Origin of the sequence: Sorangium sp. So ce1335, from assembly GCF_051521615.1 — a bacterium.
Lineage (GTDB): Bacteria > Myxococcota_A > Polyangia > Polyangiales > Polyangiaceae > Sorangium.
In genome coordinates this window covers 345,127-460,469 of sequence record NZ_CP150363.1, presented here as the reverse complement: position 1 = coordinate 460,469, position 115,343 = coordinate 345,127, and the positions used below count along the sequence as shown (strand labels likewise).

62 protein-coding genes and 1 pseudogene (1 of these 63 running past the window's edge) are annotated in these 115,343 nt (G+C 71.9%); 24 read left to right on the top strand and 39 right to left on the bottom strand.

Annotation, left to right across the window (positions count from 1 at the left end):
- From WMF24_RS01590 to WMF24_RS01555, 8 genes are all read left to right on the top strand, one after another.
- On the top strand, positions 1-363 hold the final stretch of the coding sequence (locus tag WMF24_RS01590; protein ID WP_437734565.1) for a DUF362 domain-containing protein. The gene continues 1,827 nt to the left of window position 1, outside the view; 363 of the gene's 2,190 nt are visible here — the last part of the coding sequence; its start codon lies beyond the left edge, outside the window; the stop codon is at positions 361-363.
- Between the two features lie 110 nt (positions 364-473).
- A complete protein-coding gene (locus tag WMF24_RS01585) occupies positions 474-1,148 on the top strand; it encodes a regulatory protein RecX (protein WP_437734564.1) in 675 nt (224 codons plus the stop codon).
- A 171-nt stretch (positions 1,149-1,319) separates the two neighbouring features.
- A complete protein-coding gene (locus tag WMF24_RS01580) occupies positions 1,320-4,655 on the top strand; it encodes an ATP-binding response regulator (protein ID WP_437734563.1) in 3,336 nt (1,111 codons plus the stop codon).
- 431 nt (positions 4,656-5,086) lie between these two features.
- Positions 5,087-6,022, top strand: a complete 936-nt coding sequence (locus WMF24_RS01575; protein WP_437734562.1) for a C-type lectin domain-containing protein — start codon at positions 5,087-5,089, stop codon at positions 6,020-6,022.
- A gap of 57 nt (positions 6,023-6,079) precedes the next feature.
- Positions 6,080-6,496, top strand: coding sequence for a GAF domain-containing protein (locus tag WMF24_RS01570; RefSeq protein ID WP_437734561.1), 417 nt, complete (start codon positions 6,080-6,082; stop codon positions 6,494-6,496).
- Positions 6,497-6,564: 68 nt separating this feature from the next.
- On the top strand, positions 6,565-7,848 hold the full coding sequence (locus WMF24_RS01565; RefSeq protein WP_437734560.1) for a radical SAM protein: 1,284 nt from the start codon (positions 6,565-6,567) through the stop codon (positions 7,846-7,848).
- 294 nt (positions 7,849-8,142) lie between these two features.
- Positions 8,143-8,769, top strand: coding sequence for an L-2-amino-thiazoline-4-carboxylic acid hydrolase (locus WMF24_RS01560; RefSeq protein ID WP_437734559.1), 627 nt, complete (start codon positions 8,143-8,145; stop codon positions 8,767-8,769).
- A 266-nt stretch (positions 8,770-9,035) separates the two neighbouring features.
- Complete coding sequence (locus WMF24_RS01555) at positions 9,036-11,873, top strand: hypothetical protein (protein WP_437734558.1); 2,838 nt, start codon at positions 9,036-9,038, stop codon at positions 11,871-11,873.
- A 24-nt stretch (positions 11,874-11,897) separates the two neighbouring features.
- On the opposite strand, the gene WMF24_RS01550 is transcribed toward WMF24_RS01555, so the two are convergent.
- From WMF24_RS01550 to WMF24_RS01530, 5 genes are all read right to left on the bottom strand, one after another.
- Positions 11,898-12,848: a S1 family peptidase gene (locus WMF24_RS01550; RefSeq protein ID WP_437734557.1), complete on the bottom strand. Its 951-nt coding sequence runs from the start codon at positions 12,846-12,848 to the stop codon at positions 11,898-11,900.
- 254 nt (positions 12,849-13,102) lie between these two features.
- Entirely contained in the window at positions 13,103-13,579 is a 477-nt protein-coding gene (gene ribD / locus WMF24_RS01545; RefSeq protein WP_437734556.1) for a bifunctional diaminohydroxyphosphoribosylaminopyrimidine deaminase/5-amino-6-(5-phosphoribosylamino)uracil reductase RibD, read from the bottom strand.
- 336 nt (positions 13,580-13,915) lie between these two features.
- Positions 13,916-14,176, bottom strand: coding sequence for a UPF0175 family protein (locus WMF24_RS01540; protein WP_437734555.1), 261 nt, complete (start codon positions 14,174-14,176; stop codon positions 13,916-13,918).
- A 162-nt stretch (positions 14,177-14,338) separates the two neighbouring features.
- The gene (locus tag WMF24_RS01535; protein WP_437734554.1) at positions 14,339-14,770 is read right to left on the bottom strand and encodes a helix-turn-helix domain-containing protein; all 432 of its coding nucleotides are present in this window, start codon (positions 14,768-14,770) and stop codon (positions 14,339-14,341) included.
- Positions 14,771-14,780: 10 nt separating this feature from the next.
- On the bottom strand, positions 14,781-14,978 hold the full coding sequence (locus tag WMF24_RS01530) for a type II toxin-antitoxin system HigB family toxin (protein WP_437734553.1): 198 nt from the start codon (positions 14,976-14,978) through the stop codon (positions 14,781-14,783).
- A 328-nt stretch (positions 14,979-15,306) separates the two neighbouring features.
- On the opposite strand from WMF24_RS01530, the gene WMF24_RS01525 reads away from it, so the two are divergent.
- On the top strand, positions 15,307-18,825 hold the full coding sequence (locus WMF24_RS01525; protein ID WP_437734552.1) for a PD-(D/E)XK nuclease family protein: 3,519 nt from the start codon (positions 15,307-15,309) through the stop codon (positions 18,823-18,825).
- 35 nt (positions 18,826-18,860) lie between these two features.
- Here WMF24_RS01525 and WMF24_RS01520 read toward each other — a convergent pair whose 3' ends face one another.
- Positions 18,861-19,295, bottom strand: coding sequence for a GFA family protein (locus tag WMF24_RS01520; RefSeq protein ID WP_437734551.1), 435 nt, complete (start codon positions 19,293-19,295; stop codon positions 18,861-18,863).
- Between the two features lie 68 nt (positions 19,296-19,363).
- Between WMF24_RS01520 and WMF24_RS01515 the strand changes: the two genes are divergently transcribed.
- A complete protein-coding gene (locus WMF24_RS01515; protein WP_437734550.1) occupies positions 19,364-20,539 on the top strand; it encodes an ABC transporter permease in 1,176 nt (391 codons plus the stop codon).
- Positions 20,540-20,611: 72 nt separating this feature from the next.
- Here the strand turns inward: WMF24_RS01515 and WMF24_RS01510 are convergent, their stop codons facing one another.
- On the bottom strand, positions 20,612-24,235 hold the full coding sequence (locus WMF24_RS01510; RefSeq protein WP_437734549.1) for a GAF domain-containing protein: 3,624 nt from the start codon (positions 24,233-24,235) through the stop codon (positions 20,612-20,614).
- Between the two features lie 583 nt (positions 24,236-24,818).
- On the opposite strand from WMF24_RS01510, the gene WMF24_RS01505 reads away from it, so the two are divergent.
- On the top strand, positions 24,819-26,126 hold the full coding sequence (locus WMF24_RS01505; RefSeq protein WP_437734548.1) for a DUF4142 domain-containing protein: 1,308 nt from the start codon (positions 24,819-24,821) through the stop codon (positions 26,124-26,126).
- A gap of 292 nt (positions 26,127-26,418) precedes the next feature.
- Positions 26,419-27,135 carry an SDR family NAD(P)-dependent oxidoreductase gene (locus WMF24_RS01500; protein ID WP_437734547.1) on the top strand — a complete coding sequence of 239 codons (717 nt, stop codon included), beginning with the start codon at positions 26,419-26,421 and terminating at the stop codon, positions 27,133-27,135.
- A 108-nt stretch (positions 27,136-27,243) separates the two neighbouring features.
- Here WMF24_RS01500 and WMF24_RS01495 read toward each other — a convergent pair whose 3' ends face one another.
- Entirely contained in the window at positions 27,244-27,663 is a 420-nt protein-coding gene (locus tag WMF24_RS01495) for a hypothetical protein (RefSeq protein ID WP_437734546.1), read from the bottom strand.
- Between the two features lie 156 nt (positions 27,664-27,819).
- On the opposite strand from WMF24_RS01495, the gene WMF24_RS01490 reads away from it, so the two are divergent.
- Both WMF24_RS01490 and WMF24_RS01485 read left to right on the top strand, forming a co-directional pair.
- Positions 27,820-28,335, top strand: a complete 516-nt coding sequence (locus WMF24_RS01490) for a hypothetical protein (RefSeq protein WP_437734545.1) — start codon at positions 27,820-27,822, stop codon at positions 28,333-28,335.
- Positions 28,336-29,245: 910 nt separating this feature from the next.
- Positions 29,246-30,880, top strand: a complete 1,635-nt coding sequence (locus WMF24_RS01485) for a sigma 54-interacting transcriptional regulator (RefSeq protein ID WP_437734544.1) — start codon at positions 29,246-29,248, stop codon at positions 30,878-30,880.
- A gap of 55 nt (positions 30,881-30,935) precedes the next feature.
- Here the strand turns inward: WMF24_RS01485 and WMF24_RS01480 are convergent, their stop codons facing one another.
- The 6 genes from WMF24_RS01480 to WMF24_RS01455 all read right to left on the bottom strand — a co-directional run bounded on the left by WMF24_RS01480 (position 30,936) and on the right by WMF24_RS01455 (position 36,152).
- Complete coding sequence (locus WMF24_RS01480; RefSeq protein ID WP_437734543.1) at positions 30,936-31,511, bottom strand: hypothetical protein; 576 nt, start codon at positions 31,509-31,511, stop codon at positions 30,936-30,938.
- 80 nt (positions 31,512-31,591) lie between these two features.
- Positions 31,592-31,951 carry an arsenate reductase family protein gene (locus WMF24_RS01475; RefSeq protein ID WP_437734542.1) on the bottom strand — a complete coding sequence of 120 codons (360 nt, stop codon included), beginning with the start codon at positions 31,949-31,951 and terminating at the stop codon, positions 31,592-31,594.
- Positions 31,952-32,161: 210 nt separating this feature from the next.
- Positions 32,162-32,752 (bottom strand): hypothetical protein, encoded by a 591-nt coding sequence (locus tag WMF24_RS01470; RefSeq protein ID WP_437734541.1) that lies wholly within the window; start codon positions 32,750-32,752, stop codon positions 32,162-32,164.
- A gap of 60 nt (positions 32,753-32,812) precedes the next feature.
- Complete coding sequence (locus WMF24_RS01465; protein WP_437734540.1) at positions 32,813-33,892, bottom strand: hypothetical protein; 1,080 nt, start codon at positions 33,890-33,892, stop codon at positions 32,813-32,815.
- A complete protein-coding gene (locus WMF24_RS01460) occupies positions 33,889-35,508 on the bottom strand; it encodes a FecR domain-containing protein (RefSeq protein WP_437734539.1) in 1,620 nt (539 codons plus the stop codon). Before WMF24_RS01460 ends, WMF24_RS01465 begins: the two co-directional genes overlap by 4 nt.
- Positions 35,484-36,152 carry an RNA polymerase sigma factor gene (locus tag WMF24_RS01455; RefSeq protein ID WP_437734538.1) on the bottom strand — a complete coding sequence of 223 codons (669 nt, stop codon included), beginning with the start codon at positions 36,150-36,152 and terminating at the stop codon, positions 35,484-35,486. The genes WMF24_RS01460 and WMF24_RS01455 overlap by 25 nt, the downstream gene beginning before the upstream one ends.
- Before the next feature lie 186 nt (positions 36,153-36,338).
- Here WMF24_RS01455 and WMF24_RS01450 point away from each other — a divergent pair, with 186 nt between their 5' ends.
- Positions 36,339-42,047, top strand: coding sequence for an nSTAND1 domain-containing NTPase (locus tag WMF24_RS01450; RefSeq protein WP_437734537.1), 5,709 nt, complete (start codon positions 36,339-36,341; stop codon positions 42,045-42,047).
- Between the two features lie 64 nt (positions 42,048-42,111).
- On the opposite strand, the gene WMF24_RS01445 is transcribed toward WMF24_RS01450, so the two are convergent.
- Both WMF24_RS01445 and WMF24_RS01440 read right to left on the bottom strand, forming a co-directional pair.
- Positions 42,112-43,032, bottom strand: coding sequence for an NAD(P)/FAD-dependent oxidoreductase (locus WMF24_RS01445; protein WP_437734536.1), 921 nt, complete (start codon positions 43,030-43,032; stop codon positions 42,112-42,114).
- Positions 43,033-43,274: 242 nt separating this feature from the next.
- Entirely contained in the window at positions 43,275-44,015 is a 741-nt protein-coding gene (locus WMF24_RS01440) for a 2TM domain-containing protein (protein WP_437734535.1), read from the bottom strand.
- A gap of 770 nt (positions 44,016-44,785) precedes the next feature.
- Here WMF24_RS01440 and WMF24_RS01435 point away from each other — a divergent pair.
- The 4 genes from WMF24_RS01435 to WMF24_RS01420 all read left to right on the top strand — a co-directional run bounded on the left by WMF24_RS01435 (position 44,786) and on the right by WMF24_RS01420 (position 64,593).
- Positions 44,786-50,719, top strand: a complete 5,934-nt coding sequence (locus tag WMF24_RS01435; protein ID WP_437734534.1) for an nSTAND1 domain-containing NTPase — start codon at positions 44,786-44,788, stop codon at positions 50,717-50,719.
- 339 nt (positions 50,720-51,058) lie between these two features.
- Positions 51,059-56,794, top strand: coding sequence for an nSTAND1 domain-containing NTPase (locus tag WMF24_RS01430; protein ID WP_437734533.1), 5,736 nt, complete (start codon positions 51,059-51,061; stop codon positions 56,792-56,794).
- A gap of 250 nt (positions 56,795-57,044) precedes the next feature.
- A complete protein-coding gene (locus WMF24_RS01425) occupies positions 57,045-62,837 on the top strand; it encodes an nSTAND1 domain-containing NTPase (protein WP_437734532.1) in 5,793 nt (1,930 codons plus the stop codon).
- Between the two features lie 325 nt (positions 62,838-63,162).
- Entirely contained in the window at positions 63,163-64,593 is a 1,431-nt protein-coding gene (locus WMF24_RS01420) for an FAD-dependent oxidoreductase (protein WP_437734531.1), read from the top strand.
- A gap of 163 nt (positions 64,594-64,756) precedes the next feature.
- Here the strand turns inward: WMF24_RS01420 and WMF24_RS01415 are convergent, their stop codons facing one another.
- The 3 genes from WMF24_RS01415 to WMF24_RS01405 form a co-directional block, all read right to left on the bottom strand.
- Positions 64,757-65,893 carry a trans-sulfuration enzyme family protein gene (locus tag WMF24_RS01415; RefSeq protein ID WP_437734530.1) on the bottom strand — a complete coding sequence of 379 codons (1,137 nt, stop codon included), beginning with the start codon at positions 65,891-65,893 and terminating at the stop codon, positions 64,757-64,759.
- A gap of 188 nt (positions 65,894-66,081) precedes the next feature.
- Positions 66,082-67,281, bottom strand: a complete 1,200-nt coding sequence (locus tag WMF24_RS01410) for a hypothetical protein (RefSeq protein ID WP_437734529.1) — start codon at positions 67,279-67,281, stop codon at positions 66,082-66,084.
- 220 nt (positions 67,282-67,501) lie between these two features.
- Positions 67,502-68,737: a hypothetical protein gene (locus WMF24_RS01405; RefSeq protein WP_437734528.1), complete on the bottom strand. Its 1,236-nt coding sequence runs from the start codon at positions 68,735-68,737 to the stop codon at positions 67,502-67,504.
- Positions 68,738-69,116: 379 nt separating this feature from the next.
- Between WMF24_RS01405 and WMF24_RS01400 the strand changes: the two genes are divergently transcribed.
- Positions 69,117-70,259 carry a DUF3500 domain-containing protein gene (locus tag WMF24_RS01400; protein ID WP_437734527.1) on the top strand — a complete coding sequence of 381 codons (1,143 nt, stop codon included), beginning with the start codon at positions 69,117-69,119 and terminating at the stop codon, positions 70,257-70,259.
- A 246-nt stretch (positions 70,260-70,505) separates the two neighbouring features.
- Here the strand turns inward: WMF24_RS01400 and WMF24_RS01395 are convergent, their stop codons facing one another.
- From WMF24_RS01395 to WMF24_RS01375, 5 genes are all read right to left on the bottom strand, one after another.
- Positions 70,506-70,841 (bottom strand): DUF4351 domain-containing protein, encoded by a 336-nt coding sequence (locus WMF24_RS01395; protein WP_437734526.1) that lies wholly within the window; start codon positions 70,839-70,841, stop codon positions 70,506-70,508.
- A 3-nt stretch (positions 70,842-70,844) separates the two neighbouring features.
- A complete protein-coding gene (locus tag WMF24_RS01390) occupies positions 70,845-71,039 on the bottom strand; it encodes a hypothetical protein (protein ID WP_437734525.1) in 195 nt (64 codons plus the stop codon).
- A gap of 78 nt (positions 71,040-71,117) precedes the next feature.
- Entirely contained in the window at positions 71,118-72,221 is a 1,104-nt protein-coding gene (locus WMF24_RS01385) for a metallophosphoesterase family protein (RefSeq protein ID WP_437734524.1), read from the bottom strand.
- On the bottom strand, positions 72,218-73,396 hold the full coding sequence (locus WMF24_RS01380) for a hypothetical protein (protein ID WP_437734523.1): 1,179 nt from the start codon (positions 73,394-73,396) through the stop codon (positions 72,218-72,220). The genes WMF24_RS01385 and WMF24_RS01380 overlap by 4 nt, the downstream gene beginning before the upstream one ends.
- 208 nt (positions 73,397-73,604) lie before the next feature.
- On the bottom strand, positions 73,605-74,729 hold the full coding sequence (locus tag WMF24_RS01375) for a Gfo/Idh/MocA family protein (protein WP_437734522.1): 1,125 nt from the start codon (positions 74,727-74,729) through the stop codon (positions 73,605-73,607).
- A 540-nt stretch (positions 74,730-75,269) separates the two neighbouring features.
- On the opposite strand from WMF24_RS01375, the gene WMF24_RS01370 reads away from it, so the two are divergent.
- A complete protein-coding gene (locus tag WMF24_RS01370) occupies positions 75,270-77,738 on the top strand; it encodes a PAS domain-containing protein (RefSeq protein WP_437734521.1) in 2,469 nt (822 codons plus the stop codon).
- 45 nt (positions 77,739-77,783) lie between these two features.
- On the opposite strand, the gene WMF24_RS01365 is transcribed toward WMF24_RS01370, so the two are convergent.
- The 3 genes from WMF24_RS01365 to WMF24_RS01355 form a co-directional block, all read right to left on the bottom strand.
- A complete protein-coding gene (locus WMF24_RS01365) occupies positions 77,784-78,692 on the bottom strand; it encodes an MBL fold metallo-hydrolase (protein ID WP_437734520.1) in 909 nt (302 codons plus the stop codon).
- Between the two features lie 278 nt (positions 78,693-78,970).
- Positions 78,971-80,242, bottom strand: a complete 1,272-nt coding sequence (locus WMF24_RS01360) for a cytochrome P450 family protein (protein WP_437734519.1) — start codon at positions 80,240-80,242, stop codon at positions 78,971-78,973.
- Positions 80,239-80,862 carry a TetR/AcrR family transcriptional regulator gene (locus WMF24_RS01355; RefSeq protein WP_437734518.1) on the bottom strand — a complete coding sequence of 208 codons (624 nt, stop codon included), beginning with the start codon at positions 80,860-80,862 and terminating at the stop codon, positions 80,239-80,241. The genes WMF24_RS01360 and WMF24_RS01355 overlap by 4 nt, the downstream gene beginning before the upstream one ends.
- Positions 80,863-81,017: 155 nt before the next feature.
- Between WMF24_RS01355 and WMF24_RS01350 the strand changes: the two genes are divergently transcribed.
- On the top strand, positions 81,018-84,248 hold the full coding sequence (locus tag WMF24_RS01350) for a P-loop ATPase, Sll1717 family (RefSeq protein WP_437734517.1): 3,231 nt from the start codon (positions 81,018-81,020) through the stop codon (positions 84,246-84,248).
- A 115-nt stretch (positions 84,249-84,363) separates the two neighbouring features.
- Positions 84,364-85,119, top strand: a complete 756-nt coding sequence (locus WMF24_RS01345) for a glutathione S-transferase (protein WP_437734516.1) — start codon at positions 84,364-84,366, stop codon at positions 85,117-85,119.
- 113 nt (positions 85,120-85,232) lie between these two features.
- On the opposite strand, the gene WMF24_RS01340 is transcribed toward WMF24_RS01345, so the two are convergent.
- From WMF24_RS01340 to WMF24_RS01320, 5 genes are all read right to left on the bottom strand, one after another.
- The gene (locus tag WMF24_RS01340) at positions 85,233-85,913 is read right to left on the bottom strand and encodes a DJ-1/PfpI family protein (RefSeq protein WP_437734515.1); all 681 of its coding nucleotides are present in this window, start codon (positions 85,911-85,913) and stop codon (positions 85,233-85,235) included.
- A 391-nt stretch (positions 85,914-86,304) separates the two neighbouring features.
- Complete coding sequence (locus WMF24_RS01335) at positions 86,305-87,390, bottom strand: hypothetical protein (protein WP_437734514.1); 1,086 nt, start codon at positions 87,388-87,390, stop codon at positions 86,305-86,307.
- Positions 87,391-87,408: 18 nt separating this feature from the next.
- Positions 87,409-88,713, bottom strand: a complete 1,305-nt coding sequence (locus tag WMF24_RS01330) for a hypothetical protein (protein WP_437734513.1) — start codon at positions 88,711-88,713, stop codon at positions 87,409-87,411.
- A gap of 2 nt (positions 88,714-88,715) precedes the next feature.
- On the bottom strand, positions 88,716-90,872 hold the full coding sequence (locus WMF24_RS01325; RefSeq protein WP_437734512.1) for a hypothetical protein: 2,157 nt from the start codon (positions 90,870-90,872) through the stop codon (positions 88,716-88,718).
- Between the two features lie 14 nt (positions 90,873-90,886).
- Positions 90,887-92,449, bottom strand: coding sequence for a DUF1501 domain-containing protein (locus tag WMF24_RS01320; protein ID WP_437734511.1), 1,563 nt, complete (start codon positions 92,447-92,449; stop codon positions 90,887-90,889).
- Between the two features lie 463 nt (positions 92,450-92,912).
- Between WMF24_RS01320 and WMF24_RS01315 the strand changes: the two genes are divergently transcribed.
- Positions 92,913-93,038: a hypothetical protein gene (locus tag WMF24_RS01315; protein WP_437734510.1), complete on the top strand. Its 126-nt coding sequence runs from the start codon at positions 92,913-92,915 to the stop codon at positions 93,036-93,038.
- Between the two features lie 195 nt (positions 93,039-93,233).
- Here WMF24_RS01315 and WMF24_RS01310 read toward each other — a convergent pair whose 3' ends face one another.
- The 7 genes and pseudogenes from WMF24_RS01310 to WMF24_RS01280 all read right to left on the bottom strand — a co-directional run bounded on the left by WMF24_RS01310 (position 93,234) and on the right by WMF24_RS01280 (position 114,546).
- A complete protein-coding gene (locus WMF24_RS01310; RefSeq protein WP_437734509.1) occupies positions 93,234-93,845 on the bottom strand; it encodes a hypothetical protein in 612 nt (203 codons plus the stop codon).
- A gap of 50 nt (positions 93,846-93,895) precedes the next feature.
- Positions 93,896-94,282 carry a hypothetical protein gene (locus WMF24_RS01305; RefSeq protein WP_437734508.1) on the bottom strand — a complete coding sequence of 129 codons (387 nt, stop codon included), beginning with the start codon at positions 94,280-94,282 and terminating at the stop codon, positions 93,896-93,898.
- Positions 94,283-94,348: 66 nt separating this feature from the next.
- Positions 94,349-94,747: pseudogene (locus WMF24_RS01300) on the bottom strand (ATP-binding protein); the annotation flags it as partial.
- A 50-nt stretch (positions 94,748-94,797) separates the two neighbouring features.
- On the bottom strand, positions 94,798-95,007 hold the full coding sequence (locus WMF24_RS01295; protein ID WP_437734507.1) for a hypothetical protein: 210 nt from the start codon (positions 95,005-95,007) through the stop codon (positions 94,798-94,800).
- Between the two features lie 97 nt (positions 95,008-95,104).
- On the bottom strand, positions 95,105-102,514 hold the full coding sequence (locus WMF24_RS01290; protein WP_437734506.1) for a SpvB/TcaC N-terminal domain-containing protein: 7,410 nt from the start codon (positions 102,512-102,514) through the stop codon (positions 95,105-95,107).
- A 17-nt stretch (positions 102,515-102,531) separates the two neighbouring features.
- Entirely contained in the window at positions 102,532-103,635 is a 1,104-nt protein-coding gene (locus WMF24_RS01285; protein WP_437734505.1) for a glycosyltransferase, read from the bottom strand.
- 213 nt (positions 103,636-103,848) lie between these two features.
- Positions 103,849-114,546, bottom strand: coding sequence for a neuraminidase-like domain-containing protein (locus WMF24_RS01280; RefSeq protein WP_437734504.1), 10,698 nt, complete (start codon positions 114,544-114,546; stop codon positions 103,849-103,851).
- Positions 114,547-115,343 lie beyond the last annotated feature (797 nt).

Genomic DNA, 115,343 nt, shown 5'->3' with positions numbered 1-115,343 from the left:
GAGCTCTTCCTGACGCCGGCGCCGGCGTCGCCGGAGCGGTACTTCGAGGTGGAGATCGGGCCTTTCGGGCATTTCTTCGACATCGCTGTCGATCGCGGCGCGCGCCAGGAAGACACGGGGTGGTCGAGCGGCGCCACGATCGCGACGAGCCGCCGCGCCGCGGCGCGAACGGCCGTGATCGAGGCGCTGCTCACGGCGCCGGGCATCGTTCAGGCGCTCGCCCCGAAGGAGCGGCTGCCCATGAACCTGTACCGCATGGAGGGGAAATCCCCGCGCCACTACCTCGCGTGGAGCCCGCCCAGGACGAAGAAGCCGAACTTCCACGTGCCCGAGGCGTTCGGAGCGCTCGTGATCGAGCCCTGAGCCGGGCAGGCGGCACACCTCGTGTCGCGAGCACCGCGCGGCGGGCTCTTCCGCCCCCTCCCGCCGCGCGGCGCTTGCGGCGCGCGCGGTCCGCGCCATCGTCCCTGCGCATGCCGATCATCACGGGGGTCGTCCCCTCGCCCGACAAGCCCGGTCACGTCGTCATCCTCGTCGACGGGGTCGCCTTCGCCACGGTCCCCGAGGAGCGCGCCGCGGGCCTCGCGCCCGGGCAGAGCAGCCCGGGGACGGCGGCGGAGCCGCTCCGGCCTGCCGGCGAGGGCGCCCAGAAGACGTACGAGCGGGCGCTGCGGCTCCTCTCGTTCCGGGCGCGGTCGGCCAGGGAGCTGGAGAAGCGGCTGATCGAGAAGGGCGAGCCCCGCGAGCACGTGGCGGCCGCGATCGCGCGACTCTGCGCGAACGGGCTCCTCGACGACGCGCGCTACGCCGAGGCGAAGGCGCGCGCCGGCATCGTGGGCAGGCCGCGATCGCGCCGCAGGATCGAGCAGGACCTCGCCCGGAAGGGCGTCGCCCGCGACGTGGCCGACGCGGCGATCCGGCAGGTGATGGCCGACGAGGGGACGGATGAGCTCGCCGTGGCGGAGCGGGCGGCGCGCAAGAAGCTGCGCACCCTGGGGCGCCTCGAGCCCGCGGAGCGGCGGCAGAAGCTCTATGCCTTCCTCGCGCGGCAGGGCTACGCGCCCGACGTCGTGCGCCGGGCGATGCGCGCGGTGAGCGACGCCGTGGACGCGACCGACGCCCCGCCGCCCGACGACGACGAGGCATAACGCCACGCTGCGTTCGCGCCCCGCCGGGCCGCCGCTCCCCCCCGACACGCCCCCTCGGTCGGCACTTCTCTGGCCACCTCCGCCACGCTACAAGGGGCCATGTCGTTCAGGTCGGAGAGTACCCCGTCGGATCGCGCGGACGCTCGGGCCGTCCTCGCCGGAGGGGGTGAGATGGGCGAGCGCATGCGCGCCCTCGACTGGTCGAAGACGCCGCTCGGCCCGGTCTCGTCATGGCCCCAGAGCCTCAAGACGTGCCTGCGCATCATCCTGACCTCGCGCCAGCCGATGTTCGTCTGGTGGGGCGACTCGCTCATCAACCTCTACAACGACGCCTACAAGTCGATCGTCGGCGGCAAGCACCCCGAGGCGCTCGGACAGCCCGCCTCCGTCGTCTGGCGCGAGATATGGGACCAGGTCGGGCCGCGCGCCGCCTCGGCGATGCGCCGCGACGAGGGCACCTACGACGAGGCGCTCCTCCTCATCATGGAGCGGCACGGCTACGAGGAGGAGACGTATTACACGTTCTCCTACAGCCCGGTGCCCAACGATCAGGGCGGGACCGGCGGGATCATCTGCGCCAACACCGACGACACGCGGCGCATCATCGGGGAGCGCCAGCTCGCGCTCCTCCGCGATCTCGCGGCGCGCACGGCGAACGCGCGCACCTGGGAAGAAGTCTGCGCCCACGGCGTGGCCGCGCTCGAGACCGACCCGAAGGATCTCCCGTTCGCGCTCCTCTACATCCTCGACGCGGACCGGCGGCGCATGCACCTCGCCGGGACCACGGGCATCGCGCGCGGGCACGCCGCGGCCCCGGAGACGATCGAGCTCACGGACGAGTCTCCCTGGCCTGTCGCCGAGGTCGCGCGCGGGCACGAGACCTGCCGCGTGATCGAGCTGCCGCGCGATCGACAGCGCGATCTCCCGACCGGCGCGTGGCCGAGGCCGCCGTCGCGGGCCGCCGCGCTCTCGATCGCCCCCTCGGGCGAGACGGGGCGCGCGGGGGTCCTCATCGTCGGGCTGAACCCCTTTCGCCTCCTCGACGACGATTACCGCGGCTTCCTCCACCTCGTCGCCGGTCAGATCGCGGCGAGCATCGCCAACGCGCAGGCCTACGAGGAGGAGAAGCGCCGCGCGGAGGCGCTCGCCGAGCTCGATCGCGCGAAGACCCACTTCTTCAGCAACGTGAGCCACGAGTTCCGCACGCCGCTCACGCTGATGCTCGGGCCGCTCGAGGACGCGCTCGCGTCGCCGAAGCGAGGCCTGTCCGGCGCCGACCTCGAGACCGCCTACCGCAACGCGACCCGCCTCCTCAAGCTGGTCAACGCCCTGCTCGATTTCTCGCGCATCGAGGCGGGCCGGATCCAGGCGTCGTACGAGCCGACCGATCTCTCCGCGCTCACCGCGGACCTCGCGAGCGCCTTCCGCTCCGCCATGCAGCGCGCCGGGCTCGCGTTCGAGGTCGACTGCCCGCCGCTGCCCGAGCCCACCTACGTCGATCACGACATGTGGGAGAAGATCGTGCTCAACCTCCTCTCGAACGCGCTCAAGTTCACGTTCGAGGGGACGATCGCGATCGCGCTCCGCGCTCGCGGCGACCGCGTCGAGCTCACCGTGCGGGACACCGGGACGGGCATCCCGGATCACGAGCTCTCGCACCTGTTCAAGCGGTTCCACCGCGTCCAGGGCGCGCGGTCCCGCACCCACGAAGGGTCCGGGATCGGGCTCGCGCTCGTCCACGAGCTCGTCCGCCTCCACGGCGGGACCATCCACGTCGCGAGCAAGGTCGCCGAGGGGACGACGTTCACCATCTCGATCCCGAGCGGCACGGCGCACCTCCCCCAGGACCGCGTGAACGCGAGGCGAACGCTCGCGTCGACCGCGACCGGCGCGGCGCCCTACGTGCAGGAGGCGCTCCGCTGGCTGCCCGGGGCGGCGCCCGGCGAGGACGTCGGCCAGCTCGCGCCGGCGGTGACGTCGCCGGCGAACGCGGCCGTCGAGGCGAGCCCGGCGGCGCGCATCCTCCTCGCGGACGACAACGCCGACATGCGCGAGTACGTCGGGCGCGTGCTGCGCGAGCGCTGGACGGTCGACGCGGTCCCGGACGGCGCCGCCGCGCTCGAGGCCGCGCGCGAGAGCCCGCCGGATCTCGTGCTCACCGACGTGATGATGCCGAACCTCGACGGCTTCGGCCTGCTCCGCGCGCTGCGCGGCGACGAGCGCACGAGGGCCATCCCGGTCATCATGCTCTCCGCGCGCGCGGGCGACGAGTCGCGCATCGAGGGGCTCGAGGCGGGCGCGGACGATTACCTCGCGAAGCCGTTCTCCGCGCGCGAGCTCGTCGCCCGCGTCGCCACGCACCTCCAGCTCGCGCGCCTGCGCGCGGCGGCCGAGCGCGAGCGCGAGAAGCTCTACGACCTGTTCATGCAGGCGCCGGTCCCCATCGCCGTGTTCGCCGGCCCCGAGCACCGCTACGAGGTCGCGAACCCCCCGTACTGCGAGATGGTCGGCCGGCCGGTGCTCGTCGGGAAGACCGTGCGCGAGGCGTTCCCGGAGCTCGGCGAGCACGAGGTGATCGCGACGCTCGACCGCGCGCTGACGAGCGGCCGGCCGCTGCACGTGACCGAGCTGAACATCCCCATCGAGCGCGGCGGCGTGGTGAGCGACGCCTTCTTCAACTACGTCGCGCAGCCCATCCGCGACGCGTCCGGCGCCGTCACGGGCGTCATGGTGATCGCCTTCGAGGTCACCGCGCAGGTGCTCGCGCGGCGCCGCATCGAGCAGCTCAGCCAGCACCGCGAGGAGCTCATCGCCGCGCTCGCGAAGACGAACCAGGAGCTCGACCAGTTCGCCTACGTGGCCTCGCACGACCTCAAGGCGCCGCTCCGGGGCATCGCGAACCTGTCGGAGTGGATCGAGGAGTCGCTCACGGGGAAGATGGACGACGAGACGCAGGAGCAGATCCACCTCCTGCGCGGGCGCGTGCGCCGCCTCGAGGCGCTCATCGACGGGATCCTCCACTACTCGCGGGCCGGGCGCGTGCGCGGCGACGTCGTCAGCGTCGACACCGGGCAGCTGCTCGCCGAGATCGTCGAGCTGCTCTCGCCGCCCCCCGAGGCGCGGGTCGAGATCGCGCCCGGGATGCCGACGGTCGTCACCGAGCGCGTCCCGCTGCAGCAGGTGTTCCAGAACCTCATCGGCAACGCCCTCAAGCACGCGCGCCGCGGCGACCCGCGCGTCGAGGTGACCTGCACGGACGCCGGCGATGCTCACGAGTTCGCCGTCAAGGACAACGGGCCTGGCATCGCGCCCGAGTACCACGAACGCATCTGGGGGCTCTTCCAGACCCTCGAGGCGCGCGACAAGGTGGAGGGCACCGGGATCGGGCTTTCCGTCGTGAAGAAGATCGTGCAGAGCCGCGGCGGGACCGTGTGGGTCGAGTCGCACCCGGGCGCAGGGGCGACGTTCTTCGTGCGCTGGCCGAAGCGTGTGAAGGAGGAGGCGTGAGTGCGCGGGAGCTCCCGTGAGGACGCACACGCCCGGACACCTTCTCCCTGAAAGTTGGCGAGTTCAATTTTCTCCTTGGCGTGAAGCCACGCTGTCCGCATACTCGCGATCTATCTGGTAGGGTGGCAGTCCGCTCGCTCATCGCATGACGAGCGTGCTCCGCCCTACACAGCGGCATCTCGGCAGCAGCGCTCATCACGCGGGCGGCGGACGCGCCGGAGCCAGGGGGACACCGGGCCCGTGAGGGCCCGACAGGCAACCTGCCCCGGCTCGGGGCGCGGCGCGCTCATGGGGTGCGTCCCGCGCCGGCGCTGCGGCGAGCGCCGGCGCGCGCGGCGCGCCGCGCCTCGGCGCGACGGCGCGGCTCGCCGTCGGGATTCATCACATCAGGAGGGAACATGCTCGAACGGCTCGCTCGGATCTCTCGACTTGTGGCGCTACCCCTCACCGCGGTCTCGCTGGCCGCCGTCGGCCTCGCGGGCTGTAGCACCGCCGCCCCCGACGACGCGGCGATCGAGGAGGCGGGCGCCTCGAACGTGCTGATCGACGCCCGGAGCGTCGCGCGCCTCGCGCCCGGCGAGCGGCTCTCGGTCGACCTCGGCGCGCGGGAGGTGGTGGCGCACGTCGCGTTCGATGGGCTCGACTTCAGCCGGGTCGATATCGCCTTCGGCGAGGGCAAGGCGCCGCTCTCCGACGTGATGGCGCCCCTGTTCTCTCACCCGTACAGCCCCCTCGAGGCCCAGGACGGGCGCTTCGTGATCACCGCGGATCCCGCGAACATCCCCGAGCTCACCGCCGACGACATCGCGGCCCTCGAGGTCGAGCGGATGATCGCGCGCGAGCACGGCAGCCGCACGCCGGGGGCGCAGCCGCAATCCATCGACGACTGCGTCGAGCAGACGATCTACTTCTACGTGGACATCGAGATCAACGGCACGGTCCAATCGGTCCTGTGCGCGCACACGATCGTCGTCTGCGGCTCGACGACGTGCGACATGCAGACCCACAACGGGCACGATTACCTGTTCTGCGACGGACAGGAGTCGTGGACCGACGCCAGGGCGACCTGCGCGAGCCAGGGCATGAGCCTCGTGACGCTCAACGACGCGGAGGAGGAGGCGTGGGTCAACCGCCTCGCCTCGGCGCACTCGACCCAGAAGTGGTGGATCGGCCTGAACGACAGGGCCTCCGAGGGCGCGTTCACCTGGGACAGCGGCGACGCCGTGTCGTACACGAACTGGTACCCCTTCGAGCCGAACAACGTCGGCAACGAGGACTGCGCCCAGCTCAACCGGTTTTACCCCGAGCCCGGCTGGAACGACGAGCCCTGCTCTCTGCACCTGCGCTTCATCTGCGAGTCCGACTGACGGCCCCGCGCGGGCCCCGCGGTTGACGCGCGCGCCGCGCCGGTCGAGGGTGCGGGCATGGATGCGCGCCGAGAGTCGTTCGAGCCGTGGCTGCGGAGCTTCGTCGCTGACAACGGGGGCATCGCCGGCACCGTGCACCTCGTCGAGGGGGACGCGCTCGCGCTGGCCGCCGCCGTGAACATCCCCGACAAGGTGCAGGAGATCACGCGCCGCGTCCCGCGCGGCAAGGGCATGGCCGGGCTCGCCTGGGAGCGCGGCGAGCCCGTGCAGACATGCAATCTGCAGACGGACACGTCCGGCGACGTCCGGCCGGGGGCCAGGGCGGTCGCGGCGCAGGCCGCCGTGGCCCTGCCGGTGCGCGACGCCGCGACGGGCGTGCGCGCCGTCGTGGGGATCGCGTTCGCCGGCGAGCGCGAGCTCGGTGAAGAAGAGCTCGCCAGGCTCGCCGAGGCCGCGGGCGCGCTGCCGGCCTGACAGCGTCGCTCGGCCGGGCGCCGGGCCCTTGTCTTTCGCGCCGCCGATGCGACGATGCGCGCCGTTCCATGGAGACGAACGACGGCGGCGCGCCGCAAGCACCCCTCGACGATCCGCCGGAGCCGGGCGCCCGGCCGCACGTCCGCCTCGAGGACCTCGTGCGCGGGCCCGCCCACGGGCCTTCGGGCGAGGCCGCTTCCTCTTCCGGTTCCGGGTGCGCTGCCGGCGAGCCCGCGTATTCTGCTCCCTCTGCTTCCGGTTCCGGGTGCGCCGTCGAGGGGGCCGGGGACGGCGAGCCGCTCACGGCGAAGCTCGCCCGCCGCACCGTGCCCGGCGCGCTCTACGAGCGGGGGCCGGAGGAGGGGTATCTCCGGTGCACCGCGTGCGCGCACCGCTGCGTCCTCGCGCCCGGGCGCGCGGGCGCGTGCGGGATCCGCTTCGAGCAGGACGGTGAGCTCCGCGTCCCGTTCGGGTACGTCGCTCGCCATTACGTGCGCTCGGTCGAGACGAACACGATCTTCCATGTGCGCCCCGGCGCGCGGTCGCTCACGTTCGGGATGTTCGGGTGCGATCTCCGCTGTCCTTATTGCCAGAACTGGAAGGTCTCGCAGGCGCTGCGCGAGCCCGGGAGCGACGGCGAGCCGATCGACATCAGCGCGGCGGACCTCGTCGAGGTGGCCGTCGCGGCGGGCTGCGAGGTGCTCGCGAGCGCCTACAACGAGCCGATGATCACGGCGGAGTGGGCGCGGGCCGTCTTCACCGAGGCGCGGCGGCGGGGGCTCGTCACGGCGCTGATCTCGGACGGCAACACGACGCCCGAGGCGCTCGAGTACATGCGCCCTGTCGCCGACGTCTTCCGCGTCGACCTGAAGGGGTGGAGCGCCGACCAGTACCGGACGCTCGGCGGCCGCGTTGAGCCCGTGCTCGCGGCCATCGGCGAGGCCCGGCGCCTCGGCTACTGGGTCGAGGTCGTGACGCTCGTCGTCCCCGGCTTCAACGACAAGCCCGACGGCCTCCGCGCCCTCGGGGCCGAGATCGCCCGGGTCGACCCGGACATCCCCTGGCACCTCAACGCCTTTTACCCGCGCTACAAGATGCGCGACCGCGCGATGACCGACCCGGCGCTCCTCGTGGACGTGGCCGGCGTCGCCTATGCCCGCGGCATGAAGTACGTCTACGTCAGCAACGTGGCCGACCGCGTGCGCGAGCTCTCGCATACGCGCTGTCCGGGTTGCTACGAGGTCGTCGTGCGGCGGTTCAACTACGAGACGCAGGAGGTCCTCCTGTCCGGCGGCGCGTGCCCCTCGTGCGGGACGCGCGTGCCCGGCCTGTGGGGACAGTCCGCCGCGTAGCGCTCCCGTCCGAGCGCCCCGGGTCTGCGGAGGATACGCACCGTCCGGGACGTGTTTCCGCGGGGCGTCTGCCTCATTTCGACGAGATGCATGGAGATGCGTGCCGGCCGAGCCGACCGACGGGCTGGCCGACTTCCATACTGACAAGCTGACCGCCCAGCGCGACTGGCCTGCTGGCCGGCCAGCGCGACTGGCCTGCTGGCCGGCCAGGCCGGCCACGTCGACAGGTGCTTTCCTCGGCGAGGCGTCGACGATGAAAGTTTACCAGGGCACCCCATGTGGTAATTTGGGACCATGTCGTCGCCGTCCGAACGTCTTGCTCAGATCCTCACGGAAGGCCGGTACGTCGCGATTCGCGAGCTCGGCGAAGAGAGCGCGGCGGAGCTCCACACGCACGCCAAGGAGCGGTATCTCGCGCTGGAGGAGACGATACCTCGCTTCCGGAGCAGCATGAATCGCAAGCTCTTCGAGCTCGGCCCGGCCGTGCTCGCGATTTACCAGGCGCTCCACGACGACCTCGGCGTGGATCGGGAGCCGGCCCTGCGCCTCACCGAGGACATGCTGCTCGCGTTTCACCGCAAGCAGCGGAGCCGGAGCCCGCTCCTCGGCGCCGCCATGGATGTCGTGCTCCGGCTGAAGCCCGCGCGGAGCCTGCTCCTGAAGCGCATGCTCGCGCGCGAGCCGGGCGGCTTCCGCCTCGACCGGGCCAGCGACGCCGGCGCCCTCCTCGCCTTCGACGTGCGCGAGTGCCCGCTCGTGACGTTCGCGCGGCGGCACGGCGCGCCGGAGGTCGTCCCGATGATCTGCCGGCTCGACGACCTCCAGGTGCAAGCGCTCCACGGCATCGAGCTCCACCGCACGGGGACGCTCGGCACGGGCGCCGAGCGGTGCGACTTCCGCTACGTGATGGCGAAGAAGTAGCCGATACGGCCTCACAGGAGACCACCGTTCTGCGCACCGGGCGCCAGCTCGGCCGTGCGCGGGACGCCGGGGGCTCGCCGCTCGACGTCCGCCGGCCGACGCCCTGCGAGCCTGACGCGCGGCGCGCCCGTGGTGCGGCGCGCCAGGGCGCTCGGCGCCTCGACATGGGCGCTGATTCGATGCTCGGAGAGCGCGAGAGCGCGTCACCTGGTCGATGATGGACCGACTCCGGCTCGCTCCCTGACATCACTCCTCGAGGAGGCCCCATGAAGTCACCTTTCGCCCTGCGGAGGACTGCCGCACGACCCCTGTTCGCCGCGGCGTCCGCCGCTGTCCTCGCGGCAAGCGCGCCGGCGCTGGCCGACCCTTCTTACACGCTCTTCGAGAGCGGGCAGGTGCGCCCGCTCGCGCTCTCTCCCAGCGGACGCTTGCTGTTCGCGCTCAACACACCGGATGGTCGCCTCGAGATCTTCCGCGTCCACGACGGCGCGCTCGCCCACAGGGGCTCGATCCCGGTCGGGATCGATCCGGTCGCCGTCGCGGCGCGGAGCGAGACCGAGGTGTGGGTCGTGAACCACGTGTCCGACAGCGTGAGCGTCGTCCGCGTCGCGGCCGGCGGGTTCGGCGGCCACGTCGAGCGCACGCTGCTCGTCGGCGACGAGCCGCGGGACATCGTGTTCGCGGGCCCCGGGCGGCGCCGCGCCTTCATCACGGCCGCGCACCGCGGCCAGAACAACCCGAACGACCCGCAGCTCACGACGCCGGGCGTGGGCCGGGCCGACGTCTGGGTGTTCGACGCGAACCACCTGGGCGCGACGCTCGGCGGCACCCCGCTCACGATCCTCACCCTCTTCACGGACACCCCGCGCGCGCTCGCCGCCACGCCCGACGGCACCCGCGTTTACGCCGCCGGCTTCCACTCGGGCAACCAGACGACCGTCGTCACCGAGCTGCTCGTGCCCGACGGCGGCGCGGCGAACGGCGGCTCACCGGGCCCGACGACCAACGCGTACGGTGATCCGGCGCCCGAGGTCAGCCTCATCGTCAAGTTCGACGGCGCGCACTGGGTCGACGAGCTCGGCCGGCGCTGGGACGACCAGGTGAGGTTCTCGCTGCCCGACAGGGACGTGTTCGCCATCGACGCGATGGCGAGCCCCCCGGCGCCCGTCGCCGGGCCCTCTGGCCGCTTCACCGGGGTCGGGACGATCCTCTTCAACATGGTCGTCAACCCGGTGAACGGGAAGGTCTACGTCTCCAACACGGACGCGAGGAACGAGCGGCGGTTCGAGGGCCCCGGCGTCTTCGCCGGGCAGAGCCTGCGGGGGCACCTGCACGAGAGCCGCGTCACCGTGCTCGGCGCGGACGACACGACCCCGCGCGTCGCCCCGCGGCACCTCAACAAGCACATCGACTACGCCGTCTGCTGCGCCCCGACGCCGAACGCGGAGAGCGAGACGAGCCTGGCCCAGCCTGTCGACATGGCGGTGACGAGCGACGGCGCGACGCTCTATGTGGCCGCGCTCGGATCGAGCAAGGTCGGCGTGTTCAGCACGGCCGCGCTCGAGGACGACACGTTCGTCCCCGACGCGGCCGACCACATCGAGGTGAGCGGCGGCGGGCCGTCCGGGCTCGCGCTGGACGAGGCGCGAGGCCAGCTCTTCGTGCTCACCCGCTTCGACAACGCGATCTCGATCGTCGACACGGCGACCGGGGTCGAGGAAGCGCACGTCCCCATGTACAACCCCGAGCCGCCGAGCGTCACGGCCGGGCGGCGCTTCCTCTACGACGCGCGATCGAGCTCGGCGCACGGCGACTCGTCGTGCGCGAGCTGCCATGTCTTCGGCGACCTCGACAGCCTCGGGTGGGATCTCGGCAATCCGGACGCGGCGGTCCTGAACAACCCGGGCCCGTTCGTCGGCCCGCTGCTCAACCTGTTCACGCAGCAGCCGATGGCGCAGGAGTTTCACCCGATGAAGGGCCCGACGACGACCCAGAGCCTGCGGGGCATGGCGAACCACGGCCCCATGCACTGGCGCGGCGACCGCACGGGCGGCAACGACGCGCCGACCGCGCAGCCGGACAGCGGCTCGTACGACGAGCGCGCCGGGTTCATGAAGTTCCAGGACGGCTTCACCGACCTGCTCGGCCGCAGCAGCCACATCCCCGCCGCCGACATGGAGGCGTTCGCGGACTTCATCCTCCAGGTCACCTACCCGCCCAACCCGATCCGCCGCCTCGACAACGCGCTCACGCCCGATCAGCAGGCCGGGCGCGACACGTTCTTCAACAGCAACCTGGACGGGACGGCCGTCTGCAATGGGTGCCACGTCCTCGATCCGGACGGCAATCCCGGCGCCGAGAAGCCAGGATTCTTCGGCACGGACGGCAACATGACGTTCGACTTCCAGCCGCAGCTCATCAAGACGCCGCACCTGCGCAACATGTACCAGAAGGTCGGGATGTTCGGGATGGCAGCGCCGATGTTCGGCATCCTGCCGGGCGACAACGATCACAAGGGAGATCAGGTGCGCGGGTTCGGCTTCCTGCACGACGGGAGCTTCGACACGCTGTTCCGGTTCTTCCGCGGGATGGGCTTCTCGCCGTTCACCGGCTTCACGAACCAGTTCGGCACGTTCCCCGACAACCCGAACGGCCTCCCGGACTCACCGGCCGGCGACCTCGTCCGCCGCCAGCTCGAGGCGTTCGTCCTCGCCTTCGACTCGAACGTCGCGCCGATCGTCGGCCAGCAGGTGACGCTGCGCTCCGGGAACCAGGCCGTCGCCGGGCCGCGCATCGATCTGCTGATCGCCCGGGCCGAGGCGGGCGAGTGCGATCTCGTCGCCAAGAGCCACCTTCTCCTGCAGGAGATCGGCTTTCTCTACACCGGAGGAGGGCGCTTCGCCGTCGACCGGACGGCCCTGCCGCCCCTCCCGGACACGGCGCTCCGAAAGCTCGCTGTCGCGGCGGGGCGCGCGGTGACGTACACGTGCGCGCCGCCGGGATCGGGCTACCGCATCGGCGTCGATCGCGACGAGGACGGCTTCCTCGACGGCGACGAGCGGGCCGCCGGCAGCGACCCGGCGGACCCCTCCGACACGCCCTGAGCGCCGCCGCGCGAGCGCCCCTCTTCACCCCTCCGGCGCGTCGTCGAGCGCGCAGTCCGGGTCGGCGGGCAGCACGCAGGCCAGCGAGCACACGCCGTCTGCGCCGCAGTGGTGCTCGGCGCAATCGGGGTCGATGACCTCGGGGCCGACATCGCACGACGCCTCGCAGAGGCCGTCCGCGCGGCACGGGTTGTCCGCCTCGAACTCGTCGAGGGTCGGCTGGATGAACCGGGCGATCTGGTGGTGATCCGTGCGCGCCTGCACCCCGTCGAGGGTGCACGGGTCGTCGCCGAACGAGGTCACGCCGGCGTGGCGCTCCACGCCCCAGCGCACGAGGAACGCCGGACCTCCGGAGTCGCCGGCGCACGTGTTCATGGCCGGGACCTGGTAATAGAACTGGTTCTCGGTGATGGTCCCCGGCGTGCCGCCCACACGGGCGGGCCCGACCGCCAGGATGGGGAACGTGGCGACACGGCGCGTGCCGAACCCCGTCCCTGCCACGCCGTCGGTGACCCCGTAGCCGACGAAGGTGTATTCCGGCCCGACGTACCAGCCGTTGTTCTCCATCGACTCGCGCAGGAGCGGCGCGGGCTGCACGGGCGCGTCGCTCTCCAGCTTGAGGAGGGTGATGTCGTTCTCGAGGGTGGCCGAGTCGAACGCGGGGTGCCTCCTCGACGCTTCGACCCGCACGCTCGCCGAGCGCCATCCGAGGTTGGTGCCGAAGTAGACCCGCGTGGCGCCGGTGGTGCAGTGCCCCGCCGTGATCACGGTGCGCCGCGAGATGACCGTCCCGGTGCAGTACGCCCGCATCCGGTTGCCCACGCCCACGACATAGGCGTGCGCTGTGTCCACGGCGCCTCCGACGATGCGTTGTTGGGACGTGAGCACGGGTTGCTCGCCCTCGTCCCCGGCCAGCATATCCGCGCAGCCGGGCGCGCCGAGGCAGAGGAGTGCGATCGGGAGAGCATTCTTCATACTGCTACCTTTCCGTCTAGAAATGATGTCTAGAGCGGCCATTGCGTGAGGGTGCGCACACCATTGCGCCACTCCGGTCCTCCGCTGGGCGGAGGGCATAACAAGCGTGGTGCCAGCGCCGCGGCCCGCGAGACCGCGAGTCGGCGCCGGCGCAGCGCGGGGGTCCTGGAATGGCGCGCGAGCGAGGGAATCTCGCCGGATCGATGGAGCCCGCCGGGACGGCGGGGACGTTCACGAGGTGAGCGGGTGCGGCGTCAGGAGGCCGGGGTCGCTCGATCGGTCAGGGCGCTGCGCTCCGCCATGGCGGCGATGTAGACGCGATTGAGCTCGCGGCACGCGAGCTCGCGGACGCCGATCGCCACCTCGATCCCGGCGCTCTCGAGGAGGGCCACGCCCTTGCCGGAGACGAGGGGGTTCGGGTCGATCATCCCGACCACGACCCGCCGGACGCCGGAGCGGAGGAGCGCGTCGGTGCAGGGCGGCGTCCGGCCGTGGTGGCAGCACGGCTCGAGGTTGACGTAGAGCGTGGCGCCCTCGGCGCGGCCGGCGAGCTTGCGGAGCGCGTCGACCTCGGCGTGGGCCAGCCCGGCGCGCTCGTGGAACCCCTCGGCGAGGAGCTCGTCGCCGCGCACGATGACCGAGCCGACCATCGGGTTCGGCGCGGTGTGCCCGGCGGCTCGCGCCGCGAGCTCGAGGCAGCGCTCCATCCAGCGAAGGTCGACGTCGATCATGCCGGCCTCGGGCCACGGCGGTCCAGGGAGGGGCGGCTGACCTGTTCCGCCGCAGCGTCGCACAGCATGAGGCGCCAGTATAGCGGAGGACCGCCGGTCGGCAGCGACCGAGCAGCGCCGCCCCCGGCTGGCCGGCGCGGCGCCTCGCCCCGCCCCGCTCGCCCGGCGCCGCGGCGGGTTTCCTCCACCCCCGTACGGATGCGCGCTCCGCCGGCCTGCAGCCGCGAACAGCGGTGTGCGCGGCTGCAGCCGCCTCCCGGCCCTCCGCCATTTCCGCCTCCGCGACCTCGCGCCTCCCCGTCGTCACCTCTCCTGGCGCCCGCCACTGCCCGCGGCTCAACGGAACGCAGCGAGGTCGGCGAGATCCTCATCGAAGTCCTCGACCGTGAGCCGTGACGGGACACCGCGCTGCCCGAGGAGGTCGTCGAAGGCAACCCGATCCATCCCCGACAGCCGACGAGCGGCGGCCTTGGGCAAGAGCTCGCGAGCGTACAGCTGCACGGCGAGCTCCCGCTTGAGCACGGCCTCCCGCTCGGCTGGCGGAACGCGCGCCTCGTCGAGGATGTCGTCCGGGATTTCGAGGTTGAACGATCCCATGCTGTCTCACGCCCTCCCGGTGCCCCCCGAGGATCTCCCCGGCGTTCGACCGTGGATCGACGCTCCGTCGGCCCGACGATCTGCCGGTCTGCCGCGGCGCGAAGCGCCGTCGGCAGCATGGGCTTGCTCCGCGGCTCATTCCAGGCAGATCGAAGGCGCCGTTCACGCGGCGCGTTTCGCGCCTTTGCCATGAGTGCTCCGTCCCGACGTTCGCCGCGGCGGCGGCTTTCCACGCGAATGAGGCGGATGCGCGATCAGCACTTCGGCTGGGATCTGCATCGATGCGTGGAGCTTTCGGATCATCGGGAGCGTGAGCGCCCGTTTGCGGCCCAAGACCTCCGAGACCCGTGCCCTGGAACCGATCAGCGGTTCGAGCTGCTTGCGAGTCCACCCGAGTTGCTCGCAGCGCGCCTCGATCGCTGCGATCGGGTCTGGGGGCGCAATGGGGAACTGCTTGCGCTCGTACGCGTCGACCAGCGTCGCGAGCGCATCGAGCTCTTGCGCCTCGGGCGAGCCTGGCTCGGCGTCCCAGAGCTCCTCGATTCTGCGAAGCGCCCGACCGTGACTCTCCTTATCCACAACAGGCTCGATCATCGCGGTGCCCTCATACGCTCGTCGCATCAACTCTGTCGTATTCGGCATGGGTGCCGATGAATCGGATGTAGACCAGATACAATGGACCGTACTTGACTTGAGCGATCAAGCGGTAGTTGTTGCCCTTGATGTCGAACACGACCCGGTTGTTCGGGAGGAAGGCGACGCTTCTGAAGGCGGCTTTGACATGCTCCCGCGGTGGGAGCAACCCCTTCGAGCGCAGCCTCCAGCGGCGGCTGAATCAGGCTCTCCGCTGTCGCCCGCCGAACGTCGCAATCCTCCGTGCCGCACGGCCTATCTGCGCATTCCAGCATGTAGGCCGCGAGCCACCGCGGCCTACGATCCGGCGGCCTCGACCGGCCCAACCCCGGCGGCCTCGACCGGCCCCGCCCGAGCGCCGTCCCGCCCGGCCCCGCGGCGGGTTTCCTCCCCCTCCGTTCTGCTTCACACTCCACCGCACCTGCGCCGAACTGCACCCTCGTGCAGCGGCCTCCCCCGCCCCTTCCGGCCTCCGCCGCTTCCACCCCCGCGACCCCGTGCCTCACGCCCTCATCACCTCCCCGAGCGCCGCCGCCCGCCTCGATCGGGCCGTGGGCTGGCTGCGCCGCCGGCGCCCCGCCGAGGGCGTGCTCCTCGTCGGCGCCTCGGTCGAGGCCGTGAGCGAGCTCGCCCGCGCGTCGCTCCGCGGCCACCGCGCCACCTTCGGCTGGCACCGGCTCACGCTGGGCCGCCTCGCCGCCGCGCTCGCGATGCCGGCGCTCGCCGCGCGCGGCCTCGTCCCGGCCAGCGCGCTCGCGATCGAGGCCCTGTGCGCGCGCGCCATCGACGGGCTCGCGCAGGACGGGCAGCTCGGGCGCTTCGCCCGCGTCGCGGACAGGCCCGGGCTGCCGCGCGCCGTGGCGCGCACGCTCGACGAGGCGCGGCTCGCCGGCGTCGCGCCCGACGCGCTCGCGCCGGCCGACCTCGACCGCATCGCCCGCGCCTTCGACGCCGCCCTGGACGAGGCGGGCCTCGCCGATCGCGCGCTCGTCTTCCGCCTCGCGGCCGAGCGCGCCCGCGCCGACGACGGCGGCGACCCGCGCGCGAGGCACCCGCTGCTCGGCCTGCCGATGCTCCTGCTCGACCTGCCCGTGCGCTTCGCGCTCGAGCGCGAGCTCGTCGAGGCCGTCGCCGCGCGCTCGCCCGACGCGCTCGCCACCGTGCCCGCCGGCGACGCCGCGTCGCTGCGCCACCTCGAGGCGGCGCTCCGGTCGCCGCCGCGCCGGGTCTCGCTGACCGCCGTCTCGGCCGCGCACGACGGCGCCGGCGCCGGCGACGCTGGCGACGCCGTCGAGGGCGACGGCGACGACGGCCGCTGCCCGCCGCCGGCGCCGAGCACCTCGCTGGCGCGCCTGCAAGAGCACCTGTTCGACCCGCTGACCGACGACGCCCCCGGGCTCGGCGACGAGGTCGAGATCCTCTCCGCGCCCGGCGAGAGCCGCGAGTGCGTGGAGATCGCGCGCCTCGCGCTGCGCGAGGCCCGCGCCGGCGTGCCGTTCGAGCGGATGGCGATCCTCCTGCGCGCGCCCGAGCAGTACCGCGCGCACCTCGTCGAGGCGCTGCGACGGGCCGGGATCCCCGCGCACTTCGCGCAGGGCACGGTCCAGCCCGACCCCGCGGGGCGCGCGCTCCTCGCGCTGCTCGCGTGCGCGGCCGAGCACCTGTCGGCGTCGCGCTTCGCCGAGTACCTCTCGCTCGGGCAGGTGCCCGATCCGACCCCCGCCGGCGAGCCGCCGCCGGCCGCGTCGGAGGCCGACCGGTGGGTGCCGCCGGACGACGACCTCTTCCCCGAGCTCCTGCGCGGCGGGCTCGACGACGAGCCGCCGGCGCCCTCCTCGGCGGACGACGGCGCGCCCTCCTCGGTGGACGACGGCGCGCCGGGCACGCCGGCCGACCCGGCTCAGCACGGCGCGCACGGCGGCGACGGCGCCCTCTCCGGCCCGCCGGACGCGCGGTCGGCGGCCGCGCCGCCGCCGGGCGCAGACCCCGACGCGCCGGTGCACGACGGCACCCTCCGCGCCCCGCGGCGCTGGGAGCGGATCCTCGTCGACGCCGCGGTGATCGGCGGCCTCGATCGGTGGAAGGCGCGGCTCTCCGGCTTCGAGCGGGAGCTCCGGATCGACCTCTCGCGCGCCTCCGAGGAGCGCGACACATCGCGCATCTCGCGCACGCTCGCCGACCTCACGGCGCTGCGCGACTTCGCGCTGCCGCTGCTCGCGGCGCTGCCGAGCCCCGGCGAGCGCGCGACCTGGGGCGCGTGGCGCGACAGGCTCTCGGCGCTCGCGACGCGCGCGCTCCGTCGGCCCGAGCGGGTGCTCGCCGTGCTCGCGGAGCTCGCGCCGATGGCCGACGTCGGCCCGGTGGACCTCGGCGAGGTGCGCCTCTGCCTCGCGCACCGCCTCACCGATCTCGTGCTGCCCCCGGCCGCCCGCCGCGACGGCCGCCTGTTCGTCGCGCCCATCGAGGCCGCCCGCGGGCGCTCGTTCGACGTCGTCTTCGTGCCCGGGCTCGCCGAGCGCATCTTCCCGCAGAAGGTCGCCGAGGACCCGATCCTCCGCGACGCGCTCCGCCGCGCGATCGCCGGCGGCGCCTCGGGCCTCGACACGAGCGACGACCGCGTGGCGCGCGAGCGGCTCGCGCTCCGGCTCGCCGTCGGCGCGGCCCGGCGCAAGCTCGTCGTGTCGTACCCGCGCGTCGACATGGACCAGTCGCGGCCGCGGGTGCCGTCGTTCTACGGGCTCGAGCTGCTGCGCGCCGCCGAGGGCCGGCTGCCCGGCTTCGGCGAGCTCGAGCGCCGCGCCGAGCAGGGCGGCGCCGCGCGCATCGGCTGGCCCGCGCCCGCGCGGCCCGAGGACGCCATCGACGCGGCGGAGCACGACCTCGCGCTCCTGGAGACGCTCTTCAGCCTGCCGGAGGAGCACACCATCGGCACCGCGCGCTACCTGCTCGGCGCGAACCCGCACCTGGCGCGCGCGCTCCGCTTCCGCGCGCGGCGCTGGATCCCGGCCTGGACGAGCGCCGACGGGCTGTTCAAGCCGGTCGCGGAGGCGCGCGAGGCGCTCGCGAAGCACGCGTTCGGGCGCCGCTCGTTCTCGCCCACGGCGCTCCAGCACTTCGCGGCGTGCCCCTACCGGTTCTTCCTCTACGCCGTGCACAAGCTCGCGCCGCGCCCCTCGCCCGAGGCGATCGAGGAGCTCGACCCGCTCCAGCGCGGCCGGCTCGTTCACGACGTGCTCTACGAGGTGCTCGTCGCCCTGCGCGACGCGGGCAAGCTGCCGGTGAGCCCGCCGTCGCTCGACGAGGCGCGGGCCGAGCTCGATCGGGCGCTCGACCGCGTGGCCGCGCGCTACGCGGACGAGCTCGCGCCCGCGATCCAGCGCGTGTGGGACGACGGCATCGCCTCGGTGCGGGCCGATCTCCGCGAGTGGCTGCGGCGCGCCGCGGAGGACCGCGACTGGGAGCCGATCCACTTCGAGCTGTCGTTCGGGCTGCCGCGCCGCCTCACCGCCCGCGACCCGGGCAGCTCGGACGTGCCGGTGGAGCTCGACTGCGGCGTGCGGCTCCGCGGGTCGATCGATCTCGTCGAGCGGAGCGTGTGGGGCGCGATGCGGGCGACGGACTACAAGACGGGCAAGGCCCGGGCGCCGCGCGACGCTGTCGTCGGCGGCGGCGGGACGCTCCAGCCGGTGCTCTACGCGCTCGCGCTGGAGAAGCTCATGCCGCCCGGGACGCAGGTCGAGTCGGGGCGGCTCTATTACTGCACCTCCGCCGGCGGGTTCACGGAGGTGCCGATCTACCTGGACGCGCGGGCGCGCGAGGCGGCCGCGCAGGTGGCGGGGATCATCGGCGACGCGATCGACAGGGCGGCGCTCCTGCCGATGCCCGCCGAGGGCGCGTGCGCGCAGTGCGATTACAGGCCGGTGTGCGGGCCGTACGAGGAGCTGAGGACCGGCAAGATCAAGCGGCGCGACATCGACCAGCGCCGTCGGCTGGAGCAGCTCCGCCGGCTGGCCTGAGCGCGCGCCGCGCCCGGGCGCGGCGAGGGTGCCAGTCACCCGGGCTTTGCGGGCGCGCTCGATCCGCCGGTCACCCACGGCGGGTCTTCCACGTGCTGCTCCGTGCCCGCGAGGGCGGGCAGCCAGCGCTCGCGGCGCTTGATCCAGAGCTCGTAGGTCGGCGCGAGATCCATCGGCGCCTCGTCCAGACACCCCAGCTTGATCTCGGCCTCACCCTCCTCTTCGCGCAGCGAGAACAGCCGAGATCCGCACGTCGGGCAGAAGCTGCGTCCATCCCAGCACCTCGTCTCGCCCGTGAGCTCGAAGCTCGCCCACGGCCATATGGCGAACGCCAGGAAGACGCTGCCCGTCACCTTCCTGCAGTCCGCGCAGTGGCACAGCCCTACACGGATGGGCTCACCGCGAACACGAAAGCGCACCGCGCCGCAGGAGCAGCCGCCGCTCCGGACGCGCTCGGATCCAGCTTGCATATCGCCTCCACGAGAGGTTCCGGAGGGCATCGTAGCCGGCGCCGCGCCGGCGTTCTATACATCGCATCATGTACAGCAAGCGCGCTCTGCCCTGCTCCCTGCTCGCGCTCGCGGCGGCGGGCACCGGCTGCAATCTCATCTTCGGCATCGAGCCCGGCACGGAGGCGAACACCTCCTCGTCCTCGACGACGGCGAGCACGGAGTCCGGGGGCGGCGGGGCGGCGCCGGCGACGTCGGGCTCCGGCGGCCACGGCGGTGAGGGCGGCGCGGCCGGGGGCACGCCCTCGTGTGCGCCGTCGAGCTGCACCGCGGGCGAGTGCCCGGTGACGCGGATGCCCGGAGAGCTCGGGAGGAACCCGAAGGGCATGGTCGTCACCCGGGACGCCGTGCTCCTGGCGAACAGCGAGGCCATCATGTCCATCCCGAAGGACGGCGGGGCGGCGCGCACGCTCCCCGGCACCCTCGGGTTCGGGGAGACGTCCTGGGTCACCTACTCGGGCGGACAGCTCTCGTGGCTCAACTGGAGCAACGGCGACGTGCTCGGGATCTCCATCGAGCCGCCGAGCACGAGCCCGATCCAGATCGCGGAGGTCCCGCCGCTGGAAGAGGGCTCGGTCTACCCCGCCTACGGCCGGATCGCCTCGTTCGGTGACAGCGTCTACTGGGTGACCCAGGTGCCCCAGGCCGTCTGGCGGGCGAAGGCCGACGGCAGCCAGAGCCTCGCCGAGCAGGTCGCCTCCGGCGGCAACCCGATCGGCATCGCCGCCGACGCGACGCACGTCTACTGGTCGGACTACCAGGCGCACCAGATCCTGCGCACGACGACAGACCCGCTCGGCGCCACCGCCGAGGTGTTCGCGGAGACGAACGGCAGCCCGACCGAGATCGTCCTCGCCAACGGGGTCCTGTACTGGGTGACGGACGACAGCGGCGCGGTCCAGTCCAAGGCGACGGACGCCTCGCTCGACGCCCCGCCGTTCACCTACACGGTCGACAATCAGGCCGTCTCCAAGTCGCTCGCGGTCGACGACGAGTCTGTCTACTGGACCGTTTACATGAACAGCGACGGGAAGGGCGAGGTCCGGAGGGCGCGCATCGGCGAGGGCAATCCGATCACCCTCGCGACGGGGGAGCCGTACTTCTTCGAGATCGCCGTCGACTGCGGGTCGATCTACTGGAACGTCAACGACCTCGAAGCCGACGAGGAAGCGATGGTGTTCACGATGCCGAAGCCGTCGAACTGAGGCCATCGCCGCATCTCATCCGCTCTCTCACGCTCCGGACCGGCATCGCAGGCGCGATATCGACGTTGCGCCCTACGCCGCCCCCTGCGCCTCTTCCCGCTTCGGCCACGTGAACCGGAACGTCGCCCCGCTCTTGCCGTCCGACTCCACCCACGCCCGCCCGCCGCGGCTCTCCACGATCTTCCGCACGATCGCGAGCCCGATCCCGGTGCTCTCCACCTTGTCCCGCGCCTGCAGCGTCTGGAACATCCCCCACACCTTCTCCTGGAAGGCGGGCGCGATGCCAGGGCCGTTGTCCGACACGGAGAACTCGACCGTGGCGCCCTGATCGCGGGCGCCGACGGACACCCGCGCGTCCTCGCGGCCCGCGTGCTTCAGCGCGTTCGTGATCAGGTTCATCAGCACCTGCTGCAAAGGCACCTTGTACGTCCGCAGGGTGGCGGGCGGCACGTCGAGCGTGACCTGCGCGGGCGGCTTCGGCGCGATGAGCTCGACGACCTCCCTCGCGAGCTTGTCGATGTCCACGCTCTCCGGCTTCTCGCGGAACCTCGTCGCGCGCGAGTAGGCCAGGATCCCCTCGATCAGCGCCTCCATGCGCTGCACGCGCCCGCGCAGCAGCTCCATCTGATGGCGCGTGTCGCCGGTCAGCTTGTCCGACAGGTCCTCCTCGATCCACTGGGCCAGGCTCGCGATGCCGCGCAGCGGCGCCTTCAGATCGTGGCTCGTCACGTACGCGAACTGATCGAGCTCGGCGTTCGTGCGCTCCAGCGCCCGGATGAGCGCCTGCGCCTCCCGGAACAGCCGGGCGTTGTCCATCGCCACCGCCGCCTGCGCGGCGAGGCCGACCGCGACGCGCTCGGACCGCTCGGTGAACACCCCCGGCCTCGAGTGGCCGAAGAACATGCCGCCGATGACCTTGCCGCTCCGGGAGACGACCGGCACGGCCAGGTAGCTCGTGACCGGGAGGTGCCCCGCCGGCGTCCCCTGGTAAGGCGCGTTCTTGCCATAACGCGGATCCTTCGTCACGTCGTCGAGCCGGATCACGCCCCCGCCGGCGAACGTCGGCGCGAACACCGCCGTGTTCCGCGGCATCGGGAAGCGCGAGAAGGCCTCTCTCGGCGCCCCCGAGAGCGCATACAGCATGTAGCTGCCGCCCTGCGCGTCGCTCACGTTGTAGAAGAACGCGCCGAACTCCGCGCCGGAGAGCTTCGTCCCGGCGTCGGTGACCGACTGCACGAGCGCGTCGAGCTCGAGCTCGGCCGACAGCACCTGCCCGACCTCGTGCAGCGTCCCGAGCACCTCGGCGTGCTCCCGCGTGAGCCGCTCGGCCTCGCGCTGCTGGCTGATGTCGATGTTGCAGCCCACGTACTCGCGGACGCTGCCGTCCGTCGCGCGCACCGGCGCCGCGCGGGCCGCCGTGTACGCGTACGTGCCGTTCCTCCGGCGGAGCCGGTACTCGGTCTCGTAGATGGCGCCGCGCGCCAGGGCGTCCGCCCAGGCCCGCATCGTCGGCCCCCGATCGTCGGGGTGGATCGCCTCCACGAAGCCGCCATTCAGGTACTCGGCCTCGGTCTGGCCGGTGAACTCGAGCCAGCTCGGCGAGATCTCGACGACCTCGCCCACCGCCGTGGCCGTCCACACGATGGCCGTCGTCGCCTGCACCAGCGTGCGCAGGCGCGCCTCGCTCGTCGCGAGCTCGATCGCGAGCTGCTCGACGTGGCGGCGCGCCCGCACCTGGTCGGTCACCTCGAAGGCGAACGCCATCACGCCCTCGGCGCTGCCGTCGGGGGCGCGCATCGCCTGGTACACGAAGTTGAAGAAGCGCTCTTCCTCCGGGCCGGCGGTGCCGCGCCGCAGGCGCAGGGGCACGGACGTGCCGACGTAGGGCTGCCCGCTCCGGTGGACGGCGTCCAGCAGCTCGAAGATGCCCTGCCCCTCCAGCTCGGGCAGCGCCTCGCGGATGGGCCTGCCCAGCACGTCGCGGCCGCCGAGGATGTCCGCGTACGTCGGGTTCACCAGCTCGAAGACGTGCCGGGGGCCGCGCAGGATGCAGATGCCGGCGGGCGCCTGGCGGAACAGGCTCGCGAGCTGCTGGCGGGACGCGTCGACCTGCTGGAACAGCCGCGCGTTGTCGATCATCAGGGCCACGCGGTTCGCGAGCTCCGCGGCGAGCGCGACGTCCGCCTCGTTGAAGCGGCGGCCCGACTCCGCGTGGACGAGCGTGAGCGCGCCGATGTTCCGCTCGCGCCCCCGGAGCGGGACGACGACGTAGGACCGCAGCCCGAGCGACCGGATCAGGCGCAGGTGCCCCGCGTCCAGCGCGCCGGCCTCGAGGACGGCGTCCGGGATCTCCGCGGCCCACTCGGGGCGGCCGGTGCGGATGACCGCGGGGACGCCCGTCGGCGCGTCGAGCCGGGGCGGCGACATCGCCCGCAGGCGCTCGGCCAGCTCGAGCTTCGCCGGATCGGCGTGGTGAACGGCCACGCGCTCGATCGTCTCGCCGTTCACCATGTCCACGGCGCACCAGTCCGCCAGCGTGGGCACCGCGAGGTGCGTCAGGTGCGCGAGCCGCGCCTCGTAATCGAGGGAGTTGGAGAGCACGGCGCCCGCCTCGCTCAGGAGGCGCAGCGTCGCCTGCTGCCGCGCGAGCTCGGCCGCGAGCGTCTCGGCGCGCGCCCGGGCCCTGCGCTCCTGATCGAGCAGGCGCGCCCTGTCCAGCGCCGACGCGCACTGCGCCGCCACGCTCAGCAGGAACTCGCGGTCCTCCGCGCTCCACGACCGCTCGCGCGCGAACGAGAACGAGATCCCGCCGAGCAGCCCCCCGTGGGCGATGATCGGCAAGACGGCGAGCGCCTGGATGTCGTCGCGCGCCGGCCTGAGCGCCGCGAGCTCTGGATACGCGGCGTGCAGCTCCTGCTTCGTCCCCACCCAGCACGGGCGGCGCTCCCGGAGCGCCTCGGACAGCGGCAGCCGGGCGTCGAGGCGCACGGTCGTATAGGGGCTCGTGCGCTGCGCCTCCAGCCCGGCGTGGCCGATGAGCGTCGCCACCCCGGCCGCCTCGTCCGCCGTGTACATCATCGTCGACGAGGCCGCGATCACGCGGTGGATGTCGCCCACGACGGCGGCGGCCATCTGCTCGATCGTCACCGCGCCGCTCAGCGCCGAGCTGACCGCGAGCAGCGCCTGTGTGAGCCGCGCGCTGCGATCGAGCTCCTCGACGCGCCGCTCGAGCTGCGCCGCGAGCTCCCCGCGCTCCGCCTCGATCTGCTTGAGGTGCGAGATGTCGGCGAACACGGAGATGCCGCCCTCGAGCGCGCCGTCCGGCCCGAGGATGGGCGCGGCGCTCCCGAGGACGACGCCGCGCGTCCCGTCGAAGCGCTGGATCGGGGTCTCCTCGCTCTCGATGACCTGCCTCGCGGCCATCGCGCGCGCCATGGCCCAGTCCGCGGCCTCGTAGGGGCGGCCGTCCGCGTGGAAGGCGCGGTAGCGCGTCCAGTCGCGCATCGACTCGGTCGAGGCGCTGCCGGCCCAGATGCGCTCCGCCGCGCGGTTGTGCAGGATGAGCTTCCCGGACGCGTCGCAGAGGATGACGCCGTGCGGGCTGTGCTCGAGCACCGCGTCGAGCCACCCGCGATCGCGGGAGGCCACGATACGGAGCCGCTCGATCTCGCGCTTCAGGGCCTCGATATCCATCATGTCAGCGCGGGCCGGGGCCCGGGGCCGCGAGGAGGGCGGCCCGGCGCGGGAGCTCCCGTGGCGTGATCGCGGCCAGAAGCTCGGCGCAGGGCCGAAGCGTCGCTCGTCCAGACATCGCGCGGAGCTTACGCGCATCGGCGGCTCCGCGAAAGCCGGCGCCCGCGCGCGGCGCCCGAGGCGCTCACGCCGCGCCGGCGGCCCGGGCGCCCGCGGCGGCGGGCTGCCGCGCCCACACCCGCCGCGCGGCGAGCAGAGCTCCCCGGCGTCAGACCGGCTGTCCGGGCTCACGCGGGCGAGGGCGACGTCGGATGGCGCCGCTCCCCGGCCAGGCGAGGGCGCGAGCAGGTCAATCGAGAGGAGGAGTCCCCGCGCCGGCCGCGGCGCGGCGGCCAGGGTCAACGCTGCGCCAGACATCGAATCTCGCGCCGGCCGCGCTCCGGGCGCCGGGCGCTCGGGGAAATGACGATGCAGGCTTCGGGCTCTCCCTCGCTCACCAACCCCGGGACGGGAACCCAGATGTTGGGGGCCGATAACCGGCAGGTGAGCGCGACAGCGCGCCGATATCGAGCAAGGAGCAAGCAAGATGTTGCGCAATCGTTCAGGTCGCCTCGCGGCGATCATGTTCGCAGGGAGCTTTGTACTCGCGGGAGCTAGCGGGTGCATCGCCGGTGGTGACGAAGAGGCCGAGACGGACGGCGAGTCGACGGCCGGCGGCGAGAGCAGCAGCCGTGAAAGCACGGACGCTGACGGCAGGAGCGGCGGCCAGACAGGCGGCGATCGCGCGAGGCGCACGGGCGGAAGCTCGGGCGGCCGGCAGGGCGGCGGCGAACAGGCCGGCAGGCAGGGCGGCGGACAGGCCGGCTTCCAGGGGAGCCGGCAGGGCGGTGGACAGGAGCAGGCGTGCGGCGAGCAGGCCGGCTTCCAGGGCGGCCAGCGCGGCGGCGAGCAGACCGGCGGTCACAGCGCGATGCGGCAGATGTCGCATGGGGAGATCGCGACGCTGATCTCGCTCATCAACCGGCAGGAGCTCCAGCTGTCGGAGATCGCGTTGCAGAAGGCCGAGTCGCCGGAGGTGCAGCGCTTCGCTCAGCGGATGATCGACGAGCACTCCCGGGCTGAGCAGCACGGGGTCCGGCTGACGAGGGGCGCCACGGTCAGCATCCAGGCCTGCCCGCAGTGCGAGCAGCTCCAGGTCAATACGATCGAGGTCAAAGAATCGCTGCAAGAGCACGAAGGCGCAGAGTTCGACGTCTCGTTCATCTGGGCCCAGGTCTCCCTTCACCGCCGCGCCCTCGAGCTCCTCGACGAGTCGCACGTCGAGCGCACGAAGGACGCGGATTTCCGGTCCCACCTCATCCAGCTGCGCTCGGAGCTCGAGCAGCACCTGAGCGCCGCCGAGGAGCTCTTCTGCACGCTGCTGCAATCGCAACAGCAGCAATCCGGCCAGCAGCAAGGCGCCCAGCAGCAAGGCCAGCAGAAGGGCGCTCAGCAGCAAGGCCCGCAGTCCGCCCAGCAGCAAGGCCCGCAGTCCGCCCAGCAGCAAGGCCCGCAGTCCGCCCAGCAGCAGCAAGGCCCGCAGCGCTACGCGCAGCAGCAAGGCCAGCAATCCGCCCAGCAGCAGCGCGGTCAGCAGCGAGGCACCCAGCTCCAGGGCCAGCAGTCCGCCCAGCAGCAGCGCGGTCAGCAGCGAGGCTCCCAGCTCCAGGGCCAGCAGTCCTCCCAGCAGCAGCGCGGTCAACAGCGAGGCTCCCAGCTCCAGGGCCAGCAGTCCTCCCAGCAGCAGCGCGGCCAGCAGCATGGCGCTCAGATGCAGGGCCAGCAGTCCGCCCAGCAGCAGCAAGGCCCGCAGCGCTACGCGCAGCAGCAAGGGGAATCGGAAAAATCCCAGTAGGCAGCGCGGCGCCCTCACCTCGCGCCCCGCGCCGCGGCCCTCGTCCTGCGCGGGCATGCGCCTCGACGTCGCGCGCGCGTGGCCCTTCTACCTGCGTCAACGGAAGGCCCCGGGAGGATCTCCGCCGGGGCACGAGCGCTCGCCCTGAGCGGCGGCGCGCGCCGGCGGCGTCCATCCCCCGCTGCCCTCCTGCCCGGCCCCGGCGACCCAGCGGCTCTCCGCCGCGGCGCGCGAACGGGGGTAACCTGCCGGCGCGCGCCGGGCGCGCGGCCTGGCAGGAGGAGATCGACGCATGAGCTCGAACAGGGTAGCGGTCGTTGTCGGTGTCGGCCCCGGCCTCGGGGCCGCGGTGTCCAGGCGCTTCGCGCGCGAGGGGTTCGCCGTCGGCCTCGTGGCCCGCACGGCCGCCACCTGCGAGGCCGTGCAGCGGGAGATCGAGCAGGCCGGGGGGCGCGCCCTGAGCGCCCCCGCGGACGCCACCGACCCGGTCTCGGTCGCGGCGGCCTTCGCGCGGGTGAAACAGACGCTCGGCCCGGCGGAGGTGATGATCTACAACGCCAGCGACTTTCGCGTGGCCGGCGCCCTGGAGCTGACGCCGCAGGAGCTCGAGGCTTCCTGGAGGATCACCTGCCTCGGCGGCTTCGTGTGCGCGCAGGCCGCGCTGCCCGACATGCTCGAGCGCGGCCGGGGCACGCTCCTCTTCACCGGCGCGACGGCGTCGCTCCGCGGCGGCCCGCGCTTCTCGGCCCTGGCCGTCGGCAAATTCGGCCTCCGCGCCGTCGCCCAGTCGCTCGCGCGCGAGCTCGGCCCGCGCGGCATCCACGTCGCCCACGTGATCGTCGACGGGCTGATCGACACCCCGCGCGTGCGCGCCATGGTGCCCGGCAGGGGCGCCGCCACGCTGCTCGCGCCGGAGGCGCTGGCGGAGACGTATTACCAGCTCCACGCCCAGCCGCCGAGCGCGTGGACGCACGAGATCGACGTGCGCCCGTCGACGGAGAGGTTCTGATCCGGCGGGCGGCGGCGCGATCGAAGATCTTCCCGGCCGGGTGCCACCCAGGGCGCGCGCGGCTCGCCGGCGGCCTCCGCGCCGGAGCTCGCGCGCGCCGCGCGTGCGTCAGGGGTCGATCCAGCTCCAGGCGAAGTCGACGGGGACGATCGTGTCCGTGCCGCCGTGCACGTCGACGGACTCGTTGAGCACGATGTCGCTCTTCTGGAAGCCATCGAAATCCGCGAGCCAGGTCTCGACGTCGTAATAGCCCGCAGGCAGATCGTCGATGGTGAGGCCGAGGTCATCGCAATCCGCGAATGTCTCGGCGACGACGAAGCCCGCCTCGTCCGCGACGCTGACCCAGAGCTCGTCCACGTCGTAGTCGAAGCACTGGAACCGATCCGCGCGGCCGTCGATCGTCAGCGCCACGGTGAGCGAGCCGTATCCGGAATGGATATGGTCGTCTTCGACGATGATGCACCCCGTGAGCGAGGCAGACGCGAGGACGCAGGCAGCGAGACCGGAGAGCACGTTCGAGAGTTTCATGGGTCGTCTTCCTTGATTGGAGTCTGGCGCCATCGCGACGATGGCCGATTGTCCGGCGTGTTCAGCAAGCGCCATACCAGCAGCGGCGCGCTGCCCGGCGCCGCGGCGGCGCCCCGGCGCCGCCGGGTGGCACCGCGGTTGCTCTCCTGAGGCCCCATGAACAGCAATTCGCCTGACCTCCAGAGCTCATCCCCCAGAACCACCGCGTATTCCCCGCAGCGCAGCGGGCTCGCCGCGCTGGCCGCGCTGGCCGCGCTCGCGTTCCTCGGCGCGACCGGGTGCGCCGCCGAGGTCCGCACCCGGACCGTCGCCCACGCCCCTGCGACCGTCACGTACCAGGAGTTCGCGGTGGTCGAGGAGCCAGTCGTTCACATCGTGACCCCGCCGGCCTACATCGAGACCTACCCCCGCGTCTACTACCGGGGGACCTACGTCTACTACGTGGACGGCCGCTGGTACGCTCCGTCGCGCCACGGCTGGGTCTACTACCGCGAGGAGCCCCGGGCCCTGGTCCGCTACCGCGTCGAGTTCGACCGGAATCGCGTCCATCACCACCACCATCATCACCACGGCCACGCCTACCGCGCGACGACGAGCAGGCCGGCGGCCGAGCCGCGGGTGGAGCACCGCCGCCGCCACGTCGAGCACGCGCGGCCCAGGCGTTCCCCCTGACCGACCGATCACGGCGGGCGTGACGTCCCCGCGACGCGCGCCCCGCCGGCCCGCGCGCGCCCGGTCGTCCTCCGGACGCACGCCGTGAAGGCGGGGCGCGCTGCGGGCATTCACCGATCGAATCACACGCGGAACGGCGCGACGTCGCGCCGGCCGCACATGTAAGGCCGGCCACCAACCCGGCGCGGCGCTGTCGTGAACTTGCTCCTTGGAGCGCCTCACACGATCATGGGAGTCCCATGAAAACAGCGAGAGTGCGCTGATTCGAGCCGCTGGATACGGCCATTGGCCTCCGAGATCGATCTTGGAACTCCAGGGGGACTCCGATACACTCTGCCATGTTGGCTCCGGGCGCCCAGCGGACAGGTGAGGCGACACGCTCAGCGCAACTCCAGCGCACCTCCTGAGGTTCAGATGTCGGCGACCAGACGCGACTCGCTCTTCCCGGAAATGCTCGACGGTCCCAGCAGCACGCCTTCTGTGGAATCAGGGCACATGGTGCGAGAGGCGCCGGAGAGCGAGCAGCGTGTAGCACAGCGGTGCGTGGATTGCGGTTCACCCGCGCCGAAGACGGAGACGAACTACACGCTGATCAGCTCGCGTTATGGGTGGAGGCTGACGCGGACCGCCGACTCGAGCGGGCGCAGGATCATGGAGTGGCGCTGTCCGAGCTGCTACACGCGCTACCGGGCGAAGCGGTCTTTCTGAGCCGCGGCAGACATCGGTCCATCCCTCACCCCGCGCCGAGACCTCCTCTCCGGGGGCCCACCGTGGGTCTTGAGCGGGATGAGGCCTCTCCGCAAGCGCGCAGTGCGTCCACGGCAGTCCAGGATGAGCCCATCCCCATCGATGGCGCATTCCGGGGGCTCGTGACGACGGGAGCGCCGACAGGGGCGGCCGGGTAGACAGCATGCGCGCGGCGGATCTCGAGCTCTCGGAGCTCCTCACGGTCGATCCGCAGGCCGGCGAGCTGCGGTTCTCCGGGGCGCGGGCGATCCTGCTCGACGCGGTGGCGATGGGCCTCCTGCGCCGGCAGCTCATCGACAGCGTCGGCGCGGCGGCGGCGCGGGCGATCCTCACCCGGTTCGGCTTCGCGCACGGCTACCGCACGGCCGAGGCGGCGCGCGACGAGCTCGCGCTGGAGAGCGACGAGGAGTGGCGCGACGCGGGCGGGCGCATCCACGCGCTGCAAGGGATGATGCGCCTCGCGCCGGGCGCGGACGGCCCGCTGTCGCCCGGGGGCGCGACGGTGGAGGCGTCGTACGAGGCGGAGCAGCACCTCCTGCACCTCGGCCGCGCGGACGCGCCGGTGTGCTGGACGCTCGCGGGGTTCGCGAGCGGCTACCTGAGCTGCGTCGAGGGCCGGGACATCTACGTGATCGAGCGCCGCTGCCTCGGCCGCGGCGACGCGGGCTGCGTGTTCGCCGGCCGCACGGCCGAGGCGTGGGGCGCCGACCTCGACCCGCACCTGCCGTACTTCGAGGCGCACCGCCTCGACGCCTCGCTGCGCCGCGCGGCCGAGGCGCTGGGGCGCGCCGAGCGCCGGCTGAAGTCGCGCGCGGAGGCGCTGTCGCGGGCGGCCGGGGCGGCGGCGGCGGACGCGGGAGGGCTCGTCGCGGCGAGCCCGGCCATGCAGCGCGTCGTGGAGCTCGCCCGGCGGGTGGCGCAGGTGGACGCGACGGTGCTCGTCACGGGCGAGAGCGGGACGGGCAAGGAGCGCGTGGCGCGGCTCGTCCACGACGCTTCGCCCCGCGCCCGGGGCCCGCTGCTCGCGATCAACTGCGCGGCGATCCCGGAGCCGCTGCTCGAGAGCGAGCTCTTCGGGCACGCGCGCGGCGCCTTCACGGGCGCGACGCGGGACCGCGCGGGGATCTTCGAGGCGGCGGCCGGGGGGACGCTGCTCCTCGACGAGGTGGGCGAGCTGCCGGCCGGGGTGCAGGTGAAGCTGCTCCGGGCGCTCCAGGCGCGCGAGGTGCGGCGGGTCGGCGAGAACCGGAGCCGGCCTGTCGATGTGCGCGTGGTGGCGGCGACGAACCGCGAGTTCGCCGCGGAGGTGTCGGCCGGGTGCTTCAGAAAGGATCTTTACTATCGGCTCAAGGTGGTCGAGCTGCGGCTCCCGCCGCTGCGCGAGCGCCGGGAGGACGTGCTGCCGCTCGCGCGGGGCCTGCTCGCCCAGGCGGCCGCGCGCATGAGGCGGCCGGCGCCGCGCCTCAGCCCCGGCGCCGCCGACCGCCTCGTGCGCCACACGTGGCCGGGCAACGTGCGGGAGCTCGAGAACGCGATGGAGCGGGCCGTCGCCCTGGCCGAGGGGCGGCGGATCGAGGTCGAGGATCTGCCCGAGGAGGTGCGCTCGGCCCTGCCGGTGCCGTCGGCGCCGGCGGTCGAGGCGCGCGTGCGGACGCTCGGCGACGTCGAGCGGGAGTACATCCTGGCGGTGCTGGCGCGCAAAGAGGGGAACCAGACGCGCGCCGCGGCGGAGCTCGGGATCGGCGTGTCGACGCTGTACCGCAAGCTCAAGGCGTACGGGCGCGGGCCGGCGCGGTGAGCGCGACCGGCCGGCCCGCCGCGGTGAGCGCGGCGGCTGGGCCGGCGCGCCGGGCTCACCACCGCACGACGAAGGTGCACGAGTCCCCGCCCCGCCTCCGGGTGGGCTGGGCCTCGTCCAGGGTGACCTCGGCGGCCGGCTTGAACTTGCGGGCCGTGCCGGTGATGAGCCCGCGCTCGAGCTCGGAGGAGTAGGGCGTGTCGCAGACGACGGCGATGCTCCGGTCGCCGCGCGCGTGACAGCGATAGTGGCCGATTCCTTCCTTCATCACGCCGGTCCGCAGATCGAACATCGGCTCGCCGTCGATGCGGTGGTTGAGGTGATAGGCGACGTCGATCGACGCGAGCGCCGCCTCGATGCTGTCGATCCCCGCCGGCCAGGCGACCACCTCCGGAGCCTTCTTGCCCAGCGCGAAGAGGGTATGCTCGCCGATCGTGTCCTCGATCTCCCGCTGGGCGTCGAGCCAGAGCTGCATGGGGAGCCAGTCGATGGCCATGAGCTGGTGGAGTCCGTGCTTGATCATGATCTTCATGATCATCGGTACATAAGCGCGGCCCGGCGCCTCGAAGAGCGCCAGCAGGTTGGCCGCGCGCACCTCGACGCCCGGCCGGAACGCGACGTACTGTGCCATTCTCGCCCCCTTTCTCCTCGCTCGACCGCCGACCGACGGCGCTGGTCTCCGCCGGACCCGATCGGCGTTCCCGATCGCCTCTACTTGCCCTTCGCGGCGTCGGCGAAGGACCTCCACGTCGCCTCGGCCGCGCCCACGCTGGCGCGCTGGCCGTCGCGCACGATCGGCGTGCGGAGCAGGAGCGGGTCCTCCGCGAGGAGCTCGGCGATGCGGGCCTCGCTCGGGCCGAGGTGCTGCAGGCCGCGCTCCTTCACCCGGGCGCCCTCGGCGTCATAGAGCGCGCGCACGCCGCCGACGGCGCGCGCCACGCTCGCGAGCTCCCCCTTCGAGAGGCCCTTCTCGCGCAGATCGACGAGCTGGACCTTGATGCCCCGGTCGGCGAAGAACCGCTGCGCCGCCCGCGTCGCCTTGCACTTGGCCGTGCCGAAGATCTGGATCATGCGCGTCGTCGCTCCTCGGTGGAGTGGCTCGCGGCGCGCGCCCCGGAGGGCGCGGTCGTGAGGCACAGGCGCGGAGGCGACAGTCTACCACGCCGCACGTCGCGCGGCGGCGCGCCGCGCGCCGCCGCGCGAGAGGCGGGCTCGGCGGATCGAGGACGGAGGGGGCCGGCGCCCGGAGCGGGCGGGCTGGCGGGCGCGGCGCGGTGGAGATCACCCGCCGGTGGCCGGCCCGGTGGCTGCGCCGCAGCGCTCGACCGTGTAGTCGCCGTTCACCTGATCCCTCATGCCGGCGCCGCGCAGCTTCACGAACATCGATGTCTCATCGCTGGTGACGATCTCGAGCGTGCCCCTGTAGCCTGTGCCTGCCCCGCCGCCGAAAGCGCAGCTCGGGTCGGCCAAGGAAAGCGACTCGCTGAAGAAGATCCGCCGATCCGAGAGATCGATGAGCCCCGGCACGACGAGATCGGAGGGTATGGTGAGGATGAGCTGCCACATGGGCGCGTTCTCGCACGTCGCCTTGATCGCCGTCGGGGGACACTCCTGGACATCGCTGTTGAATGCCAGGATGAGGGTATCGGGATCGTCCATACCCCAGTAAGGGGAGTCGGGGGGCGCGTCGCCGGCCCGCATCGCGATGGCGCTCGGCGTCGGCGGCTCGACGTCCTCTTCAGGCTCCGAGGGCGACGGCGGGGTGACCGGGTCGGACGGGGATGTCCAGTCAAAGACGGGCTCGAACACGATCTCGTCGCAGCCGGTGCTCGCAATCGCCATCACGCCGAGAGCCAGGATCATTCGCTTCATTGGATCGACCTCCAGGACAGGTTCTCGGGTGAAGTCCCCTCGGCGCACGAGGACGGCTCATCAGAACCAGCCGAGATCGACGCCCGCTGAGGAGAGCATCATCGGTTGACCCCAGGTCGCGATGTCGCGCTCGGCGCTCTGGATCGAGACCCCCTCGACGATCGCGCTGGCGAGGACGTCGGCGCGGAGGCGGAACCTGGGTGTCACGGCGAAGGCGAGGCCAAGGCGCAGGAAGGGGGCGACGGTCATCGCGGAGGACTCGCCGTCGCCGAAGCCCGAGCGGACGGCCATCCCCGCGCCGTGGAGCGAGACAACCACCAGGCCGAGATCCGCCGAGGGAGCCCACCGGTCCGCGCGGGTGGTGAGGCGCACGCCGGCGCCGGTGAGCTGGACCGAGAGGCCGACGCTGCGCTGGGCTCGGTCGAGCCGCGCGCCGGTCAGCGGAATGGCCGTGAACGCGACGACGCCGACGTGCTCGCTCGGCATCACCGCGACGCCGAGGTCGAGGCTCGCCGCCGCGCCGAGGCCGCCGGGGCTCAGCAGCGCGCCAGGCGCGAGCGAGACGCGGAGCGCCGGCGGCGGCGGCGATGGCGAGGGGGCATCGGCGAGCGCGGCCGGCGCGAGGATGCGCAGCTTCTCGCGGATCTCGGGGGTCGCGGGCAGCTCCCCGGGCGGTGGCGCGGGCAGGGCGGCCTCGAGGAGGCTGGCGCGCAGGAGCTCCACGACGCGGAGCGCGAGCGCGGCGTCGCGGCCGGGCGCGCCGGCGTCGCCCGCGTCGTCGGCCATCTCGCGGAGCACGGTTTTGCCGGTGACCCGATCGGCGATCCAGACCTCGACGCCGCCTCCAGAAGGGACGGCGCGGATCGCGGCGATCGCTCCGGCGTCGCGCGCGGAGGCCTCGAGGAAGGCGCGCGACGCCGGCTCGTCGGCCGCGGGGTCGAGGATCACCGTGCGGAAGCCGAGCGACTCGAGCTCGGCGACGACCCGCAGGCCGAAGCGATCGCCGGGGGCGCTCACGACGGCGATGGTCGAGGGCGCCTCCTGGCGGGCCTCGTCGGCGCGCGCATCCGCGGCGAGCGAGGGCCCCGCGGCGAGCGCGGCGAGGGTGAGGAGGAGGCGCGCCGAGGAGCGGCGTGTCACGGAGCGGGGGGCTCGGCGGGGGCGGCGGGGGGCGCGGGGGGAGAGGGCGCGGCGGAGGCGGTCGGGGTTGGCGTACGGGCGAGCAGGCGCCGCGCGTAGGGGGCGTGGGAGCCGTTCGGGTAGGCGGCGAGGTAGCGCTCTGCGGCGCGGCGGGCGCCGGCCTCGTCGCCGCGCCTGTCCTCGGCCTCGACGAGGCGTCCCGCGGCGTCGGCGACGAACGCGCCCCCCGGCTGCTCGCTCAGGTACCGGGTGAACCAGCGCGCGGCGCCTGCGGGGTCGTTGTTCTGGTCCTGCGCGATCCGCCCGAGGAGGAACGCCGCGGGCGCGGCCTCGGACGACCCGGGGAACCGCCTGCGCAGGGCGGTGAAGGCCTGAACGGCGCGGGCCGTGCTGCCGCCGAGGCGGGCGGCGTCGCCGAGGGCGTGGAGGTCGCCGGCGCTCGCGGTCGCGCAGAGGGCGTCGAAGCCTTCGCGCTCCGCGGCGGCGAGGGCGTCCTTGTACCGCGCGTCGAGGGCGAGGGCCCGCCAGCGAGGCGTCTCCTGGGCGGTCGGCATGTGAGCCGGCGAGGCCTCGGCGTCTGCGGGGCGGGGCGGGTGGGTGGACCCGACCGAGGTTGAACCAACCGGTGAGCCCGACCCCAACGTGGTTGCGGCCGAGGTCGCGGTCGACCCGACCGAGGTTGAGCCTGGCCCGACCGAGGTTGACCCGACCGAGGTTGACCCGACCGGGGTTGAGCCCGGCCCGACCGGGGTTGAACCGACCGGGGTTGAGCCCGGCCCGACCGAGGTTGAACCGACCGGGGTTGAGCCCGGCCCGACCGGGGTTGAGCCCGGTTCCGATCCGACCGAGGTTGCCCCTGACCCCAACGTGGTTGGGTCGACCGGCGCCACCTCCAGCGTGTTCGTCCCAGGCGAAACAACGAGCCGCTCTCCGGCGCGGATCGCCCGCGCCTCCCCCACGACGGGCCCCGACACGGTGATCGCCCCCTCGCGCAGGGCCACCTCGAACCGCTCGGTCACCGGGTCCCACCGGGTCTCGAAGCGCGTCCCGATCACGTTCACCTGGAACGGCCCCACCCGCACCCTCCAGCGCGCCCCGTCGCGGTGGACCACCGAGACATCCAGCGCTCCCCGCTCCAGCGCGATCTCCGCGCCGTCCGCGTCCACCGACGCGACGCGCGCCCGCCCGTCCGGCGAAAGGCGCAGCAGCGATCCGTCGGAGAACCGGATCGGCAGGTCCGCCGCCGCCGGCGCGGCGATCCACGCCCCGACGACCCCCACCTCGGTCGTCCCGAGCTCGAACCGCATCGGCGCCCCCCGACGCGCCACGATCACCAGCGCGACCGTCGACAGCACCAGCGCCGCCACCGCCGCCATCCACGCGGCGCCCCGCCCCCGGCCGACGCCCCAGCCCCCGTCCCTCCTCCCCGGTGCCCGCAGCCGCGCCCCGCTCGCGCTCCCCGTGCCGTCCTCGCCGCCCCACCGCCCCCCCGGCAGCTCCGCCTCCATCAGCCGCGCGCGCCCCCGCTCCAGGTCGAGCCGCGCCGCCGGCGCCCGGTCCTGCATCGCGGCCACGCGCCGCCCGAGGGCGGTCAGCGATCGCTCGGATTGCCCCACCGGGTACCTCCCTCGAGCCACGCCTCGAGCACGGGTTGCTTGCGCGCCTCGGCCCCGAAGCGGGCCGAGGCGCGCGCCAGCCGCCGCTTGATCGTCGCGAGCGACGTGTCGCACGCCGCGGCCACCTCGGTCAGCTCCATGCCGTCGATGAACCGGAGGGCGAAGGCGATGCGCTCGTCCACCGGCAGCGTGTCGAGCACCGCGTACGTCGCCCGCAGCGCGTCCAGCACCTCGCCCGACGCCGCGCTGGACTCGATCTCGGGCAGCTCCTCGCTCGGCAGGAACCAGAGCCAGCGCCGCCGCCGCGCGCGGGTGATCGACGAGCGCGCCACGTGCACCGCGATCATCGTCAGCCACCCCTTGAGCGCGCTCGGGTCCTCGAGGTTCGGCAGCGAGCCGAGCGCGCGCACGAAGACGTCGTGGTGCAGGTCCGCCAGGTCGTGGCGGAAGCCGAGCAGCCGGTAGAGCACCCGGTGGATGTGCTCGGCGTACCGGTCGTACAGGGCGGCGCGCGCCCTGCGGTCGCCCCGCCGGAACCCGTCCACGAGCGCCGCGTCATCCCCCGCGAAGGTGTCCTTCGCGATCGGCGGCAGCGGTCGGACGAGCGTCAGGGGGCGGGACAGGCGAGGCTCCTCTCCCCTCAAGTCCCCGGAGGCCCTCCCCGCGGCTCACGGGGGCGTCACGTTCGCCTCTCCCGGCGCAGCCGCCGGGCTCTCCCGGCCCAGCCGCCGGGAGAGCCCGGCGGCGCCCGGAGATCGCCCGCCCACCTGGCGGTACGCGCCCTCTCGCCCGAGGCTGCCGCGAGGAAGGCAGCCGCAGGAGGGGCGGCGATGAACCACGGGACCCTCGCTCCGAGGACGGTGTTCCAGGGCCGCTACGAGATCCACGCCCTGCTCCGGGAGGGCTGGTTCGCGCTCGTCTACGAAGGGCGGCACCTCGCCACCGGGCAGCCGATCGTCCTCAAGCTCGTGCGCCTCTCCCGCGACGGCGCCCCCGCCGACCTGGCGCGACGCCACCGCGCGCGGTTCCTGCGGGAGATGCATCGCTGCGCGCGGCTCGGCCACCCCGGCATCGTCCGGCCCATCGACGCCGGGCAGGCGGACAACGGGCAGCTCTATGCCGTCTTCGAGCGCGTGCCCGGGCAGAGCCTGGCCGAGCTGCTGGCGGCCCAGGGGGCGCTCGATCCGCACGAGGCGCGGCACCTGATGCGGCAGGTCCTCGACGCGCTCGCCTTCGCGCACCGGCAGGGCGCCGTCCACGGCGACCTCCGGCCGGCCCACGTGATGCTCGCGCCCGCAGCGGAGCGGCTGCGCGCGCTCGTGCTCGGCTTCGGCTTCGGCGCGATCGCCGCGGCCGCGCGGGCTGTCCAGGACGAGGCGCCGCCCGTCTCCGGCCGCGAGATCGCCGGCTCGCAGGCCTACGCCGCGCCCGAGCAGCGCCGCGGATTCCCGCCGACAGCGCGCTCGGACCTGTACGCCTGGGGCCTCGTCTTCCTGGAGTGCCTCACCGGCAGGCGCGTCGACCCGGGTTGGCCGCCCGACCCGGGTTGGCCGCCCGACGCGGCGGCTCCCCGGCCGGCCGGCGCCGGGCCGGCGCGGCTGCCCGCCGCGCTCCTCGATCACCCGCTCGGCGCGATCCTGCGGCGGGCGACGATCGAGGACGTCGCGGCGCGCGCCGTCACGGCCGACGACCTGCTGAGCGCGCTCGACGCCTGCGACGTGCGCGAGCTCCGCCGCGAGGACCTGGTGAAGCTGGACGAGCCGCCGGCCCGAGCCGCGCCGCCCCCGCCCGCTGCCCCGCCGCGCCCCTCCGCTGCCGCGCCGCCCTCGCCCGCTGCCCCGCCGCCCCCCTCCGCTGCGCCGCCGCCCTCGCCCGCTGCCCCGCCGCCCTCGCCCGCGGCCGCGCCGGGCCACCCGGCGGATGGCGCCGCGCCTCCCACGCCCACCTGGAGCACGGCGGCCGCCGCGCAGGCCGTCCGCCCCGCGGACCGCGACACGCCGCGGGTGGCCGGAGATTTCATCAAGCATTACGAGCTATTACGCAAGCTCGACCAGGGCGGCATGGGGGTCGTGTACCTGGCCCGCGACACGAGGCTCGGGCGCCTCGTCGCGATCAAGTTCCTCCTCAGCCACACAGGGCACGGCGTCGAGCGCTTCCTGGACGAGGCGCGGGCCACGGCGCGCTGCAGGCACGAGAACATCGTCGTCATCCACGAGGTCGACGAGCTCCTCGGGTGCCCCTACCTCGTCCTCGAGTACATCCCGGGCCGCTCGCTCCGCGAGTGGATGACCCAGCGCGACCGCCCCGCGACGCCCGGATCGCACGTCACGGCGCCGGGCCCGGTGTCGCCCCGCCACGCGATCGAGCTCATGATCCCGGTGGCCCGCGCGCTCCTCTGCGCGCACGAGGCCGGGATCGTGCACCGCGATCTCAAGCCCGAGAACATCCGCCTGAGCGACGCCGGGTGCATCAAGGTGCTCGATTTCGGCCTCGCCAAGCGCATCGACGCCGGCGCGGCCCCGGCGGCCGCGGGCGCGCCGGCGGCGCTCGCCGCGGGCGGCCAGCACCGCAGGAGCGCCATCGTCGGCACGCCCCATTACATGGCGCCCGAGCAGCTCCTGGGCGGCGACATCGACGGCCGCATCGACCTCTGGGCCTTCGGCATCGTCCTGTACGAGCTGCTCACGGGGGCGCACCCGCTCGCCCCGTTCTCGCGCGCGCGGCTCGCGGACGTCATGGACCTCGACGCCCCGATGCCCAGCGTGAGCGCGCGGCGCCCGGACGCGGGCGCGCTCGGCGACCTCGTCGATCGCTGCCTCAAGAAGCGCAGGGCCGAGCGCATCGGCTCGGCCAGGGAGCTCCTCGCGGAGCTCGAGGCGCTCCTGCCCGATCGCAAGGCGCTCGACCTGCGCGAGGGCGAGAGCCCGTTCGCCGGCCTGTTCGCGTTCCAGGAGGCAGACGCCGCCCGCTTCTTCGGCCGCGACCGCGACGCCGCCGCCACGGCGGCGCGGCTGCGCAACCAGCAGCTCCTCGTGATCGCCGGGCCCTCCGGGGCGGGCAAGTCGTCGTTCGCCCGCGCGGGGGTCATCCCGGCCCTCAAGCGCGCCGACGACCGCTGGGAGGCCTTCGTCCTTCGGCCGGGGCGCCGCCCGCTCGGCGCGCTCGCCGACGTGCTCGCGCAGGTCGCCGAGGCGGAGCCCGCGCGAAGCGCGGGCGCGGCGGTGAGCCCGATCGAGCCGCCGCCTCAGGACGCGCTCGTCGCCACGCTGCGCGCGCAGCCCGGGTACCTCGGCGCCCGGCTGCGCGCGCGATGCCGCCGCGGCGGGCCCGGCCGACGCGCCGTGCTCCTCGTCGACCAGCTCGAGGAGCTCTACACGCTCGGCGCCGCCCCCGACGAGCGGGCGGCGTTCGTCGCCTGCCTCGAGGGCGTGGCCGACGACGCCTCGTCGCCCCTGCGCCTCCTGCTCGCCATCCGCTCGGACTTCCTCGATCGCGTGGCCGAGCACCGCGACTTCATGCTCGGCGCGACCCGCGGGCTGTGGTTCCTGCCGCCGATGGGGCGCGGCGACCTGCGCGAGGCGCTGACGCGGCCGCTCGAGGTGGCCGGGTACCGCTTCGAGACGGCCGAGATGGTCGAGCACATGCTCGACACGCTGGAGAGCACGCCGAGCCCGCTGCCGCTCCTGCAGTTCACGGCCAGCAAGCTCTGGGACGCCCGCGATCGCGAGCGCCTCCTGCTCACGCGGTCGAGCTACGAGCGGATCGGCGGCGTCGCCGGCGCCCTGTCCGCGCACGCGGACGCGGTGCTCTCGGCGCTCCCGCCGCGCGAGCAGCGGCTCGTCCGGGCGGTGCTGCTCCGCCTCGTCACGCCCGAGCGCACCCGCGCCGTGGTGGGGATGGACGAGCTCCGCGAGCTCGCGCCGGGCGGCGAGGCCGGCGGCGCAGAGGCGATCGCGCAGGTGGTCCAGCACCTGGCCGGCGCGCGGCTCCTGCTCATCGAGGCCGGCGGCGAGCGCGGCTGTCCGACCGTGGAGCTCGTCCACGACGCCCTGATCGAGCGGTGGCCGAAGCTCGGGCAGTGGCTCGCCGAGAGCGAGCGCGACGCGCAGCTCGCGGCCCGGCTGCGCGTCGCGGCCCAGCACTGGGCGTCGAGCGGCGAGCCCGAGGGGCTGATCTGGCGCGGTCGCGCCGCGGAGGAGGTCAGGGCGTGGTACGAGCGCCGCCGCGCCGAGCGGGGCGCCGCCGCCCACGTCGAGCTGGGCCAGCGCGAGGAGCGCTACCTGCGGGCCGTCGTGGCGCTCGCCGAGCGCGCCGAGCGCGCGCGGCGCCTCGGCCAGCGGCTGGCCGTCGGCGTGATCGCGATGTTCGGCGCGCTCGCGCTCGTCGTGTCGCGCCTGGCCGTCGACGCGAGCCGGGAGGCCCGGCGCGCCGACGCGGAGGCGGCGCGCGCGCAGGCCGAAGCGCACGAGGCGCGCAACGCGACCCGCATGGCCACGGCGCGCGAGCTCGCGGCCGATCCGACGACGGTCCTGGCGATCGCGCGCGAGGTCGAGCCGCCCGACGTGCCGCGGGGCTGGGCCGTCCTCGCGCGCTGGGCGCTGCAGCGCCGGATCGCCCGCGCGGTGCTCCCCCACCCGGACTGGGTCATCCACGCGAGCTACGGCCCCGACGGCGAGCGCATCGTCACCGCCGATGGGGACGGGGTCGCGCGCGTGTGGAACGCCGACGGCACCGGCGAGCCCGTGGCCCTCCGAGGTCACCAGGATTCGGTCGCCTCGGCGGTGTTCAGCCCCGACGGCAGGCGCGTCGTCACCGCGTCCTATGACGGGACCGCGCGCGTGTGGAACGCCGACGGCACCGGCGAGCCCGTGGTCCTCCGTGGCCATGACGATCGGGTCACCTCCGCGGCGTTCAGCCCCGACGGCAGGCGCATCGTCACCTCTTCATGGGACGGGACCGCGCGCGTGTGGAACGCCGACGGGACAGGCGGGCTCCTGGTCCTGCGCGGTCATGGCGATCGGGTCTCCTCCGCGGCGTTCAGCCCCGACGGCGGGCGCATCGTCACCGCGTCCTGGGACAGGACCGCGCGCGTGTGGAACGCCGACGGCACCGGCGAGCCCGTGGTCCTCCGCGGCCATCAGGACCGGGTGTACTGGGCGGCGTTCAGCCCCGACGGCAAGCGCGTCGTCACCGCGTCCTGGGACAGGACCGCGCGGGTGCGGAACGCCGACGGCACCGGCAAGCCCATGGTCCTCCGTGGTCACGAGGACCTCGTTTACATGGCGGCGTTCAGCCCCGACGGCAAGCACATCGTCACCGCGTCCTGGGACAGGACCGCACGCGTGTGGAATGCGGACGGCGCAGGCGAGCCATCTCTCCTCTGCGTTCACGAAGATGGAGTCTCCTCCGCGGCGTTCAGCCCTGACGGCGAGCACATCGTCACCGCGTCCTACGACAGGACCGCGCGCGTCTGGAGCGCCCACGGCACGAACGAGATGCTCTTGCTCCGCGGTCACGAAGACGTGATCCGGGCGGCGGCGTTCAGCCCTGATGGCCGACGTGTCCTCACCGCGTCCTACGACAGGACCGCGCGCGTCTGGAACGCGGACGGCACCGGCCAGCCCATCGTCCTTCGCGGTCATCGGGATCGCGTCGCAGCGGCGACGTTCAGCCCCGACGGCGAGCGCATCGTCACCGCGTCCTACGACAGGACCGCGCGCGTCTGGAACGCGGACGGCACCGGCCAGCCCATCGTCCTTCGCGGCCACGAGCAGAACGTCACGTCGGCCGTATTCAGCCCCGACGGCAAGCGCATCGTCACAGCGTCTCTTGACCGGACGGCGCGCGTCTGGAGCGCCGATGGAACGGGCGAGCCCCTCGTCCTTCGCGGTCACCGGCAGGGCGTCAACTGGGCGGCCTTCAGCCCCGACGGCCAGCGCATCCTCACCGCGTCCTACGACAGGTCCGCGCGCGTCTGGAGCGCCGATGGAACGGGCGAGCCCCTCGTCCTTCGCGGCCACGAGCAGGGCCTCCAGTCGGCGGCCTTCAGCCCGGATGGCACGCGCATCGTCACCGCGTCCCTGGACAAGACCGCGCGCGTCTGGAGCGCCGATGGAACGGGCGAGGCCATCGTCCTCCGCGGCCACGAGCACTGGGTGTTCTCGGCGACCTTCAGCCCGGATGGCAAGCGCATCGCCACCGCCTCACAGGACATGACGACGCGGGTGTGGAGCGCCGACGGCACGGGTGAGCCGCTGATCCTCCGCAGCTCCGACTCCCCGGTCAACGACGCGGCGTTCAGCCCGGATGGCAAGCGCATCGTCACCGCGTCGGACGACAGGATCGCGCGGGTGTGGTCCGACATCGAGCCGCTCCGCGGCGTCGGCGATCCGCGGCTGTGGACCGCGACGACCTACTGCATGCCCGTCGAGCGGAGGATCGACCTCCTCCGCGTGCCCGAAGCCCAGGCCCGGGCCGACCGGGAAGCGTGCCTGCGCCACGTCCTCGAGGCCCGCGCGGCGCCGCGGGAGCAGCGGTGAGCTGGAGGGCCCGTCGCGAGCGCGCCGCTGTTGCGCCGGCCGCCTCGCCGAGCGCCGATGTCCTTCACGCCCGCCCTCCGGACCAGCCGCCGGTGACCAGCTCGGCCGTGAGCTCGTGGTTGAGCATCCCCGCGGCCTGCGCCCCGGAGGCCGCCGCGACGATGGCCGTTTGCATTCGCGTGAGCAGATCCCCGGCCGCGTAAACCCCGGGGACCGACGTCTCGCGGCGCACGGGGTCGATCTGCACGTAGCCGTCGCCGTCGAGGCCCACGCCCAGCTCCCGGACCAGGTCCACCTGCCGCTGCGGGGGATGGGCGAACAGCACCTCGCAGGGGATCGTCGCGCCGTCCGAGAGCGCGACGCTCTCCAGGCGATCCTCGCGCGCGACGAGGCGCGCGACGGGCCGTGTCTCCAGCTGGATCCCCGCGGCGCTGAGGTGGGCGCGCACGTCCGCGGGGACGTCGAACGCTCCCCCCGTGAAGACCACGACATCTCGCGTCCATCCACGCAGCATGATCGGAAAGTGGAGCGACTCTGCCCCTCGGGCCAGGTAACCCCATCTCCGGTCCCTGAGCTCCCATCCGTGGCAGTAGGGGCATTGGACGATCGAGCGGCCCCACAGCTCGCGGAACCCTTCGACGGCGAGCGGCTCGTCGATCATCCCCGTGCAGAGGAGGACGCGGCGGGCCTCGACGGCCCCCGTCGGCAGGGTGATCTGGAACGCGCCTCGTGCCCCCGCGATGGCCTCGACCCGGACGTCGCGCGCCTCCACGCTCGGGTACGCCGCGAGCTGCTGGCGGCCGATCGCACGGAACTCGCCCGGCGGCGTCCCGTCGCGCGTGACGAAGTTGTTGAGGTGTTCCGCGGCCGCGTTCCTGCGCGTCCCCGCGTCGCAGAGCAGGACGCGCTTGCGCGCGCGGCCGAGGGCGAGTGCCGCGGAGAGCCCGGCAGGGCCGCCTCCCACGATGACGACGTCGTATGCCATGCTGGGTCTCCTCGCAGAGGGTGCTTGTCGTGTCGCGCCGCGCACCGGCGCGCAGCCCGGGGCGACGAGGGTGGTGACGAGCGCCGCGCTCGCCTGAAGCCACGCGCGTCGCGTGAGGAGCGGGTCGTCGGCCTCGTTCGCCACACCCCCGTCGTAGCCCCGCGCGCGGGGCCCTTGAAGGGCGGGGCTTCCGGTCCGATCGGCGAGTTTTTCGACCGCGAGCGACGCCGACGACGCCGCCGTCAGCGCCGGCCGCGGTCTCGACGCCCCGCGCGCGCTGCTTCGTCCTCGCCGAGCGCCTCGGACTCGGCGTCGTCCGCGTCGAGCGGCGCGATCCGCGGCCTGCGCGCCGCGTCGTCAGCCGGCGCCGGCGGCGGCGGCGGCGGAACGCTGCCGCGGATCTCCTGGGCGATCCGGGAGAGCACCGTCGCCACGCCCTCCTCGACGGCGTGCCCGAGCTCCTCCGCGCTCCGCTCGAGGCGCTGCTTGCGCTCGAGGCGCTCGACCCTTCGCTGCTCCTCCAGCCGCCGGAGCTCCTCCCGCCGCGCCTGCTCGGCGCTGCGCTCGACCTCCTTCCGGACCTCCTGCGGGGACACGTCGCTGGAGAGGGCGGCGCGCGCGTGGAAGGCGAGGCTCAGCCCCCACCCGAGCAGCGGCCAGAAGAACCACCACGGCCCGGGCGTGAGCGCGTTGATCGCGAAGAGGAACGCGTTCACGACGACGAACGAGAACAGGTGCGACCGGAAGCCGTTGCGCCGGCGCGCGACGATCGCCGCGCGCGCCGCCTCCTCGCCCCGGACCAGCTCGATGTCGCGCGACGCGGCCTCGATCGCGGCCCGCGAGATGCCGATCTCCTCCGCCGCCGCGACGAGCTCGTCGTGGCCGACCTCGCGCGTCTGCGCGTCCCGGAGGGCGCGCTCCAGGATGGCCCGCACCTCGGCCTCGGTGTACTGCCGCCCGCCCCGCTTGCCCGGCCTCGCCATCGCCCTCCTGCCCCTCGCGCGCGGCGGAGCATACCGGATCCCAGGGGCTCGCCTCCCCTCCGAGGCCGCCCGGCTCGGCTCCCGATCGACCCGGCCCCCTCGCGAGGCCGCTCCGCTCGGTTCCAGATCGACCTGCCCCCCTCGCGAGGCCGCCCCGCCAGGTCCCGACCTCTCCGCCTCCCCCTCCGGGGCCGCCCGGCTCGGTTCCCGATCGACCCGGCCCCCTCGCGAGGCCGCTCCGCCACGTCCCGACCTCTCCGCGGCCCCTCGCGAGGCCGCCCTGCGAGGTCGCGACCTCTCCGCGGCCCCCTCCGAGGCCGCCCCGCTCGGTTCCCGATCGACCCGACCCCCTCGCGAGGCCGCGCTGCCAGGTCGCGACCTCTCCGCCTCCCCCTCCGAGGCCGCCCCGCTCGATCTCGACCCAGCCCGCACGCCTCGAAAGGCCGCTCTGCCAGGTCGCGACCTCCCTGCGCCCTCCACGCGCGTTCCGCTCCCGCATCCCGGGACGCCGCACGGCGGGCGTGCCGCCATGCTCGTCCGTCATCGCGGCGCTGTGCCGGCGGGCCGGCGCCGGACGAGGGGCAGAGACGACTCTATAGGAGAGCGCGATGGGCAGCGAGGTTGGCTGTCCGGGCATCGGACGGCCGCCTCGTCGAGTTCCCCCGGCGCACGCGCGGGGCGGGCTCCGCGTGACGGCCGCCGCGTCGGACGCGGTGCCGGCTCGATCGCCCGAAGCTGCCGCGCGAGGCGGCGCGACCGGAGGGGCTGTGATGAACCACGAGATCCTCGCTCCAGGGATGGTGTTCCAGAGCCGCTATGAGGTCGTCTCCATGCTCCACGGGGGTGACCTGGTGTCCGCCTACAGAGGGCGGCAGCTCGCCACGGGGCACCCGATCATCCTCAAGGTCGTGCGCCTGGACCGGGGCGGAGCTCCCGCGGCCATGGCGCGAGCCCACGCCGCGCGATTCCTGCGGCAGATGCGCTCCTGCGCGCGGCTCCAGCATCCCCGCATCGTCCGGCCCATCGAGGCCGGGCAGACGGACGAGGGACAGCTCTATGCCGTCTTCCAGCTCGTGTCCGGACAGAGCCTCTCCGAGCTGCTCGCGGAGCAGGGCGCGCTCGAGCCGCAGGAGGCGCGGCACCTGATGTTGCAGGTCCTCGACGCGCTGGCCTGCGCGCACCGGCGCGGCATGGTCCACGGAGCCCTCCAGCCGAGCCGCGTGATGGCCGTTCCGGCGGGGGCGCTGCGCGACGCGATGGTGCTCGATCTCGGCTTCGCGGCCATCGCCGCGGGCGCGCGGGCAGGTCGGGGCGAGACGCTCGCTGCATCGAGCGAGCTCGCTGCCTGGCAGGCTTACGCGTCCCCCGAGCAGCTCCGGGGGTACCCGCCCACGGCCCGCTCGGACCTGTACGCCTGGGGGCTCGTGTTCCTCGAGTGCCTCACGGGCAGACGTGCGGACATGAGCAGCTCGCCGGAGCGAGAGGCCCTCCTGTCCGACAGCGGCGGGCGAGCGCGGATGCCTCCCGCGCTCCTCGATCACCCGCTCGGCGCCATCTTGCGAAGCGCCACGATCGAGGAGGTCGCGGCGCGCGCCGCCACGGCCGACGCCCTGCTGTGTGAGCTCGACGCCTGCGAGGTGAGCGGGCTGCGCCGGGACGCTCTGATCGCGCCTTGCGCTCCGAGGCGCGCCGGGGAGGGGCGAGAGGGGTCAGCGGAGGAGCGACGGATATCCGAGGAGTCGGAGGGCCGGGACGCGGCGGCGCCGCAGCGTTCAAGGGGCCCGAGATCGCCCACGGCTTCCGTCGAGGAGCCCGAGCGCCTGCTCACGCTCACCACGGCATCGGCGGGTGAAGCCCCCGTCAGCCCCGTGCCCGGCGACCGAGCGCATGGGGCTGAGCCTTCCCCGGCAGGCGCCGCGAAAGCATCGCAGGAGCCCACCTCGGGACGCATGCCCATGGGCCTCGGCGACACGATCAAACACTACGAGATCATCCGCAAGCTGGGCCAGGGCGGCATGGGGGTCGTGTTCCTGGCGCGCGACATGCGGCTCGGTCGCCTGATCGCGGTAAAGCTCCTGCTCAGGTACAGCGGGCACGGGATCGAGCGCTTCCTGGCCGAGGCGCGGGTCACGGCGCGCTGCAGGCACGAGAACATCGTCGTCATCCACGAGGTGGACGAGATCCGTGGATACCCCTACATCGTGCTCGAGTACATCAAGGGCCCCACGCTGCGCCAGTGGATGGCGCAGCGCGACCAGGCCAGCGCGCCCGGGTCGCGAGCCATCGATACGCCCCCTCGCTCGCGGGCGCCCGGCGCTGTGATCGAGCTCATGGTCCCTGTCGTCCGCGCGCTGGTCTGCGCGCACGAGCACGGCATCGTGCACCGCGATCTCAAGCCCGAGAACATCCTCCTCGATGAATCCGGTTGCATCAAGGTGGTCGACTTCGGCATCGCCAAGGACCTCGAGGTCAACGTGGTCTCGACGTTGACCGGCGCCCGCGCGGCGCTCGCCGGCGGCGCGCGCCGGCGTAGAAAGAGCGCGGCTGTCGGTACGCCTCGCTACATGGCGCCGGAGCAGTTGCTGGGCATGGATGTCGATCACCGCGCCGACCTCTGGGCCGTGGGCATCGTGCTCCACGAGCTGCTCACGGGGCAGCACCCGCTGCAGCCGTTCTCGCTCGCGCGGCTCTCGAGCATCGCAGACCTCGATGAGCCGATGCCCGGCCTCCGTGAAAGGCACCCGGAGCTGGGCGCGCTCGGCGCCCTCGTCGACCGCTGCCTCAGGAAGCGCAAGGCCGAGCGCATCGGGTCGGCCAGGGAGCTCCTCGGCGAGCTCGACGAGCTGCGGCCCGCGCGAAAAGCGCTCGACCTCGGCGAGGAAGAGAGCCCGTTCGCCGGCCTGACCGCCTTCCAGGAGGCGGACGCGGCGCGGTTCTTCGGCCGCGATCGCGAGATCGCCGCCGTGGCGGCGCGGCTGCGCAACCAGCCGCTCGTGGCCATCGCCGCGCCCTCCGGGGCGGGGAAGTCGTCGTTCGTGCGCGCGGGCGTGATCCCGGCCTTGAAGCGCTCCGGGGACCGCTGGGAAGCGTTCGTGCTGCGCCCGGGGCGCCGCCCGCTCGCCGCGCTCGTCGACGTGCTGGCGCAGATCGCCGAGGCGGACGCGATGCGCGGGGCGACCGCCGGGAGCAGGGCGACGGCGGGCTCGGCCGAGCTCCCGGACCCGGACGGGCTGATCGCCAGCCTGCGCACCCAGCCGGGCAGCCTGGGCGCGTCGCTGCGCGCGCGCTGCCGCCGCGAGGGGCAGAGTCGGCGCATCCTGCTCTTCGTCGACCAGCTCGAGGAGCTCTACACGCTCGGCGCCGCGCCCGAGGAGCTGGCGATCTTCGTCGCGTGCTTGCAGGGAGCGGCGGACGACGCCTCGTCGCCCGTGCGCGCCATGCTCGCCATCCGCTCGGATTTCCTCGACCGCGTGGGCGACGATCGCGGCTTCATGGCCGACGTGACCCGCGGGCTCTGGTTCCTGCCGCCGATGGGGCGCGAGGGCCTGCGCGAAGCGCTGGCGAGGCCGAGCGAGGCGGCCGGGTACCGCTTCGAGGCCGCGGAGATGGTCGAGCACATCCTCGACTCGCTCGAGAGCGCGCGGAGCCCGCTGCCGCTCCTGCAATTCACGGCCATGAAGCTGTGGGAGGCGCGGGACCGCGAGCGCCGGCTGCTGACGCGGGAGAGCCATGAGCGGCTCGGCGGCGTCGCGGGTGCCCTGTCCGCCCATGCGGACGCGGTGCTCTCGGCGCTGTCGTCACGCGAGCAGCGGCTGGCCCGGGCGGTGCTGCTCCGCCTGGTCACGCCCGAGCGCACGCGCGCTGTGGTGAGCCTGGATGAGCTCCGCGAGTGCGCGCAGGACGGCGAGGGCGGCGCCGGGGACACGGTGGCGCAGGTGGTGCAGCACCTGGCCGACGCGCGGCTCCTGCTCATCGAGACCGGCGGCGAGCGCGAGGGCGCGACCGTGGAGCTGGTGCATGAATCGCTGATCGAGCGGTGGGCGAAGCTCAAGCAGTGGCTCACCGAGAGCGAGCAAGACGCCGAGTTCCTGGCGCGGTTGCGGGCCGCAGCCCGGCAGTGGGAGGCGAGCGGCAGCGCCGAGGGGTTGCTCTGGCGCGACCGTGCGGCGGAGGACGCCAGGGCGTGGCACGAGCGCCGCCGCGCCGAGCGGAGCGGGATGGGCGATGACGGGATAGGCAGGCGAGAAGAACGCTATCTGTCGGCCGTCGTGGCCTTCCATGAGCGAGCGCAGCGGGTACGCCGGGGGATCACCGCGGGCGTCATCGCCGTGCTCGGCGCCGTTGCGCTCATGGTGTCGTTGCTGGCGATCGACAACGACCGGCAAGCCACGCGCGCCAGGCAGCAAGCCACGCGCGCCGCCGAGCAAGCCGCGCTCGCCGACCAGGAGACGGCCCGCGCGCACGCCCAGGCCCGGGCGGCGCGCAACGCCACCCGCATGGCCACGGCCCGTGCCAGGCAAGCCGATCCGACGATCGCGCTCGCGATCTTGCGCGAGATGGAGCCGGAGGTGCCGCGAGGATGGCACGAGCTCACGAGCAGAGCGCTGCACTTCGAGGCCGCGCGCGCGGTGCTCGACCACCCGGCGGGGGTCACGGAGGCGAGGTACAGTCGTGACGGGAAACGCATTGTCACCGCCTCAACGGACGCGATCGCTCGGGTCTGGAATGCGGATGGCACGAGCGACCCCGTGCTTCTTCGGGGACATCGGGACGCGATAAGCTCGGCGGCGTTCAGCCCCGATGGCAAGCGCATCGTCACCGCGTCGAGGGACACGACCGCGCGGCTGTGGAACGCCGACGGCTCAGGCGAGGCGATCGTCCTCCGCGGCCACGAAGCGGAGGTACGCACGGCGGAGTTCAACCCCGAGGGTACGCGCATCGTCACCGCATCGAGCGACGAGACCGTGCGACTGTGGAATGCCGATGGCTCGGGCGAGCCCATGGTCCTCCGGGGTCACCGAGGTGCGGTGCTCGAAGCGAGCTTCAGCCCCGACGGCAAGCGCATCGTCACCGTGTCGGAGGATGAGACGACGCGGGTCTGGCGCGCCGATGGCTCGGGCGAGTCCATGGTCCTCCGGGGTCATCGAGGTGCGGTACACAAGGCGGCGTTCAGCCCCGACGGCAAGCGCATCGTCACCGCGTCCAAGGACAGGACCGCGCGGGTCTGGAACGCCGACGCCGGCGGCGAGCTCGTGGTCCTCCGGGGCCATCGAGATGCGGTAATCGAGGCGGCGTTCAGCCCCGACGGCAAGCGCATCGTCACCGCATCCTACGACGGGACCGCGCGGATCTGGAGCGCGGATGGCTCGGGTAAGCCTGTCGTCCTTCAGGGTTACGAAGCACCCGCATATTTCGCAGAGTTCAGCCCTGACGGCAAGCGCATTGCTACTCTATCCTACGACAGGGCCGTGCGACTATGGAACGTTCAGGACCCAGGCGAACCCATGGTCCTTCAGCAAGAGGCCATTGTCTCCAGGGCGAATTTCAGCCCTGACAGCAAGCGCATCGTCGCCACGTGCAACGACAGGACCGTTCGGATCTGGAACGCTGACGACTGGAACGGCTCTCGGATTCTTCATGGCCACGAGAGCGTCGTCATACGGACAGCTCTCAGCCCCGATGGCGGTCACGTCGCTACCGCGTCCTACAAGAGCAAGATCGCGTGGATATGGGATACCGACGACACGGTTGAGCCTGTGGCCGTTCGCGGCCACGAGGACAATGTGACGTCGGTGGCGTTCAGCCCCGGCGGCAACCGTATCGTCACCGCGTCAAAAGACGGGACCGCGCGGATCTGGAACGCGGACGGCACGGGCAAGACCATCGTCGTTCGCGGTCACAAGGACGTGATCTATTCGGCGGCGTTCAGCCCCGGCGGCGAGCGCATCGTCACCGCGTCGGAGGACAGGACCGCGCGGATCTGGAACGCGGATGGCACGGGCGAGCCTCTCGTCTTTCGCGGTCACGAGAGCGGGGTCGCCTCGGCGGCGTTCAGCCCCGACGGCGAGCGCATCGTGACCGCCTCGGGGGAGACGGTCCGGGTGTGGAATGCCGATGGCACGGGCGAGCCCCTGGTCCTTCGCGGCCACGAAGATGAGGTGATGTCGGCGGTGTTCAGCCCCGACGGCAAGCGCATTCTCACCGCATCCTTCGACAGGACCGCGCGGGTCTGGAACGCCGATGGCTCGGGCGAGCCCCTGGTCTTTCGTGGGCACCAAGGTGAGGTCCTCATGGCGGCGTTCAGCCCCGACGGGGGGCGTATCGTGACCGCGTCGCAGGACGGGGCCGTGCGGCTATGGGACGCTGACAGGACGAGCGAGCCCCAGGTGGCGCTCGGCTTCGATTTCCCTGCCATCAGCGCGGCGTTCAGTCCAGACGGCGAACGCATCGTCACCGCATACCGCCGATCTGTGCGGCTGTGGACCGACCTCGATCCGCTCCGCGGCGTCGACGACCCGAGGCTCTGGACCGCGACCACCTACTGCATGGCCGTCGAGCGGAGGAAGGAGCTGTTCGGTGTCCCCGACGCCACGGCGCGCGCCGACCGGGAAGCCTGCCTGCGCCGCGTCGAGGCGGCGCGCGCGGCTGCCCCGACGCCCGGGTTAGACGCGGCTGCCCGGCCGAGCGGCGACGCTCGCCGATGAGGACGCGCGCGCGCCGCCGCCGGCCTCGACGCGTCGAGGCGGTCTCGATGCCGCATCGTACCGCACGTCAGGCTGGCCATGCCGCCAGGCTGGTCCGGCGACAGCGCTCCTCGCGCGCGACGAGGCGCGCCGGCGCCGGACGAGGAGCGGAGATCACGTTATAGAAAGCGCGACGGGGCAGCGAGCCTCCCCGAGCGACGGACCAGCCACATCGTCGAGCTCCTTCCAGCAGGCGCAGGACGGGCTCGTCCGACGGACACGGCGCGCGGACGGCGTCGAGCGCGCGACGGCAGCGTTTCGCCCGGAGCTGCCGCGCGAACCGGCAGCGACCAAGGGGCCATGATGAACCAGGAGAACCTCGCTCCAACGACAGTGTTCCAGGGTCGCTACGAGATCCTCTCTTCGCCCCAGGAGACCGCCCTCGCCGCGGTCTACCACGGACGGCAGATAGCGGGCGGACAGCCGGTCGTCCTCGAGGTCGTGCGCATCCTGCCGGAGGGGAGCTCCGAGGACATCGCGCGACGGCGCCGCGCGCGCTTCGTGCGGGAGATGAACCGCCACGCGCGGCTCCGCCATCCAGGCATCGCCCGGCTCGTCGACGCGGGGCAGACGGACGACGGGCGGCTCTATGCGATCTTCGAGCGCGTCCCCGGGCAGAGCCTCGCCGAGCTGCTGTCGGCGCAGGGCGCGCTCGATCCCCGGGAGGCGCGGCGCCTGATGCGGCAGGTCCTCGACGCGCTCGCCTTCGCGCACCGGCAGGGCATGGTCCACGGCGACGTCAGGCCGGCCCACGTGATGGTCGTGCCCTCCGGGGCGGAGCGGAGCGCGCTGCTGTTCGGCTTCGGCTTCGGCAACGTCGCCGCGGGAGCATGCGTCGCCGAGGGCGAAACCCGCCTCTCCGGCACCGGGATCGTCGGCTCGCTGGCCTACGCGGCGCCCGAGCAGCGCCGGGGGTTCCCGCCGACCGCGCGCTCGGACCTGTACGCCTGGGGGCTCGTGTTCCTCGAGTGCCTGACGGGCCGCCGGCCGGGATGCGGGACGTGCCCGGACGGAGCTGCGCTCCCCCCTCCGGAGAGCGGTGAGCCCGCCCGGATCCCGCGCGCGCTCCTCGAGCACCCGCTCGGCGCCATCCTGCGACGCGCGACGATCGAGGACGTCACGGCGCGGGACGTCACGGCCGACGACCTGCTCACAGCGCTCGACGCCTGCGACGTCGACGGCCTCCGCCGGGAGGACCTGATCCTGAAAGACGCGCCAGACGGCGCCGAAGCGGAGCGACGGGCGGAGGCGGCCGGGGCAGCGCCGGCCGCGTCGGGGCGAGACGCGGCCGTCCGCCGTGACGACCCGGGCGCGTCGGGGCGAGACGCGGCCGGCGCTGCCCCGGGCGCGTCGGGGCGAGACGCGGCCGTCCGCCGTGACGACCCGGGCGCGCCCGGGACCTCCATCGACGAGCCCGCGCGCAGCTGCGTGCTCACCGAGGTCCCGACCAGCCCGGTATCCAGCCCGGGGAGGCGCGGCGCAGCGCCTCCCCGGGCCGGCGGCGCGGGGGCGAGCGCGGAGCCCGCCGCCGGCCGCCTGCACCCGAAGGCCGGCGACGTCATCAAGCACTACGAGATCATCCGCAAGGTGGGCCGGGGCGGCATGGGCGTCGTGTACCTGGCCCGCGACACGAGCCTCGGCCGCCGCGTCGCGCTCAAGCTCCTCCTCAGCTACACCGGGCAGAGCATCGAGCGCTTCCTGGAAGAGGCGCGGGCCACGGCGCGCTGCAAGCACGAGAACATCGTCGTCATCCACGAGGTCGACGAGATCGATGGCTGTCCCTACCTCGTGCTCGAGTACATCAAGGGTCGCTCGCTGCGCGAATGGATGATCCAGCGCGAGCAACCCGGCGCGTCCGGGCCGCCGGCCGCCGCCGGTACGCCGTCTGGCCCGGGCGCGGCCGGCGCCGTGATCGAGATCATGATCCCTGTCCTTCGCGCCCTGGCCTGCGCGCACGGACGCGGGATCGTGCACCGCGATCTGAAGCCGGAGAACATCCGCATCGACGACGCCGGGTGCATCAAGGTGCTCGATTTCGGCCTCGCCAAGTGGATCGACGCGCGCGTGGCCCCGCCCTTCACGAGCGCCCGGGCGGCGCTCGCCAGAGGCGCAGGCCGGCGCCGGAGGAGCACGATCGCCGGCACGCCGGGCTACATGGCGCCCGAGCAGCTGCTGGGCGGGGACGTCGATGGCCGCACCGACCTCTGGGCCGTCGGCGTCCTCCTCTACGAGCTGCTCACGGGCGAGCATCCGCTGCGCCCGTTCTCGCTCGCGCGGCTCCCGGAGATCATGAACCTCGAGCTCCCCATGCCCAGCCTGCGCGAGCGGCACCCGGAGCTGGGCGCGCTCGGCGCCCTCGTCGACCGCTGCCTCAAGAAGCGCAAGGCCGAGCGCATCGGCTCGGCCAGGGAGCTGCTCGCCGAGCTCGAGGCGCTCGCGCCTGGCCGGAGGGCGCTCCGGCTGGCCGAGGACGACAGCCCGTTCGCCGGCCTGTCCGCCTTCCAGGAGGCCGACGCCCCGCGCTTCTTCGGCCGCGAGCGCGAGGTCGCCGCCGTGGCGGCGCGGCTGCGCAGCGAGGAGCTCGTCGTCGTGGCCGGGGCCTCGGGGGCGGGCAAGTCGTCGTTCGTGCGCGCCGGCGTGATCCCGGCGCTCAAGCGCTCGGGCAGCCGCTGGGCAGCGTTCATCCTGCGCCCGGGCCGCCGCCCGCTGTCCGCGCTCGTCGACGTGCTGGAGCAGCTCGCCGAGGCGGAGCCCGCCGGCGCGGCGGGCTCGCCCGAGATCCGCGATCACGACGAGCTCGTCGGCGTGCTGCGCGCCCAGCCCGGCTACCTGGGCGCGCGGCTGCGCGCGCGCTGTCGACGCGAGGGGGCGAGTCGCCATGTCCTGCTGTTCGTCGACCAGTTCGAGGAGCTCTACACGCTCGGCGCCTCCCCGGAGGAACGGGCTGTGTTCACCGCCTGCCTGGAGGGCGCGGCCGACGACGCCTCGTCGCCCCTGCGCGTGCTGCTCGCCGTCCGCTCGGATTTCATCGAGCGCATGGCCGATGACCAGGGGTTCACCGGCGACGTGACCCGGGGGCTCTGGTTCTTGCCGCCGATGGGGCGCGCCGGCCTGCGCGAAGCCTTGATGGCGCCGCTCGAGGCGGCCGGGGTTCGCTTCGAGGCCGAAGGGACGGTCGAGCACATGCTCGGCGCGCTCGAGAGCACGCGGAACCCGCTGCCGCTCCTGCAATTCACGGCCATGAAGCTGTGGGAGGCGCGGGACCGCGAGCGCCGGCTGCTCACGCAGGGCAGCTACGAGCAGCTCGGCGGCGTCGCCGGCGCCCTCTCCGCCCACGCGGACGCGGTGCTGCTGGCGCTGCCACAGGGCGAGCAGCGGCTGGCCCGGGCGGTGTTCCTGCGCCTCGTCACGCCCGAGCGCACGCGCGCCGTGGTGAGCCTGGACGAGCTCCGCGACGCCGCGCAGGGCGGCGCCGGCGACGCGGTGACGCAGGTGATCCAGCGCCTCGCGGGCGCGCGGCTCCTGCTCATCGAGGCCGGCGACGAGGAGCCCGGCGGCGCGCGCGATCGCACGAGGGTGGAGCTGGTCCATGAGTCGTTGATCGACAGGTGGCCCAGGCTCGGGCACTGGCTCGCCGAGAGCGAGAAGGACGCGCAGTTCCGGGCCCAGCTGCGCGCCGCGGCCCAGCAATGGGAGGCGAGCGGCGAGGCCGAAGGGCTGCTCTGGCGCGACCGCGCCGCGGAGGACGCCCGCGCCTGGTACAGGCGCCGCCGCGACGAGCAGGGCGACGGGTGGCGCGCCGGGCTCGGCGGCCGCGAGGAGCGCTACCTGCTCGCCGTGGTGGCGCACTGCGAGCGGGCGCGCCGCCTGCGCCGGCGGCTCACCACGGGGGTGATCGCCGCGCTCACCGCGTTCGCGATCACGGTGTCGTACCTGGCGGTCCGCGCCAACCAGCAGGCCATGCGCGCGCGCAACGCGGCGCGCGTGGCCGCGGCGCGCGAGCTCGAGGCCGATCCCACGAGCGTGCTCGCGCTGCTGCGCGAGGTCGAGCCGCCCGACCAGCCGCGGGGGTGGGCCGCCCTCGCGCGCTGGGCGCTGTACAGCAGGATCGCGCGCGCGGTGCTCGTCCACCCGGAGGGCGTGCTGGACGCGGCCTTCAGCCCCGACGGGAGGCGCGTCGTCACCGCGTCGTCCGACAAGGCCGTGCGGGTGTGGAACGCCGACGGCACCGGCGAGCCCCTCGTCCTCCGCGGCCACGACGAGCGGGTGAACTCCGTGGCGTTCAGCCCCGATGGCAAGCGCATCGTCACGACGTCGTGGGACAGGACGGCGCGGGTGTGGAACGCCGACGGCACCGGCGAGCCGCTCGTCCTCCGCGGCCACGACGATCGCGTCTATTCGGCGGCGTTCAGCCCCGATGGCAAGCGCATCGTCACCGCGTCGTCCGACAGGACGGCGCGGGTGTGGAACGCCGACGGCACCGGCGAGCCCCTCGTCCTCCGCGGCCACACCGATCAGGTCTACGCGGCGGCGTTCAGCCCCGACGGGCGGCGCATCGTCACGGGATCGCAGGACAGAACGGCGCGGGTGTGGAACGCCGACGGCGCCGGCGGGCCCCTCGTCCTCCGCGGCCACGACGAGCGGGTGTATTCCGTGGCGTTCAGCCCCGATGGGCGGCGCATCGTCACGGCGTCGTGGGACAGGACGGCGCGGGTGTGGAACGCCGACGGCACCGGCGAGCCCCTCGTCCTCCGCGGCCACGACGACCGCGTCTATTCGGCGGCGTTCAGCCCCGATGGCGAGCGCGTCGTCACCGCGTCGCAGGACGAGACGGCGCGGGTGTGGGACACCGACGGCACCGGCGAGGCCTTCGTCCTCCGCGGCCACGACGACCAGATCTATTCCGTGGCGTTCAGCCCCGATGGCAAGCGCGTCGTCACCGCGTCGCTCGACAGGACGGCGCGCGTGTGGGACGCCGACGGCACCGGCGAGCCCCTGGCCCTCCGCGGCCACACGGATCGCATCTACGGGGTGGCGTTCAGCCCCGACGGCCGGCGCGTCGCCGCCGCGTCGCTCGACCGCACCGCGCGGGTGTGGGACGCCGACGGCAGCGGCGAGCCCCTCGTCCTCCGCGGCCACGACGACGCTGTCATCTCGGCGGCGTTCAGCCCGGATGGCCGGCGCGTCGCCACCGGGTCGGCCGACAGGACGGCGCGGGTGTGGGACGCCGACGGCACCGGCGAGCCCCTCGTCCTCCGCGGCCACACCGACCAGGTCTACGCGGCGGTGTTCAGCCCCGACGGCCGGCGCATCGCCACCGGGTCGTGGGACCGGACCGTGCGGGTGTGGAACGCCGACGGCACGGGCGAGCCGCTGGTGCTTCGCGGTCACGAGGATCGGATCTACGCGGTGGCGTTCAGCCCCGACGGGAGGCGCATCGTCTCCGGGTCATCGGACAACACCGTCCGGGTGTGGAGCGCCGACGGCACCGGCGAGCCCGTCGTCCTCCGCGGTCACGACGGCGTGATCAACGCGGTGGCGTTCAGCCCTGACGGCCAGCGCGTCGCCGCCGCGTCCTGGGACAGGACCGCGCGGGTGTGGCGCGCCGACGGCACGGGCGAGCCGCTGGTGCTTCGCGGTCACGAGCACTGGGTGCTCGGGGTGGCGTTCAGCCCCGACGGCGAGCGCATCGCCACCGGGTCGCAGGACGCCACGGTGCGGGTGTGGAACGTCGACGCCACGGGCGAGCCGCTGGTCCTCCGCGCCTCCGATTCGCCGATCAACGCCGTGGCGTTCAGCCCGGAGGGCCAGCGCATCGTCACCGCGGCGGACGACGCGGTGGTGCGGGTGTGGACCGGTCTCGAGGAGCTCCGCGACGTCGACGATCCGAAGCTGTGGGCCGCGACCACCTACTGCATGCCCGTCGATCGGAGGATGGACCTCCTCCGCTTACCCGGGGCCATGGCCCGCGCGAACCGGGAAGCCTGCCTGCGCCGTGTCGAGCTGGCCCGCCCCGCTGCCCAGGGGGAGCGGTGAGCCTCTGGCAGCAGCGCTCCACGCGGCGCGATGAGGCGCGCCGGTGCCGGACGACGGGTGGAGTTCGCTCTATAGGAAGCAGCGACGGGGCGCGGCGCTGGCCGCCCGCGAGCCCGGCCGGCCACCTCGTCTCGCTCTATCGCAGGCGCGGGGCGGGCTCGACCGACGGGCTCGCCGCGCGGACGCCATCGAGCCGTGATGCGAGCGCTCCGGCAGAAGCTGCCGCGCGACCGGCAGCGACCAAGGGGCCATGATGAACCAGGGGAACCTCGCTCCAACGACATTGTTCCAGGGTCGCTACGAGATCCTCTCTTCGCCCCAGGAGACCGCTCTCGCCGCGGTCTACCGCGGGCGCCAGATAGCGAGCGGGCAGCCGGTCGTCCTCGAGGTCGTGCGCATCGTGCCGGAGGGGACCTCCGAGGAGATCGCGCGACGGCGCCGCGCGCGCTTCGTGCGGGAGATGAACCGCCACGCGCGGCTCCGCTATCCAGGCATCGCCCGGCTCGTCGACGCCGGGCAGACGGACGACGGGCAGCTCTATGCGGTCTTCGAGCGGGCGCCCGGGCAGAGCCTGGCCGAGCTGCTGTCGGCGCAGGGCGCGCTCGATCCCCGGGAGGCGCGGCGCCTGATGAGGCAGGTCCTCGACGCGCTGGCCTTCGCCCACCGGCAGGGCATGATCCACGGGGACGTCCGGCCGGCCCGTGTGATGGTCGTGCCCTCGCGGGCAGAGCGGAACGCGCTGCTGTTCGGCTTCGGCTTCGGCAGCGTCGCCGCGGAAGCGCGCGTCGCAGAGGGCGGAGCCCACCGCTCCGGCACCGGGATCGTCGGCTCGCTGGCCTACGCGGCGCCCGAGCAGCGCCGGGGGTTCCCGCCGACCGCGCGCGCGGACCTGTACGCGTGGGGGCTCATGTTCCTCGAGTGCCTGACCGGCAGCCGGCCAGGCCGCTGGAATTGCCCGGACGGAGACGCGCTCCTCCACCCCGAACGCGACGAGCCCGCCCGGCTCCCGCGCGCGCTCCTCGATCACCCGCTCGGCGCCATCCTGCGACGCGCGACCATCGAGGACGTCGCGGCCCGGGACGTCACGGCCGACGGCCTGCTGTCGGAGCTCGACGCCTGCGGCGTCGACGGCCTCCGCCGGGAGGACCTGATCCTGAAGGACGCGCCATACGGCGCCGAAGCGGAGCGACGAGCGGAGTCCGCCGTCGCTGCCGCGGCCGCGTCGGGGCGAGGCGCGGCGATCCGCCGTGACGACCCGGGGGCGCGCGAGCTCTCCATCGATGAGCCCGCACGCAGCTGCGTGCTCACCGAGGTCCCGACCAGCCCGGTATCCAGCGTGCGAGCGCGCGGCGCCACGCCTCCCCGGGACGGCGACGCGGGGGCGAGGAGGGAGCCCGTCGCCGGCCGCCTGCACCCGAAGGCCGGCGACGTCATCAAGCACTACGAGATCATCCGCAAGCTGGGCCAGGGCGGCATGGGCGTCGTGTACCTGGCCCGCGACACGAAGCTCGGCCGCCGCGTCGCGATCAAGCTCCTCCTCAGCTACACAGGGCAGAGCATCGAGCGCTTCCTGGAAGAGGCGCGGGCCACGGCGCGCTGCAGGCACGAGAACATCGTCGTCATCCACGAGGCCGACGAGATCCGTGGGTGTCCCTACCTCGTGCTCGAGTACATCAAGGGTCGCTCGCTGCGCGAATGGCTGACCCAGCGCGAGCACCCGAGCGCGCCCGGGTCGCGGGCCGCCCGTACGCCGCCCGGCCCGGGGGCGGCCAGCGTCGCGATCGAGATCATGATCCCCGTCGTGCGCGCCCTGGCCTGCGCGCACGGCCTCGGGATCGTGCACCGCGATCTGAAGCCGGAGAACATCCGCATCGACGACGCCGGGTGCATCAAGGTGCTCGATTTCGGCCTCGCCAAGCGGATGGACACGGCCGTGGACCCGCCCTCCACGAGCGCGCGGGCGGCGCTCGACGGAGACGCCGGCCGGACCCCGAAGAGCACGATCTCCGGCACACCGGGCTACATGGCGCCCGAGCAGCTGCTGGGCATGGATATCGATGGTCGCACCGACCTCTGGGCCGTCGGCGTCCTCCTGCACGAGCTGCTCACGGGCGAGCACCCGCTGCGCCCGTTCTCGTTCGCGCGGCTCCCGGAGATCATGAACCTCGAGCTCCCCATGCCCAGCCTGCGCGCGCGGCGTCCGGAGCTGGGCGCGCTCGGCGCCCTCGTCGACCGCTGCCTCAGGAAGCACAAGGCCGAGCGCGTCGGCTCGGCCAGGGAGCTGCTCGCCGAGCTCGAGGCGCTCGCGCCTGGCCGGAGGGCGCTCCGGCTGGGCGAGGACGACAGCCCGTTCGCCGGCCTGTCCGCCTTCCAGGAGGCCGACGCCCCGCGCTTCTTCGGCCGCGAGCGCGAGGTCGCCGCCGCGACGACGCGGCTGCGCAGCGAGGAGCTCCTCGTCGTGGCCGGGCCCTCGGGGGCGGGCAAGTCGTCGTTCGTGCGCGCGGGCTTGATCCCCGCCTTGAAAGCGGACGGGGACCGCTGGGAGGCGTTCGTGCTGCGGCCAGGGCGCCGGCCGCTGTCCGCCCTCGCCGACGTGCTGACGCAGGTCGCCGAGGCGGAGCGCGCGAGCGGGGCGACGGCGGTGACCGCGGGGACGGCGGCGACGGCCAGAGGCGACGCGAGGGCCCGGTCGCCCGAGCTCCCCGATCACGACGCGCTGGTCGCCACCCTGCGCGCCCAGCCCGGTTACCTGGGTGTACAGCTGCGCGCGCGCTGTCGACGCGGGGGGCCAGCGCGCCGGCTCCTGCTCTTCGTCGACCAGTTCGAGGAGCTCTACACGCTCGGCGCCTCCCCGGACGAACGGGCGGTGTTCATCTCCTGCCTGGAGGGCGCGGCCGACGACGCCTCGTCGCCCGTGCGCGTGCTGCTCGCCGTCCGCTCGGATTTCATCGAGCGCATGGCCGATGACCAGGGGTTCATCAGCGACGTGACCCGGGGGCTCTGGTTCTTGCCGCCGATGGGGCGCGCCGGCCTGCGCGAGGCCCTGACGACGCCGCTCGAGGCGGCCGGGGTTCGCTTCGAGGCCGCCGGGATGGTCGAGCACATGCTGGGCGCGCTCGAGAGCACGCGGAACCCGCTGCCGCTCCTGCAATTCACGGCCATGAAGCTGTGGGAGGCGCGGGACCGCGAGCGACGGCTGCTCACGCAGGCCAGCTATGAACGGCTCGGCGGCGTCGCCGGCGCCCTCTCCGCCCATGCGGACGCGGTGATCTCGGCGCTGCCGTCGCGCGAGCAGCGGCTGGCCAGGGAGGTGCTCCTGCGCCTCGTCACGCCCGAGCGCACGCGCGCGGTGGTGAGCCTGGACGAGCTCCGCGACGCCGCGCAGGGCGGCGAGGGCAGCGCAGGGGACGCTGTGGCGCACGTGATCCAGCGCCTCGCGGGCGCGCGGCTCCTGCTCATCGAGGCCGGCGACGAGGAGCCCGGCGGCGCGCGCGATCGCACGAGGGTGGAGCTGGTCCACGAGTCGTTGATCGACAGGTGGCCCAGGCTCGGGCAGTGGCTCGCGGAGTGCGAGCACGACACGCAGCTCCGGGCCCGGCTGCGGTCCGCGGCCCAGCAATGGGAGGCGAGCGGCGAGGCCGAGGGGCTGCTCTGGCGCGAGCGCGCGGCGGAGGACGCCCGGCGATGGGTCGAGCGCCGGCGCGCCGAGCGGGGAGCCGGCTGGCGCGCCGGGCTCGGCGGCCGCGAGGAGCGGTACATCCTGGCCGTCGTGGCCCTGCACGAGCGAGCGCGGCGGCTGCGGCGGCGGCTCACCGCGGGCGTCATCGCCGCGCTGGGCGCGGTCGCGCTCGTGGTGTCGTGCCTCGCGGTCCGCGCCAGCCAGCAAGCCACGCGCGCCGATCAGGAGGCGGCGCGCGCGCAGGTCGAAGCCCGAGATGCACGCAATGCGACCCGCATGGCCACGGCCCGCGAGATGCAAGCCGATCCAACGACCGTGCTCGCGATCGTGCGCGAGGTCGAGCCGCCCGACGTGCCGCGAGGGTGGGCCGCCCTCGCGCGCTGGGCGCTGCACGGCGGGGTCGCGTGCGCGGTGCTCGATCACCCCGACGGGGTCATGCGTGCGCGCTATAGCTCCGACGGCAAGCGCATCGTCACGGCGTCATGGGACGGGACCGCGCGCGTGTGGAGCGCCGACGGCACGGGCGAGCCCCTCGTCCTTCGCGGCCACCGAGATCAGGTCCGGTCGGCAGAGTTCAGCAACGACGGCAAGCGCATCGTCACGGCGTCATGGGACGGGACCGCGCGCGTGTGGAGCGCCGACGGCACGGGCGAGCCCCTCGTCCTTCGCGGCCATGAGGGTCGGGTCTATTCGGCGGTGTTCAGCCCGGACGACGAGCGCATCGTCACGGCGTCATGGGACGGGACCGCGCGCGTGTGGAACGCCGACGGTACGGGCGAGCCCCTCGTCCTTCGCGGCCATGAGGACGGGGTTTACTCGGCGGCGTTCAGCCCCGATGGGGCGCGTGTCGTCACGGCGTCGCAGGACGGCACCGCGCGGGTGTGGAGCGCCGACGGTACGGGCGAGCCCCTCGTCCTCCGCGGCCACAAGGGTGGAGTCTACTCGGCGGCTTTCAGCGCCGATGGCACGCGCATCGTCACCTCGTCCTACGACAAGACAGCACGGGTGTGGAACGCGAGGGGCACGGGCGAGCCCCTCGTCCTTCGCGGCCACGAGGATGGAGTCTACTGGGCGGAGTTCAGCCCGGATGGCAAGCGCATCGTCACCGCGTCCTACGACAAGACAGCACGGGTGTGGGACGCCCGCGGTACGGGCGAGCCGCTGATCCTCCGCGGCCACGACGAGGCGGTCATGTCGGCGGCATACAGCCCTGATGGCAAGCGCATCGTCACCGCGTCCTACGACAAGACAGCACGGGTGTGGAACATCGACGTCACGAGCGAGCCCCTGCTCCTCCGTGGCCACGGGAACGGGGTCCTGGGGGCGGCCTTCAGCCCCGACGGCAGACGCATTGTCTCCGCGTCCTATGACAAGACCGCGCGGGTGTGGAACGCCGACGGGACGGGCGCGCCCCTCGTCCTTCGCGGTCACGAGGAGCGGGTCCAATCAGCGGCGTTCAGCCCCGATGGCAAGCGCATCGTCACCGCGTCGGGGGACAAGACGGTGCGGGTGTGGCGTGCCGATGCCAGAGGCGAGCCCCTGGTCCTTCGTGGTCACAAGGAGCGGACCTATACGGCGGCCTTCAGCCCCGACGGCAAGCGCATCGTCACCGGCTCGCAGGACAAGACCGCGCGGGTGTGGAACGCCGACGGCACCGGCGAGCCCTTGATCCTTCAAGGCCACGAGGCCGGGGTCTACTCGGCGGCGTTCAGCCCTGACGGCAGGCGCATCGTCACCGCCTCGTACGACAAGACCGCGCGGGTGTGGAACGCCGACGGCACCGGCGAGCCCGTGGTCCTTCGTGGCCACGAAGCTGGGATCTACGCGACGGCGTTCAGCCCTGACGGCAAGCGCATCGTCACCGCCTCGTACGACAAGACCGCGCGGGTGTGGAACGCCGACGGCACCGGCGAGCCCGTGGTCCTCCGCGGTCATGAGCGTTGGGTCCTGGGTGCGGCATTCAGCCCCGACGGTGGGCGGATCGTCACCGGCTCGCAGGACAAGACCGTGCGCGTATGGCGCGCCGACGGGACAGGCGAACCACTGATCCTTCGCGTCGACTCCGCCGTCAACAGCGCGGCCTTCAGCCCCGATGGGAAGCGCATCGTCGCCGCGGCCGACGACAAGATCGTGCGGGTGTGGTCCGACCTCGAGCCGCTCCGCGGCATCGACGACCCGAAGCTGTGGGCGGCGACCACCTACTGCATGCCCGTCGAGCGGAGGATAGACCTCCTCCGCGTGCCCGAGGCCATGGCCCGCGCGAACCGGGAAGCCTGCCTGCGCCGCGTCGAGCTGGCCCGCGCCGCTGCCCCGGCGCTCCGCCCCGACACGGCTGCTCCAGCGATCACGCCAGCCGCTCGGTGACGAGCATGCCCCGCCGCCGCGCCCACACCCAGCCTGTTTCCTTCCTCGACGCCGCTCGAGCTCCTGACGGCACGAGCGTGCCACTGCCGAGCCTGCCAGCCCCATCGGCCCATCGAACGATTCGAATCTTCAGGTTTCATCGAATCCACCGAAATGCTGGAACAGGAGCCTCTCGGACCGGTCGAACGTCGGAGACGTTCGACACGATCCCTGACGCCCATGGCGGCCTCCCCACCCCCTCTTGCACGGCGCAGGGAGGCTCGGTAATGTCGCGGATCAGCGTCAGTTGATCCCGCGGGCACCGGAACTCCAGGAGGATCAGACCATGTTCGACTCCGCCGGACACGCAGGCCGTCACGCCGTTGTCATCGGCGCCGGCATCGCCGGGCTCATCGCGGCTCGCGTCCTCGCCGACCACGTGGAGCACGTCACCGTGCTGGAGCGCGATCGCCCGTCGCCCGAGGGCGACGCGCGCAGGGGCGCCCCGCAGGGCCGCCACGTCCATCTCCTGCTCGCGGGCGGGAGCCGCGTCGTCGAGCGGTACTTCCCGGGCATGGGCGCGGACCTCGCGGCGGCGGGCGCGCCGGGGGGCGACTGCGGCCTTCGCACGATCATCCACTTTCCCGCCTGCCTGATGCCGCGCCGCCGCCTCGGCTTCGACGTCTGCTTCGCGAGCCGGGCGCTGCGCGAGCGCATGATCCGCGAGCGCCTGGAGCGCGACGCGCGGATCACCTTCCGCGACGGCGCGGTCGTCAGGGGCCTGCTCGGCGAGCGCGAGCGGGTCGCGGGCGTGCGGCTGCGGCAGGGCGCCGGGGGCGACGAGGCGCTGCGCGCCGACCTCGTCGTGGCCGCGTGCGGCCGCGAGGCGCCGGTCCCGGCCTGGCTCGAGGAGATCGGCTGCGGCGCGCCCCGCGAGGAGGTCGTCGACGCCCACCTCTCGTACGCGTCGCGCTGGTACCGGACGCGCTCGGCGGACACGCGCGACTGGGATCTGGTCATCGACATGCCATCTCCCCCGCACCGCCCGCGGGGCGGCGCCGCCATGCGCCACGAGGGCGGCCGGTGGCTCGTGACGCTCCAGGGCATCGCCGGAGCCCGGGCGCCCACCGGAGACGCGGAGTTCGTCGCGTGGGCCCGCTCCCTCCGGCTGCCGGAGATCCACGCCTTGCTCCAGGACGCCGAGCCGCTCTCTCCCATTCACGGCTTCGGGAGGACGGCGAACCGGCGGCGCCATTTCGAGGAGATGGCGCGCTTCCCGGAGGGGCTCGTCGTGCTCGGCGACGCCGCGGCGGCCTTCAACCCCGTCTACGGCCAGGGCATGAGCGTCGCGGCGCTCGGCGCGCAGGAGCTCGACGCGTGCCTGCGCGCGCGGGCGGGCGCGCAGGGCCTCGACGGGCTCTCGCGGTGCTTCCAGCGGCGGCTCGCGCGCCTCACGGACATGCCCTGGCAGTTCGCGGTCGGCGAGGACTTCCGCTGGCCCGAGACCGTGGGGCGGCGCCCGGGCGCGACGCAGCGGCTCGCGCGCGCGTATTCGGACCAGGTGATCCGGCTCGTGGAGGGCGACGCCGAGGCGGGCCGCACGCTGATGCGCGTCCTGCACTTCCTCGACCCGCCCGCGGCGCTGTTCCGGCCCGCGCTCGCGGGCCGCGTCATCGAGCGCGCGGCGGGGCCTGCGCTCGCGGGCGCGCGCAGCCTGGCGGGGGGCGCCGCCGCGCGGCTCCTCACGCTCGCCGAGCGCCGGGGCGGCGGGGGCTGACGCGCGCGGCGAGGGGCCCGCCGGCGTCCCGGGTCCGGCGCGGGCTGACGCGCGCGGCGAGGGGCCCGCCGGCGTCCCGGGTCCGGCGAGGCGCTCCGGGCGCCCGGGCTCGCCCCGTCGACGACCCGACGCGGCGCGGGGCGAGGCGCTCCTGGCCGCGCCGTCAGCGCGCCCCGAGCGCCTCGTCGAGGTCGGCCCAGAGGTCGTCGACCGACTCGAGGCCGATCGAGAGCCGCAGCAGGCTCGGCGGCGCCAGCGTCCCCGGGCCCTCGACGCTCGCCCGGTGCTCGACGAGGCTCTCGACGCCGCCGAGCGAGGTCGCGCGGAGGAACACCTTCATGCGGCCCGCGGCGCGGAGCGCGTCGTCGGCGCCGCCCTCCACGAGGATCGAGAGCATCGACCCGAAGCCGCCCTTCATCTGCCGCGCCGCGACCGGGTGACCGGGGTGCGACTCGAGCCCCGGGTACAGCACCCGCTCGACGCGCGCGTGGCCCGAGAGGCGGCGGGCGAGCTCCAGCGCGGTGGAGCTCGCCCGCTCCACGCGCACGAAGAGCGTCCGCATGCCGCGCAGCAGGAGCCACGCCTCGAACGGGCCGGGGACGGCGCCCTGCATGCGGCGGACGCGGCAGATGCGCTGCCATGCCTCGTCGTCGCGCGCCGTCGCGAGCGCGCCGGCGAGCACGTCGCTGTGGCCGTTCAGCGCCTTCGTCGCCGCGTGCATCACCAGGTCGGCGCCGAGGGCGAGCGGCCGCGTGTGCACGGGCGTCGCCACGGTCGAGTCGACGGCGAGCCGCGCGCCGCCCGCGCGCGCGATCTCCGCGGCGGCCGCGATGTCGACGACGTCCCAGGTCGGGTTCGCGGGCGTCTCGATCCAGACGAGGGACGTCGGGCCGCGCTGGACGGCCGCGCGGAGCGCGTCGAGGTCGGTCGCGTCGACGAGCTCGAGGCCGACGTTCCACGCCTCGCACCACTCGGTCATCCAGAGGCGGAGGCCGTTGTACATCGCGCGCGAGGCGACGAGGCGGGCCCCGGGACGCACGAGCGCCTGCACCGCGGCGGTCGCGGCCGCCATGCCCGACGCGAAGAGGCGCGCGTCGGCGCCGCCCTCGAGGTCCGCGAGGAGCCGCTCGGGCGCGCGGTAGGTGGGGTTGTCGTCGCGCGTGTACTCGTGCGCTGCGGGTAGGCGATACCCCTCGTCGCGCGCGTACGTCGTGCTCGTGTGGAGCGGCGGCACGACCGCGCCGGTCGCGTCGTCGATGGAGTGGCGCGCCTGCGCCGCGATCGTCTCGGGAGAGGCCATGGGCCCGATGGTAGCGCGCGCCGGCGCGCGGCGCGCTCGGCGCGGGGCGACGCGCCGGGGCTCGGCGCGCTCGGCGCGGGGCGACGCGCCGGCGCGCGGCGCGCTCGGCGCGGGGCGACGCGCCGGGGCTCGGCGCGCTCGGCGCGGGGCGATGCGCCGGGGCTCGGGCGCCGAGCCGCCCCGGCCCATCACTTGGCCAGCATGCGGACCGAGGGCGGCGACGTGTCCGTGGCGGCCGTCGTCCAGTAGATGGCGCGGCAGTCCTGCGCCAGGCCATGGGCGTACGGGCTGTCGGCGAGCGTCTCCGTCGCGCCGCCCGAGGTGCGCACGCGCCGGAGCTGTTCGGCGCCGGCGCTGAACCAGTAGACGAAGGTGGAGTCCACCAGGATCCGGTTCGGGTAACCCGCCGCCGCGAGCACCCCTGCGCCGGAGCCGTCCTTGTTCACGGCGTAGATGTCGCCGGCGGCCACCCAGTAGATGCGCTCGCTCACCGCGATGTCCCCCGGCATCTCGCCGTCATCGACGCGGATCGACGCGACGCGCTCGGGCGCGCTGGGCTCGCCGAGCGCCATCCGCTGCACCGAGATCTGCGCGGCGCCGAGCTCCATCTCGGTCCAGTAGAGGTGGGTGTCGTCCAGCGCGAGGCCCCCCACGTGCACGTCCCTGTCGAGCACCGGCAGGCCCGTCTGGTCGGTCTGGTCGCTACGCGCGGCCCAGATGCGGTGTGGGGCGTCCGGCGCGTCCGGCGCCTCGTCGTGCTGGAACGTCTCGGTGACCCAGTAGATCCAGCCGTTGCCGGCCACGGGCTTCCAGTGGCGCGCCCCTCCCTCGGCGCTCGCGACCCTCGGGACCGTGATGTTTCCTTCAAGCGGTACCCGGAACACGTCCGACACGTTCCAGTCGGTGATGAACAGCGAGCTCCCGTCGCGCGCGAGCATGGTGACGCGGGTGTCCAGCTCGATGAGCGGCACGGTCGAGCCGCCGTCCGCCTCCGCCACCTTCTCGGTCGCGAAGACCGTGCCTCCATAGCCGCTGCCCCAGAGCACGCGCGCGCCTTCGCCGTCTCCCTCGACGGCGATGCCGATCGTCTCGTGCTCCTCTGTGACCGTGGTGGCGAGGACGACAGGCACGCACCGGCCCTCCTTGCACTCGCCGCCGAGGCAGCTCCTGCCGGGAACGCAGCAGTTCTCCGGCTCGGAGAGGTAGTCGTGCTCGCCGTCGGCGGCCTGGCACGCTTCCGGCGCACGCCCGGTGAACGGGAGCGGGCACGCCGAGGGGCTCCCGCCGGCGCCACCGGCGCCACCGGTGCCACCGGCGCCGCCTACGCCGCCTACGCCGCCGGCACCCCCGCCACCACCCCCTCCGGCGCCGGCCGGAGCGGGATCCACGGAGGGGTTTCCGCTGGGGATCCCCCAGATCGCATTGCAGCCCAGGGCTGCCGTGCTCAGGGCTGCGCACACCGCGAGAGAAATCGATGGGCTCGATCGCATCGCGGTACTTTAACGCTGCGCGCCTCCGGACCGATGGAGCCGGCAGCGCGCCCCCGGATTACATCGACACGAGAATCATATCCTGCCGAGACCCGACCCGGGTTCGCGCCTCGGCGGCTCACTTTGCCAGCCTGTGCACCGTGGAGGCCGACTCTGCGGAACCGACGGTCGTCCAGTAGAGAGCGCGGCAGTCCTGCGCGAGGCCCCCGATGAACGTGCTGTCGGCGAGCGTCTCCGTCGCGCCGCCCGACGTGCGCACCCGCCGGATCTGCCGCGCGCCGGGGGTGTACCAGTAGACGAAGGTGGAATCCGCGACGAGCCGCCTCGGGTAATCCGCCGCTGCGAGCACCCCTGGGCCGGAGCCGTCCTTGTCCACGGCGTAGATGTTGGGTCCGGCGATCCAGTAGATACGCTCGCCGACCTCGATATCCCCGGGCCGCTCGTCGGGATCGATGCCGATCGACGCGACGGTCTCGGGCTCGCTGGGCTCGCCGAGCGCCATCCGCTGCACCGAGGCCTGCGCCCCGTCCAGAGGCATCGCGGTCCAGTAGAGATGGGTCGCGTCCTTCGCGAGGCCTCCGACGTACATGTCCCCGTCGAGCACCGGCAGGCCTTGCTGATCGGCCTTATCGGCCCGCGCTGCCCAGATACGTCGCGGGGTGTCGGGCGCTTCGGGATCCTGCTCCGGCCGCTGGGGCACCCCGGTGATCCAGTAGACCCAGCCATCTCCGACCACCGGCTGCCAGTGGCGCCCCGATCCCTCGGCGGTCGCGACCGTCGCGACCGTGATGTTCCCCTGCAGCGGCATCCGGCGCAGACTCGAGCTGGCCCAGTCGTTGAGGAACAGCGAGTCCTCAAGGCGCGTGAGCATGGACATGCGGGCTGCCGATCCGAGCTCCGCCAGCGGCTCGGTCGCCCCGTCAGCCGTGTTCTCGGTCGCGAACACGATGCTCCTGGTGGCGCTGGCCCAGAGCACGCGCGCGGAGTCCCCGTCGACGGCGACGCCGCGCGCCTGGTGGCCTTCGGTGGCCGTGGTGAGGGTGACGGGCGTACACTTGCCCTCCACACACGCGCCGCCGAGGCAGCTCCTGCCGGGGACACAGCAGTTCTCCGCATCGGCCAGGTAGTTGTGCTCACCGTCGCTGGCGTGGCACGCGTCGGGCGCGCGTCCGGTGAACGGCTCGAAGGCGCAGGCGGAGGGGGCCCCGCCGGCTCCGCCGGTCCCCCCCGTCCCGCCGGCGCCTCCGGAGGCTCCGGCACCGCCGGTGGTGCCGGAGGAACTGGCTCCGCCGGCGGTCCCGGTTCCGCCGGCGCCCCCGGCCACCATGGGACCGGCGCCCCCGGAACCGGCCACCGCGGATTCGTCGACGGGTTTCCCCTCGGAGATCCCCCAGATCGCGTTGCAGCCAAGCGCTGTGCTCAGAGCAGGGCACACAGCGAGAAAAATCCAAGCGCGCCATCGCATCGGGTTACTTTACCGCCGCAACCTGGGTCGGGTTGCCCCATCTGCGAGAGGCCTCTCGGGGTCGGGTTGCCCCATCTGCGAGAGGCCTCTCGGCGGTCAAGAAAACACCGATGCTCCAGCCAGCCATCGACGGCGTTCGCTTGCCGATCCGCCACGCCTCCTGGAGAACAGCGTGAGCCCCATGCGCTGTCCACGAGCTGAAGAGCTCGCCCTCACGCCTCGTTCCGACGCGAGCTCGGCCAGAGCGGGCGCGCGGCTTGCTTCCCTCATGGCGCTCGTGATGGCGACCTCGTGCAACAGCGTGCGACCCCAGGAAGGCCGCCCCGGCGAGCCCGCGGCAGCCCCGGGCAACCAGCCCGCGCCGGCCGAGCATGCGCCCGCGCAGAGCGCGCCGCCGGCCCCCGCCGGGGCTCCGGCCCTCGCGCTTCCCCAGGGCGCGGCCGTGGGAGGCGCCACGGCCGACGCGATCGCGGCCTCGGCGGGCGCCTTCCTGGACGGCCTCGATCGCGGGGCGCGGGGCCGGGCGCAGCTCGCGTTCGAGAGCGGCGAGCGCGAGGACTGGCACTACGTGCCGCGCCGCCGCGCCGGCCTGGCGCTCGGGGACATGGACGACGGCGAGCGCGGCGCCGCGCACGCGCTGCTCCGGGCCGGGCTGAGCCCGGAGGGCTATCGCAAGCTGGAGGGCGTCCTGCTCCTCGAGGGCATCCTCGGCGGCATCGAGGGCAACCCGGCGTTCCGGGACCCGGGCCGCTACCACGTCGCCGTCTTCGGCCAGCCCGGGCGCCAGGCCCCCTGGGGTTTCCGCTTCGAGGGTCACCACGTCTCGCTCAACTTCACGTCGGCGGCGCGCGCCGTGGCCACCACGCCGGCGTTCCTGGGCGCCAACCCGGCCGAGGTGCCCTCCGGTCCCCGGAAGGGCCTGCGCGTGCTCGCGGTGGAGGAGGATCTCGGCCGCGCGTTCCTGGCGTCCCTCACCCCGGTGCAGCGTCGGCGCGCCGTGATCGCCCCGACGGCGCCGCTCGACATCGTGACCGAGGCCTCCCGCCGCGCCGCGCTGGCGAGCTTCGACGGCCTGCCCGCCGCCGAGATGACGCCGGCGCAGCGCGCCGCGCTGCTGCGCCTCCTCGAGGTCTACGCCCGCAACTTCCCTGATGACGTCGCCCGCGGGCACCTCGACCGCATCGAGCGGGCCGGCGTGGAGCGGCTGCATTTCGCGTGGGCGGGCAGCGCCGCGCCGAAGCAATCGCATTACTACCGCATCCACGGGCCGACCCACCTGATCGAGTACGACAACCGCGGCGGCGATCACATCCACACGGTGTTCCGCGATCTGCAGGACGACTTCGGCGACAGCCTCCTCGCGCGGCACCTTCAGGAGGGCCACGGCGCCCCCGCCGGCCGGCGGCCCTAGCGCGGCGTCCCTGGGGTTCGTCGCTGGTCCTGTGATGGGAGAGAGAGAATGAACCACAGAGGCACAGAGGGCACAGAGGGGAGAGGGAGAGAACAGGATCTCGCTTCCCTTCTCTATTCTCTCCTCTGTGCCCTCTGTGCCTCTGTGGTTCAAATTCTCATGACCCAGGCGCGAGCCTGGGCGACTCGGCACCAGGCCGCACGGGCGCCAGCAGGTCAGCTCTGCCGCCGCGCGCGCGAGGCCGCGTCAGCGCTCGGTCATGCAGTCATCGAGCGAGGGCGAGGTGAGGACGCGCTCGGTCCACGCTTCGAGCTGCCCGGCATCGGCGGCGCGGACGCGCGCCACGACCGGCTCCGGCAGCTCGCCGAAGCGAAGCCGGAGCAGCTTCAGCAGCGTGCCTCGCTGGCCTTCCATACGGCCCTCCCGCTCGCCCGCCAGGCGGCCCTCCCGCTCGCCCGCCAGGCGGCCCTGCTCGCGTAGGTAGTCTGCGATGGTCACGATCTCCTCCTCGGCCTCCGGCCCGGCCGCCACGAGCAGCCGCTGCAGCAGCTCCCGTGGCTGGGCCGGGTCGGCGATGTTCAAGAACTACCGCCACACGCGCGACAGCGCAGCCCCACCGCCGGGCGCGCCGCGCACCTCCCGGACCACCTCGTACCAGCCGGACAGCCGCGCAACGAGCTCCTCGGGGCGGCGGGCATGCCGGAAGCACCACAGCACAAGCCGCCCCAGCGCCGTCATCGCCCGCGCCCGCAGCGCCTCGTCCGTCTCCGCGACGCGCAACCCAGGGCCGAGCCCCCGCTTCGCGCCCCCGCCGCCGGCGCCCGCGGCGGCCGTCCGACCGGCCTCCTCGCCTGCGCCTCAATCCACGCGGACGACAGCGACCTGGGCTATCCGGCCGGGGGGCTCGACGTCGACGGTGACGAAGTGGCGCCCGATGCCGTCGAGCCGCTCGGGGATGGCGCCGCCGCCGCCCGAGATGTACGCGGGGATCCCCGCGTTCTCGAACGCATAAAACGAGTGGATGTGGCCGTAGAACGTGAGGTCCACCCGCCCGTCCGCGAGCATCGTGAGCAGCTTGTTCGCCTCGGCCCGGCTCGCGAAGGCGCCGTTGCGGGAGCCCACCGGATCGAGGGGCGCCAGGTGCATCGTGACCACGTGCAGGAGATCGCGCCCCTCGGTGAGCCAGCCGGACAGCCACCCGTAGGCGAGCGGATCGATCGTCGCGCTCGCCGAGTCGAGCATCGTGAACTGCACGCCACGGAACACGAAGCGGAAATTCCCCCGGCCAAACCACTCGTGGTAGAGGTCGTCCCGCGTGCCGAGCTCGTGGTTGCCGAGCGTCGCATAACAGGGAAAGGCGAGCGTCTTCATCTCGCGCTGGAACCGCTCGAGCTGCTCTGACGAGCCCCGCGACGTGAGATCGCCGCTGATGAGCGCGAAGCGGATGCCCTCGGCCTCGTTCATCTTCGCGTAGATGTCCTGTACACGGTCGATGTCCTCCTGGACATCGGCGAAGACCGCGAACCGCCACGGATCGAGCCGCGCCGCGTCCGGCGGGCCCAGCGAGAGCGCGACCTCGGCGCCGGGCGGCACGGAGAGGCGGAACGTGCGCTGGGTCGGAAAGGGCGCCTCGACGAGCTCCACGGGCACGCGCGCGCCACCGACGTGGGCCGAGAGCTCCGCGTCCGCGAGCATGTTCTCGATCGTGACCGTCCACGGCCCGCCCGCAGCGTCGATGAGACGGGCCGTGAGCACGGGCGCGCTCGCCCACAGCGAGAGCGCGCCGGGCTCGAGGCGGCGGACCGCCGCGAGCCCCTCGTCCACGACGACGCGCGCCGAGCCCAGCGAGGCCTTCCCCACCTCCAGATCGCGGCGCGCGCGGCCCTCGGCCACGTCGAGGCAGGAGAGCGCGAGCGGCGCGGCGAGGGCGAGGAGCACGAAGCGCGGGTCTCTCATGATCATGGCGATCCTCCGGGGCGCATGAGCAACGACAGCCGCCCGACGTACGCGGAGCCCGCCTGGACGTCGGCGAGCAGGCCCCAGCGGGGCGAGGCGTAGAGCCGGCCCTGCACGCCGATGTGGCCCGGGACGCCGCTGCCGAGGCCCGTGAGCTTCGCGCCGCCGGCGTAGCCGTCGTGCCGGTGATCGTAAAACACCTTGGCCTCCCCGCGCGGATACCCCTCGTGCCCAAGGTACATCCCGAACGCGAAATGCGGGGTCAAGATCTCGTTCCCCTCGAACTCCCGGCGGCCGTGGCGATAGGCCTCGAGCCCGATGCCCCAGCCCATCTCCGCGAACGAGCCCCGCAGCGTCGGCCCGATGTGGGCGAGATCGAGCCGGCCCTTCAGCGTGACCTCGCCGGTGACGGTCGAGAAGCCGTCGGAGGTGTAGCGGTGATGGGTGAGCGCGCCCTCGAGCTCGAGGAACGAGCCGTCCGCCGCGCGCGGGCCGTCCGGCGTGCCGGGGCCGAGGAAGCGATAGGCCATCTCGCCGCGAAGGCGCGCGTTGTCGTCGTTCAGGGCAAACCAGCCGGAGCCCGAGAGCCGGAGCGAGCGCAGGCGCAGATCCATGCCCGGCACGAGGAAGGAGCGGTAAGCGAACGTGGGGTCGTAGACGTAGGCCACGCCGAGCTGCGTCTCGACCCAGGGGAGCGCGGTAAGAGGGCTGCCCGTGCCGCCCTCGGGGGCGAGCACGCCATACAGGTCCGCGAGGAGGGAGATGCCGAACAGGCCCGCGCCCGTGACCGTGGTGAGCACGATCGGGGCGATGACGCGCCGCGAGGCCCCGGTGACGGCCGCACCCCCGAGCCCGCCGATGACGAGCCCGGTCCCCGCGCCCCCGAGCGCCAGCAGGGACATGCCCGTGCGCCCCTCGCCAAGGAGAAAGTGCCCTGTGCCGTGCACGAGGAGGCCGGGGATCACCGCGCCGGTCGCGGCGAGGGCGCGCCGCCCCGGGGAGATGCCGTGCGTTGCCGGCGCCGCGCTCACCGGCGCCGCGCTCGCCGGCGCTGCGCTCGACCATCCGGAGGGTGCGGCCGAGGCCGGGTGTCCCTCGGCCTCGTCGGCCTGGGCCGGCGCCGCAACGAGGAGCGCGAGCAGGGCGAGAAAGTGGCCTGTCGTACGCGGGGGCCTCAGCATCGAGATCTTCGTGAAGGGCGCCTACCGTGGCACGGCCGTGCCGCGCTTGCACGCCTCGCGTGGGCCTCCCGCGCGACGCGACGAGCGCACGCCGTGGCCCCCTGCCCCGCCGAGCGTCCCAGGGTCCGCGCGACAAACGCCGGTGAGCCGTCTCGCTGCTGTGACAGACACCTCGCGGCGGCGGGCGCCGCTCAGGCTCTCTCCCCGATCACTGCTCCGAGGGCGACGGCGCCTTCACCGGCTCCGGCGGATCGATCGCGGGCTTCTTGATGCTCTGGCTCAACCCGGGGCGTTGCTCCCGATGGAAGGGGGGAATCGCCTCGGCCCTCCCGCTCGCGGCCGAGTTCTGGATCGCGAGCATCACCCGCACGTCCGCGAACCCCTCGAGCCCCGAGGGCTCCGGCTCCCTGTCCTCGAGGATGCACCGCGAGAAATAGACGAGCTCCGGGGCGAACTGGTCGCGGCCCTTGAAGGTCTTCTCCTCGGTCTTCCCGCCGACTGTGAGGTAGTGCTTTATATCGGACGAGTAATCGAAGGCCGGCTCCACGCGGAGCTCGCCCTCGGTGCCCGCGATGCGGAACGACGACACGCTCGCGAGCCCCTGGCTCACGGTGAACGTGGCGACGGCGCCGCTCGGGAAGCGCAGGATGGCCGAGGTGGTCTCGTCGACGTCCCTGGCGCGCCGCTCGTCGATCCGCAGGCTGAGGGCGAGCGCCTCGCTCGGCTCCTCGCGGAAGAGGTAGCGGGCGGCGTTGACGCAGTAGACGCCCAGATCGAACAGCGCGCCGCCGCCCTGCTCGCTCCGGGTGCGGATGTCGCCGGGGCGCACGGCGTGCGTGAACAGGGAGGTGAAGGCGCGCACCTCGCCGAGCTTGCCCGAGCGGGCGATCTCGACGGCCGCGAGGTTCCCCTCCTCGAAGTGGAGGCGGTAGGCGATCATCAGCTTCACGCCGTGGTCCTTCGTGGCGCGGATCATCGCCTCGCAGTCCTCCTCGGTCATGGCCATCGGCTTCTCGCAGAGCACGTGGACGCCCGCGGCCGCGGCGCGCTCGGTGTACTCGCGGTGCATCGTGTTCGGCAGGGCGATGTACACAGCGTCGACCCGCGCGCGCTTCAGGATGTCCTCGAGCTCGTCGTACCCGCCGAGCGCCGAGACGCCGTAACGCTCGCCGAGCGCGGCGCGCTTGTCCGGGTCGCCCGAGACGATCGCGACGAGCTCGGAGTTCTCTGCGGCGTTCTTGAACGCCGGCAGCACGGCGACCTGCGCGATGTTGCCCGCCCCGACGACGGCATAGCGGATCTTCCTGCTCTCGTTCGCCCCTGTCCTGGCCATGGTTCCTCCGTGCGCGGGCAACCCGCGTTCGCGGGGAACATGGAGAGACGTGACCGGGGGCGTCAACGGGCGGCGCGGCGGCGAGGCGAACCGGGCGCGGAGCGGCGCGGGGCCAGCGGCGGCCGGGCGTTCAGGGGGAGCGCACCGCCAGGCCGACCCTGCCGATCCGGGGCGGCATGAGCCCGATCGATGTGAAGCGACGCTCTCACTGTAACAGCCGTCGCTCTCCTCCCCGTGTGAATGCCGTGCTTTCGTGTGGCACCGGAGGTTCGGGAGGACCCTTCGAGGTGGGGGGAGCACAAAATTGACCTGGCGCTCGCCTCGCGGGCCTCGGTCGCGGCCGCGCCGAGCAGCGGCGCATCGGTCGCGCTCCGGTGAGCACGGAGGCGCGAACGGAGGTACGCGCGTGGAGCGCCGTGTTACGCTCGCCTCGCGCTCACCGGATTCGTGCCGGCAAGCGCGAGGGGCCGAGTGAACAGCGACGACAGACGGCGTGGTGCCGGAGGGGGCGGACCGCCCGTGCGCGGGCGGCGCGGCCGTGTGCCGGCGCGCGAGGTGGCCAGCGACGCGCTGGCCCGCGCCGTGGCCGACGCGTCGCTGGCCATCTCGCGCGCCGGCGAGGACGCAGGCGCGCTGCGGGAGGCGATCGCGGCGGCGGCGGCGCGCGCCCTCCGCGCCGAGATCGCGTGTCTCTACGAGGTCTTGCAGGAGCCCCGCGCGCTCGCGCTCGTCGCCTCCGAGGGCGCCCCGGGGGGCCCGGGGAGCGCGCTCCTGCGCCTGCCGCTCGACGCCGAGAGCCTCGCCGCGGCGGCCGCGCGCGCGGGGGTCGTGCAGGTCGCGCCCGGGGGCGAGCGCGCCGCGGCGCTCCTCGACGTCGCGCACCTCCGCGCGGAGCGCGGCTGCGCCCACGCGCTCGCGATCCCGCTCGCCTCCGCGGGCCACCCGCGCTCCGTGCTGCTCTGCGCCGCGGCGCAGCCGGCCCTGTCGCAGGCCGAGGAGGCCGAGATCGCCGGCGCCCTGTCGGGGCTCTTCGGGATGGCGCTCGCCGCCGCCGCGTCGCGCGCGCTGAGCGCGCAGGTCGCGGAGCTCGAGCGGGAGAAGAGGGAGCTCGAGCGCTCGCGCGAGAGGCTCGAGGCGACGATGGCGGAGGCGCGGCGGACCGAGGAGGCGCTCCGGCTCCGAGGGGAGAGCTTCGCCCGCGCGCAGAAGATCGCCAGGCTGGCCAACTGGGACTGGCGCATCGCGGGCAACGAGCTCGTCTGGTCCGAAGAGAGCTATCGGATGCTGGGGCTGCCCCGCGAGGCCGGCCCGATCACGTACGAGACGTTCCTCGAGCGCGTCCACCCAGACGATCGCGCCGGCCTGATGCGCGCCGTCGATCTCGCGCTGCAGAAGGCCGAGCCGTACCGCGTCGATTACCGGATCCTCCGCCCGGACGGCGAGGAACGCGTCATCCACACCGTGGCCGATGTCGTCCGCGCCGAGGACGGAACCCCGCTCCGGATGATCGGCACCGCCCTCGACGTGACCGAGCAGCGGCGAGTGGAGGACGCGCTGCGGCTCAGCGAGGCGCGCCTGCGGCTCATCGCGGAGCACGCGAGCGACGTCATCTTCCGCATACGGCTCAGCCCCGAGGAAGGCTACGAGTACATCAACCCCGCCGTCGTCGAGCACACGGGCTATCCGCCCGAGGCCTGGTACGCGAACCCCCGGCTCTTCCTCTCGCTGATCCACCCCGAGGACACGGGGCGCTATCACGAGTTCGTCGAGCGCATGGCCGACGCCGGCGGGCGGCTCACGTTCCGGATCATCGACCGGAGCGGCCGGATCCGATGGGTCGCGACCCACATCACGATAGAGCGCGACGAGAGCGGGGAGCCGCTCACCGCGATCGGGATCTCGCGCGACGTCACCGCGGAGAAGCTCGCCGACGAGGAGCGCGAGCGGCTCGTCGAGCAGCTCGCGACCGAGCGGACGTGGCTCAACACGGTCATCGAGCGCACGCCGGTCGGGATCGTCCTGATCGACCCGACAGGCCAGCAGATCACCTGGAACCACCGCGCCCAGGAGCTCGCCCGGACGACCTCGCCGGACGCGATGGGCGGCACGGCGTGCCTGCGCCTCCCGGACGGGCAGCCGCTCCCCGCCGGGGAGTGCCCGGCGATGCGCGCGCTGCAGGGCGAGGTCACGACGGCGCGGGAGCTGTCGCTGTGGCACGCCGACGGCGGCGTCCTGGCGCTGCTCATGAGCGCCGGGCCGATCGTCGACGGCAACGGGAAGCTCCTCGGCGCCGTGCTCGCGTTCGAGGACATCACGCGGCTGAAGGAGCTCGAGCGGCTCAAGGAGGAGTGGACGTCGGTGGTGGCGCACGATCTGAAGCAGCCCGTGACGACGATCGTCGGGTATGCGGCGCAGATCGAGCGGAGGCCCCACGTCGCCGAGGCCGTGAAGGCCAGGGCAGGCCACATCCTGGCGAGCGCCAGGCGGCTCGGTCGGATGGTCTCCGATCTCACGGACATCTCCCGCATCGAGTCGCGGCGGCTCGCGATCGAGCGCGGCCCGGTCGACCTGCCGGCGCTCGTGCAGGCCGTCGTCGAGCGGACGGCGGGCGAGACCCAGGGGCACCCGGTCGACATCGAGATCCGCGGCGAGATCCCGGTCGTGGCGGCGGACGCGGGGCGCGTGGAGCAGGTCCTCAGCAACCTGCTGTCGAACGCCGCGAAATACGGGGATCATGGGACGCCGATCCAGGTGCGGCTGGAGCGGCGGGGGGACGCGGTCGAGACATCCATCTGGAACCGGGGGCGCAGTATCCCGCCCGAGGAGCAGCCGCTCCTGTTCGAGCGGTTCTTCCGGGGCAAGGCGAGGGAAGAGCGGGTCGTGGGCCTCGGCCTCGGCCTCTACATCGCGAAGGGCCTCGTCGAGGCGCACGGGGGCAATATCTGGGTCGAGAGCCCGGGGGACGGGCATACGGCGTTCTATTTCACGCTGCCGGTCCTGGCGGCGTGACGCGGTTGGTTGATCGAGCGCTGCCCGGCCCCGGTGGGCGCAGCGTCACGCGCGGGTGGGGCTCTGGATGCCTGCTGCGGGATAGGCCGGCCCGGGCACGATGCGGGGGCCCGCGGGGACGGCGTGGCTCCGGCCGGTGATGCGCTCGAACTCCACGACGTCGTGGGAGCACACGAGCCTCACCTCGTGGCCGCTCTGCTGGCCCAACGCGCGCAGCCGGCGCTGGTTCTCGAGGCGCGCGGCGCGGTCCTTCTCCATCATGACCTGATAGAGGCGAAGGCCCGGCGTGCAGCGCGGGCGCACCGGATCCATCTCGCGATGATAGAAGTAGGCGTCGCCGGCGAGGAGCAGCCAGCCGCCGTCGCTCCGGACCGCCACGCCGGCGTGGCCGAAGGTGTGGCCGATCAGCGGGACGAACAGCACCTCTTCCTTGAGGCCGCCCACCGCGCGCGCGCCATCGAAGCCGAACCAGCGCTCTCCGCCGTCCGAGGGATAGGCGATCCAGTTCGGCTGCGTCGACCATTGCGCGGGCCTGTATCGCATGCGATCGAGCAGCGTCCGCTGGGCGACGGCGGCGTCGCGCTCGGCGGCGAGCAGGTGGACAGCGGCGGAGGGGAAGTCGTCGAGGCCGCCGGCGTGGTCGAAATCGAGGTGGGTGAGCACGATGTGACGGACGTCCTCAGGCCGGAAGCCGAGGCGCTGGATCTGCCGGTGCGCCGTCATCTCGGCCCGGAGCTCGGGCCGCACGAGGAAGAGGAAGAACCGGCTCAGCCGCTTCCTCGCCATCGAGACGTCCAGCAGCCCGAGCCCGGTGTCCACGAGGACGAGGCCGCTGTCGGTCTCGAGAAGCAGGCAATGGCACGTCAGCCTTCCCCGGAGCCCCACCGTCTGCCCGTCCATCAGCGCGCCGCCGATCGGGCAGGTCGAGATGCAGTTGAGATGATGGATTCGCATGCTCCCCTCGCGGACACGCGGCCTGGAGCAGCCGCTGGACGGACTCGCACAGGGACGGGCGCATCGCGTGTCAATGCGCGCCCCGACACCGAGGCTTGCACGGGCCATGCCGGTGTGAACGCCCCATCCGGTGAGCGGACAGGCGCCGTGTGGCCCGCCCCCGGACGGCAGCGCCCATGACGTCGCGCGCTGCCCGCGCGGGTCGCCGGAGAGGAGGACATTTCGGCCACACCGAGGCGCTTCGCGACATCGGCGAGGCGCGACGGCGGGCTGTTCCTCTAGGGCTGGACGCCCGCCGCTGTCGGGCCGGCCGCTTTCGGGACGGAGTAGACCGGCGCCGCCGCGCACCGCACAGGCAGGCGGGTGAGCCCGCGCAGGGGGAGCGACGGCTTCCACGTCAGGGACGCACGCGGCACGGCGAGCCGGAGGCCGGGGAGATCGCGGACGATCGCCGGGAACGCGATCTGCGCCTCGAGGCGCGCGAGCGGGGCGCCGAGGCAATAGTGAACGCCGCTGCCGAAGGCGAGGTGCCGGTTGGGCTCCCGATCGAGCACCAGCCGCTCGGGGCTCGCGAAGACCTGCTCGTCGTGGTTCGCCGAGCCGAGCACCGCGAACACCCGCTGTCCTCGCGGGATGACGTGCTCGCCGAACGCGACGTCCTCCGTCGTGAACCGCTCGGTCGCGAGGTCGACCGGGCTCGTGAAGCGCAGGAGCTCCTCGACCGCCGGCTTGATCGGCGCGGGCCCGCGCCGCAGGAGGTCGAGCGCCCCCGGGTCGTCGAGCAGGGCGAGCGTCCCGCTGGCGATCAGGTTCACCGTCGTCTCGTGCCCCGCCACGATGAGGAGGAAGACCATCGCCAGCAGCTCGTCCTCGCTGAGCCGACTGCCCTCCTCCTCGGCGCGCACGAGCGCCGCGATGAGATCATCCCCGCCCGCGCGGCGCCGCTTCTCGACGAGCGCGCGCAGGTAGCGCACGAGCATGTAGAGAGACGGTATCGCGAGCACCGTGTCCAGGCTCGTGACGATCCCGACAAGGCGGTTCGTCCATGCCCGGAAACGCGGCCAGTCCGCCTCTGGAACGCCGAGCAGCTCGCAGATCACCGCCATCGGCAACGGCAGCGCGAGCTCCTCCAGGAGATCGAACGCGCCGCGCGCCCGGGCCCGCGCCACGAGCCCCTCGGTGATCGTCACGATTCGACCGCGCAGGTCCTCCACCCGCCGGGGCGTGAAGACCTGGTGCACGAGGGCCCGCAAGCGGGTGTGATCCGGGGGATCCTGATCGAGCATGCTCCTCGACAGCGGGCGCAAGAACCCGGGCACCCACGGCGTCTCCCTGGCCCGCTCCTCCGCGCTGAGCACGCGGAACGGGTCCTTGCCGAGGCGCGGGTCCTTCAGCGCAGACGCCACGTCGGCATAACGCGTCACGAGCCACGCGGGCTTGCCGTCTCCGAACACGACGCGGACGACCGGCGCCTCGGAGCGCAGCCGCGCATACAGCGGATGGGGGTTCGCCTTATGCCGGGCGCTGGAAATGTCGGGAATGGACATCATGAGGAACCGCCTTTCCTGGGTGCTCGTCGCCGCCTGGGCGGGCGCCCCGCGCCCGCCTCCGGCTGCGCGAGCGCGAGGAGCGCGTCGCGCAGCGCCTGCATCTGCCCTTCCGTGAGCGCGACCGTGCCGAGCGCCTGGGAGAGCCAGTAACCGTCGAGGGCGAGCTGGATCGCGATGGCGCGGCCCTCGGAGATGTCCTCGGCCGCGTCGCGCGCGAAGGACTCGCCGTTCAGCTCGCAGAGGTGGCGCGCTATCTCGGGCTGAGCGCCGGCCGCCTCGATGAGCGCGAGGAGCAAGGCGCGCGGCGCGGCCGTCGCGAGCTTCCCGGCGTCGAAGGCGAGCGCGATCTGCGCCCGCAGCCGGGCGCCGCGGGGCTCCGGGTCCCGCGCGGCCCGCTCCGCGGCGTCGTCGCTCATCCGCTTGCTCAGCCGGTCGACGATCGCTGTCAGGAGCGCGTCCTTCGTCGCGAAGTGGTGAAAGAAGCCCCCTTTGCTGATCTGCGCCTCGGTGATCACCGCCTCGACGGTGAGCGAGTTCACGCCGCGCGCGACGACGAGCCGCTCGGCCGCGTCGAGGATGCGATCGCGCGCGCTGGGATAGGTTCGCCCTGCCACGAGCATACTATACCGACCGGTCGGTCTGTGTGCAAGGCGGCCCGCTTCCGGGCAGGATCGTGGCGCCGGGCCCCCCGAAGCTTCTTCCTTTTCCTCACGCCGAGGCTGGTACGCTGCGCGACATGTCGGATGAGCGTGCCCGCCGACCGGAAGCAGCCACGGTGCCGTCCGCGCGTGAGAGCGGCCGAGAGCGGCCGCGGAGCCTCGGCCCGGGGGATGTCGTCGGCCAGCGCTGGCGGATCGAGGAGTTCCTCAAGAAAGGGGGCATGGGCCGCGTCTTCCGGGCGACCGACCTTCGCCTCGGCGAGCCGGTGGCGCTCAAGCTGATGGATCCGGCGGTCGTCGGGACCGAGAAGGCGCGCGCGCGCTTCTTCCGGGAGGCGCAGACGGCGGCGAAGCTGCGGGGCACGAACGTCGTGCAGATCCTCGACTTCGACGTCGATGCCGCGACGCAGGTGCCCTACATCGCCATGGAGCTGCTCCGCGGCGAGGACCTCGCCGAGCGGATCGCCCGCGGGCCGCTCTCCTACGAGGAGACGGTGGCGGTCCTCGGCGATGTCTGCAGCGCGATCGGCAGGGCCCACCGCCTCGGCGTCGTCCACCGCGACATCAAGCCGGCCAACATCTTCCTCGTCGAGGACGATCGCCCGCTGTGCAAGGTCCTCGACTTCGGGATCGTCAAGCTCGAGGACCTCGGGCTCGATCGCCAGGGGACGCCGCAGACGGACGCGGGCGCCACCCTCGGCACGGTGAGCTACATGAGCCCGGAGCAGATCGCCAATGCCCGTGGCGTCGATCTCCGCGCGGATCTCTGGTCGCTCGGCGTGATCGCCTACGAGTGCATGACAGGGCGCCGGCCCTTCCGCGGCGAGTCGCTGTTCGAGCTGGTCCACAAGATCTGCTTCGACGTCCCGCCCGCGCCGTCGCGGCAGGCCGAGGTCCCGAGCGGCTTCGACGCCTGGTTCGCCCGGGCGACCCACCGCGACCCCGACCGGCGGTTCGCGTCCGCCGACGAGCTGATCGAGGCGCTCCGGGCGCTCGCCGGGCGCCCGCCGGAGAGGCCGGCGTACAGACCGCCCCCCGGCGGTCATGCCGACCTCCCGAACAACCAGAGCTGGGCCTCGGACGCCAACCAGATCGACATCGGCGCCCTGAAGGACCTGACCTTCAAGAACGCCGTCGTCCGCGAGTTCCTCGACAGCGCCAACAAGCACTTCGTCTCGGGGAGCAAGGGGCTCGGCAAGACCCTCCTCCTCACGTACAAGCGCTCGGTCCTCAGCGAGATCTACCTGGCGGCGACCGGCCGCGAGCGCCGCCACGCCGCCGTGCAGTTCATCCCGGAGGGGCGGCCGTACCTCGATCTGATGGGCGATCTGCCGACCGTCGATCAGACCCGGCGCGACCTCATGTCCGGGCTCCACGAGTGCAAGCGGCTCTGGAGCTTCAGCCTCCGCATGTCGATCGTCTCCCACCTGTCCGCCGCGACGGGCGCCGGCGATCCGAGGGATCTGGCGCCGCTGCCCCGGAGCCTGCGCGAGCTCCTCGAGGGCCGCCCTGTCGAGCCGACGATGGTGCTGAAGGAGCTGCTCTCGCTCACGGTCCGCCAGATCAACCAGGTCATCGACGCGATGGAGCGCCCGCTCGAGCGGCGGATCCGCTCGCTGCACAGCGGCGTCTTCATCTTCATCGACAAGCTCGATCAGGCGCTCCGGCGGCTGCCGCGAGAGGCGTGGATCCACATGCAAGCGGGGATGATCGAGGCCGCGTGGGACCTGATGAACGCCAACCGGCACGTCAAGGTCTTCGCCACGATCCGGGAGGAGGCGTTCTCCGCCTACGAGTCCGATATCAAGACGAACCTCTTCGGCGCGACCTCGACGCTCCGCTACGCCAAGCACGAGCTCTTCGAGCTGCTCGAGAAGCTCACGTATTATTACGAGAGGGTGCCGCTCCGCGAGTTCATCCACCTCGACGTGGTGAGCGCGGGGCGCTCGGCCCGCGGCGAGTCGACCTTCGACTTCCTCTACCGCCACACCCTCGGGCGGCCGCGCGATCTCGTGATCCTCGCCTCGGAGATCTCGCGCAACCGGCAGGCCCTCGACGAGCGGACCTTCACGCAGATCGTGCAGAGCACGAGCGCCGGCCTCCTCGTCGCCAACATCTTCGACGAGATGCGGGTCTTCCTCGAGGTGCTCCGCCACCGCGACAAGCGGGACCGCTTCCTCGCCCTGCTCCCCTGCGACGTCCTCACCCACGACGAGCTCGTCGAGGTGTGGTGCAAGTTTCACGAGGTCGACCGCGCGTTCTTCGACGCCCACGGCCGGGACGCGGACGACGTCTACCACCCTTTCCGCGAGCTCTTCGAGTGCGGGCTCCTCGGCGTCCTCGGCGCCGATCCCGGGGCCGAGCGCCAGATCCAGCGCTTCCGCCAGCCGCACGACGCCGTCGTCGGCCCGCGCCACGCGCTGCCGCGCTCGCGGTATTACCTGCTCCACCCTTCCCTCCGCGCGCTCATCGAGCCGCTCCCCGGCGGCGGCCGGTTCCACGCGGTCCGCCACGTCGTCATCGGCCACGGGGAGCCCTGGCCCCGCCACTGGGACCTCGTCGTCGACGTCCAGCGCGAGCTCTTCCGGCGCCCGGACGCCGACGAGGAGATCGGCGAGGCGGTGTTCTCCCTCCTCGACCGCCTCTCGGCCGAGGTCGCCGAGGGCGCGGGCGTCGACGCCGCGCGCCGGGCGCTCGCCGCCTCGCCGACCTTCGCCCGCCTCAGCGCGCACCTGGAGCGGATCCACTGGGACGAGCTCCACCTCGCGCTCCTCGAGCTCTTCCCGGCCGGGCGCCGGGAGGAGGAGATCGAGCTGACCGACCGGGTGGAGGTGGCGATGCTGCTCGTCGATATCGTCCGATCGACGAGCCTGCTCCAGCACATGGGCGATACAGGCTTCGTCGACCACGTCCACCGGCTCCGGGGCGCCCTGCGCGCGGCGACGAACCCGCGCCTGATGAAGGGGACCGGCGACGGGTACCTCGCTGTCTATTCCACGGTGGCCCGCGCCATCGAGGCGGCCCGCGTGCTCCGCCGCGCTGTCGGCGACCCTGCCCAGCTCCGGCTCGTCGTCCACTGGGGCCGGGTGCGGATGAGCGATCACGACGTCCTCGGCACGGAGGTCCACCGGCTCTTCCGGATCGAGGCGCTCACCGAGGAGGATCGCGCGGACGAGCCGAGCTCCGGGATGGCCCTGCCGCGCCCCGGCCGGGTGACGCTCTCGCGCGCCGCGGCCGCCGCGCTCCCCGACGCGGCGCGCGCGGACTTCCGCCGGGCAGGCGCCTTCCGGCTCAAGGGGTTCGACGCGCCCGAGCCGATCTGGGTCGAGACCGACGACGGCGCGTGAGCGCGCCGCTGGCACGCCGGAGGGCCCGCCGGCGAGGAGGCGCGCTCTCCGCGGGCGCTCGGCCGCTGGGGTTCGGCCGGGGGCGCGCGGCCGCGTGTGGTAGGCTGCCGGCGCCATGACGGAGCTTCTGGGCCTGATTTTCTCGCCGTGGACCGAGAAGGCGCGCTGGGCGCTCGACGTCCGGCGCGTCCCGTACACCTTCCGGCACTACAAGCCGCTGATCGGCGAGCCGGCGCTCCGGGCGAAGCTCGGGCGGCTCACGGGCCGCGTCTCCGTGCCGGTGCTGACGACCGACGACGGGCGCGTGATCGCCGACTCGGCCGACATCGCGCGCTGGGCCGACGGGCGCGGCGACGGTCCGACGCTGTTCCCGGCCGAGCACGAGGCCGAGATCGCGCGGTTCATCGAGCTGTCGGAGCGCGCCCTGAACGCCGGGCGGGCCCTCTCGCTGTCGCGCATGCTGGCCGACGACGAGGCGCTCGCCGACATGGCGCCGCCGCCGATCCGCCGCGCGCTCGGTCCCCTCGCCTCGCGGCTCGGGGCGCTGGGCGTCCGCCGCACCCTCCGCAAGTACGACGGCCACACAGCCGACCTCGAGGCGCACCGGCGCGCGCTCGTCGAAGCGCTGGAGGAGATCCGCGCGGCGCTCGCGCTGAAGGCGCGGCCGGACGCTGGGCCGAAGACGCTCCTCGGCGGCTTCACGTTCGCCGACATCACGGTGAGCCAGGCGCTCGTGGGCGTGATGCCGCCCGCCGAGCTGAAGCTGAGCCCCGCCGGCCGGCGGAGCTTCACCGACCCCGAGCTGCGCGAGCGCTACACCGACCTGATCGCGTGGCGCGACGCGCTGTACGGCGCCTTCCGGGCGCGCTGATTCCGGACGGGCCGGCCGCGCCGGCGCGTCGCCCGCGTCGCCGTCACCAGCGCACCGTTACCAACGCGCCGTCACCAGCGCGCCGTCACCAGCGCACCGTTACCAGCGCGCCGTCACCAGCGCGCCTGGGCCTGCTCCGCTGCCAGCCTGGCGTCGGCGACGTCCGGCGCGATCATGCCGCGCAGCTTCTCGACGATCGCCGCGGGCGCGGACTCGGGCGAGCCCGCCTGGAACGGCGGATCGGGGTCGTATTCCATGACGAGCTGCGCCCGCTGCGCCGTCTCCTCTCCCTGCATCTTTGCCACGATCCGGAGGCCGAAATCGATGCCTGACGTCACGCCGCCCCCCGTGATGCGGTTGCGGTCCTCGACATAGCGCGCGTCGACGCGCTCGGCCCCGAGGAGCGGCAGCACCTCGCGCATGGCCCAGTGCGTTGTCGCGCTGTAGCCGCGGAGCAGACCGGCCGCGCCCAGCACGAGCGACCCCGTGCAAACGCTCGTCACGTAGCTCGCCCGCTCCGCCCTCGCCGCCAGGAAGTCGAGGACCGCGGCGTCCCTCATCAGGGCGATCGTGCCTGCCACGCCGCCTGGGACGAAGAGGACCGCGAGCTCTTCAGGGCACGTCTCGAAGGTCGCCGTCGGGTGGAGCGTGATGCCCATGTCGGTCGTCACGGGGTCGAGCGTCTTCCACACGAGGTGTATCTGCACGTCCTCGAGGAAGCCGAAGGCGGTCTGCGGACCGATGAGGTCGAGCGCGGTGAAGCCAGGATAGACAAGCATGGCGATGTGTTGCATCGGGGAGTCTCCTCCTTGAGGCGTCGCGGGGGATGGCTCGGAATCGCCGTCGTCCGGCGCGCACCCGCCGAGCGTCTGCAGGGTGGCGAGCGCGGCGCTCACGGCAGCGAGTTCAAGGATCTGTCGTCGTCTCATGACGCGTGATCTATGCGCCGCAACGCCGCGCGACCATGCGACACGTTGTCCTGCGTCGCGATGTCGCACCGAGCGCTCCGCGACAGCGGAGACGCTCCCGGGAAGCTCGTCCTGGAACAACGATCACGTTGAGCGAGCGAGACATGAACCGCCAAGACGCCAAGGACGCCAAGAAGAAGACAATGTCTTGGCGTCTTTGGCGTCTTGGCGGTTCGAAGTTCTGCTCGTTTCAGGCGGGTTCAACCCGTTTGTTGCTCTAGGGACGCGAATCCCCACCTGCCGAGGCGCCGGCGCCAGCGCCTCGGCCTCCCGCCCCGCCCGTCCCGCCGACGCCCGCCTCCCGGCCTCCCGCGCCGCCGTCGCCGGACCAGCCGCCCTCTCCGAAGCCGCCGACACCAGGCCCGAGCTCGCCGCCGAACCCGCCCTCGCCAGGCCAGCCATCCCCGCCGAATCCTCCCTCGCCGGACCAGCCTCCCTCGCCGGACCAGCCCCCCTCGCCGGACCAGCCTCCCTCACCGGACCAGCCCCCCTCGCCGGACCAGCCTCCCGCGCCGGACCAGCCCCCCTCGCCGGACCCGAAGCCCGTCAGGTGAGCGAAGATGTCCGATCGCGTCGCCTGGCAGATACCGAACGTCAGGGGCGGCTGCAGCACGCACTCCGCCCCCTGCCCGCAGTCTCCGTCATCACAGCAGTACCGCTGGCACGAGTAGAGCCCACCCTGGCACGTGAACCCCGGCGCACACGTGTCGAAGAAGCTGGACGAGCAGCTCTCGCAGCTTTGCCGGTCGCCCGGCTGCACGAGGCACATGAACATGCCGCTGAAGGCCTCGTACGTGCAGCGCCCCCCGATGTCGCTGCACCCCTCGTTGCTGACGGGATTGCAGGAGACGACGAGCGCGTCCATGACAACGCAGCTCCCGTTGCTCCGGGCCGCGGCGGGCGCGTCGATGCACGCCGGCAGGTAGCCGCTGCCGGACAGATCGATCTCCCTGTCGATGAGATCGTCGTGCTCGGATGTCGCCGTGGGGACGCACTCGCCCGCCACCAGCGTGGTCCCCGGCCCGCACCGCACCGCGGGCGGCTCGCCGTCGGTCTCGGCCACGCACTCGCTCCCTTGCTGCACCGTGCGGTCGCCGCACGCGAGCGACGGCGCAGGGGGAGCCGGCGGAGCAGGCGTGCGCTCGCCGCCGCAGGCGGCCGCGAGCAGGGCGCCGAGCAGCGCGGCGAACAGCGCCCCCCGCCGCGCGCCTGCGCCGGCCACCTCGTCCACGTCATCGAGGCGCGCGCCAGGACGCCGCTCTCCGGACATGCTTCGGCTCTTCGTCACTCGGATGGGTGCCATCGCTTCGGTCTCTCCGGCTCAATCAAGCTTCGCCCCGGCCTCGATCCACGCGCGGATCGCCGCCCGCTCCCGCGCGTCGAGCTCACCCCCGACGGGCATCAGCGCGGTGCCCTGCGCCCTCTCGGCGCAGTCGGGATCGATCTTGCAAACCAGATAGCTCTCGTCCGCCGCGCCCGGCGCGATGAGCGCCCGGTCCGGGAGCTCGCGGGACGGCGCGCCGATCACCTCTCCCCTCGCGAGCGCCTCCGCGCGCAGATCGAGCCCCGACGCGCGCCCAGCGCCATGGCACGACCCCGACGCGCAGCGCTGGTCGAAGATCCGCTGCACGGCCCCGTAGTCGGACGCGACAGGCCCGGTGTCGCCCGGGTCGTCCGGGCACCCCTCGTACGCGATGGGCTCGTCGGCGACGCGCATGTCCGGCTGCCAGCCCTCCGGCAGCCCGCGCACGAAGCAGCGGAGCGCCCGCGTCGCCTCCTTCGACCAGCCGCCCTCGACGAGCGGCATGCGCGGCCCGAGCTCGTCGCTCAGGAGGCGCAGGTAGAGGAAGCTCCGCTCGGGCCGCCCCGGCATGAGCTGCCGGAGCTCGGCGCCCTCGGCGCCCCGGCCGTTGCCGTTCGCGTCCGCGACGATGACGTCGGCCCCCCGCCGGGGCCATCGCCGGAGGTCGAACGCCCGCGCGACGTCCTCGCCCGCGCCGGTCAGGTCGAGCCTCAGGCGCGACGCGGGCTCGAGCGGCGTGAGCTTCACGCCGGCGAGCGGCTGCCGGTACTCGGCCTGGTCCTCCGCCACGGGCGCCCGCACGCGCGCCACCTCGCGCAGGTCGCCCGCGGGGCCGTCCAGCGTCACGACGACCTCGGACGGCACCCGCGGCGCCCCCTCGGGCACGGCGACGCTCACGAGGGCGCGCTCGACGCCGTCCGCGAACACGAGGCGGTCCCCCGGGCGCTCGCAGCCGTCGAGGACCGCGCGCGGATCGCCGACGCCCGTCTGGCAGAACGCGCCCGCCGTCGCGATGAACGCCTCGAACGACGACAGCTCGGGCTGCGCCCACCCGCGATGGCAGCTCCCCTCGGCGCCGGCGCACGACGGCGCGACGGCGCGCTCGTACAGCGCCCGCGGCGTGGGAAAGCGCGCCGCGGCCGGGTCGGGGCTCACCTCCGGGCCGGGCCCGCTCGATGCCCCCGGTACGCCGGTCGACGGCGTGCCGCCGCCCGTGCCGCTCGCGGGCGGCACGGGCTCGCCGCCGTCGGAGCACGACGCGAAGAGGAGCGCGCCGAGGAGCAGCCAAGGACGCGCCGGGACACGGGACCACGATGAAACCATGTTCACTCCCTGCGCAGCCGGACGCCGCCCGAGGCGCACTCGACCCGGAGGCCGTCGATGGGCGGCTCGGCCTCGAGCCGCTCGCAGATCGCGCCGTACGCCGCGTCGGGCGGCGTGAGCCTCGGGGCCGCCGCGACCCCGCGCGGCACCAGCGTGCCCAGCATGAACTGCGGCGACTCGAGCAGCACCCCGCACACGCTGCGCACCCGGGGCTCGAGCTCCTCGCGGTCGAGCGCCGCCACCTCCGTGTCGAGCGAGGCCCCGAGCATCGCCTCGAGGGCCTCCCGCTCGCCCGCGTCGTCGAGCCCCGGGTCGCCGAGGAGGCGGTCCTTGAGCGCCGCGATCACGTCGGACACCGCGGCGTCCGGGTGCTCCGCGGCCGTCTCGAAGAGCCGCGCGACGAAGTCGCCCTCCGGGGCGATGTCGCAGCGCGCGAACCGGTCCTCCCAGGCGAGGCGCGCCTGGAAGTCCAGCCCGCGGTAGCCGGGCCGCGCGTCGTCGACGAACACGCCGATCTCCCCGAGGAACGCCACGTCGTGGATCGGCAGCGGGCTCGGACCGGGCCACTCGAGCGCGCCGTGGGCCGCGCTGAGCAGCGTCCGGCCGGTGAGCGGCGCGATCGCGTCGGCGACGCTGTTGCGCCGGCGCGCCGGGTCCTCCTCGGCGATGATCCAGGGGTCGAACAGCGGCGCGAACGCGTAGGGCTCGTCCGCGCACCCCTCCTCCGGCGCCTGCAGGTTGAACCCGGGGCTCCGGAGCACCTCGAGCAGCAGGCTGACGTGGGAGAAGCCCGAGGCCAGGAACGCCTCGGTGGTGCGCAGCAGCTCGCCGCGCGCCGCGGCGCTCCGGGGGTAGTAGTGCGCGACGGTGAGCGGCGTCCCGATCACCTCGCGCCACACCTCCTCGGCGATGTGCGCCGACACGAGGTACGCGAGCGCCTCGTCGGGGTTCGGGATCTCGCCGCGCTCGCCGCGCGAGAGGCCGTGCTGGCGCAGGCCGGCGAAGCCCCGCTGCAGCGCGGCGGACAGGTCCCACATCGACGCGCGCGAGCCCTTCACGCTGCCGAGGAGCGCGTCGACCCCCGCCGGATCGTCGCCGACCTCCGAGAAGAACTCGCCGCACGCCTCCATCCAGCCCCAGGGCCTCACCACGGCGTTCGGCAGCACGATGGGCAGCGGCTCGGCGTCCGCCATCGACGCGACCGCGAACCCGCCGTAGCGGAACGCCCCGTAGGCCCGGGCGACGCCGTCGTGGCCGTCCTTCTCCGGCGGCCCGCTCGAGTCGGAGAACAGGCTCTTCTCCAGGAGCCCTGGCAGCGGGAAGAACCGGTTCTTGCTCGGATCCGGGTCGAAGGTGACCGACGCCTCGCTGCTGTGGCAGCGCAGGCACACGATGTCCCGGTGCAGGTATGCGCCGCTGAAGCGGGCGCCGAAGTTCTCCCGGCGCGCGAGCTCGAGCTTCACCGGATCGGCGTTCGCGCCGGCGAAGCTCTGCGACACGATGCTGAACAGGTTCGCGATGTAGATGGGCGAGACATCGTCGCTCTCCAGCGCGCCGATCGTCAGATCCAGCATCGAGAACACGTCGCCCTGGGCGCGCGCCGGCTCGCGCCGCACGCGCTCCGCGGCCTTCCTTCGATCGGCGCTCAGCAGCGTCGAGAAGCACGCGACGGAGCTCTCCCTGGCGCGCTCCACGCGCAGGCTGTCCAGGTAGAAGTCCGACCAGCGCCGGAGGTAGTCGTCCTGCGACGTCCTGATCATCGCGAGCACCGCGTGGCGCCGCCCCGCGCTGAGCGGCGCCCCCTCGGCGAGCGGCGCGCCGCCGTCGACCTCCCGGATGAGATCCGTGTAGAAGCGCACCTCGTCCTGGCCGCGCGGCCTCCGCCCCAGGGTCGCCAGGTACGCCCGGCGCACGAACGCAGCGTCGGAGTCCTGGCAGCGCGCGAGGGGCTCTCTCGGCGGCTCGTCGACGACGGCCTCGCCGTCGACGCCCGCGTCGGGCGGGCCGGGCGGGCCGGGCGGATCGGAGGGCGGCGTCCCCGCGTCGGCCTCGTCGGCAGGCGCCGCGGGCGCGCCGGAGGGGCCGCAGGCGCCGAGCAGGGCGCAGCAGGCGAGGCCTGTTGCGAGGAGCAGCGTGGAGCTCTGCGTCGCGCGTCTCATCGTCGTGGCTCCGTTCATCCGTGCCCGAGGACCCTCGCGAGCGCCGCCTCTGCGGACTCGCCCTCGTTGCGCGTCTCCTCCACGTCGCTCACCCCGAAGCCCTCCTGGGCGAACGGCCAGATGCCCAGCGCGAGCAGCGCCGCGATGCGCTGCTCCGGCGGCTTCACGTACGTCGTGGCGCGCCCGTCCGGCCCGATGGCCCCATAAATGCCCCGCTGCGCCTCGCGGATGGGTCCGCCGAGGTACACGGTGACATAGCCATAGGGCCAGTGGTTCCGGCCGAAATCGTTCTGGGCGCCGGGCGAGCGGCCGAATTCCATGTTGAGGATGATGAGGGTCCTGTGGAGATCGATCTTCCCCGCGGCCTTGGGCCCCTCTTCGTCCGGGCTCCGGACGTGCGACAGGAGCTCGGTCAGCGTGTTGCCGAGGTTCATCGTCTGCGTGAGGCACGTCTCGGCGTGGGTGTCGTAGCCGCCGCCGCCGTCGGCCATGATGAGCCCCGGATCGATGAAGCAGCAGTAGCGCGCCGGCAGCGTGGGGTGCGTGAGCAGGTGGGCGATGATCCGCAGGCAGATCGCCGGGGCGTTGACCGCCGTGCCCCCCAGTTCCCCGCAGAGGGGGCTCTCGGTCTGCTCGAACAGCGCGCTGTCCAGCACGGCGTCGAGCTCGTGCGCGCTCGCGACGGAGCGGATCGTCTGGCTGAGCTCCGACAGGCGCGCGGCGCGGAGCGGCTCGCCTCGCCGGTCGTACCGGACCCGGTCGCGGTACTGCTCGACGTAGCGCGACAGGAGCCCGTCGAACGCCGCCCGCTGCGGCGCGTCGCCGAGCTTCGGCCTCTGCAGCAGGGAAAGGAACTCGTCGCTGCTCGCGCGCAGGAGCAGCGGCCGCGCGGTCGCCGGGTGGAGCCCGGTCGCGAGCGAGGCCCCCAGGTTGTCGCCGGGGACGCCGAGATCCGTGAAGGTGTACGCGTAGGGCGCCGAGCGCGCCGGATCGCCGTGCTCCATCGCGTGGCGCTGCACGTGGGCGCCGAGGCACGCCATCTGCGGTGAGCCGAGCGTGCGGCCGCACAGCGCATAGGGGATGGCGGCCTCGTGCGGCTCGAGATCGTGCCGCGTCACGACGATCCGCATGCGGTCGAGGATGTCTTTCCGGGCGATCAGGGGCGCGAGGAGCGGCCCGAGGTGGACGTTCATGCCGAGCGCGTCGCGGGCGAAGGGGACGAGCCGCGCGCTGTCCTCCGCCCTCCCGCACGCGCCGAGCGCCGCGGCGAGCACGGTGTGCTTCGGCGCGGCGGGGTCATGGAAGGTGTAGAGCTGCGTCCGCCGCAGGTCGGGATTCGGGTCGTCGGGGCGTCCGTACTCCTGGACTCCATAGAACGTCTCCCACGTGGTCAGACCGCCGTACAGGAAGACCTCCAGGATGTTCTCGGCGCGGAGCTCGGGCGGGAGCCCGATCTGCCGGTAGGGCTCCGGGGTCTCGCCGAACGACGCCCTGGCCCCCGTGCTCCGGAAGAGCGTGCCAGCCGCGGCCATCGCGCCCAGCGCCGCCCCCGACTGCAGAAAACGACGACGTCTCATCGACTCAGCACCTGTCTCCCTCGGCAACGACCCACACGACGCGCGCCCCGCGACGCGAGCGCCCCCCCGGCCGATCCCGCGCTCGGCGGCACGAAGGAGCTCCCGGGCGTTCCGGCGGCTCCCACGCCGTCGCGCGCGTCACCGATCTCAAATGACGGCGAGCCCGTCAATCCTTCACTGAATCCTGCCCGGCTCGTCGTTATTCATGAGGCGTCATGAAGCGCGCCGCGCTGCAGCGCGTCAGTCTGGCGAGGCGATCCGAGCTGGACCGCTCGGGCACAGGCAGCGCCCTCGCCCCGCCGGCTCCCCGCGCGTCGACGTCCCCAGGATGCGCTCCTTGGGCGCCAGGCGATATACCGGCGCACGATCGCGACGCGCGTTCACCTCACGCGCGGCGGCGCGCCCGCCTGGCCGGCGCGGCGGATGGCGCGGCGGCGAGCCATCGATCGAGCTCGCTGGCGACGTGATGGACTCGAACGCCGCGGCGTCGACCCCGAGCTGGGTCATCGCGCCGATGATGAACGACGTGACCACGACCGCTGTCGCGCGCGGGTCCACATCGGAGCGGAGCTTCGTGCGCGCCTCTTGAGCCGGCCGCCCCCGGGCCTTCGGGCCGGCGCTGCGCCTCGACGAACTCGCCCCTCACGTGCGCGGAGCTCACCGCCGTCCCGTTCTCCGCTCGTGTCCAGCGAGGGCGATCGGCGTGGGAATGCGCCTGTTCTTCGCCTGGTCGTACCTCGTCTATCGCCCGAGCCCGCCGTGGGGCACGTTGTCGACCACGAGTTCACGCAGGCGGAAGATCGATGACGACGAATATGCCGTTGAGCTCCTTGCTCTCTGCGAGCAGCGGTGAGCCGGGAGGATGCGCGTTCCATGGCCGTCGGAGCGTGCCCACTTCTTTCAGACGCGACTCCTGGCAGAGTTCGTACACCAGGTCAGGCGGCTCGTGCGTCTCCGGCGTGTCCGCAGCCTTCCACTCGACGCGAGGAGGATCCTGCGGCGGCGCGCAACATATCTCGTTGATGGGCTTCCTGATATCGGAGTCGGAGTACCGCGACACCGACGGCGCGAGCCACGCAGCTTCGACCCGCGACCAATCACCGGGGTGGGACGGCAGTTTCGCTGGCTTGAACAAGCCGATGCCGGTCTGCCACGGACCGAGCTCGCACCCCTCAGGCACCAACGTATTCGCCAGCCTGAAGGCACGCAGGATATCCTCGGGACGAAAAGGCCCCGCAGCGATACTCTCCGCTGTCCATCCATCCTCCACGAGCCAGAATTCGCCCGCTCGGCCTCTGTGAACCACGACGTAGCGAAGCTCGTCGGAGGGCTTGTACAGCAACCTTCCTGCGGGCAGCACAACGCAAGACGCAGCTCGAACATCTGTCATTTTCATCTCAGGACCAGCCCTATCCTTGTCGGTTCACTCGCACGAGCGCCGTAGCATCAATGCTGGGAGCTCGTAGCAGATTCAGCCCAGATATTGTAGATATCCTGCCGGATCATCCCAGCCTCTTCGGATGTCAAACTTCTTCCCAATTCCTTCTCTGTCTCCGAGATCACAGCCGCCGATCTCTCTTTGATCTTGCTGAAGTTCGGCCCCAACGCGACAGAGCTCGATTCGAGAAGCCCAAATGGGCCAGCCCATTCCAGAGCCGTCTCGAACCAAGATTTCTCATCCTCTGCACTCTTGTATCTGGCCGCGGTATCAAGGTCTGCCGCCTGGGCCTCGTTCTCATAGAGCGTGACCAGCAAAGCGGCCGCGGCGAGCTGCGCCGACACTTGGATACCTCTGATCGAGGCCGCTTCGCGCCGCTTGGGCGCGATCTCCACCGCCGCCCCTCGTGCGGGCGAACTTCCCGGCCGCCCGTGCTCGCACCAGGCCTCACGACGCGAGGGTCAGAAATCTGCGGATCGGGGCGGCCGTCTACACCGTGCTCCCCAGATCGCGTCGGCGACGGTGGGGTCCACGAGCATCTCGTGCCAACTTTTCGTCGGGACCTGGCTGGTCACCACGGTCGACCGCTGGTCGTACCTGTCTTCCAGCACCTCGAGCAGGTCGCGCAGCTCGGTGTCTTTCATCGGCGCGATCAGCAGGTCGTCGAGCACGAGCACGTCGAGCTTCGCTAGGCGGCTGAGCGCCGCGCCGCACGGGCCGTCGGCGCAGGCGATGGCCAGGTCTTGGAGCAGCCGCGGCCCCCGCACGCGCAGCGCGCGGTAGCCGTCGCGGCAGGCGGCCTCGGCGAGCGCGGCGCCGACGTAGTTCTTGCCCGTGCCGGTCGTGCCGACGACGATTGCGTGCTGCTTGGCGCGCCCTCAGCCGCAGGTGCCGAACCCACGCACGAGCCTCATCGAGGCTGCTCCGCCGGGAGCGGCTGCACTGTGGTCCGTTCCTTGACGATGTGCGTCGCGTGAATGGCGATGGCCAATATGATCGAGAGCGCCGTGATGGCCACAGCGCCCTCGATCACGAACCGGGTACCGAACAGTCGGAGCAGGCCCAAGTACGCCAGAACGAGCGCGCCCCAGGCAGCGGCCGCATGGATGGGGTAGCTCATGACAAAGAGCATCGGTATACCGAAGACCACGCAAGCGACGAGCGCCGCGCGCAGCCAGGACGCCCTGTGTTCGGGTTTGTCTCTCATTGAACGATCCTCAGAACAGGCCCCCGAATCCGTAGTTGAAGAACATTTGGGGCGCCTCCGAACCATCACTATCACTGATGTCGTAGGTCCATGCCCCTCCTTTTACGCCAGTGTAGATCAGGGCGTCGATTCCATAATCCAAGAGCCACTGATGGCCTACCTGTAGCACATACTCCTCGCGAGTGGCCATCCGAAACGCGCCACTCTTGAAAATTTCACCGGGAATAAATTGACCCGTTGTCAAACCCACTGATCCGAGGGGCGTCGAGCGGACGCCTGCGATACGGCGAATTGTAGAAAACGCCCCGTACACCGGCGGCCGGCCAAACCATCTTGCGGCATCCACGCCGACCTGGACCTCGGCAGACAGGGGGCCGGGGACGAGCGTCTTCACGTTGCGCCAGAACTGAGAGGCAGGCACCTTCCCTGCGTCTAGCGCGAAGACGCCCCATTTGCTGCCCAGCTTGGCCCCGCCTTCAGTTGCCTCGATAGCCAGCTTCGCCTCGGGCGTCGTAAGGTGGACCACGCCTTGCGCGGCCCCCTTTGCGAGGGCCTCCTCGCCACCCTTTACGGTCATGTTTTTCGCGGCATTCGCCGCCGCCTCCTTCATGGCCGCCTCAGCGATGCTCCGGGCGAATACCTTCCCAGCGGCGGTCAGCATGGATTTGACCAAGAAGACATCGCTGACAGCCAGCGCGCTGTACAGGAGACCGCGTCCAATATTGCCCTTCTGGAAGTGCTGGATGGCCGAGCGCCCGGAGCCCCAGATGGGGATCAGGCTCTCGACCAAGCCGGGCTGGCCAATGGTACCATCATCATCCGGCGGTTCAGGGGCCTGCGCCGCCTCCGGCGCAGCCTGGGCCTCGGTCTTTCGCGTCTGTGCCGCCGGTTTTCTGGGGCTCCCGCGTACCGTTACCTCAAGGGCAGGAGGGTCGGCCGGGGCAGGTACAACGTCGACGAGAACGCTTCCTGGATCCGTCTGAACCAGATAACCTCTCGTCTGTGTGCCCGATGGATCATGTAGCACAATGGGAGTGTTGCGGGCATATGCATACAAGTTTGTTCCGTCCACCATCCCCGCCGGATCCGCTGCCGTCCACCTCCCGAGCCACGGCGCGTAGTACCGCGCCCCGTGGTAGTAGAGTCCGGTCTCCTCGTCCTTCTCCTTGCCCGTGTACCTGTACCTCCTCTGCGAGACCTCGATCCCCGACGCCGACGACCAGTACGCCGTGGTCCCGTAGGGGTGATACTCCTCGTACCCGATCACCAGCCCCGCCCCGTCGACCTCCAGCGACGCCGACCCGAGGTGGTTGCCGAGCTGGTAGCGCACCCGCGGCGTCACCGTGAACGGCCCCGAGGTGTCCACCGTCTTCGTCTCTACCATCGCGACCCGCCGCGCGCCGTCTATCAAGTGCAGCGTCTGCCGCTCCAGCTCCAGCCCCGAGCTGTTGCGCCTGCGGTACACCTCGTAGCCGCCAAGGTAGATGCGCTCCTCGACGAGCCCGCTGTGCTCCCACACCTTTCGCACCCGCTGACCCGCAGCGTCGTAGGTATAGTAGACGACCCCGCCGCCGCCGAGATTCGTGCTCCGCACCTGGTCGTTCTCGTCCCAGGTCAGCTGCGCGATGTGCGGCATCGCCGTCATGTTGCCGTGCGCGTCATGCGCATACGTCGCGCCGTACGGCCCGTTCTCCAGGTCCCCAGGTACGCTCGTGCTCGTCAGCCGATTGCTCGCCGCCTCGTACGCATACCGCCGCGTCCAGGTCCCGGCGCCCGCCTGGTGCACCATCCTCAGCAGGTTGCCCACCTCATCGTAGACATACTGCTCGGTATAGTTCCTCACCGCCTGCACGTCGTTCGCGTGCGGCAGCGACTGGATCGGCAGGTCGTTCTGGTCACGCTGCACGTCCGCCAGCCCGCCCGCGTGCTCCCGGCCCGTCGCCTCGACCAGCCGGTAGACCGCGTCGTACACGTACTGCGCGCTCGGCGACACCACGTCATCGTTGAAGAACACCGTCTGCTGCGCGCTGTCCCCGATTTCCACGATGTTCCCGACCGGGTCGTACACATACGTCAGGTTCTGCAACACCGCGCTGTCCGAGCTCCGCGTCGTCTTCAGGCGCGAGAGCCGGAAGGTCAACGGATCGTACGTGTACACCGTGGACGTGCCGTTGCCGTAGTCGATCCGCTCTCGCTGACCCTTCGCGTCGTAGTCGATGTTGTCAACGAACGTCGTCCATGCCGCCGCGCCCCGGATGCGCACCTCGACGCGTTCGAGCAGGCCCGCCTCGTTGTACGTGGGCTTGATCTCGCTCGCATCCGGCGCGATCAGGCTCGTCGGCCGGTTCAGCGCGTCGTACTCCGTATGCGTCTCGAAGCTCTCGACCTCCAGCAGCGGGTCGGCCGCGGCAGCGATGGCCGACACGTCCGTGAGCGCTGAAAGTACCGACCAGTCCGCGCCAGCATGCACCTCGCTGCGCAGCCGGCGCGACGCCTGCAGCACATTGCCCTTGAAGTCGTACGCCTGGCTGGTCACCCCACCCGCGCCATCATACACCTGGTACGCCTGCCCGCGAAGGTTGCGCTGTAACGCTTCCGGATGCGCTTCGCCATAGACCACGCGCTTGACGAGGCGCTCGGGCTCGCCGTCGAGGAACAGCCACGTGCGTGTCGGACGCCGTAGGACATCGTAGGCGTAACGGCGATTCTGTCTCCTGCCATTATAACTGCGTACCGCCTTGTTGCCGATATCGACGACGTCCAGTCGAGCTCCACTATCCGGGCTCGTCGTGGAAAACGGCCGCCCAAGGACGTCATACTGGACAGTAACCGCATCGATGCCGCGCGCGTCGACCACACGGAGCACATTGCCTTGGACATCGAGCTTGCTGCGTGTCTGGTACGAGGGGGCGTCCACCCCGTGGACCTTATTTGGGGTCACGGCCCAAAAGGCACGTCCGAGCGCATTGAGGTGCGTGGCCGTCGGCGTGTCTGCGTGCTCGAGCGCGAGCGTCGCGGCCCGCTGCTCTGCAGGGCTCGCCGAGCCCGACTGCCGCTCGGCCAGCCAGGGCGTCCCGATGACGGCGTCGTTCTGATCGAACGTCCGTGTGAGCCAGGCATCGAACTCCACGCGGGTCTCGGTGCCATCGGGAAACTCCGTGCGGACCGCGCGATCGAGCGGGTCGTAGTGAATGATGGGCGTGACGCCCCATTCCACCAGGTCCGCCTCGTCCTCGTATTCCGCGGTGGAGCTGAAGAACGGCTCGAACTGCTTGACCGGATTGCCCTTGTTGTTGAAGACCGTGCGGCCTGTCCCGACCCAGCGGGCCGTCACGGGCCCGAGGACGAGCCCGCCATCTCCGTCGCGCACGAGGACACCTTGGCCATCGCGGAGCGGCGCATCGCCGGGCTCGGCCTGGACCTTCTGCATCACCACGCGACCGAAGCCGTCGCAGTAGGCGACGCTCTCTCGAAACGGGGTGCTGGGACTGTGCGAATGATGCACCTCGCGCGCGAACGTGTGCACGAAGGCCGGCTTCTGCTCGATCTGCCAGCGAAGGATATCGTACTCAATGCGCGACGTCGGGTTGTCGAGCGTGTCGCCCTCGTTCGCGCCATCTTTGCCCATCACGGCGCTGCGGACGACCATACCGAGCGCGTCGAAGGCGACGGCGGAGCGGTTGAGGTTCGGGTCGGTGATGCGCCACGGGGCAAGGACGCGGTAGTCGTTCTCGGCCTGGACCTGATTGTTCAGCGGGTCGGTAACGGTCTCGACGAGCAGCGCAAAGTCGTCGTAGGTAACGAAGGAGTGCTCGCCGAACGGGTCGACCGCTTCGACAGGGAGGTAGAAGCGCGCGGGATCGAAGATGAGGTGGCCGCTGGCCGTCCAGTACCCCCCGTCGCGCTGAACATAACGCCCCTCGGACAGCAACACCGCAGGATCGAACGCCGTCGCGCTGAGCTGCCCGGACCCCTGAACGATCTCGCTCACGAGCCCAGGCGTGAGCGCGAGCTCGTAACGCTCGTACGGCAGCGCCAGCGGCTCGATTTCGCCATGCGTCAAGGGCCCGGTAAGGTCGTCCTTGTAAAAGACCTGCTGCATTCGCTGGATCAGGCGGCGCTGCGGTGCAAGGCCGGTCGGCTCGCCCTCGTAGGGCAGATCGTCCTCCGGATCGAGCAGATCGAGGATACCCGTCCCCTGGTCATCGTGCAGCGCGGAGCGAGCCAGCAAGCCCTGACCGGCAGCCGGCAGCGTGAGCCCGGTGAGCTCGAAGATCCGCCCTTCGCATTGCACGCCAACCCTGTACCACGTGTCTTCCGCTGGCTTGTTGATGTAATCGGCCTCCGCTACCGTCGCCCACGCACGCCGCTGCTCCGGCTCTCCCGTGGCGCGTGCATACGCGATCGACACCCTGCGCTCGACGTTGCCGAAGTCGTCGACGTCCATCACGAGGTCGTGCACGACGCGCGGATCGTCCGCCTTGCGCTCGCTGTGAATGAGGACGCGCTCTCGCTCATGCACCATGAACACGCCGTGCCGCGTGCCTTCGCTCGTCTTGATGCGCCTGACCTCGAAGCTCTGTTCGGTCGTGAGATACGGGATATTCTCTTTGCCCGTGCCGTCCAGGGCATAAATTTCTTGACGCAGCAGGCGCCCGCGCAGCGCTCGCGCCGCCTCGCGCTCGTCCTGGATGGACATGCCCTGCGGGAGCACGGTGTCCCTCAAGAGCATGGCGGCCGGCCCCTTCTGGAAGTACTCCTCTGCCAGCTCCCGTTCCAGCCGCTCTTTCTCGAGCCAAGCGCCCGTGTGATACCAGCTCACCGTCCGTACCGGCGACTGAAAGAGCTCGGTCCCGGAGGCTCCCACCGTGAACTCCTCCGCGTCGCGCTGCTCGACGCGGGCGAACCCACGAAACTCGCGCTCCGCGCCGTCGAAGAACCCATGCCGGTACCGATACGTCGTCACGAGCCGGCTCTTCGAGATCGCGTCGACGCGCTCGACATGATCGACCACGTGCACCGGGAAGGGGAGGCGCGTGAGCCACTGGATGCCGGCGGCCCTGTCCTCCAGGTAAAATTTCGTCGACGGGGCGTAGCTGATCGTCGTCTCCGCGCCGAGGTTGTTGACGACCGAGCGGAGCAGGTGCGGCTTCGCGCCCGCCATCAGGTCCACGTAAAAGATGGAACGCGCGGTCGGGATCGGAGACGACCAGACCAGGCACGCGGTGCCTTGGCCGAGCAGATCGACGATGCCGAGCCGTACAACGCTGTCCACCGGCGGCAGCGAGTGAATGGGCACCGGCGCGGCGAGGCGATTGCCGGATTCGTTCAGGTAAAGGGCGACGCCATCGCTCCCCAGATAGAAGAGGTCGCTGGTGCCCGAGCCGTCGACGTCGCCGAAGCGGACGCGCCGCGCGTCGAACGCGTCCATGGCCGCGAAGACCGGGCTGCTCTCCAGCGTGACCTTCTTGCCGAAGCGCCCAAAACCGAGGTTGGGCCAGTAGCAGACCTCGCCGTTGCGCACGCGGACGATGTCGACGAGCCCGTCGCCGCTCATGTCGGCGAGCTGGATGCTCTGCTCCGGATCCGCGAACACGACCGCCGGCCCGCGCTCGTCGTCGTCCGGATAGAAGACGCGCTGGGCTTCGTCAAAGCCCTGCTTCGCCTTCGAGCGGTACCAGACGAACGCGTGGTCCTCGGTGATCAGCAGATCCGCGAGGCCGTCGCCATCGAGATCGATGAAGCGCAAGTTCGGATCGTTCCAGTCGATGTTCGGCAGGGACTCGAACGTCCGGAGCGCCTCGAAGCCGCCCTCTGGCGTGCTCGAGAAGTAGCCGGAGAGCGGGGCGCCATAGGCGACCAGATCGAGCTGGCCATCCCCACCGAGGTCCTCCAGCTGCTGGATGCCCCCCACGAGCGTGCTCGGCGCGGGCAAGGCGGAGAGGGTGCGGGGCGCTTCGAGCTTTCCTTGCCCGCGGTTTGCCTTGTAGTACCAGGTCGATCCTTCGTCGATGAGCACCCCGGGGATGCCCTCGCCGTTGAGATCGATCCACTGCTTGGCCGCTCCGTCCACGCCGCCCTCGATCCCCGCGAGGCTCTCTCGCGGGAGCGCGCTCAGCGTGTCGTTGATGACGGGCCGCACGTAGTCGAGGCGCAGCGTGGGGAGCGCCTGGCGCTGCCACGTGCTCGCGACGGCATCGAACATATAACCCGCCTGCGTGACCCCCACGAGGTAGGTGAAGGCTCCGCTGACATCATACTCGAAGTCCGTCGACCGGACGAGCACCGGCGCGCCATTGGCGGGGAAGCGGTGAAACATGAGCACGCGACGGCAAAGCCGGTACGTCCGCACCTCGAACGTGGCGCGGTAGCTCGAGAACGGGTCCTGGCGGACCGTCCAGGGTGCGGACCCCGGTCCGGAGTCCGCCGGTGTGGGCACGGAGGTGGTGGTCGCCTCGGCGGGCGTGTGCTCGCCGTAATCGAACACCATCTCCATCATGAAGTCGCTCGCGACGAACGGAGCCGCGTTGCAGTATCGGACGCGCTTCAGGTAACGCTGGGCCGTGGCGAGGAAGACAAGGTCCCCGCCCTGGCGCTCGAAGCGGCTCTTCTCGCTCAAGTCGGAGGGGTCGACGCCGTCGCCATCCTCGGCCTTGTACTCGTAACGAATGATGTTGCCCCTGTCATCGCGGCTCTCTTCGATCAGCCACCTGAAGATGCGCGCATCGCGTCCCACCTCCGGACCCCTCGGGTCCGCGATGCGCGCCTCGGGCGTCTGGCCATAGACGTGGGTTGTATTGTCCCTGGTGGTCACACGCCAATGCACGTCGCCGTCGTCCTTTCGGATCCAGCGCTCGATACGCGCAAAGAGGCCTTCCACCCGCGGCCTGTAGGTGCGCGCGACGTGGGTGCCGCGATCGACTTCAGGCTCGCCGGTATGGCCGAGCGTGGGGACCAGATCCTCCGCGCCCGAGAGGATGTAGTCGTCAGACTCGATGTCATCCAGGTAGCGCGGGAGGCCCTTGTCGGTCTTCCGGGTGATGCTCGCGATCGAGAGAGCGAATCCAAGGCCGAAGGCGCCATTGCCGCCCCCGCTGTCGTACGCGAGCTCGATCTGGGGGCCGAACCCGCCGCGACCGGGCGACGCGGGGAGCGGGACGGCGAGCGAAGAGGTGCCCGTCGCCGCGTTGACCGAGAACTTCTCGCCGATGCCGCGGATGGCACCTCCGCCCTTCGGCAGGGTGAGCGCGGGCAACAGGGGCTGCCCGCCAGGTTCGCGGCCCTTCCCGTCGCCGGATCCGCCGTCCTGGCGCGCAGCGCGCGCTTCAGCGCCCTCATCGGGCTTCCCCTGCGCGCGGTTCGTCGACATCGTGTCCGGTTGGCCTTCACGGCCCTCGCTGGATCGCTCTCTCTTTTTCATGACGCCTCACCGACGCTTCAAGGGGCCACCACGCTCTGGATCAATTGAATGCTGGGCTTCGGTGCCTTGCTCTCCTCGGCCTGAAACAGCGCCTTCATCTTCGCGAGCTTCTGCCGGATCCACTTGCTCGATGTGGCCGCCGTGAAGAGGCTGCGGAGCTGCTGCGGAGTGAGGTCGGCGACCTCGGAGACGACTCCGATGCCGCTCCGCCGGATCCTCAGGGCATTGTCCATCTGGTCCTTCCCGTGGGGAACGATGACGATGGGGACCTCCTCCCAGATGGACTCCTTGATCGTGGCGAGGCCGCCGTGCATGAACACCACCTCGGCTTGCTTCAGGATGTCGAGCTGGGAGACCCAGGAGAAGAGGCTGACGTTCTTTGGAAGGCGATTGTCGAGCGGGTTCACGTCGACGCCGTATTCGACGTTGAGCTGAGCGAGGAGCTTGTCACCGACGGCGAGGACCAGGTGATAGTTATCCATCCTCTGGGTCTTCATCATATCGATGAGGTTGTTGAAGAACTGCCGTGCCTTGAACTCGTAGTCCTGGACCTGCGAGCCGGCGGTGCCGAAGATGAGCGGCTTGTCCGTCGGGATCTCCGGTGGATTGCCGGGCAAGGAGCCTCCGCTCAGGTGCTGCCGCTCGATCATGGGCTCGACGTACTTGACGTGGTCGCCGTGATTCCAGTCATCGTCGGTGAGGTCGAAGGCGCCGGGGCAAGGGATCAACTCGAGCCTGTCTCGGAGCGGCTCGATGAACTGATCGATGTCGAGGCCCGGCTGCGGCGCGACGGAGTCGATGATCTTTTGCGAGACGGCGCGCGGCATGTAGACGAGCTTGGTCTTCGCGTGGAGCCTGGGCGTGTCGTCGGGGTGGCGGAGGTAGGTGGTGATCAGGACGAAGGGGATCCCGTACTTGCGATGGATGAGCAGCGTCTCGAGCGCGGTGAAGTAGCCGCCGATGAGCAGATCCGGCGCGGAGGGCCCGAGAAAGATGTCATCGAGCGCGCCGCGGCAGATCGGCAGGAGATGGTGCGGCTTCCAGCGCTGGTCGAGCGGCTCCAGGTTGTTCTCGTACGAGTGCCCGAGCGGGTACACCGATTGTAAAACCTCGTGAAACATCGGGTCGCTCAGAGAATCCATGTACGGTTCCATGATGAAACGACAATCTGGGATGCCCATGAACTCCACGGTGTAACCGGAGCTCTGCAGGGAATTGGCCAGGTTGATGCACGGGAGCCAGTGGCCCTGCTCCTTGTAGATGTCGGGCCAGATCATTACTGTTGCCATGTTGTTCTCCTCATGACGTAGTAGAGACCGCGGACGGTTCAGGTTTCAGTCGGCGGCCGCCGCCGTGTATCTCACGACAAAGACGATATCTTCGACGGCGTCGCCGCTCAGGCCGGTTTGCTGCAGCGCCCAGGTCTCCGCGGCCCAGCTCTGGAGCAACGTCGTGGAGGCGCTGCCGCCTTTGGGCAGGGACTGCACGGCGATGCCATTTTGCGGGTTCACTGGCGTCGCGTTGCCGCCGTTCAGCGAGATGTTGGCGCCGCTCAGCGTGGCGCCGGGCTTGGTGATGACGTGAAGGTCGACGTGGCCCTCGTCATCGACGATGTTGGCGAGCGCGAGCGTCATGCGGGCGCGCCGGATCACGAACGGGAAGTGCTCGGGCAGGAGCGTCATGTCGACGGGCTCGCCCGGGCTGGTCAGCAGGCGGTGGAACACGTCGGGGAACTCCTTGCGGAGGCTGAAGACCCGGACCAGCCCGGTCTCCTGCTCGGAGACGACCTTGAGGATCCTGTTGAGCCCGTCGATGATGGCGGATTCGGCGCCATCCTTGAGCGTGCCGCCACCGTCGCGCGCGGTGTAGCTGAGCTGCATGACAGCGTCGGAGATGGTGTTGTGATCGAACTGCGGATACGCCGTCGGCAGCTCGAGCCTCCACCGGCTGATGACGCCCGCGCCCTCGAAGGGCAGGTAGCGCTCGTCGCGGAAGTTGAGCTCGAACAGCCCAGCGTCGCTCTGCGCGCTGCTCGTCGCTATCGATTGAATGCCGACGAGGTCGTGGACGAAGCGCGGGTCGTCGAAGCCGGTGTAGGGGTACGCGGTCGGGTTGGCCGTGCTCTGCTTGCGGATGGCGCTGCCGAGCAGCGTGAGCTTGGCGCTGACGCTGGTATGCGGCCCGGTGACGCAGGGGATCGTGAGCCGCACCGCTCGGATGCGCCGGAAGTACTGGCCCGGGTGATCGAGATCGAACAGCACCTCCGGCAGCTCGAACTCGCAGGCGCCCTTCTCGCGCAGGTCCTGGAGCGCGGCCGGGTTGATGGCGGCGAGCGAGATCGGCTTCTGGATCTCGAACTCGCGCCTGTTGCGCTCGAGGTAGGCCACTTCCATGCGCTTGAGGTCGAGGACGAGCTTCTCGCCGGCGAGCAACCCTTGCCGCAAGCTGTCGAAGTAACCGAACTGGATGAAGCTCGTCCCTTCGAGCCCGAGCTCGAACTGGAAGGTGCGCTCGGCGCTCTTCGCCACGTCATAGGCGAGCTTGTACACCTGCTGGTAGGTGCGGCTGAGCTCGCGCACCATCCACTGGTAGAGGTCGCGGCTCGTGAACTTCTCCTGCAAGAAGTCGCGCACCTCTTCCGCGTGCTCCATCTGCGTTTCGTGGTTCTCGAGCTCGCGCTGCGCGACGTCGCGCCGGATCTGCGCGGCCACGATCTGCTGGTTGATCTGCTCGATCTCCTTCCGCGCCAGCCGCTCTTGCAGCTTCCAGTCCTCCCAGCGCCGCTCGTGGCCGGCGTTGATGCCCGCGAGGTTCGCGCGGCCTCGCGTCCAGCTGGCCGCAGCGCCGAGCGCGTTGGCGATGGAGTTCATCGTGGTGATGAAGGCGGTCCCGACCTTCGCCTTCATGTTGATGAGCGGAAACGGCCCCACCATGCCAGCCTCGGGGTCGGGGACGGCCGCGAACAGCCCGCCGAGCGTGTGGAATGTACCCTGACCCACCTCGAGCAGGTTGCTCGCCTCGGTCATCGAGATCTGTGTCTTCTCGCTCTTGCTGATGCGAGCGCGCGAGCGGTATTCCGTGTGGCGCTCCTCGGCGAGCGCCCGCGAGCGCTCGAGCGCCCTGATGTTCTCCTCGGCCTCGGCGATCTGCGCCTGCCGCACCCGGCGCACGAGCTCCAGCATCTTGATCTCGTGGCCCTGGCGCACGAGCTGCAGCTCCTCGGCGTCCTTCTTCTCGAGCGCCGCGAGCAGCGCCACCCCGAAGCCCTTGAGCTCGTTCGCGAGGTCGACCGCCCGCTGGATCCACGTGCCGAAGCGGTAGCAAGGCAGCGGCGTGTTGAGCTGCGCGAGCACGCTCCCGAGGTCGAGGCCCGCCGCGGCGGCGCGCACGAGCAGGGCCGGATCGATGGGGGGCTCGAACAGCTTGAGCTGACGCTTGATCCCGTCGATGTTCATGCTGTTTCTGATCTTGAAGAGACGGTCCTGCACCGTGTCCCAGTAGCCATCGATCCGCTCGTTCCTCGGCACGCAGAAGAAGAGGGTCTTGAGCGAGAGATTCTTGATTGAAGCCGCCGCTGAGCCCTCTGGCGCGAGCTGGGTCTGCTTGAGGTGCTCGCTGTTGCTCACGAGCCGGTATTCGACGTCGACGATGGCGTTCGAGAAGGTCTTGATGCCCTTCGTCTTGAGCTCGCGGTACGTGTACCTGGGCTCACCCGTCAGCGGCTCGACCGCCTCAGGACGGTCGCCGAGCAGCTCGGCCGCCAGGATGTAGAGCTGCGTCGCTTGGTTGATGGCCTCGATCGTATCCAGCCGGAAGAGCTGATCTGCCCAGGCGATGAGGTTGTCGAGATACTTCATCACGACGAACTTCTGGTACGCCACCAGGCGCTGCCGCGCGATGAGGTGCGGATTGAAGGGGTCGCGCCGCCAGTCGTCGATCAACGCGGTGAGCTCCTGGCGATCGTAGGCCGACAGCGTCTTCGTGAGGCCCAGCGTCTCCGAGAGGCTGTCGGTCGCGTCCTTGTTGGCGAAGAACGGCAGGAAGTTCCAGTAGCGGCAGCCGGCAGGCAGGCGCTCGACCCAGCGCTTGGTCTGTTCGTATCGAGTGAGCTCCTGCTTGGGGTCGAAGACATAGTGGTACCACTTCATCGCGTCTTCGAACTTCAGGTCCTGGCTCAGGCGCCCCGCGATCAGCATCGGCAGGTGGAAGAAGAGCTCCCAGTTGTAGATGCCGAACGGCGTCCCGTAGCCGAACTCGATCGTGGGCAGCGGATACGGCTGCGCGACGCTGCGGGTCGGGTGAAGCTCCGTCTCGATCATGCGCTGCGTCGTACCCCAGGCCTGCCTGTCGCCGGCGATGTGGTAGCCCAGGTAGAGGTGGCCGTAGTAGTTGTAGTAGTAGTTCGAGTAGTACCGGTTGTCGGCGATGGGCAGCGCCTGCGTCGCGCGGTTCATGATGCCTTCCGGCCCGAACGCCTGGAGGCGCTTTCGCACCTCTGTCACCAGCGGATGGCTGAACGTCGAGAACAAGGCGACTTGCGTCTTTTCCCGGCTCAAGCCCGGCTGCGTCACGACCCCCTTGTTCACGGCGAACAGGCTCGTGGAGGGTGTCTCGTAGAAGAAGGGCTTGTGCTCGGCGCTGCCGAGATAAGGGAAGTTCGTGCCGAAGACGCGGAAGGCGCCCGGGGTCCTCCGGAAGAACGGCGCATTGCCCAGGAACCGAAGCTCATCGCCGGCGGCCTTGGTGTTGACGATGAAATCGACCTCGACGGCGGCGTTCTGCTTGAGCACGGTTCCTTCCGGCCAGTTCTCCCCCAACTTGAGCACGAGGTTGCTGGACCCGAGCGTGTCCTCGCCCGTGTGCCAGACGGCGAACGTGCCGAGCAGCCTCGGTATGAAGAAGTTTTGGTCTTGCAAAGGCCAATCGATGAGCCAGCTGGGCCAGCCCGGGATGGGCGCGCCGTCGCCTGTCGGAATGTTTGTCTTGACGACATCCACGGACACGTACTCGCTGCTCGCGACGGCGACCCGCAAGTGGTAGCCCGTCGTCCGAGGCTGGTCTTCGCCGAGCTCGCGATCGAAGATCGTCTCCGCATCGTTATCCGTCACGCGGGTCTTGGAGAGCTTGGGCTTGAGCCACTTGTTCTCCGAGGCCACGTACTCGCTCCACATGAGGCGTATCTCCGCCTGGAACTCCGCGTGCACGTCACCGGCGTTGTTGCCGTCCACGAAGCTCTTGTTCGCCGGCAGGGGCTTCGGCTTCTGCTTGCTCTGCACCAGGGGCCAGAACAGGTGGAGGCGCCCGTTGAAGACGACCGGCGCGACGACGTCGGCGTTGATATCGATGTTGATCTTCCTCCACGGCGTCCACACCCCGTCGTGAAACTGCTTGGCCTGGAACGTCCGGTAGTAGAAGCTCCGCGACTGGAAGCGCGTGCGCCCCACGACGTGGAGAACCTGATTGACGCCGGAAGAGAAGACGTCCTCGGCGTAGGTACCTACCACCTCGAGGTTCGACACCTCGCTCATCTTCTCCAGGTAGTTGCGGAGGGCCGTGAGGCCCCGCTCGTGCGTGATGTCGCCCTCGAGGAGCTCATTCTCGAGCTCCGTGAAGAACTCGGTCTTGTCGTCGCGCAGCTCGGGCTCGATCCAGTTCTCTGGGTAGAGGAAGACCTTGCGGTTGGCCTCCCAGACCCGGTAGCTCTGCATCCACGTCCACTGGTCCTTGGCCTGCTCGAGCTGGATCAGCGAGGCGTCGTTCTCGAGACCCAGGAAGACGCGCTGGACGAAGAGCTGCACGACGTTCAGAGCGAGCCGGACACGCGAGATGAGCGTGTCGGGCTCCATCTCGACGTCGATCAGGAAGTGAGCGAAGAGGTCGTTCTCGTCGAAGAAATCGGGCTTCTGCTCGCCGATCGCGCCGTCGATCTCGACGGCGCCGGTCGTGAGGTACCCCGTGAGCGCGTCGCGCTGGCGTCGCCGGAGCGGGTCGCGGAGCGGCTTGAAGACCTCCTTCCAGGCATCGCTGCTGAACTGCGATCGAAAGACGTTCCTGAGCCGAACGGCGGCGCCGATGGTGGGCGCTGGGCTGAGCAACAGGTCGACGATCTGGCTCGCGTTCAGCTCGAGCCGCCGGACGATCCCGGCCGTCGCTCTGAGCATCTGCCAGAGCTTGACCGTATTCGATGGATCGAAGACCTCATGCCAGGGCGGCGGCGGGGGTGGAGCCGGAGAGAGCAGGTCGAAGACGGCCAGCATGTCTTCGGTCTTCCATCCAATGAGCGCCGCCACATCATCGGCGCCCGCGTCGGCAGAGCCGCCGCCTTCGCTCCAGAAATCGAACAGGGTCTTGGTCTTGAGCGCCACCGAACGCTGGAGGTCAAGCAGATCAATAAAGTTGCCGAGCGCCGACCACGGCACGTCCACGTCGGCGTCACGCACGGGGAGGTCCTCGAGCGATAGCGCATTGCTCTCTTCGATCAGGTATCTCAGCTCGGGCCTCGTCAGCTCGAGACCTTTCGCGAGCCCGACGGCCTTGAGCAGCTTGACGTAGACATCCGTTCGGAATGAAACGACGGCGCTCGCGGGAACGGGGAGCGCGTCCGCGTTGCCGACCTGCCAGAGCAGCGCGACGTCCTCAGCGCCGCTATAGGTGATACGCACGTCCAGGACCGTGCCCGCTTTCAGCTTTCTACCATGGTAGAGGTAGACCCTGTTCTGTTCGTCATCGATGTACGTGTAGGAGGTGCGCTGCTCGCCGTCGACCCACAAGGCTACCTCGACATTGGGCTCCACCGGCAAGCTGACGGAGATGGTGAATGTGTACTCTTCATCTCGTGGGATAACCACGAACGCCCTGCGCTCCCCCGGTTCTGCGGTGTTCCATTCCCCTTTCAGGAACTGCTTCCAGTCATCGAGAGAGGTGCCGAAGTCGGCGGTCAACGGCTTGAGCGCCGTCGTGAGCAGCATCTCGGTCTCGTCCCGCGCGAGGTCCATGAGCTCGGAAGCCACGGTGAGAGCCGAGGCCGCCCGCGCCTGGTCGATCAGGTAGCCGCGGAGCCGATCCCACACGAGCTTGTAGCGCAGCACGCGCGATCGACCCGCGTCATAGGTAACCAGCTGCTCGATGGGATCGTCGCCGGGTGCCCCCGCGATGAATCGCCCGAGATAGCGATGGAGGAAGCTCCGGTTTTGCTCTCTCAACGGTGCGTGTACCGTCTCGTACGCCGCCAGCGCATTATCGTATTCGGCCTGTGTATCGAAATCATCCTGGTTGGGCGGCGGAGGCGGCCCCTCGACGATCTGGATCGTCCGCACGACCTTGTCGGCCGGCATGATCTTGCTGAGCGCAGCGGCGAGCGCGGCCGCGTCAGGGATCTGGTCCGGGTAGGTCGCTTCGATCTCCGCCGCTGCCGCCGAGAGCCGCCGAACGGCGCGAGCGATGTCCTCTGCCGTAGGCGCGAACGGATCGCCCGGCGCGCTTTCATCGCGCAGATAATAGGCGATCTCGGCGGCCGACATGCGCGTCGCCCGAGCTCGCACGAGCTCTCGGATGGCGGCGTAGGTGTTCAGGATGGCCGCTTGAAGATCGGTTGCCCCTCCGTCGAACGGGTTGCCCACGAGCGCCGCGAGGTCGTAGAACTCGGCGATCGAGATCCCCATCGCCCTCGAGAACGTCGCTACCCGGAACATCTCCGTGAGCTCGGCCAGCCCGAGGTGCGTGACCGACCGTGAGGCGATGACCTCCCCCCACAGCCGCTCGATATCGGTCGAGCTCAGACGAAGGGAGGCGCGGATGTGCGCCGGATAGTCCTCGTCATCCGTCACCGTCGCGAGATTGATCGTCGCGCCCATTCGCACCCGATCGAGCCCTTGGTGCTCGGCCTGGCTCGGGGCGCCGACGAGGAACACCTCGTCGAAGCGGCTCTTCTCGATTCGCCCGGTGCGACGCGTGTCGAGGTGCGCCCACCACGCGACGACGTCGAGCGGCGGGACCTTCAGCTCGTCGACCAGGCGCTTTACCTGAGCGAGCCTGACGAGATCGTCGGGAATGTCGCCGTCCTCGAGGTCCATCAGATAGGCGTCGAGCTCGCGCATGCTCCAGCCGAGCTTGCGCCAGAGCCGGACGAAGAAGCTGACGCGCCGCAGCGTGTCCGTGGTGAGGTGCGCGATCTGGAACTCGTTGTAGTTGCACTCGACGAGCTCGTCCGAGCTCGACGCGACGTGGAGCCCGTGCAGATCGGCGGCCTGGCCGTGCACGAAGCGGGTATCCAGGAGCTCGAGCAGCTCCTGGTAGCTCAGCCCCGTGCGGTGCAGGAATACGGGCACCAGCGTCACGAGCTTGACCCAGGCCGGCCTCGTGTCCGTGTCGACCTCCGGGTCTGGCTCTCGGGCGGTGATCTTGAGGGTGGGTTTGTCGGGCCGCCGGATGGTCACCTCCTCGGCGCCGGGCGGGATCACGAAGCCCCAGTACTCCGAAACGGGGCGCTCAGCGCCGAGGATCGCCTGAGCCTCGGAGGGCGTCAGGTTCAGGTATGCGAGCGCGATGTTCACATCCCGGAGCTTCACGTCGGCGTCGCTCATCGAGAACGCCTCGAGGATCTCATGCCTCCGGATGTTCTTCTGCTTGAGGAGAATGTCGATCTCTTCCCTTCCGAGCGCCAGCGGCAGATGGAACGGGAAGACGGCCTGCGCGAGCTTGTCGTAAGCCTTGTGGTTGAAGTGCTCCGGAAACACCTCGAGCGAGTCGTTCGTCCCGCTGGTCTGGAGCGCTGGATAGACCGCGAGCGGCGCGGCGTTGCCCTGGATCCTGAAGCGGACAGCGTCGTCCTCGACGATCCACTCCTTGCTCGCCTCGGTGTAGGCGGCGCTCCGGTTGGCGACCGCGCGCTCGCTGAGCACGTATCCTTCGGCGCCGAGCGCGCTGCGGAGCGCGCTGAGCGCCCCCGCGTCGCCATCCTTGGCCTGCTCCAGGGTCGCGGGCGTGAGGGCGATGGTGAACTCGAGCGGCTCGACGACCGCTTCGAGGACCTCGTTGACGAGGTCGATATATGGCAAGACCGTGTTCGTATTGGAGCACGTGAGCTCGATGTCCTCGAGGTCGGGCCGGCGCTCGAACAGCGTTCTCCTGGGCGCGCCGTCGACCCACTCCAGCAGGTCCATCAGGTACGCGCCGGGGCTCAGCACCGTCTGGCAATGCTTGCAGGCACATTTGTTGAGGTCGCCGAACAGGGTGATCCAGTTCGGGAGCTTGTTCGAAATTGCCTCGCTCGGCGACGTCACGAGCCCGGGCGTGTAGCCGTGCGTCGGATCGAGCACGGAGAAATTGACAGGCCCCGGTACGGCGGTCATCCCGCCCACCTCGTTCAGGTTCGGGTGGAACTTGACCAGCGTCGTGAGGATCTCGTTCGCGTAGTGGGACGCCGTGCGGTGGATATCGCGCGCCGCCGTGAGGCCCCCCACGTGCTCTTCATGGTCGGCCACGAATCGGTCTTCCGGGATGCGAGCGATCCGGACCGCAGAGTCGAGCTCCTGCTCGATGAGATGGGCGGCCGCCTCGAAATCGGGGGTCAAGCGAAACACGCGCTGGAGCTGCTTGATCGAGCCGACGGTGTCGGAGCTCAGCGCGAGCTCGTTGTCGGCGACGTAGTCGTCGATGTCGCCCTTCTCCAGGCTGAAGTCGGGGTGGTCGGTCAGGAACTGGCGCACCGCCACGAGGGTGGGCGTCCCCTGAATGCGCGAGACGAAGCGACGCTGCGGGCTCACCTTGCCGAAGAGGTCGTAGAGGCGCCTCGCATAGACAGCTCCCTGGCTGTACGTGCTGCTGAATCCCGGAACGTCGCCGGGGTATCGACCGGCATTGTAGTTGGTCGAGCCGGAAGCGAAGATGGTCCAGTTCGGAAACTCGCCATCCAGTGGCAGCGCGGCGAGATCCTCGATTGTCCGCCAGTCCGAGTTCGCCTTGTAGTTGTAGACAGCGGCGACGATCGGGTAATAGCGGCCGACCTTCTCGTACATCTCGAACACGAACGTGATGTCCTCGGCCTCCTGCTCGGTCAACACTTCATCATCGACCAGCGCCGAGAGGACCCCGGGGAGCTCCCCGAGGTTGTCGAAATGCGCGCCGATGAGCGCCTCCTTCTTGGCCCTGAACGGGTTCTCCGCCGCGGGCAGGCCTTGAATTCCGACGGTCCGCGCCAGCCACAACGCAGGGGTCCCGCTGACGGCAAAGGGCGGGGGATCTTCGCTGAGGGCCGCCTCTGCACGTGCGGCGGACACCAGCGCGCAATTCCCACTGCTCGTAGAGGAGCGCGTGAAATTGTGTGTATCGTAGCCGTTGGGCCACGATGTCACGGTTGGCGCGCCAAAGAATGCAGCGCATGGGAGCCACAGGGTCTCCCTGGTGCCTGTCGAGGGGGTGAGCGCCGGCGGATTGGCCTCGGGGCTCAGTCCAAACGCCGATGCTGCAACGGTGACACCGGCCGATATCGTTCCCTTCCAGCTGTTCTTGGCCACCCGAAAGACCTGCGCGGCCGCCTGCTGTGCGGTCGAGGTCTGGAAATCGACCAGGGTGCCGCCCTCACTCCCCGTCGCCACTTTGGCGTAGCCGCTCAGGCCGACTCTGCCATCCAGAGGATGGGAGCTGGACCACAATTGCGTCCACCCGGCCGGCGTCGTCACGGCCGGCCCATCGCTGGCGGCGAACAGCGCGATGAGCAGGTCGCCGGCCGTGACGGCCGGAGGCATGGCGACCTGGTGCGCCGTGGTGGCGGTACCGAACGAGGTCTGCCTGACGTTCAGGATCTTGGGAAATCGCTCTTCTTTGCCGAGCACGAGCTCGAGCAGCTGTTGCTGCCACGGACGGTCGCTGCCCTCATCCAACGGGACGAAATTCATCAATTTCGCGAGCACCGTTCGCCAATCACCGACCAGGGTCGGATGGATGTGTTCTTCGATGGCTGCGGAGATGATCCCGCGGTGGACGGCGGCGACGAGCGTCTGGAAGAACTGGTCGGGATTCACGTCGAGCAGCGCGCGCAGGTTGTCTCCGAGCCCGGCGCGCACGAGCGGATAGATGACTTCCCGCGACATGGGCGCGCTCAGCGTCGAAGGAGGAAGCTGTGTGTCGATCTCTCGCGCGATGAGCCAGGATCGAACGAAGGCGCGGACCAACGCCTCATCGAAGCCGCTCGATCGAGCGACCAGGGACAGGAAATCTGGCCGTTCATCGAGCTTGCGTACGGTCGACAGCTGGGCGGCCTCTCCGGTGCCCAGGCTGGGTTTTAGCCCCGTATCCAGGCGCTCGTACTCGGAGTCGGCGCTGGCGACCACGCGATCGATCACCAGGTCGAGCCGCTGCTCGCGGGCGGCATTGTAGATCACGTCCGAGGCCGAGAGCTGCCGCAGCTCCGTGCCCTCCGGATTCAATTTTTCATTCGCGTATACGATCAGGTTGATCTGCCCTGCGGGTGTGCCGATCGGGATCGAAGCGCTCGCCACCGGCGGGGGGCTGTAGAGGATCTCGAAGCTCCCGCCTGCGTCGCTCTCCGCCGTGCCGATCGGGAACTCCTCGATGCCGTTGCTCGTCCAGCCGACGTGAAACGCCTGGACGACCATGCCCGAAGCGGCAAGGCCGATCGTGTTCCGCACGGTGCCGAAGACGCGGTGCTGGCGCGAAGATGCGGTCCAGGTCGCGCCGCTCACGAGCTCGGCGCTCTGGCCGATGATGATGCGCACCCTCGACCCGCTCTGGATCGCATTGAACGTCTGCGTCCAGCCCACCTCCTGCCCGTTTGCGCTATAGATCCTGAAGCGCAGATTCGCCGTCTCTCGTGTTGCGGAGAACGCCGCGATGTTCTGCAGGACCACCGGCCAGCCGCCGGTCTCCGGGTCGTATTCGCTCTGGCCCACCTCCGTCTCGACAGCGCCGTCGACATCGAATGCCCTCACGCGCGCGATCTCGTTCTGAGTCGGGCGGTTCATGTTGGGCCAGAACAGGTCGATGTTGATGATATAGGGGTTCGGGATTGACATGTTCTTTCCTCTCGGGCGCGCTCGCGCGCACCTTCAGCGTCGACAGCGGCGCGCCGTGCCCTGGCTCGCCTCATGGCCGTGCCCGGATCGGCGCTCCCTCCAGGGAACGCGGCAGATCGTCAGCGTTGCGGCGTGATCTCGCCGCAAACCATGTGCGACAGACACACTATGGATTTCTGTCGCATTCTGATGGAGCGTGCTTTCAATGCTTGTTCTACATTGCGCGATGTGCGGTCGCGGAAGCTGCGGGCCTCGCCGGCTGCGCGGTCTTACTTGCGTTCAGGCGCTGCCGAGCGAGTGGCATTCCGTGATGGACGAATATGTCAGCGCGCGGACAGCAGGTCAATCTCGGACCGGGTACTTGGGACCAGGCGGAGATCTCGGGAGCAAGGCATTGGGACGGTGATCCCCGTGGTGGATGGACGTGTGAGCACGTGGAGATGACGCCGGAAAGAGGTCGAGCAGCTTGGGTCTGTTCCCGCGGACGTCGTCCGCCGGCTCGAACAACACGGGGGCGCTTCGTGGTCGTAGCTCTACTGCGGGAAGTCGGCCGGGGAAGCGAACCGCCAAGCCGCCAGAGGCGCCAAGAACCCCGAAGAACAGGGGGCCATGCCGGGACGGCCCGCTTCCCTTACGGGAGAGGCGTTGGCGGAGCAGGCGATCCTTGCCGGTGTTCCGGCGTCAGGATGCCCGGCGGCCTCTCGTACCGATTGCAGACGATGGAGTTGGGCAGTATGGGTTCGTCTCCGAACGGCTGCCAGGCCGGACCATGCCCGACCTGGCTCTGCCATGAAAGG

What these genes read in the sequence shown, in the direction of transcription:
- WMF24_RS01500 (WP_437734547.1), top strand. Translation starts at nt 26,419, where the DNA reads ATGAGCTCGAACAGGGTAGCGGTCGTTGTCGGTGTCGGCCCCGGCCTC.
- WMF24_RS01290 (WP_437734506.1), bottom strand. Translation starts at nt 102,514, where the DNA reads ATGAAAAAGAGAGAGCGATCCAGCGAGGGCCGTGAAGGCCAACCGGAC.
- WMF24_RS01360 (WP_437734519.1), bottom strand. Translation starts at nt 80,242, where the DNA reads ATGATGTCCATTCCCGACATTTCCAGCGCCCGGCATAAGGCGAACCCC.
- WMF24_RS01495 (WP_437734546.1), bottom strand. Translation starts at nt 27,663, where the DNA reads ATGAAACTCTCGAACGTGCTCTCCGGTCTCGCTGCCTGCGTCCTCGCG.
- WMF24_RS01535 (WP_437734554.1), bottom strand. Translation starts at nt 14,770, where the DNA reads ATGATCGAGCCTGTTGTGGATAAGGAGAGTCACGGTCGGGCGCTTCGC.
- WMF24_RS01485 (WP_437734544.1), top strand. Translation starts at nt 29,246, where the DNA reads ATGCGCGCGGCGGATCTCGAGCTCTCGGAGCTCCTCACGGTCGATCCG.
- WMF24_RS01415 (WP_437734530.1), bottom strand. Translation starts at nt 65,893, where the DNA reads ATGGCCTCTCCCGAGACGATCGCGGCGCAGGCGCGCCACTCCATCGAC.
- WMF24_RS01510 (WP_437734549.1), bottom strand. Translation starts at nt 24,235, where the DNA reads ATGATGGATATCGAGGCCCTGAAGCGCGAGATCGAGCGGCTCCGTATC.
- WMF24_RS01570 (WP_437734561.1), top strand. Translation starts at nt 6,080, where the DNA reads ATGGATGCGCGCCGAGAGTCGTTCGAGCCGTGGCTGCGGAGCTTCGTC.
- ribD (WP_437734556.1), bottom strand. Translation starts at nt 13,579, where the DNA reads ATGATCGACGTCGACCTTCGCTGGATGGAGCGCTGCCTCGAGCTCGCG.
- WMF24_RS01420 (WP_437734531.1), top strand. Translation starts at nt 63,163, where the DNA reads ATGTTCGACTCCGCCGGACACGCAGGCCGTCACGCCGTTGTCATCGGC.
- WMF24_RS01385 (WP_437734524.1), bottom strand. Translation starts at nt 72,221, where the DNA reads ATGATCATGAGAGACCCGCGCTTCGTGCTCCTCGCCCTCGCCGCGCCG.
- WMF24_RS01550 (WP_437734557.1), bottom strand. Translation starts at nt 12,848, where the DNA reads ATGAAGAATGCTCTCCCGATCGCACTCCTCTGCCTCGGCGCGCCCGGC.
- WMF24_RS01560 (WP_437734559.1), top strand. Translation starts at nt 8,143, where the DNA reads ATGTCGTCGCCGTCCGAACGTCTTGCTCAGATCCTCACGGAAGGCCGG.
- WMF24_RS01400 (WP_437734527.1), top strand. Translation starts at nt 69,117, where the DNA reads ATGGCGCTCGTGATGGCGACCTCGTGCAACAGCGTGCGACCCCAGGAA.
- WMF24_RS01310 (WP_437734509.1), bottom strand. Translation starts at nt 93,845, where the DNA reads ATGAAAATGACAGATGTTCGAGCTGCGTCTTGCGTTGTGCTGCCCGCA.
- WMF24_RS01580 (WP_437734563.1), top strand. Translation starts at nt 1,320, where the DNA reads ATGGGCGAGCGCATGCGCGCCCTCGACTGGTCGAAGACGCCGCTCGGC.
- WMF24_RS01505 (WP_437734548.1), top strand. Translation starts at nt 24,819, where the DNA reads ATGTTGCGCAATCGTTCAGGTCGCCTCGCGGCGATCATGTTCGCAGGG.
- WMF24_RS01585 (WP_437734564.1), top strand. Translation starts at nt 474, where the DNA reads ATGCCGATCATCACGGGGGTCGTCCCCTCGCCCGACAAGCCCGGTCAC.
- WMF24_RS01325 (WP_437734512.1), bottom strand. Translation starts at nt 90,872, where the DNA reads ATGAGACGCGCGACGCAGAGCTCCACGCTGCTCCTCGCAACAGGCCTC.
- WMF24_RS01470 (WP_437734541.1), bottom strand. Translation starts at nt 32,752, where the DNA reads ATGAAGCGAATGATCCTGGCTCTCGGCGTGATGGCGATTGCGAGCACC.
- WMF24_RS01490 (WP_437734545.1), top strand. Translation starts at nt 27,820, where the DNA reads ATGAACAGCAATTCGCCTGACCTCCAGAGCTCATCCCCCAGAACCACC.
- WMF24_RS01445 (WP_437734536.1), bottom strand. Translation starts at nt 43,032, where the DNA reads ATGGCATACGACGTCGTCATCGTGGGAGGCGGCCCTGCCGGGCTCTCC.
- WMF24_RS01450 (WP_437734537.1), top strand. Translation starts at nt 36,339, where the DNA reads ATGAACCACGGGACCCTCGCTCCGAGGACGGTGTTCCAGGGCCGCTAC.
- WMF24_RS01555 (WP_437734558.1), top strand. Translation starts at nt 9,036, where the DNA reads ATGAAGTCACCTTTCGCCCTGCGGAGGACTGCCGCACGACCCCTGTTC.
- WMF24_RS01440 (WP_437734535.1), bottom strand. Translation starts at nt 44,015, where the DNA reads ATGGCGAGGCCGGGCAAGCGGGGCGGGCGGCAGTACACCGAGGCCGAG.
- WMF24_RS01335 (WP_437734514.1), bottom strand. Translation starts at nt 87,390, where the DNA reads ATGGCACCCATCCGAGTGACGAAGAGCCGAAGCATGTCCGGAGAGCGG.
- WMF24_RS01345 (WP_437734516.1), top strand. Translation starts at nt 84,364, where the DNA reads ATGACGGAGCTTCTGGGCCTGATTTTCTCGCCGTGGACCGAGAAGGCG.
- WMF24_RS01330 (WP_437734513.1), bottom strand. Translation starts at nt 88,713, where the DNA reads ATGGTTTCATCGTGGTCCCGTGTCCCGGCGCGTCCTTGGCTGCTCCTC.
- WMF24_RS01355 (WP_437734518.1), bottom strand. Translation starts at nt 80,862, where the DNA reads ATGCTCGTGGCAGGGCGAACCTATCCCAGCGCGCGCGATCGCATCCTC.
- WMF24_RS01480 (WP_437734543.1), bottom strand. Translation starts at nt 31,511, where the DNA reads ATGGCACAGTACGTCGCGTTCCGGCCGGGCGTCGAGGTGCGCGCGGCC.
- WMF24_RS01280 (WP_437734504.1), bottom strand. Translation starts at nt 114,546, where the DNA reads ATGTCAATCCCGAACCCCTATATCATCAACATCGACCTGTTCTGGCCC.
- WMF24_RS01435 (WP_437734534.1), top strand. Translation starts at nt 44,786, where the DNA reads ATGAACCACGAGATCCTCGCTCCAGGGATGGTGTTCCAGAGCCGCTAT.
- WMF24_RS01320 (WP_437734511.1), bottom strand. Translation starts at nt 92,449, where the DNA reads ATGAGACGTCGTCGTTTTCTGCAGTCGGGGGCGGCGCTGGGCGCGATG.
- WMF24_RS01540 (WP_437734555.1), bottom strand. Translation starts at nt 14,176, where the DNA reads ATGGGATCGTTCAACCTCGAAATCCCGGACGACATCCTCGACGAGGCG.
- WMF24_RS01365 (WP_437734520.1), bottom strand. Translation starts at nt 78,692, where the DNA reads ATGCGAATCCATCATCTCAACTGCATCTCGACCTGCCCGATCGGCGGC.
- WMF24_RS01285 (WP_437734505.1), bottom strand. Translation starts at nt 103,635, where the DNA reads ATGTTTCACGAGGTTTTACAATCGGTGTACCCGCTCGGGCACTCGTAC.
- WMF24_RS01380 (WP_437734523.1), bottom strand. Translation starts at nt 73,396, where the DNA reads ATGCTGAGGCCCCCGCGTACGACAGGCCACTTTCTCGCCCTGCTCGCG.
- WMF24_RS01375 (WP_437734522.1), bottom strand. Translation starts at nt 74,729, where the DNA reads ATGGCCAGGACAGGGGCGAACGAGAGCAGGAAGATCCGCTATGCCGTC.
- WMF24_RS01515 (WP_437734550.1), top strand. Translation starts at nt 19,364, where the DNA reads ATGTACAGCAAGCGCGCTCTGCCCTGCTCCCTGCTCGCGCTCGCGGCG.
- WMF24_RS01430 (WP_437734533.1), top strand. Translation starts at nt 51,059, where the DNA reads ATGATGAACCAGGAGAACCTCGCTCCAACGACAGTGTTCCAGGGTCGC.
- WMF24_RS01520 (WP_437734551.1), bottom strand. Translation starts at nt 19,295, where the DNA reads ATGCAAGCTGGATCCGAGCGCGTCCGGAGCGGCGGCTGCTCCTGCGGC.
- WMF24_RS01340 (WP_437734515.1), bottom strand. Translation starts at nt 85,913, where the DNA reads ATGCAACACATCGCCATGCTTGTCTATCCTGGCTTCACCGCGCTCGAC.
- WMF24_RS01475 (WP_437734542.1), bottom strand. Translation starts at nt 31,951, where the DNA reads ATGATCCAGATCTTCGGCACGGCCAAGTGCAAGGCGACGCGGGCGGCG.
- WMF24_RS01565 (WP_437734560.1), top strand. Translation starts at nt 6,565, where the DNA reads ATGGAGACGAACGACGGCGGCGCGCCGCAAGCACCCCTCGACGATCCG.
- WMF24_RS01425 (WP_437734532.1), top strand. Translation starts at nt 57,045, where the DNA reads ATGATGAACCAGGGGAACCTCGCTCCAACGACATTGTTCCAGGGTCGC.
- WMF24_RS01295 (WP_437734507.1), bottom strand. Translation starts at nt 95,007, where the DNA reads ATGAGCTACCCCATCCATGCGGCCGCTGCCTGGGGCGCGCTCGTTCTG.